The organism is Ruegeria sp. G10 (assembly GCF_056533645.1).
On record NZ_JBQFOQ010000004.1, the window covers coordinates 220,596 to 320,080 of the forward strand.

At 60.2% G+C, this 99,485-nt stretch carries 97 protein-coding genes, 1 other RNA gene and 1 riboswitch (1 of these 99 only partly in view); of the genes, 61 read left to right on the plus strand and 37 right to left on the minus strand.

Annotated features, from left to right (window positions below; all coding sequences use genetic code 11):
• The 3 genes in view from ACR0KM_RS09675 to ACR0KM_RS09685 are tightly spaced (at most 39 nt apart) and all read left to right on the plus strand, a layout consistent with a single transcriptional unit that may run on beyond the window.
• Nucleotides 1–949, plus strand: partial view of an aminotransferase class I/II-fold pyridoxal phosphate-dependent enzyme gene (locus tag ACR0KM_RS09675; RefSeq protein WP_480858867.1) — the 3' portion only. Its footprint begins 233 nt before the window's first position; only the last 949 of its 1,182 coding nucleotides appear in the window; its start codon lies beyond the left edge, outside the window; its stop codon occupies nt 947–949.
• A 14-nt stretch (nt 950–963) separates the two neighbouring features.
• Nucleotides 964–3,861 (plus strand): DNA translocase FtsK, encoded by a 2,898-nt coding sequence (locus ACR0KM_RS09680; protein WP_480858868.1) that lies wholly within the window; start codon nt 964–966, stop codon nt 3,859–3,861.
• A 39-nt stretch (nt 3,862–3,900) separates the two neighbouring features.
• On the plus strand, nt 3,901–4,497 hold the full coding sequence (locus tag ACR0KM_RS09685) for a LolA family protein (RefSeq protein ID WP_480824561.1): 597 nt from the start codon (nt 3,901–3,903) through the stop codon (nt 4,495–4,497).
• A gap of 11 nt (nt 4,498–4,508) precedes the next feature.
• On the opposite strand, the gene ACR0KM_RS09690 is transcribed toward ACR0KM_RS09685, so the two are convergent.
• Nucleotides 4,509–5,090, minus strand: coding sequence for a transglycosylase SLT domain-containing protein (locus ACR0KM_RS09690; protein ID WP_480858871.1), 582 nt, complete (start codon nt 5,088–5,090; stop codon nt 4,509–4,511).
• Between the two features lie 60 nt (nt 5,091–5,150).
• Nucleotides 5,151–6,032, minus strand: coding sequence for an AEC family transporter (locus ACR0KM_RS09695; RefSeq protein ID WP_480858872.1), 882 nt, complete (start codon nt 6,030–6,032; stop codon nt 5,151–5,153).
• A gap of 80 nt (nt 6,033–6,112) precedes the next feature.
• Between ACR0KM_RS09695 and hspQ the strand changes: the two genes are divergently transcribed.
• Nucleotides 6,113–6,439 (plus strand): heat shock protein HspQ, encoded by a 327-nt coding sequence (gene hspQ, locus ACR0KM_RS09700; RefSeq protein WP_170398818.1) that lies wholly within the window; start codon nt 6,113–6,115, stop codon nt 6,437–6,439.
• Nucleotides 6,440–6,462: 23 nt separating this feature from the next.
• On the opposite strand, the gene ACR0KM_RS09705 is transcribed toward hspQ, so the two are convergent.
• The 3 genes from ACR0KM_RS09705 to ACR0KM_RS09715 form a co-directional block, all read right to left on the minus strand.
• Complete coding sequence (locus ACR0KM_RS09705; protein ID WP_480858874.1) at nt 6,463–8,040, minus strand: gamma-glutamyltransferase family protein; 1,578 nt, start codon at nt 8,038–8,040, stop codon at nt 6,463–6,465.
• Nucleotides 8,041–8,252: 212 nt separating this feature from the next.
• On the minus strand, nt 8,253–8,702 hold the full coding sequence (locus tag ACR0KM_RS09710; protein ID WP_480858876.1) for an ATP-binding protein: 450 nt from the start codon (nt 8,700–8,702) through the stop codon (nt 8,253–8,255).
• Between the two features lie 18 nt (nt 8,703–8,720).
• Complete coding sequence (locus ACR0KM_RS09715; protein WP_480824571.1) at nt 8,721–9,059, minus strand: STAS domain-containing protein; 339 nt, start codon at nt 9,057–9,059, stop codon at nt 8,721–8,723.
• Nucleotides 9,060–9,160: 101 nt separating this feature from the next.
• Here ACR0KM_RS09715 and ACR0KM_RS09720 point away from each other — a divergent pair, with 101 nt between their 5' ends.
• Nucleotides 9,161–10,333 (plus strand): thiolase family protein, encoded by a 1,173-nt coding sequence (locus ACR0KM_RS09720; protein ID WP_480858878.1) that lies wholly within the window; start codon nt 9,161–9,163, stop codon nt 10,331–10,333.
• Between the two features lie 94 nt (nt 10,334–10,427).
• Nucleotides 10,428–10,880 (plus strand): GAF domain-containing protein, encoded by a 453-nt coding sequence (locus ACR0KM_RS09725; protein WP_480858880.1) that lies wholly within the window; start codon nt 10,428–10,430, stop codon nt 10,878–10,880.
• Nucleotides 10,881–10,889: 9 nt separating this feature from the next.
• On the opposite strand, the gene ACR0KM_RS09730 is transcribed toward ACR0KM_RS09725, so the two are convergent.
• On the minus strand, nt 10,890–11,171 hold the full coding sequence (locus ACR0KM_RS09730) for a DUF1294 domain-containing protein (protein ID WP_480858882.1): 282 nt from the start codon (nt 11,169–11,171) through the stop codon (nt 10,890–10,892).
• 115 nt (nt 11,172–11,286) lie between these two features.
• On the opposite strand from ACR0KM_RS09730, the gene ACR0KM_RS09735 reads away from it, so the two are divergent.
• The 8 genes from ACR0KM_RS09735 to rarD all read left to right on the plus strand — a co-directional run bounded on the left by ACR0KM_RS09735 (nt 11,287) and on the right by rarD (nt 20,950).
• Nucleotides 11,287–11,856: a helix-turn-helix domain-containing protein gene (locus tag ACR0KM_RS09735; protein WP_480858884.1), complete on the plus strand. Its 570-nt coding sequence runs from the start codon at nt 11,287–11,289 to the stop codon at nt 11,854–11,856.
• Nucleotides 11,856–12,479 carry a LysE family translocator gene (locus ACR0KM_RS09740; RefSeq protein WP_480858885.1) on the plus strand — a complete coding sequence of 208 codons (624 nt, stop codon included), beginning with the start codon at nt 11,856–11,858 and terminating at the stop codon, nt 12,477–12,479. The genes ACR0KM_RS09735 and ACR0KM_RS09740 overlap by 1 nt, the downstream gene beginning before the upstream one ends.
• A 4-nt stretch (nt 12,480–12,483) precedes the next feature.
• Complete coding sequence (locus ACR0KM_RS09745) at nt 12,484–12,864, plus strand: GFA family protein (protein WP_480825576.1); 381 nt, start codon at nt 12,484–12,486, stop codon at nt 12,862–12,864.
• Between the two features lie 15 nt (nt 12,865–12,879).
• Complete coding sequence (locus ACR0KM_RS09750; protein WP_480858887.1) at nt 12,880–15,333, plus strand: GcvT family protein; 2,454 nt, start codon at nt 12,880–12,882, stop codon at nt 15,331–15,333.
• A 3-nt stretch (nt 15,334–15,336) separates the two neighbouring features.
• Nucleotides 15,337–16,389, plus strand: a complete 1,053-nt coding sequence (locus tag ACR0KM_RS09755; protein WP_480858888.1) for an alcohol dehydrogenase family protein — start codon at nt 15,337–15,339, stop codon at nt 16,387–16,389.
• A gap of 11 nt (nt 16,390–16,400) precedes the next feature.
• Nucleotides 16,401–17,294, plus strand: coding sequence for a homocysteine S-methyltransferase family protein (locus ACR0KM_RS09760; protein ID WP_480858890.1), 894 nt, complete (start codon nt 16,401–16,403; stop codon nt 17,292–17,294).
• Between the two features lie 34 nt (nt 17,295–17,328).
• Nucleotides 17,329–19,782, plus strand: a complete 2,454-nt coding sequence (locus ACR0KM_RS09765; protein ID WP_480858892.1) for a GcvT family protein — start codon at nt 17,329–17,331, stop codon at nt 19,780–19,782.
• 262 nt (nt 19,783–20,044) lie between these two features.
• Nucleotides 20,045–20,950: an EamA family transporter RarD gene (gene rarD, locus ACR0KM_RS09770; RefSeq protein ID WP_480825566.1), complete on the plus strand. Its 906-nt coding sequence runs from the start codon at nt 20,045–20,047 to the stop codon at nt 20,948–20,950.
• Here the strand turns inward: rarD and ACR0KM_RS09775 are convergent.
• Together ACR0KM_RS09775 and ACR0KM_RS09780 are read right to left on the minus strand one after the other, a co-directional pair.
• The gene (locus ACR0KM_RS09775) at nt 20,941–21,645 is read right to left on the minus strand and encodes an SGNH/GDSL hydrolase family protein (RefSeq protein ID WP_480858893.1); all 705 of its coding nucleotides are present in this window, start codon (nt 21,643–21,645) and stop codon (nt 20,941–20,943) included. The two genes, rarD and ACR0KM_RS09775, sit on opposite strands and share 10 nt — an antisense overlap.
• A 2-nt stretch (nt 21,646–21,647) precedes the next feature.
• The gene (locus tag ACR0KM_RS09780; RefSeq protein ID WP_480858895.1) at nt 21,648–22,058 is read right to left on the minus strand and encodes a nuclear transport factor 2 family protein; all 411 of its coding nucleotides are present in this window, start codon (nt 22,056–22,058) and stop codon (nt 21,648–21,650) included.
• Between the two features lie 97 nt (nt 22,059–22,155).
• On the opposite strand from ACR0KM_RS09780, the gene ACR0KM_RS09785 reads away from it, so the two are divergent.
• Nucleotides 22,156–22,803: an RluA family pseudouridine synthase gene (locus ACR0KM_RS09785; RefSeq protein WP_480858899.1), complete on the plus strand. Its 648-nt coding sequence runs from the start codon at nt 22,156–22,158 to the stop codon at nt 22,801–22,803.
• Here the strand turns inward: ACR0KM_RS09785 and ACR0KM_RS09790 are convergent.
• On the minus strand, nt 22,800–22,985 hold the full coding sequence (locus ACR0KM_RS09790) for a hypothetical protein (protein ID WP_480858901.1): 186 nt from the start codon (nt 22,983–22,985) through the stop codon (nt 22,800–22,802). The genes ACR0KM_RS09785 and ACR0KM_RS09790 overlap by 4 nt on opposite strands.
• 101 nt (nt 22,986–23,086) lie before the next feature.
• Here ACR0KM_RS09790 and ACR0KM_RS09795 point away from each other — a divergent pair, with 101 nt between their 5' ends.
• The 4 genes from ACR0KM_RS09795 (at nt 23,087) to ACR0KM_RS09810 (ending at nt 26,038) form a co-directional block, all read left to right on the plus strand.
• A complete protein-coding gene (locus tag ACR0KM_RS09795) occupies nt 23,087–23,779 on the plus strand; it encodes a helix-turn-helix transcriptional regulator (RefSeq protein WP_480858903.1) in 693 nt (230 codons plus the stop codon).
• Between the two features lie 121 nt (nt 23,780–23,900).
• Complete coding sequence (locus ACR0KM_RS09800) at nt 23,901–24,572, plus strand: YiaD family glycine zipper/OmpA-like lipoprotein (RefSeq protein WP_480858905.1); 672 nt, start codon at nt 23,901–23,903, stop codon at nt 24,570–24,572.
• A 117-nt stretch (nt 24,573–24,689) separates the two neighbouring features.
• The gene (locus tag ACR0KM_RS09805; RefSeq protein ID WP_480858907.1) at nt 24,690–25,232 is read left to right on the plus strand and encodes an NADPH-dependent FMN reductase; all 543 of its coding nucleotides are present in this window, start codon (nt 24,690–24,692) and stop codon (nt 25,230–25,232) included.
• 14 nt (nt 25,233–25,246) lie between these two features.
• A complete protein-coding gene (locus tag ACR0KM_RS09810; protein ID WP_480858950.1) occupies nt 25,247–26,038 on the plus strand; it encodes an HTD2 family dehydratase in 792 nt (263 codons plus the stop codon).
• On the opposite strand, the gene ACR0KM_RS09815 is transcribed toward ACR0KM_RS09810, so the two are convergent.
• Nucleotides 26,030–26,416, minus strand: a complete 387-nt coding sequence (locus tag ACR0KM_RS09815) for a GNAT family N-acetyltransferase (protein ID WP_480858953.1) — start codon at nt 26,414–26,416, stop codon at nt 26,030–26,032. The genes ACR0KM_RS09810 and ACR0KM_RS09815 overlap by 9 nt on opposite strands.
• Nucleotides 26,417–26,502: 86 nt before the next feature.
• Nucleotides 26,503–27,537, minus strand: coding sequence for an NAD(P)/FAD-dependent oxidoreductase (locus ACR0KM_RS09820; RefSeq protein ID WP_480858909.1), 1,035 nt, complete (start codon nt 27,535–27,537; stop codon nt 26,503–26,505).
• A 55-nt stretch (nt 27,538–27,592) separates the two neighbouring features.
• Between ACR0KM_RS09820 and mnmC2 the strand changes: the two genes are divergently transcribed.
• Entirely contained in the window at nt 27,593–28,258 is a 666-nt protein-coding gene (mnmC2, locus tag ACR0KM_RS09825; RefSeq protein WP_480858911.1) for a tRNA (5-methylaminomethyl-2-thiouridine)(34)-methyltransferase MnmC2, read from the plus strand.
• On the plus strand, nt 28,255–29,124 hold the full coding sequence (locus tag ACR0KM_RS09830; protein ID WP_480858913.1) for a DMT family transporter: 870 nt from the start codon (nt 28,255–28,257) through the stop codon (nt 29,122–29,124). The genes mnmC2 and ACR0KM_RS09830 overlap by 4 nt, the downstream gene beginning before the upstream one ends.
• On the opposite strand, the gene ACR0KM_RS09835 is transcribed toward ACR0KM_RS09830, so the two are convergent.
• Nucleotides 29,098–31,062, minus strand: coding sequence for a lytic transglycosylase domain-containing protein (locus tag ACR0KM_RS09835; RefSeq protein ID WP_480858915.1), 1,965 nt, complete (start codon nt 31,060–31,062; stop codon nt 29,098–29,100). The two genes, ACR0KM_RS09830 and ACR0KM_RS09835, sit on opposite strands and share 27 nt — an antisense overlap.
• Nucleotides 31,063–31,195: 133 nt before the next feature.
• Here ACR0KM_RS09835 and dapA point away from each other — a divergent pair, with 133 nt between their 5' ends.
• A complete protein-coding gene (gene dapA, locus ACR0KM_RS09840; protein WP_480858916.1) occupies nt 31,196–32,068 on the plus strand; it encodes a 4-hydroxy-tetrahydrodipicolinate synthase in 873 nt (290 codons plus the stop codon).
• A 96-nt stretch (nt 32,069–32,164) separates the two neighbouring features.
• Here dapA and ACR0KM_RS09845 read toward each other — a convergent pair whose 3' ends face one another.
• The 5 genes from ACR0KM_RS09845 to pdxR all read right to left on the minus strand — a co-directional run bounded on the left by ACR0KM_RS09845 (nt 32,165) and on the right by pdxR (nt 40,235).
• The gene (locus tag ACR0KM_RS09845) at nt 32,165–33,052 is read right to left on the minus strand and encodes a dimethyl sulfoxide reductase anchor subunit family protein (protein WP_480858918.1); all 888 of its coding nucleotides are present in this window, start codon (nt 33,050–33,052) and stop codon (nt 32,165–32,167) included.
• Nucleotides 33,052–33,801 carry a 4Fe-4S dicluster domain-containing protein gene (locus ACR0KM_RS09850; protein ID WP_480858920.1) on the minus strand — a complete coding sequence of 250 codons (750 nt, stop codon included), beginning with the start codon at nt 33,799–33,801 and terminating at the stop codon, nt 33,052–33,054. The genes ACR0KM_RS09845 and ACR0KM_RS09850 overlap by 1 nt, the downstream gene beginning before the upstream one ends.
• 97 nt (nt 33,802–33,898) lie before the next feature.
• A complete protein-coding gene (locus ACR0KM_RS09855; protein WP_480858922.1) occupies nt 33,899–36,715 on the minus strand; it encodes a molybdopterin oxidoreductase family protein in 2,817 nt (938 codons plus the stop codon).
• 168 nt (nt 36,716–36,883) lie between these two features.
• Nucleotides 36,884–38,650 (minus strand): sulfoacetaldehyde acetyltransferase, encoded by a 1,767-nt coding sequence (xsc, locus tag ACR0KM_RS09860; RefSeq protein WP_480858923.1) that lies wholly within the window; start codon nt 38,648–38,650, stop codon nt 36,884–36,886.
• A 124-nt stretch (nt 38,651–38,774) separates the two neighbouring features.
• Nucleotides 38,775–40,235 (minus strand): MocR-like pyridoxine biosynthesis transcription factor PdxR, encoded by a 1,461-nt coding sequence (pdxR, locus tag ACR0KM_RS09865; RefSeq protein ID WP_480858926.1) that lies wholly within the window; start codon nt 40,233–40,235, stop codon nt 38,775–38,777.
• A 115-nt stretch (nt 40,236–40,350) separates the two neighbouring features.
• Between pdxR and ACR0KM_RS09870 the strand changes: the two genes are divergently transcribed.
• Both ACR0KM_RS09870 and ACR0KM_RS09875 read left to right on the plus strand, forming a co-directional pair.
• Nucleotides 40,351–40,659, plus strand: a complete 309-nt coding sequence (locus tag ACR0KM_RS09870; RefSeq protein ID WP_480858928.1) for an ArsR/SmtB family transcription factor — start codon at nt 40,351–40,353, stop codon at nt 40,657–40,659.
• Nucleotides 40,652–41,683: a permease gene (locus tag ACR0KM_RS09875; protein WP_480858931.1), complete on the plus strand. Its 1,032-nt coding sequence runs from the start codon at nt 40,652–40,654 to the stop codon at nt 41,681–41,683. The genes ACR0KM_RS09870 and ACR0KM_RS09875 overlap by 8 nt, the downstream gene beginning before the upstream one ends.
• 41 nt (nt 41,684–41,724) lie before the next feature.
• Here ACR0KM_RS09875 and ACR0KM_RS09880 read toward each other — a convergent pair whose 3' ends face one another.
• Nucleotides 41,725–42,114 (minus strand): hypothetical protein, encoded by a 390-nt coding sequence (locus tag ACR0KM_RS09880; protein WP_480825530.1) that lies wholly within the window; start codon nt 42,112–42,114, stop codon nt 41,725–41,727.
• 54 nt (nt 42,115–42,168) lie between these two features.
• Complete coding sequence (locus ACR0KM_RS09885; RefSeq protein ID WP_480825528.1) at nt 42,169–42,930, minus strand: DUF1013 domain-containing protein; 762 nt, start codon at nt 42,928–42,930, stop codon at nt 42,169–42,171.
• Nucleotides 42,931–43,060: 130 nt separating this feature from the next.
• On the opposite strand from ACR0KM_RS09885, the gene ACR0KM_RS09890 reads away from it, so the two are divergent.
• Nucleotides 43,061–43,702, plus strand: a complete 642-nt coding sequence (locus tag ACR0KM_RS09890; protein WP_480858933.1) for a ribonuclease T2 family protein — start codon at nt 43,061–43,063, stop codon at nt 43,700–43,702.
• Here the strand turns inward: ACR0KM_RS09890 and ACR0KM_RS09895 are convergent.
• The 4 genes from ACR0KM_RS09895 to ACR0KM_RS09910 all read right to left on the minus strand — a co-directional run bounded on the left by ACR0KM_RS09895 (nt 43,699) and on the right by ACR0KM_RS09910 (nt 47,493).
• A complete protein-coding gene (locus ACR0KM_RS09895; protein ID WP_480858935.1) occupies nt 43,699–44,187 on the minus strand; it encodes a hypothetical protein in 489 nt (162 codons plus the stop codon). The two genes, ACR0KM_RS09890 and ACR0KM_RS09895, sit on opposite strands and share 4 nt — an antisense overlap.
• 326 nt (nt 44,188–44,513) lie before the next feature.
• Complete coding sequence (gene recR, locus ACR0KM_RS09900) at nt 44,514–45,107, minus strand: recombination mediator RecR (RefSeq protein WP_480858936.1); 594 nt, start codon at nt 45,105–45,107, stop codon at nt 44,514–44,516.
• A gap of 61 nt (nt 45,108–45,168) precedes the next feature.
• Entirely contained in the window at nt 45,169–45,513 is a 345-nt protein-coding gene (locus tag ACR0KM_RS09905) for a YbaB/EbfC family nucleoid-associated protein (protein WP_480825520.1), read from the minus strand.
• A 222-nt stretch (nt 45,514–45,735) separates the two neighbouring features.
• Nucleotides 45,736–47,493 carry a DNA polymerase III subunit gamma/tau gene (locus tag ACR0KM_RS09910; RefSeq protein WP_480861423.1) on the minus strand — a complete coding sequence of 586 codons (1,758 nt, stop codon included), beginning with the start codon at nt 47,491–47,493 and terminating at the stop codon, nt 45,736–45,738.
• Nucleotides 47,494–47,661: 168 nt separating this feature from the next.
• Between ACR0KM_RS09910 and ACR0KM_RS09915 the strand changes: the two genes are divergently transcribed.
• Nucleotides 47,662–48,165: a protein-tyrosine phosphatase family protein gene (locus ACR0KM_RS09915; RefSeq protein WP_480825516.1), complete on the plus strand. Its 504-nt coding sequence runs from the start codon at nt 47,662–47,664 to the stop codon at nt 48,163–48,165.
• Nucleotides 48,166–48,168: 3 nt separating this feature from the next.
• Here the strand turns inward: ACR0KM_RS09915 and ACR0KM_RS09920 are convergent, their stop codons facing one another.
• Nucleotides 48,169–48,708 carry a hypothetical protein gene (locus ACR0KM_RS09920; protein WP_480861424.1) on the minus strand — a complete coding sequence of 180 codons (540 nt, stop codon included), beginning with the start codon at nt 48,706–48,708 and terminating at the stop codon, nt 48,169–48,171.
• A riboswitch (cobalamin riboswitch) is annotated at nt 48,666–48,888 on the minus strand. Its footprint overlaps the gene before it by 43 nt.
• A 121-nt stretch (nt 48,889–49,009) precedes the next feature.
• Here ACR0KM_RS09920 and ACR0KM_RS09925 point away from each other — a divergent pair.
• The gene (locus ACR0KM_RS09925; protein WP_480861425.1) at nt 49,010–49,867 is read left to right on the plus strand and encodes an alpha/beta hydrolase family protein; all 858 of its coding nucleotides are present in this window, start codon (nt 49,010–49,012) and stop codon (nt 49,865–49,867) included.
• An 18-nt stretch (nt 49,868–49,885) separates the two neighbouring features.
• Here ACR0KM_RS09925 and rsgA read toward each other — a convergent pair whose 3' ends face one another.
• From rsgA to ACR0KM_RS09945, 4 genes are all read right to left on the minus strand, one after another.
• On the minus strand, nt 49,886–50,914 hold the full coding sequence (gene rsgA, locus ACR0KM_RS09930) for a ribosome small subunit-dependent GTPase A (protein ID WP_480861426.1): 1,029 nt from the start codon (nt 50,912–50,914) through the stop codon (nt 49,886–49,888).
• Between the two features lie 160 nt (nt 50,915–51,074).
• Nucleotides 51,075–51,173: signal recognition particle sRNA small type (gene ffs, locus ACR0KM_RS09935), an RNA gene on the minus strand.
• A gap of 38 nt (nt 51,174–51,211) precedes the next feature.
• Nucleotides 51,212–53,092 carry a bifunctional 2',3'-cyclic-nucleotide 2'-phosphodiesterase/3'-nucleotidase gene (locus tag ACR0KM_RS09940; RefSeq protein ID WP_480861427.1) on the minus strand — a complete coding sequence of 627 codons (1,881 nt, stop codon included), beginning with the start codon at nt 53,090–53,092 and terminating at the stop codon, nt 51,212–51,214.
• Nucleotides 53,016–53,237 carry a hypothetical protein gene (locus ACR0KM_RS09945; RefSeq protein WP_480861445.1) on the minus strand — a complete coding sequence of 74 codons (222 nt, stop codon included), beginning with the start codon at nt 53,235–53,237 and terminating at the stop codon, nt 53,016–53,018. The genes ACR0KM_RS09940 and ACR0KM_RS09945 overlap by 77 nt, the downstream gene beginning before the upstream one ends.
• A gap of 35 nt (nt 53,238–53,272) precedes the next feature.
• On the opposite strand from ACR0KM_RS09945, the gene nudC reads away from it, so the two are divergent.
• Genes nudC through ACR0KM_RS09960 form a run of 3 tightly spaced genes read left to right on the plus strand, consistent with a single transcriptional unit; the run spans nt 53,273 to nt 55,326 of the window.
• Complete coding sequence (gene nudC, locus ACR0KM_RS09950; RefSeq protein WP_480861428.1) at nt 53,273–54,256, plus strand: NAD(+) diphosphatase; 984 nt, start codon at nt 53,273–53,275, stop codon at nt 54,254–54,256.
• 39 nt (nt 54,257–54,295) lie between these two features.
• Entirely contained in the window at nt 54,296–54,763 is a 468-nt protein-coding gene (locus tag ACR0KM_RS09955; RefSeq protein ID WP_480825504.1) for an SRPBCC family protein, read from the plus strand.
• A 23-nt stretch (nt 54,764–54,786) separates the two neighbouring features.
• Nucleotides 54,787–55,326, plus strand: a complete 540-nt coding sequence (locus ACR0KM_RS09960; RefSeq protein ID WP_480825502.1) for a chloramphenicol phosphotransferase CPT family protein — start codon at nt 54,787–54,789, stop codon at nt 55,324–55,326.
• A gap of 15 nt (nt 55,327–55,341) precedes the next feature.
• Here the strand turns inward: ACR0KM_RS09960 and ACR0KM_RS09965 are convergent, their stop codons facing one another.
• Nucleotides 55,342–56,175 carry a prephenate dehydratase gene (locus tag ACR0KM_RS09965; protein ID WP_480825500.1) on the minus strand — a complete coding sequence of 278 codons (834 nt, stop codon included), beginning with the start codon at nt 56,173–56,175 and terminating at the stop codon, nt 55,342–55,344.
• Between the two features lie 121 nt (nt 56,176–56,296).
• On the opposite strand from ACR0KM_RS09965, the gene ACR0KM_RS09970 reads away from it, so the two are divergent.
• The 5 genes from ACR0KM_RS09970 to ACR0KM_RS09990 all read left to right on the plus strand — a co-directional run bounded on the left by ACR0KM_RS09970 (nt 56,297) and on the right by ACR0KM_RS09990 (nt 62,673).
• Nucleotides 56,297–56,806, plus strand: coding sequence for a c-type cytochrome (locus tag ACR0KM_RS09970; RefSeq protein ID WP_480825498.1), 510 nt, complete (start codon nt 56,297–56,299; stop codon nt 56,804–56,806).
• A 176-nt stretch (nt 56,807–56,982) separates the two neighbouring features.
• Nucleotides 56,983–58,893, plus strand: a complete 1,911-nt coding sequence (locus tag ACR0KM_RS09975) for an extracellular solute-binding protein (protein WP_480825496.1) — start codon at nt 56,983–56,985, stop codon at nt 58,891–58,893.
• A 1-nt stretch (nt 58,894) separates the two neighbouring features.
• A complete protein-coding gene (locus ACR0KM_RS09980; RefSeq protein ID WP_480825494.1) occupies nt 58,895–59,992 on the plus strand; it encodes a microcin C ABC transporter permease YejB in 1,098 nt (365 codons plus the stop codon).
• Nucleotides 59,993–61,099, plus strand: a complete 1,107-nt coding sequence (locus ACR0KM_RS09985) for an ABC transporter permease (protein ID WP_480861429.1) — start codon at nt 59,993–59,995, stop codon at nt 61,097–61,099. It abuts the gene before it with no gap.
• Nucleotides 61,096–62,673, plus strand: coding sequence for an ABC transporter ATP-binding protein (locus tag ACR0KM_RS09990; protein ID WP_480861430.1), 1,578 nt, complete (start codon nt 61,096–61,098; stop codon nt 62,671–62,673). The genes ACR0KM_RS09985 and ACR0KM_RS09990 overlap by 4 nt, the downstream gene beginning before the upstream one ends.
• Before the next feature lie 22 nt (nt 62,674–62,695).
• Here the strand turns inward: ACR0KM_RS09990 and ACR0KM_RS09995 are convergent, their stop codons facing one another.
• Together ACR0KM_RS09995 and hemN are read right to left on the minus strand one after the other, a co-directional pair.
• The gene (locus ACR0KM_RS09995) at nt 62,696–64,621 is read right to left on the minus strand and encodes an elongation factor G (protein ID WP_480861431.1); all 1,926 of its coding nucleotides are present in this window, start codon (nt 64,619–64,621) and stop codon (nt 62,696–62,698) included.
• A 203-nt stretch (nt 64,622–64,824) separates the two neighbouring features.
• Nucleotides 64,825–66,180 (minus strand): oxygen-independent coproporphyrinogen III oxidase, encoded by a 1,356-nt coding sequence (hemN, locus tag ACR0KM_RS10000; protein ID WP_480861432.1) that lies wholly within the window; start codon nt 66,178–66,180, stop codon nt 64,825–64,827.
• A gap of 61 nt (nt 66,181–66,241) precedes the next feature.
• On the opposite strand from hemN, the gene fnrL reads away from it, so the two are divergent.
• Entirely contained in the window at nt 66,242–66,985 is a 744-nt protein-coding gene (fnrL, locus tag ACR0KM_RS10005; protein WP_480825484.1) for a transcriptional regulator FnrL, read from the plus strand.
• 46 nt (nt 66,986–67,031) lie between these two features.
• A complete protein-coding gene (locus ACR0KM_RS10010; protein ID WP_480825482.1) occupies nt 67,032–67,286 on the plus strand; it encodes a GlsB/YeaQ/YmgE family stress response membrane protein in 255 nt (84 codons plus the stop codon).
• Nucleotides 67,287–67,347: 61 nt separating this feature from the next.
• Here ACR0KM_RS10010 and ACR0KM_RS10015 read toward each other — a convergent pair whose 3' ends face one another.
• Nucleotides 67,348–68,187 carry a universal stress protein gene (locus tag ACR0KM_RS10015; RefSeq protein WP_480825481.1) on the minus strand — a complete coding sequence of 280 codons (840 nt, stop codon included), beginning with the start codon at nt 68,185–68,187 and terminating at the stop codon, nt 67,348–67,350.
• Nucleotides 68,188–68,382: 195 nt separating this feature from the next.
• On the opposite strand from ACR0KM_RS10015, the gene ccoN reads away from it, so the two are divergent.
• The 4 genes from ccoN to ccoP are packed head-to-tail and all read left to right on the plus strand — an operon-like array spanning nt 68,383 to nt 71,789.
• On the plus strand, nt 68,383–69,990 hold the full coding sequence (gene ccoN / locus ACR0KM_RS10020; RefSeq protein ID WP_480825479.1) for a cytochrome-c oxidase, cbb3-type subunit I: 1,608 nt from the start codon (nt 68,383–68,385) through the stop codon (nt 69,988–69,990).
• Nucleotides 69,991–70,004: 14 nt separating this feature from the next.
• Nucleotides 70,005–70,733 (plus strand): cytochrome-c oxidase, cbb3-type subunit II, encoded by a 729-nt coding sequence (gene ccoO, locus ACR0KM_RS10025; RefSeq protein ID WP_480825477.1) that lies wholly within the window; start codon nt 70,005–70,007, stop codon nt 70,731–70,733.
• A 10-nt stretch (nt 70,734–70,743) separates the two neighbouring features.
• On the plus strand, nt 70,744–70,929 hold the full coding sequence (locus ACR0KM_RS10030) for a cbb3-type cytochrome c oxidase subunit 3 (protein WP_480825475.1): 186 nt from the start codon (nt 70,744–70,746) through the stop codon (nt 70,927–70,929).
• Nucleotides 70,926–71,789: a cytochrome-c oxidase, cbb3-type subunit III gene (gene ccoP, locus ACR0KM_RS10035; protein ID WP_480825473.1), complete on the plus strand. Its 864-nt coding sequence runs from the start codon at nt 70,926–70,928 to the stop codon at nt 71,787–71,789. The genes ACR0KM_RS10030 and ccoP overlap by 4 nt, the downstream gene beginning before the upstream one ends.
• Nucleotides 71,790–71,938: 149 nt before the next feature.
• On the opposite strand, the gene ACR0KM_RS10040 is transcribed toward ccoP, so the two are convergent.
• Nucleotides 71,939–72,097 (minus strand): hypothetical protein, encoded by a 159-nt coding sequence (locus tag ACR0KM_RS10040; RefSeq protein WP_480861433.1) that lies wholly within the window; start codon nt 72,095–72,097, stop codon nt 71,939–71,941.
• Between the two features lie 100 nt (nt 72,098–72,197).
• Between ACR0KM_RS10040 and ACR0KM_RS10045 the strand changes: the two genes are divergently transcribed.
• The 7 genes from ACR0KM_RS10045 to nusG all read left to right on the plus strand — a co-directional run bounded on the left by ACR0KM_RS10045 (nt 72,198) and on the right by nusG (nt 78,410).
• Nucleotides 72,198–73,076: a LysR family transcriptional regulator gene (locus ACR0KM_RS10045; protein ID WP_480861434.1), complete on the plus strand. Its 879-nt coding sequence runs from the start codon at nt 72,198–72,200 to the stop codon at nt 73,074–73,076.
• Between the two features lie 111 nt (nt 73,077–73,187).
• Nucleotides 73,188–74,615: a cytochrome c oxidase accessory protein CcoG gene (ccoG, locus tag ACR0KM_RS10050; protein ID WP_480825467.1), complete on the plus strand. Its 1,428-nt coding sequence runs from the start codon at nt 73,188–73,190 to the stop codon at nt 74,613–74,615.
• Nucleotides 74,616–74,617: 2 nt separating this feature from the next.
• On the plus strand, nt 74,618–75,076 hold the full coding sequence (locus tag ACR0KM_RS10055; RefSeq protein WP_480825465.1) for a FixH family protein: 459 nt from the start codon (nt 74,618–74,620) through the stop codon (nt 75,074–75,076).
• A gap of 3 nt (nt 75,077–75,079) precedes the next feature.
• Nucleotides 75,080–77,257 (plus strand): heavy metal translocating P-type ATPase, encoded by a 2,178-nt coding sequence (locus ACR0KM_RS10060; RefSeq protein ID WP_480861435.1) that lies wholly within the window; start codon nt 75,080–75,082, stop codon nt 77,255–77,257.
• A gap of 4 nt (nt 77,258–77,261) precedes the next feature.
• A complete protein-coding gene (ccoS, locus tag ACR0KM_RS10065) occupies nt 77,262–77,420 on the plus strand; it encodes a cbb3-type cytochrome oxidase assembly protein CcoS (RefSeq protein WP_424831576.1) in 159 nt (52 codons plus the stop codon).
• Between the two features lie 66 nt (nt 77,421–77,486).
• The gene (gene secE, locus ACR0KM_RS10070) at nt 77,487–77,684 is read left to right on the plus strand and encodes a preprotein translocase subunit SecE (protein ID WP_480825460.1); all 198 of its coding nucleotides are present in this window, start codon (nt 77,487–77,489) and stop codon (nt 77,682–77,684) included.
• A 192-nt stretch (nt 77,685–77,876) separates the two neighbouring features.
• On the plus strand, nt 77,877–78,410 hold the full coding sequence (gene nusG / locus ACR0KM_RS10075; protein WP_010440977.1) for a transcription termination/antitermination protein NusG: 534 nt from the start codon (nt 77,877–77,879) through the stop codon (nt 78,408–78,410).
• Nucleotides 78,411–78,433: 23 nt separating this feature from the next.
• Here the strand turns inward: nusG and ACR0KM_RS10080 are convergent, their stop codons facing one another.
• Nucleotides 78,434–78,823, minus strand: a complete 390-nt coding sequence (locus ACR0KM_RS10080; protein WP_480861436.1) for a winged helix-turn-helix transcriptional regulator — start codon at nt 78,821–78,823, stop codon at nt 78,434–78,436.
• Between the two features lie 113 nt (nt 78,824–78,936).
• Here ACR0KM_RS10080 and ACR0KM_RS10085 point away from each other — a divergent pair, with 113 nt between their 5' ends.
• The 4 genes from ACR0KM_RS10085 to ACR0KM_RS10100 all read left to right on the plus strand — a co-directional run bounded on the left by ACR0KM_RS10085 (nt 78,937) and on the right by ACR0KM_RS10100 (nt 82,290).
• Nucleotides 78,937–79,653, plus strand: a complete 717-nt coding sequence (locus ACR0KM_RS10085) for a glutathione S-transferase family protein (protein ID WP_480861437.1) — start codon at nt 78,937–78,939, stop codon at nt 79,651–79,653.
• 261 nt (nt 79,654–79,914) lie between these two features.
• On the plus strand, nt 79,915–80,364 hold the full coding sequence (gene rplK / locus ACR0KM_RS10090; RefSeq protein WP_113791694.1) for a 50S ribosomal protein L11: 450 nt from the start codon (nt 79,915–79,917) through the stop codon (nt 80,362–80,364).
• Between the two features lies 1 nt (nt 80,365).
• A complete protein-coding gene (gene rplA / locus ACR0KM_RS10095; RefSeq protein WP_480825456.1) occupies nt 80,366–81,064 on the plus strand; it encodes a 50S ribosomal protein L1 in 699 nt (232 codons plus the stop codon).
• 203 nt (nt 81,065–81,267) lie between these two features.
• Entirely contained in the window at nt 81,268–82,290 is a 1,023-nt protein-coding gene (locus ACR0KM_RS10100) for a Hint domain-containing protein (RefSeq protein ID WP_480861438.1), read from the plus strand.
• A gap of 7 nt (nt 82,291–82,297) precedes the next feature.
• Here the strand turns inward: ACR0KM_RS10100 and ACR0KM_RS10105 are convergent, their stop codons facing one another.
• Nucleotides 82,298–83,269 (minus strand): aminoglycoside phosphotransferase family protein, encoded by a 972-nt coding sequence (locus ACR0KM_RS10105; RefSeq protein WP_480861439.1) that lies wholly within the window; start codon nt 83,267–83,269, stop codon nt 82,298–82,300.
• Nucleotides 83,270–83,660: 391 nt separating this feature from the next.
• Between ACR0KM_RS10105 and rplJ the strand changes: the two genes are divergently transcribed.
• From rplJ to rpoC, 4 genes are all read left to right on the plus strand, one after another.
• Nucleotides 83,661–84,179 (plus strand): 50S ribosomal protein L10, encoded by a 519-nt coding sequence (rplJ, locus tag ACR0KM_RS10110; RefSeq protein WP_170714638.1) that lies wholly within the window; start codon nt 83,661–83,663, stop codon nt 84,177–84,179.
• A gap of 79 nt (nt 84,180–84,258) precedes the next feature.
• Entirely contained in the window at nt 84,259–84,633 is a 375-nt protein-coding gene (gene rplL / locus ACR0KM_RS10115) for a 50S ribosomal protein L7/L12 (RefSeq protein WP_010441182.1), read from the plus strand.
• Nucleotides 84,634–84,883: 250 nt separating this feature from the next.
• Nucleotides 84,884–89,020, plus strand: a complete 4,137-nt coding sequence (rpoB, locus tag ACR0KM_RS10120; RefSeq protein WP_480861440.1) for a DNA-directed RNA polymerase subunit beta — start codon at nt 84,884–84,886, stop codon at nt 89,018–89,020.
• A gap of 81 nt (nt 89,021–89,101) precedes the next feature.
• Complete coding sequence (gene rpoC, locus ACR0KM_RS10125; protein WP_480861441.1) at nt 89,102–93,343, plus strand: DNA-directed RNA polymerase subunit beta'; 4,242 nt, start codon at nt 89,102–89,104, stop codon at nt 93,341–93,343.
• 118 nt (nt 93,344–93,461) lie between these two features.
• Here the strand turns inward: rpoC and fosX are convergent, their stop codons facing one another.
• Complete coding sequence (fosX, locus tag ACR0KM_RS10130; protein WP_480861442.1) at nt 93,462–93,866, minus strand: FosX/FosE/FosI family fosfomycin resistance hydrolase; 405 nt, start codon at nt 93,864–93,866, stop codon at nt 93,462–93,464.
• A gap of 138 nt (nt 93,867–94,004) precedes the next feature.
• Between fosX and ACR0KM_RS10135 the strand changes: the two genes are divergently transcribed.
• Nucleotides 94,005–94,871, plus strand: coding sequence for a DMT family transporter (locus ACR0KM_RS10135; RefSeq protein ID WP_480861443.1), 867 nt, complete (start codon nt 94,005–94,007; stop codon nt 94,869–94,871).
• On the opposite strand, the gene ACR0KM_RS10140 is transcribed toward ACR0KM_RS10135, so the two are convergent.
• Nucleotides 94,859–95,671, minus strand: a complete 813-nt coding sequence (locus ACR0KM_RS10140; RefSeq protein ID WP_480861444.1) for a putative rhamnosyl transferase — start codon at nt 95,669–95,671, stop codon at nt 94,859–94,861. The two genes, ACR0KM_RS10135 and ACR0KM_RS10140, sit on opposite strands and share 13 nt — an antisense overlap.
• A gap of 396 nt (nt 95,672–96,067) precedes the next feature.
• Here ACR0KM_RS10140 and rpsL point away from each other — a divergent pair, with 396 nt between their 5' ends.
• The 4 genes from rpsL to ACR0KM_RS10160 all read left to right on the plus strand — a co-directional run.
• Nucleotides 96,068–96,439 carry a 30S ribosomal protein S12 gene (rpsL, locus tag ACR0KM_RS10145; protein ID WP_005621086.1) on the plus strand — a complete coding sequence of 124 codons (372 nt, stop codon included), beginning with the start codon at nt 96,068–96,070 and terminating at the stop codon, nt 96,437–96,439.
• 15 nt (nt 96,440–96,454) lie between these two features.
• A complete protein-coding gene (gene rpsG / locus ACR0KM_RS10150; protein ID WP_039529242.1) occupies nt 96,455–96,925 on the plus strand; it encodes a 30S ribosomal protein S7 in 471 nt (156 codons plus the stop codon).
• Nucleotides 96,926–96,943: 18 nt separating this feature from the next.
• Nucleotides 96,944–99,061 (plus strand): elongation factor G, encoded by a 2,118-nt coding sequence (gene fusA / locus ACR0KM_RS10155; protein WP_480534640.1) that lies wholly within the window; start codon nt 96,944–96,946, stop codon nt 99,059–99,061.
• Between the two features lie 60 nt (nt 99,062–99,121).
• A partial coding sequence (locus ACR0KM_RS10160; RefSeq protein WP_480865483.1) for a GTP-binding protein occupies nt 99,122–99,485 on the plus strand: 364 nt, incomplete at its 3' end.

The following is a 99,485-nucleotide window of genomic DNA, read 5'->3' on the forward strand; positions in this document are numbered from 1 at the left end:
CAACCGCCGCTATGGCGTGTCGATGGATGCGGACACCAATGTGATGGCGCTGAACGGCACGCGCGAGGGGCTTTACAATGCCGCAATGGCGCTGTGCCCCGAGCAGAAGAACGGCCAGCAGCCGATCATCCTATGCCCGAACCCGTTTTATCAGGTCTATATGGTCGCCTCGATCTCGGTTCAGGCGCAGCCCTATTTTGTGCCCGCGACCGCTGCGACCGGCCATCTGCCGGATTATGCGGGCCTGCCCGAAGAGGTGCTGAACCGCACCGCCGTGGCCTATATCTGTTCGCCCGCGAACCCGCAGGGGGCGGTCGCCTCGCGCGACTACTGGGCTGAACTGATCCAATTGGCCGAGAAATACGATTTCCGCATCTTTACGGATGAATGCTATTCCGAGATCTATCGCGATACGGCCCCGGTCGGTGCGCTGACCGTTGCGCAGGAACTGGGCGCGGACCCCGAGCGCGTGACGCTGTTCAACTCGCTGTCCAAGCGTTCAAATCTGGCTGGGTTGCGGTCAGGCCTGATCGCAGGCGGGCCCGAGACGATCAGCCGGGTCAAACTGCTGCGCAGCTATGCGGGTGCGCCGCTGCCCGCACCCTTGCAGGCCGCCGCCGCCAAGGTTTGGGCGGATGAGGCGCATGTGCAGGAAAACCGCGCGCTTTATCAGGAAAAATACGCCATCGCGGATGAGGTTTTCGCAGGCGTGCAGGGCTATATGCCCCCCGAGGCCGGGTTCTTCCTGTGGCTGCCAGTCGAAAACGGCGAAGAAACGGCATTGAAGCTTTGGCAAGAGACCGGGGTTCGGGTTCTGCCGGGGGCGTATCTTTCTCAAGGTGATCCGGGGCAAAACCCGGGCGAGCAATTTATCCGGGTCGCCATGGTGGCCCCAAAAACAGAGATGAAGCGCGGGCTGATCACGCTCCGCGACTGCATCTATTCGTGAGGTACGAGGGCAAAATGGCATCATTGAACGCGCGCAACCGCGATCCGTTACTGGACAGCACGACTCAGGCCGCGATCGAGCGGCGCAGCAAGGAACTCATCGGGATCGCCCTGATCCTGTTGGGCCTAGCTTCTGCCGCGATGGTCTGGTCCTATACGCCGGACGATCCGAACTGGATGGTGTCGACCGACGCAGCCGTACAGAACTGGATGGGACGCGTAGGTGCCTCGATCGCTGCGCCGTTGTTCATGATCGTGGGCTGGGGCAGCTTTGGTCTGGCGCTGGTTCTGGTCACATGGGGTGTGCGTTTCGCTGGTCATTTCGGCGAGGACCGTGCGATTGCCCGCCTGATTTTCGCTCCGATCTGGATCGCCGTTTTGGCAGTTTATGCCGCGACCTTGGTGCCCGGAACCGAGTGGCGCGCAACGCATAGCTATGGGCTGGGCGGCCTGTTTGGCGACACTGTGATGGGGGCATTGCTGACGCTGCTGCCGATCTCGTCGCATTTTCTGGTCAAGCTGATGTCGCTGGCGATGGCGGTTGGAATGCTGGCGCTGGGCGTGTTTGTGCTGGGCTTTACCAAAGCGGACGTGCGCAAGGGGTTCCGCGCCTTCCTGCTGGGCCTCGTCATGGCCTATGATCTGTTGATGAACGCTTTGGGCCGGGGCGCTTCGGCGACCGCGCAGGCGGCGCGGGATCGTCGGGCGCAATGGGCCGAACGTCGCGCCGAGCGCGATGTGCCACTGCAAGCCGAATTTGACGATGATCTGGCCTATGCCGACCCGATCTTCGAAGAACCCGCGTTGGAAAACCCTGAGCCCGAGCCAAAACTTGGCCTTCTGGCGCGGATGCCCTCGTTGATCCGTCGCCCCGACCCGATGCCCGAGCCCGAACTGATCGATCCCGTCGCGGTCGAGGGCTACTATGACATGCCCAAAGAGGATCGCATCCGGTCCAAAATCTCGGCTGCGGTGCGCAACCGCAAGGTTGCCGCCGGAGAGATGGCCCCCGAGCCTGATCCGAACCTGCCGCTGACCAAGGGGCGCGGACGTGGGCCTGACCCGTTGATCCTGAATGCGGGCGCGGCAGATGAGTTGCCGCCAGAGCCGCCGGTGACCTCGTCGATGCTGCCGTCTGAGCCGCCGCTGACCGCGAGCCCCCAGGCGGATTGGCAGATGCAGCAGGACTATGTAGCTGACGCTGATTATGCCGAGCCTGACTATGACGACGAGGCTGTGTTCGAGGAGCCTGCCCCGCAACCGCGTCAGGCCATGAAGATCCCCGTCGCCGAGCCGCGCAAACCGGTTGTTGCTCAGCCCGTGCGCCGCGCACCCCCTCCTTCGCGCCGGGCACAGGCCGAGGCGCAGCCCGCGTTGTCATTCGAAGACAAGCATTCCGATTTCGAACTGCCCCCGCTGGGTCTGCTGTCCAACCCGGCCAGCATTCAGCGCCATCACCTCAGTGATGAGGCGTTGGAAGAAAACGCGCGGATGCTGGAAAACGTGCTGGACGACTATGGTGTGAAGGGTGAGATCGTCAGCGTTCGACCGGGTCCCGTGGTGACCATGTATGAACTGGAACCCGCGCCGGGTCTGAAGGCCAGCCGTGTGATTGGTCTGGCCGACGACATCGCGCGGTCCATGTCCGCGCTTTCGGCGCGGGTTTCGACCCTGCCGGGGCGTTCGGTCATCGGCATCGAACTGCCCAATGAAAACCGCGAGATGGTGGTGCTGCGCGAAATCCTTGCCAGCCGCGATTTCGGCGATGGCAACCATGCGCTGCCGCTGGCCTTGGGCAAGGATATCGGGGGTGAGTCCGTTGTGGCGAACCTTGCGAAAATGCCTCACCTGCTGATCGCGGGGACCACGGGGTCCGGTAAATCGGTGGCGATCAACACGATGATCCTGTCGCTGCTGTATAAGCTGACGCCGGACGAATGCCGCCTGATTATGATCGACCCCAAAATGCTGGAGCTGTCCGTCTATGACGGCATCCCCCATCTACTCTCGCCTGTTGTGACCGACCCGAAAAAGGCGGTTGTCGCTTTGAAATGGGTCGTGGGCGAGATGGAAGACCGCTATCGCAAGATGTCCAAAATGGGCGTGCGCAACATCGCGGGCTACAATGGCCGCGTGAAAGATGCGCTGGCCAAGGGCGAGATGTTCAGCCGCACGGTCCAGACCGGATTCGACGATGAAACCGGTGAGCCGATGTTCGAGACCGAGGAATTCGCGCCCGAGTCGATGCCTTATATCGTCGTCATCGTTGACGAGATGGCCGACCTGATGATGGTCGCGGGCAAGGAAATCGAGGCCTGTATTCAAAGGCTGGCGCAGATGGCGCGGGCTTCGGGTATTCACCTGATCATGGCTACGCAGCGCCCATCGGTTGACGTGATCACCGGCACGATCAAGGCGAACTTCCCGACCCGGATCTCGTTCCAGGTGACGTCGAAAGTCGACAGCCGCACCATTCTGGGCGAGATGGGCGCCGAGCAACTGCTGGGGCAGGGCGACATGCTCTATATGGCGGGAGGTGCCAAGATCACCCGTTGCCACGGGCCATTCGTTTCGGATGAAGAGGTCGAAGAAATCGTCAACCACCTCAAACAGTTCGGACCGCCGGACTACATGAGCGGTGTGGTCGATGGCCCGGCCGAGGAAAAGGCCGATAATATCGACGCCGTTCTGGGTCTGAATACCGGTGGCAACACCAATGGTGAGGATGCTCTGTACGATCAGGCGGTGGCGATTGTGATCAAGGATCGCAAATGCTCGACCTCATACATTCAGCGGAAACTTGCCATCGGCTACAACAAAGCCGCCCGGCTGGTTGAGCAGATGGAGGACGAAGGCGTTGTTTCCGGGGCAAATCACGTGGGCAAACGCGAAATCCTCGTCCCCGAGCAATAGGATATTTAATAACAAGGGCAGAGCGCTTATCTGGGTCTCATGAAACAGATTGCTTTTGCCCTTGCTCTGACACTGGCGGCACCCGCCGCATGGGCGGCTGAGAAGCTGCCATTGTCACAGATTTCGAACTATCTGAACCAGTTGAAAACGGTTCAGACCACGTTCACCCAGGTGAATGATGATGGCTCGCTAAGCACCGGAAAGCTGTGGTTGCAGCGACCGGGAAAGATGCGGTTCGAATATGACCCGCCCAATAGCGCAGTTGTGCTGGCACGGGCTGGAACCGTGCAGATATTTGATCCCAAATCAAACCAACCGCCTGAACAATACCCGCTCAAACGCACGCCGTTGTCGTTGGTGCTGGCGCGTAACGTCAATCTGGGGCAGGCCAATATGGTGGTTGGTCACGACTTTGACGGAACGGCAACGGTCGTGACGGCTCAGGACCCGAAGAACCCGGAAAGCGGTCGGATCGAGCTGATGTTTACCGCAAATCCGGTTGAGCTGCGTAAATGGGTGATTCACGACAATGCGGGCAGTCAAACGACTGTCCTGTTGGGACCGCTGGCCGATACTGGTGATCTCGATCAGCGCGTGTTTTCCAGCAAGACCAGAATCGGGTCAGACAACCGCTGACCCGACCGGCATCAATAGCGGCAATTGGCCAATTGCGCCTGATATAGCTGAGCCCGTGAGTCGACATCGCTTGCCACGTTGAGCAGCCATGATTTGCTGTTGTAGCTGCCGCGCGCAAAGCCAGTGTGGCCTTCGTGATAAGCCAGATACTGATTGCGTGTGTCGCTGGGGTGAATGCCGTTCCGCTCGTAGCTTTTGTTCATGTACCAGCCGATGAAATCGGACGCATCGCGGATGCGATCCCGCTTGGCCCGGCGCTTGCCGGTCTCGCGCTGATATTCTTCCCAAGTGCCGTCCAGCGCCTGACCGTATCCATAGGCGCTGCTTTGACGACCCATCGGAATGACGCCCAGAACGTACTTGTGTGGCGTGCGCGCGTCATGGCGATAGCGGCTTTCCTGATAAATCGTGGCCATCTGAACGTGAACGGGGACGCCCCATTTCCGCTCGGTGCTTTTGAAGGCTTTGATGTAATCCGGTTTCTCACGCGCAATGCTGCACGCGTCATTCAGTCTGCTGGGCGGTTGCTTACCACCACCGCCACAGGATGCCAAAAGCAGCACCCCGAAGAGTACGAAAAGAATTCTGCTCATGTGCCTCGTGCCTTTTTTCTTTATTCTAACGCAGATTGAGCGTCGATGGAATCACAATCGCTACAGAATAATCGCTAGAATTATAGGCAGTGCGGCGACGGACAGAACGGTTGAGACCATGACCATCCCGGCCACAGCATCTGCATCCGCCTCGAATCGTTCGGCCAGCAGGTAAGAGGTAACCGCAACCGGCGTGCACATCTGTAGAACGAGCACCCCGAACGCGATCGGCCCCAACTCGAAACCTGCCGCAATGACCCAGCCCAGCCCAAAGCAGACGGATAGTTTCAGCAGTGACAGCCAAATGGCCTGTCGCAATTTCTGTGTGGTCAGGCGGGCAATCGCGACGCCAACGGTAATCAACATCAACGGCACGGCCATCTGTCCCAGTAGATCCAGCGTATTTGTCAAGAACAGCGGCGTTTCCCATCCGCGCCATAGGAACAGGGCCCCCAAGAGAGTGCCCCAGACCATCGGCTCGCGCAGGACCCTGCCAAAAGCACCGCGTCCGGCGACAAGATAGATTCCGTAGGTGAATGAAAAGAGCGCGGTCACAGCAAGGAAAATCACCGCATAACCCAGTCCTGCCTGACCAAAGGCAAAGATGCAGAGGGGCAGACCTAGATTGCCGGTATTGCCAAAGATCAGCGGGGCCAGATAGGTGCGTTGCTCCATCCCGGTGACACGGACGAAAACCCAGAACACGCCCGCAAGCGCAACATGCGATGCGATGGCGGCGAGTGTGAACATCGTCAGCTCTCCGCCCGGAATATCGGTCTGCATCAGCGCCACGAAGATCAGGCTGGGCACTGCCAACGTCACCGCAAGGCGGGTAACGAACTCCAGCCGGTATTCGAATCCCAGCTTTACCCAGACAAAACCAATGCCTGACAAAAGGAACACAGGGGCCACGATTTCGAACACTGTCAGTAGAAGGTTCACAGACTGTTTCCCCGAATTTCAGTTCAATGATTGGCTTTTGCGCCCGAAACGATGTAGTAACCTCTTTGGGGGCTGAAACAATGCTAAAGACACAAGCCAAGTACCGCCTGGGACAGGTGGTTCGACATCGTAGACACCCGTTTCGCGGGGTGATTTTTGATGTCGATCCGGAATTTTCGAACTCTGAGGAATGGTATCAGGCCATCCCGGAAGACAGCCGTCCGCTGAAGGATCAACCGTTCTACCATCTGCTGGCAGAGAATGATCAATCCTTCTATGTGGCTTATGTTTCTGAACAAAATCTGGTTGAGGACCAATCCGGAGAACCGGTGGACCACCCTGACATCCCGAATATGTTTGGTCCGTTTCAGGACGGATCCTATCCGCTGCATTTCCAGCTGAACTGAACTCCGCCGCGCGGCGTCTAGACTTAGTAGCCAAGCGCGCATCCGTCCTTGCGCGGATCACTGGCGCCTTCCAGAATTCCGGTCTCAAGGATTCGAATGGCTTGCGCGCCTCCGAGCGGAGTTTCCGGGGTTTCGATAATGTGCCCGAGATCGGCCAATTGTTCGCAGGTCGCGTCCGAATAACCACGTTCGAGCTTCAGCACTCCACCATCTGCAAACGCACGCGGCATATCAACTGCCGCCTGCAGCCCCAATTCATAGTCCGACAGGTTCGAAATCAACCTGGCATGGCCTGTGGGTTGATAAGCTCCTCCCATGACGCCGAACGGCATGAGAACCCGCCCATTCTGTCGTAAAAGACCGGGGATGATAGTGTGCATCGGACGCTTGCCACCGCCCAACTCGTTCGGATGCCCCCGTTCCAGCGTAAAGCCGGCACCGCGATTTTGCAGCAAGATACCGAATTTCTCGGATGCGATACCTGATCCGAAACCATGATAAATCGAGTAGATCAGAGACACGGCCATGCGATCCCGATCAACGACAGTGATATAAACCGTGTCTTTGTGAACGGTTTCAGTCAGCGGCGCGGCGGCGGGCAGGGCGCGGTCCAGCTTGATCAGCGACGCAAGCTTGGCCGCCGTTTCGGGGGCCAGAAAATGCGCCATTCGGTCAGTATGATCGGGGTCGGCAATAAAGCGGTTACGGGCATCATAGGCCAGTTTGCTCGCTTCGGCTTCTATATGTATGCGCTGCGCGCCGTCGGGGGGCAGGGCCGCCAGATCGAAGTGTTTCAGGATGTTAAGAAGCAGGATGGCGGTTGCACCTTGCCCGTTCGGCGGATGCTCGACCAGCTCAAACCCGCCATAGCTACCGCAAAGGGGTGTGGTCTCCTCGCATTGAACGGCTTCGAAATCTTCAATCGTATGAACACCGCCGCGGTCGGTCAGGGCGTTCAGCATATCTTCGGCAACCTCGCCTGAATAAAAGGCCTCGCGCCCGTGTTTGGCGATGCGGCGCAGAACCTCCGCCTGCCCTGGTGCGCGAAATACCTGTCCGGTTGTCAGCGGTTTGCCGTCGTTCAGATAATGCCGCTGCGCTGCACCTGTCAGCGTTGCAGCTCCGTTTTTCCAGTCAAAAGCCACGCGCGGGGCCACGGGAACGCCGGTTTCAGCATAGTGGATTGCCGGTTCCAGAATCGCTTCGATCCCGATCCGCCCTTCGGTCTGTGCCAGATGGCAGAAAGCGTCCACCGCGCCGGGCAGCGTAACCGCATCGGGACGGTCCAGCGGCATCACGGTCAGCCCCCGATCCCGCAGGGCCTGCGCTGTCGCGCCCATGGGTGCCCTGCCAGATCCGTTTAGTGCCCGTGCAGTATGCTCTCCCGCTCGGTTGTACAGAACAAAACAATCTCCGCCCAAACCCGTCATCTGCGGTTCGCAAATACCCAAAAGCACCGCGCCCGCGATCGCGGCATCCATTGCGTTGCCGCCGCGCTGCAGGATGTCCAACGCCACCTTGGCCGCCAGTGGATGAGAGGTTGCACACATCCCTTCGGTCGCCAGAACCTCTGATCGGCCAGCGTAGTGAAAATCGCGCATGGGTCTTTCCTTCTGCAAACACGCAAACACTACGCGGCAGTCGGAAATTGTCCAATCATATCAGAGAGAGGAGGTCCTCGGCGCCATTCACTGGGTGGGGGCTGTGAGGTTAGGCGCCGAGGGAAGCTATCTGAGCTACCCCTTGTTTTTGACCTTTGTTTGCGGCGCGACAATGGTTCGATCGCGGCGTTATTGTGACCATTTCGTGCGCATCATGGCGCATCCTTAAAGTCAAAACGCAACAGCAACAGGTTGCTGCCGCCCTTCCGCTCATAGTGTATCTCGCTGGCGAGTTGCTGGATCAGGAACCAGCCGAACCCGCCTTCAGGCAGGTTCTGAACTGTGGTGTTCACCGATGCGGGTATCCCTTCGGGCGGTTTCAGATCGGGCATCGGCTTGCCGGTATCAGCGATCCGGATGACCAGCCGATTCTGGCAGAGCCTGCAATCGACCTGAATGTCTGCTGGCGCAATTCCGGCATAGGCATGCTCCACCACGTTATTGATCGCTTCGGCCAATGCGATCTTGACTTCATCTGCCCGATCTTTTGGCAAGCCATGTGCCGCCAGTCGTGCGCAAAGCGTGGCGATCCCCCGACTGGCCTGCGTTTCTGTGGCTAGAAAGCTGACATCCAGGCAGCCCTGTTCACGTTCCGAGGCCACGCCGTCCCCTCCCACAGGTCAATCGGAGCCTTCAGCCATCGCGTCTTCCAGCGATGCAAACAGACGAAAGACCGTGTCCATGCGGGTCAGACGGAACACTTTTTCGACAATCGGATGCAGTCCCGCCAGATCCAGCCGCCGCCCTTGTCCAAGCTGCTTCATCGAGGCCACGATCGCCCCCAGACCGCTGGAATCGATGAACTCGACCGAGGAGAGGTCCAGAACCACCCTTGGGGCGTCCGACTGCGTCTGCGCGCGCATGTCTTCCTTGAATTGAATCGCCATTGCCGCATCAATGCGGTCGCAATGGACCGAGATCACCTGAGTATTGCCGGTCGTGCTGCTGCTCAGCCCCATGGTCAACCGCCCTTTGCATTGCGATAAGATCGTAGAAATACGCTAGACGGCAATTCTTACCATTCGGTATCCAAGGGTCGAAAATCTCAGGGAGGCGTTAGATGAAAGAAGTTGTGATCGCAGGGGCCGCGCGAACGCCGATGGGCGGGTTTCAGGGCATGTTCGATGGCGTCCCCGCTGCGGAACTGGGCGGTACCGCGATCCGGGCCGCGTTGCAGGGCGCGGGTTTAAGCACCGCGGATGAGGTGCTGATGGGCTGTGTTCTGCCTGCGGGGCAGGGTCAGGCCCCGGCGCGTCAGGCCGGTTTTGCCGCAGGTCTTGGCGAAGAGGTGCCCGCCACGACGCTCAACAAGATGTGTGGTTCGGGGATGAAGGCGGCGATGATGGCGTTCGACCAGATCGCGTTGGGGCAGGCCAACACCATGATTGCGGGTGGGATGGAGAGCATGACGAACGCCCCTTACCTGCTGCCCAAGATGCGCGGCGGGGCGCGGATCGGTCACGGACAAGTTGTGGATCACATGTTTTTGGACGGGCTCGAGGACGCCTATGACAAAGGCCGCTTGATGGGCACCTTTGCCGAAGACTGCGCCGAATCCTACCAGTTTACCCGCGAGGCGCAGGATGAATACGCCCTGAAATCGCTCTCGAACGCGCTGGCGGCGCAAGACAGCGACGCGTTCGATCTTGAAATCACCCCTGTCACGATCCAGACGCGTAAGGGCGAGGTGGTTTTGCAGTCTGACGAGCAGCCAAAATCAGCCCGGCCCGAGAAAATCCCGACCCTCAAACCGGCGTTCCGCAAAGACGGGACAGTGACGGCGGCCAATTCCTCCTCCATCTCGGACGGGGCTGCCGCACTGGTTCTGGCCTCCGCCGATGCGGCCGAAGCGCAGGGTCTGACAGTCCGCGCGCGCATTCTGGGCCATGCCAGCCATGCGCAGGCGCCGGGCCTTTTCACCACCGCGCCGGTGCCCGCCGCGCAAAAGCTGCTCGACCGTCTGGGGTGGTCGACGGAAGATGTCGATCTGTGGGAGGTGAACGAGGCCTTCGCCGTGGTCCCAATGGCCTTCATGCGCGAAATGGGCCTGCCGCGTGACAAGGTCAACGTCAACGGCGGAGCCTGCGCGCTGGGCCACCCGATCGGAGCCTCCGGCGCGCGCATCATGGTGACACTGCTGAACGCGCTGGAAAAACGAAACCTCAGACGGGGTATCGCTGCGATTTGCATCGGTGGCGGCGAAGGCACCGCCATCGCCATCGAACGCGTTTGACCCTTCATCTTTTTCGAAATACTCCGGGGGTGAATTGAGCCATAGGCTCAAGAGGGGGCAGCGCCCCCTTGCCCCTGTTCAAAGAAGCACCGCCATGACCGCCGATTACACCACGCTCGCCAAAACCATCGCCGCCCTGACCGAGGGGGAAACCGACCCGATCGCCCTGATGGCTACGGTCACCTGCGAGGTGCATCATTCAGATGACCGCTTCGACTGGACGGGATTCTACCGTGTTACAGAACCGGAACTGCTAAAGATCGGCCCATATCAGGGCGGCCACGGCTGCCTCGTGATTCCGTTCAGCCGAGGCGTCTGTGGCGCGGCAGCACGCACGGGTGAGATACAACTCGTCCCGGATGTCGAGGCGTTCCCAGGTCACATCGCCTGCGCCTCGTCCACGCGCTCTGAACTGGTCCTGCCGGTGCGCAACGCAGCAGGCGAGGTTATCGCGGTGTTCGACATCGACAGCGATCAGCCCGATGCGTTTACGGATGAGGACGCCAGCGCGCTCACGGCGATTCTGGCGACTGTTTTTGCGCGCTGAGCGTATCTGTCAAAGCCCGACACCAAGGCCTTTTGACAGGATCAGGTAGACCAGAGCAGCCTGCAGCCCCATAATCGCAAACAGCCAGACCCCAAACCGGCGCTTGCGTGTCTTGTGCGCGAAAATCCAGCGCCCCAGCACCGCACCGGGGCTACCGCCAAGGGCGGCCAGCCACAATAACCGGTACTCGGGTATGCGGCGCTTCCTGCGGCGCGCGCGCAGTTTGTCCCAGCCAAAAGCCAGCAAAGTCAAGACGTTGAGCCCCCAGAGATAGATGACCGCGATCCACATTCGGCCTGCATAACCAACTTGCTTCCTGCACCCAAGTGAAAAAATGCTTGGAAATTTCATCGATTCGAGGCACCGTGAAATTCGAGACGATATTTTCACGCAACCGGAGCACGCCTTGAACAGCCATGTCTCCCATAGCGCCTCGCTCGGAGCTGATCTGCGCGCCCTGCGTAAGGCGCGCGGGCTGACACTGACCGAGATCGCGGCAGAACTGGACCGCTCGGTCGGCTGGCTCAGTCAGGTCGAGCGGGACAAGTCAGAACCGTCGATCTCGGATTTGAGGCAGATTGCCAAATGCCTCAACGTGCCCATGTCCATGCTGTTTGGCCAATCTGCTACCCCTGCTGACGAACAGGGCCTCATCGTTCGCGCGGGGTCCCGTCGGAAGATGGGGTCCGGTGAGGAAGGTCTGATCGAGGAACTGCTCTCACCCGATCTGACCGACGACTTTGAAGTCGTCCATTCGACGTTCCAACCCGGATCCCGTCTGAACACGCCGACCCTGCGTCCAACGCAAGAGGTGGGCTATATGCTGTCCGGCAGGCTCGACCTGACGATTGGGGATCGTTCGTTCACTGTTGGTCCCGGAGACAGTTTCCGCATTCGGAATGAAAGCCATCTTTGGTCCAACCCCTATGATGAGCCCGCCGTGGCCGTCTGGGTCATTGCCCCGCCGGTTTACTGATGAGTTTCGAGGCCTGGACCATATTCGCACTGTTCTGGGTGGTGTTCGTCACCACGCCGGGGCCGAATGCTGTCAATTGCATCTCAAACGGGATGAGCCTGCCGTTTCCCAAGGCCATGCTGGGCGTGCTGGCAATCCTGACGCAGGCCAGTGCCTTCCTGATCCTGTCGGGGCTGGGCATCACGGCGCTGATCGCGGCTTCGCCCACCGGGTTTTTCATCGCCAAACTGGTCGGGGCGGGATTCCTGATCTGGATGGGGGTCCGCGGCTGGATGAACGCCAGCAAGCCCGCGCCCGCGTCTGAACGCCCCGCAAGGCACATCTATCTGCATGCGCTGGCCGTGGCGACCATCAATCCCAAAAGCGTCGCCGGGTATCTCGCGGCGTTTTCGCAGTTCGTGCAACCCGACGCGCCGGTCTGGCAGCAGATGGGGATCATCATGCCCACCGCGCTGGTCATCACGACGCTCAGCTACACCGGTTTCACCCTCTTGGGTGCGCTGATGGGCAGGGCAGCATTGGGGGCCGTGTTCAACATCTGGGTCCGTCGCGTGATGGCGACCTGTTTCATTATCTACGGCGTATTGCTGGGCACCAGCACCACGCCCGCAGCAAGAGGGTAACGACATGCACAAAGGATCCTGCCTGTGCGGCAAGGTTGCGTTCACCATCGACGGAGACCTCGCCCCACCCAATGCCTGCCATTGTGGCCAGTGCCGCAGGCAATCGGGCCATCTGTGGGCGTCATGTGTGACGCATGAGGATAACCTTAACTTTACCTCCAGCGAAACGCTGGGTTGGTACCGCGCCTCGGACATCGCAAAGCGCGGTTTTTGCAGCGCATGTGGCTCGTTCCTGTTCTGGCAGCATAATGACGAAGATACGATCGCAGTTTCGGTTGGGTCACTGGACGAACCGACGGGGCTGAGGCTCGCCCAGCACATCTTTGTCGCCGACAAGGGCGATTACTATGACATTCAGGACGATCTGCCCCAACGGGCGCATTAGCGGGGACCCAAGCGCATGAGTGACTTTCCAACCAAGGCCCGCGTGGTCATCATCGGCGGCGGCGTCGTCGGCTGCTCATCCCTGTATCATCTGGCCAAGAAGGGCTGGACCGATTGCGTTCTGCTGGAAAAGAACGAGCTGACGGCCGGCTCGACATGGCACGCGGCGGGGAACGTGCCGACATTTTCGACCTCATGGGCGATCATGAACATGCAGCGCTATTCGACCGAGCTGTATTCGCGTCTGGCGGATGAGGTTGATTACCCGATGAACTATCATGTCTCGGGCTCGATCCGGCTGGCGCACAGCAAAGAGAGGATGCAGGAGTTTGAGCGCGCCCTGTCCATGGGCCGCTATCAGGGCATCCCGATGGAGATGTGGACCCCCGAACAGGCGAAAGAGCGCTATCCGTTCCTTGAAACCCATGATCTTGAGGGCGTGCTCTACGACCCGACTGATGGGGATATAGACCCTGCTCAACTGACGCAGGCGCTTGCAAAAGGCGCGCGGGACATGGGTCAGAAGATCATCCGTTTCTGCCCGGCGACCAACGTGACCCAGCATGACGATGGCACCTGGACCGTACACACCGATCAGGGCGACATTGCTTGTGATTACGTGGTCAACGCCGCCGGGTACTACGCGCAGCGCGTGGGTGAGATGTTCAAACCCTACGGCGGGCGCACCGTTCCGGCAATGGTCATGAGCCACCAATACCTGCTGACCGATGAAGTGCCAGAGGTCGAGGCGTGGTCAAAGGAAAACGGTGGCAAGCTGCCTCTGCTGCGCGACGTGGATATCTCGTACTACCTGCGGCAGGAAAAGAACGGCTTCAACCTTGGGCCTTACGAGCCCAACTGCAAGGGCCATTGGATGACCGAAGACGATCCGATGCCCGAGGATTTCAGCTTCCAGCTGTGGAACGACGATCTGGACCGGATCGAAGACATCGTCACCGACGCGATGGAGCGGGTGCCGCTGATGGCGACCTCGGGCGTGGGTCGGGTGATCAACGGTCCGATCCCCTATGCGCCGGATGGTCTGCCGCTGATCGGCCCGATGCCCGGCGTGAAAAACGCGTTCGAAGCGCACAGCTTTACCTTTGGCATCGCGCAAGGCGGTGGTGCAGGCAAAGTGCTGGCCGAATGGATCGTCGATGGCCATACCGAGTGGGATATGTGGGCCGTCGATCCGCGTCGCTACACCGACTACACCGATCAGGACTACTGCAACCAGAAGGGCATGGAGGTTTACGGCAACGAATACGCCATGCACTTCCCCCATCATGAATGGCCTGCGGCGCGCAACAAGAAACTCTCTCCCGTCCACGCCAAGGTCAAGGAACTGGGCGGTGTCATGGGGGCCTATAACGGCTGGGAGCGCGCCAACTGGTTTGCCCAACCGGGCGACGATACCTCGCTTGAGGCGACGCATACCTGGGGTCGCTCGGGCCCGTGGGAGCAGCGGATCAAGGAAGAATGCGAGGCGGTTCGCGATCATTGTGGCGTGCTCGACCTGCCGGGTTTTTCGCGGTTCAAAATCCAAGGGCCCGGCGCGGACGAATGGCTGCGTGGGCTTGTGACCGGGTCATTGCCCAAGATTGGTCGCGTCGGGCTGGTCTATTTCTCGGATGATCGCGGCCGCATCCTGACCGAGATGTCCGTAACCCGCGAAGCAGAAGACCTGTTCGTACTGGTAACAGCGGCGACCGCCCAATGGCATGACCGGGAATGGCTTGAACGCCACATGCCTGCCGATGCCGCCTTTACGCTGGAAGACTGGACCACGCGGATGGACACGCTGATCGTGACCGGCCCCAAATCGCGCGAGGTTCTGGCCAAGGTCTGCGATGCCGACCTGAGCCTGCCATGGCTCAGCTTTCAGGAAAGCGAGATCAAGGGCGGATGGGTGGCACTTTTGCGCGTGTCCTTCGCCGGAGAGCTTGGGTGGGAGGTCCACGCCGAGAACGCGGACATGCCCGCCATCTATGATGCGATCCTCGAAGCTGGTGCCAAGCCGTTCGGAATGTATGCCCTGAACTCGCTGCGCATCGAAAAGGGATACCGCGCGTGGAAGGGTGACCTGTCCACCGACTACTCGCTGCTGGAAGGCGGGTTGGAGCGGTTCGTCAAGCTGGACAAGCCGCAGGACTTCCCCGGCAAGGCGGCGATCCTGAACGAAAAGCAGCAGGGCGTTAAGAAATCTTTCGTCACTCTGACGGTTGAGGCCGGTGACTGCGACGCGCCCTATATGTCCTGTATCTGGCAGGGTGATCAGATCGTGGGCGAGACGACCTCGGGCGCATGGGGGTACCGTGTCGGAAAATCCATCGCGTTGGGCATGGTCAAGGCCGAGCTGGCCAACCCCGGCACTGCGTTGGAGGTCGAAATCTACGGCCAGAAATACCCCGCCGTGGTGCAAGAAGATCAACCGCTATGGGACCCGGCCAACGAGCGGTTACGGGCCTGATCAATGGGCGTTCCAAGCGTCATGCAAGGTATCTATCTGACCCGCCACGGCGGGCCGGATGCGCTGGAGTGGCGCGAGGATATCCCGGTCCCAAGCCCCGGACCCGGTCAGGTTCTCGTCCGGGTCGCGGCGGCTGGGGTGAACAACACCGATATCAACACGCGCGTAGGCTGGTATTCCTCGGACGTGACCAGCGCGACCGATGCGGTTGATAAGGACGTGGACGCAGGTGGCTGGGGCGGTGCGCTCTACTTCCCCCGCATTCAGGGTGGTGACCTGTGTGGCATTGTCGAGGCGGCAGGCCCCGAGACTGGCTTCCAACCGGGTCAGCGCGTGACGTGTCCGATCAACCTGCCACGCCCCCGGCCCGGAAATCCGACAGGCTTCATCGCGCTGGGGTCCGAGATTGACGGGGCCTTCGCGCAATATTGTCTTGTCGAGGCGGCTGATCTCTACGATGTCTCGGCCTCGCCGCTGTCCGACGTCGAAATCGCCGCTATTCCCTGCGCCTTTGGGACGGCGGAAAATCTGCTGACCCGCGCGGGCGTGACCGCAGGCCACAAGGTTCTGATCACCGGCGCGTCGGGTGGTGTCGGCCTTGCCGCCGTGCAACTGGCCGCGATCCGGGGCGCGCATGTCTACGGCGTCACGAGCACGACCAAAGCGGATGTGGTCAAAGGCCAGGGGGCTAGCGACACGTTCGACCGCAACGCGCCCTTGCCCAAGGATATGTTCGACGTGGTGATCGATGTCGTGGGCGGCCCCGCGTGGCCCGGCCTGATTCTGGCGCTGAAACCCGGTGGGCACTACGCCGTCTCGGGTGCCATTGCCGGGCCGATGGTTCAGGCCGATCTGCGCGACATCTACCTGCGCGACATCACCATCCACGGCTGCACCCATCAGGCGTTCGAGGTCTTTGGCCGGCTGGTCGATCTGATGAACGCGGGTCGGATCAAACCTCTGATCTCAAAGACATATCCGCTGAAAGACATTGCGCAGGCGCAAGAGGACTTTCAGTCGAAAACACTACCGGGAAAACTGGTGCTGATCCCTTAAGGACGACGACTATGGCTGACATCACACTTCTGGATGGCTCAATCGGGCAGGAACTGGTCAAGCGCAGCGGCGACCGGCCGACGCCGCTTTGGTCCACCCGCGTGATGATCGACAAGCCCGCCATTCTGGCCGAAGTCCATGACGCCTATTTTCGCGCCGGAGCGACGGTCGCGACCACGAATACCTATGCCATCCATCGCTCGCGCCTTGTGCGCGAAGGGATCGAGGATCAACTGCCTGCCCTCGTCGATGCCGCGCTGTCCGAGGCCGAACGGGCACGCGCAACCAACGGGGGCCGCATCGCGGGGGCGCTGGGTCCGTTGCTGGCCACCTACCGCCCCGATCTGAACCCCGACCCGGACGAGGCCGCCGAAAAGTTCGGCGAACTTGCCGCAATGATGGCGGATCGAGTGGACCTGTTCCTGATCGAAACCGTGTCGTCGTTGCAGGAAGCCGAAGGCGCGCTGCGGGGCACCGAAGGGCACGGCAAACCCGTCTGGATCGGCTTTTCGGTCAAGGATGACGACGGCACGCGGCTTCGCTCGGGCGAGCCGCTGCGCGACATTGCCCTTATGCTCGAACGGTTCTGCCCCGAGGCTGTGCTGATCAACTGCTCACGCCCCGAAGCGATCCCGGCGGCGTTGGACATTCTGGCCCCGATGGGCGTGCCCTTTGGGGCCTATGCCAACGGTTTCACCGGGATCACCGACGGGTTTCTGGAAGAGGCCCCAACCGTCGACGCCCTGAAGCAGCGCGGCGATCTTGGACCTGAAGCCTATGCCAAACACGCCATGGGCTGGGTCGAACAGGGAGCCACAATCGTGGGCGGCTGCTGTGAGGTTGGCCCCGAGCATATCGCCCAGCTGGCACATCATCTTCGCGACGCCGGTCACCGGATCGTCTGACACCAAACTCTGAAAGACAGGAAAAGGCACCCAGATGGTTGATCTTCCCACCAAGGCCCGCGTGGTCATCATCGGCGGCGGCGTCATAGGCTGCTCGGTTGCGTATCATCTGACCAAGAAAGGCTGGACAGACGTTGTACTGCTGGAGCGCAAGCAACTCACCAGCGGCACCACGTGGCATGCGGCCGGGCTGATCGGGCAACTACGCGCGTCCTCGAACATGACAAAGCTGGCGCGGTATTCAGCGGAACTGTATCTGGGGTTGGAGGAAGAGACCGGCGTGGCCACGGGGCTGCGTCAGGTCGGGTCCGTCTCGGTCGCGCTGACCAATGAGCGCCTGGAGGAGCTGTACCGAAACGCCGCGATGGCGCGTGCCTTTGGCGTGCCGGTCGAGGAACTGTCGCCAGCAGAAGTCAAAGAACGCTACGCGCACATCAATCTTCAAGGCGTAACCGGCGGCGTGTGGTTGCCAACGGATGGGCAAGCTGATCCCGCCAATATTGCGCTGGCGCTTGCCAAAGGCGCCCGTCAGCGTGGGGCTGTCATCCGCGAACGCGTGAAGGTTTCGGGGATTTCGCGGCAGGGCCGGAACGTCAGCGGTGTCGGCTGGATCAGCGACGACGGGCAGGCGCAGGGTCATATCGCCTGCGACATGGTCGTCAACTGCGCCGGCATGTGGGGTCACGAAGTTGGCCGGATGGCGGGCGTGAACGTCCCGCTGCATGCCTGCGAGCATTTTTACATTGTCACAGAAGGCATTGAAGGACTGGCACAAATGCCTGTACTGCGCGTGCCGGATGAATGCGCCTATTACAAAGAAGACGCAGGCAAAATCCTGCTGGGCGCATTTGAACCAAATGCCAAGCCCTGGGCGATGAATGGAATCCCTGACAGCTTCGAGTTTGATCAATTGCCCGAGGATTTCGACCATTTCGAACCTATCCTCGAAGCCGCCGTCAACCGCATGCCGATGCTGGCCGAGGCGGGGATTCACACCTTCTTCAACGGTCCCGAAAGCTTCACACCCGATGATGCCTATCATCTGGGCCTAGCGCCTGAGATGGACAATTACTGGGTCGCCGCCGGGTTCAACTCGATCGGTATCCAGTCCGCCGGTGGCGCAGGCATGGCGCTGGCCGAGTGGATGGAGAGTGGCGAGAAGCCGTTCGATCTGGGGGATGTGGACATCAGCCGGATGCAGCCGTTTCAGGGCAACAGGCAATATCTGTACGAGCGCTCGAAAGAGACTTTGGGTCTGCTCTATGCTGATCACTACCCCTATCGCCAGAAAGCCACCGCACGCGGGGTACGCCGCACGCCATTCCACCACCACCTGAAGGAACAAGGCGCTGTTTTCGGCGAACTGGCCGGATGGGAGCGCGCCAACTGGTTCGCCGATAAAGGGCAGGAACGGGAATACCAATATAGCTGGAAGCGCCAGAACTGGTTCGAAAACTCAGCCGCCGAACACCGCGCCGTGCGCGAAAATGTGGGCATGTATGATATGTCATCCTTTGGCAAAATCCGCGTTGAAGGTCCCGATGCCGAGAGGTTCATGAACTATGTCGGGGGTGGTGACTATGCGGTGCCAAACGGCAAGATCGTCTACACCCAATTCCTGAACCGCAATGGCGGGATTGAGGCCGACGTCACCGTCACCCGCCTGTCCGAGATCGCCTATCTGATGGTCACGCCCGCCGCCACGCGGCAGGCCGACCAGACCTGGATGATGCGCCATGCGGGCGGGTTCAACGTGGTGATCACTGACGTCACCGCAGGCGAAGGCGTTCTGGCCGTGATGGGACCGAACGCGCGCAGTCTGCTGCAGAAGGTCTCGCCCAACGATTTCTCGAACGAGACCAACCCGTTTGGCACAGCGCAGGAGATCGAGATTGGCATGGGTCTGGCCCGCGCTCACCGCGTGACTTATGTGGGCGAACTTGGGTGGGAGATTTACGTCTCATCGGACATGGCAGGCCACGTGTTCGAAACGCTGTTTGAGGCGGGACAGGATTTGGGGCTTAAGCTGTGTGGCATGCACATGATGGATAGCTGCCGGATCGAGAAGGGCTTCCGTCATTTCGGCCACGACATCACCTGTGAGGATCATGTAGTCGACGCCGGGCTGGGCTTTGCGGTGAAACCGGACAAGGGATGTGATTTTATTGGCCGAGAAGCGGTGATCGCTCGCAAGGAAAGTGGCCCGCAAAATCGGCTGGTGCAATTCCGCCTGACCGATCCCGAACCATTATTGTTCCACAACGAACCGATCGTTCGGGATGGCGAATATGTGGGGTATCTGAGCTCGGGGAACTACGGCCACACGCTTGGTGGTGCGATTGGCATGGGATATGTGCCATGCGCAGGTGAGAGCGCTGCGGATGTTCTGGCCTCTACTTACGAAATTGATGTCTGCGGTGTGAAGGTCAGGGCCGAGGCCTCTTTGAAACCGATGTATGACCCCAAATCAGAGCGCGTGAAAATCTGAAAACCGTTGGGGGCTCTGCCCCCGCCGCCCTTTGGGCGGCTCCCCCGGGATATTTTTGGCCAGATGAAGCATGGGACCCTTTCTTCATCTGGCTCTAAATATCCCGGAGCGCGAGGTAGAGCCTCGCAAAAGACATGCCATGGGTCTGGGCGCTGGTTGATGACTTATAGTATCAGAATATGTGATGCTCGATCTAACAGAATTCGAGGTTTCCCGAAGGACGGCATTGCCCTAGACAGAGGCGCTGCCCTTGGAGAGGCCTATGACTGCACGCGACGTTTCTGATCGGAACACGGATTCACCCAAGGGGTTGGCTCTTGCTGTGACGGCTTATGTGCTATGGGGGTTCCTTCCGCTTTACATGAAAGCCATGGCGCATATCGGCCCGGTCGAGATCGTGGCGCATCGGGTCATTTGGTCCGTGCCCGTCGCAGGGCTGTTGCTGATCGCTTTGGGTCGGACCTCTGATTTGAGGGCAGCGTTGCGCAATCCGCAGATGTTGGGGATGGCAGCGCTGACTGCGGCGCTGATCTCGGTGAACTGGGCGATTTATGTGTGGGCGATTTCTTCCGGCAATGCACTGGATGCGGCGCTGGGGTACTATATCAACCCGCTGTTCAGCATTGCCTTGGGTGCGGTTCTTTTGCGCGAGCCTTTGACCAAGACACAGTTGCTGGCCGTTGGTCTGGCTTCCTTGGGTGTGCTGGTGCTGGTGGTGCAGGCAGGGAGCTTGCCTTGGGCTGCGCTGGGGTTGATGGTGAGTTGGGGGTTCTACGCCTTCTTCAAACGCTCGCTTCCAATCGGGCCCAATCAGGGTTTCTTGCTGGAGGTTTTGATCCTGCTGGTTCCCGCACTGACCTATGTGACGTGGCTGGGGGCGACCGGTACGGGGCATTTTGGCGCCGCAGTGTCCGATACCATGCTGCTGGCGGGTGCAGGGATCGTAACTGCCGTACCCCTGCTGGTCTATGCAAACGGGGCCAAGCTGGTGCGGCTGTCAACGATGGGCATCCTGCAATACATCGCGCCGACGATGATATTCATCACCGCCGTCACCTTGTTCGGTGAGAAGATCGACAGTGCAAGAATGATTGCCTTTCCCCTGATCTGGGCCGGTCTGGTGGTTTATTCAATTCCGATGATCCGGCAGATCCGGTCTCAGGCCTGAGTGATCAGACGCGCGGCCTCATCAGCCCAGAGCGCGTAGGTTTTGGGGCTGGGATGATAGCCATCCGGGGCGGCTAGCGCCGGGTCATCAGGCAAATCCAGCGTCAGATGCCGCGCTTGCGGAAAGCGGCTTGCAACCTGCTGCAACCCTTGGTCCAGCCGCTTGGCCTGTTGGCCCAGCACCCAGGCCAGTGGTTGGGGCAGGGCGGGGAAGCGGTTCATCTGCGGCACGCCGGTCACGATCACTTTGCGCGCGCCGAAGCTATCGGTCAGTAGGGTCAGCAGCTCTGCCTGCTGCGCCGCGAATTGCCGGGCTGAGACCGCGCGTGTGACGTCATTCACACCGAGTGCTGTGACGACAGCATCAAACTCCATGTCCAGTTTTTGCAGCCGATCAAGCGTGTCCCGCGTCGTGTGCCCGGTGGTGGCCTCAAGGTGCCATTCGACGGAATTGTGTTTTGCCAGCCGGCGAACCAGATGACCCGACAGCGCCTGTTGCTGCGTGCCTGCCCCGACCCCAGCGGCTGAGCTGTCTCCGGCGATCAACAGGCGTAGGCGGGGGCCACGGCCTTCACGCCCCTCGCGTGGGCCAATGGGTTCGGGCAGGAATCGCGCGTTGCGGCGCACCGTCAGGCCTTGCAGGGCCAGAACGGGCAGCAGGGGGACGCGAACAAGTTGATCAGCAGCGATTGGCATGGTCAGCTCAGCGCGTCTTTGAACTGCAGGAACCGGGCATCTTGCATCACGCGGGCCATCATGGCCTCGCGCAGCGCTCCAATGGTCTTATAGGGGCGCATGACCACCTCGAAGTCCTGAATCAGACCGTCTTCGTTCAGGGTGATCAGATCGACGCCCACTGCATCCAACTCACCCACCTTGCATTGGAATTCCAACGCCCAGTCATTGCCTTGACCCATCGCGCGCCGGTAGCGGAAATCAGAGAACACCTGACCCACATGGCCCAGAACCGCCGCAACCGGTGCACGCCCGGTCCAAGTGCTGTAGTAGGTTGGTGGTGAAAACCGCACGTCCTCAGCCAGCAGATCGTGGATCAGGCTTTCATCGCCTTTGGCGACAACCTCTTGCATATGTTGGATCGTGGGATGCATGTGTCCTCCTGTCTGTTGTAGCAACAGTTGCTGAACCCGGCCGTATCAGGCAAGGACGACGTTGCGGGAGGTTGCGTGCTGCGATAGGCAGGCGCGCATGAGCGAGACCTATGATCCTCCGCAGACGCCTCTGGACGTGCTGTATGAAGACACGCAGCTGATCGTTGTGAACAAACCCGCGGGGCTGTTGTCGGTGCCCGGGCGGGGGGCGCATCTGGCCGATTGTCTGCTGACACGGGTGCAGGCGGCATTTCCGCAGGCGCTGCTGGTGCATCGGCTGGATCGGGATACATCGGGCGTGATGGTCTTTGCCCAGACGCCCCATGCGCAGCGGCATTTGGGGCTGCAGTTCGAGAACCGTCAGACCCGCAAGGCCTATGTCGCCCGCGTCTGGGGGCGGCTGGAGGACAAGACGGGCACGATCGATCTGCCGCTGATCGTCGACTGGCCCAATCGCCCGCGTCAGATGGTGTGCCATGAAACGGGCAAACCTGCCGTCACCGAATGGCGCGTGGTGAGGTACGAGGGTGAGACGACGCGTGTGCGACTGTTTCCCAAAACCGGGCGCTCTCATCAGTTGCGCGTGCATATGCTGGCGCTGGGCCACCCTATTCTGGGTGACCCGTTTTATGCCGATGGCGCGGCGCGGGATTTTCCGCGCCTGATGCTGCATTCGGAGGAATTGCGCCTGAAGAACCCCGAAGGCGGTGTTTCAATGAAATTCCGCGCCAAGGCGGATTTCTAGGCGGTTCGGGTCCAGAACACCTTCAGATTGCCCAGCGAAAACCGCCGGGCGCGCCGTTTTGGGGCGCAGGGCTGACGGGCGGCCATGATCTCGCGCTCGATCTCGAACCCGCGCAGCGTATGGTCTTGTGCCCAGCGGTCCAGTTGCAGGGTCATCAGGACGTGATGGTCTCGGCTTGGCATAATGGGCCTCCTTTCGGGTGAGACCAGAATTGCCGATCACTCCTGACACCACCTTGTCAGGGGGATGTGCTAAGGTGTCAGCAGAAATACCGGAGACCCTGATGCGCCGTTCCACCCGCCTGTTTGAAATCATTCAGATTCTCCGCGCCGCCCCCGCGCCGGTGACGGCTGAGACGCTGGCAGACAAGCTGGAGGTGTCCGTCAGGACCGTCTATCGCGACATCGCCGCGCTTCAGGCTCAGCGCACGCCGATCGAGGGCGAGGCAGGGGTCGGATACCTGATGCGCCGGGGGTATGACCTGCCGCCGCTGAACTTCGACGCCGAAGAGGTCGAGGCGCTGTGGGTTGGTCTATCGATGCTGGCGCGAACCGGTGACAGTACGCTGCAGCAGGCCGCCGACCGGGTTTGTCGCAAGATCGAAGCCTTGCGCGCGCCCGCCGATTGGCTGCAGGTCGCGCCGTGGGGTGCACCGGCAGACGATCCGGCCAAGGGCTGCGTGCCGGTCGTGAATTACCGTGAAGCGATCCGGGCCGAGCGCAAGATTCGCATCACCTATGTCAATTCCCAAGGCGAGCGGACCGAGCGAACGGTACGACCCGTTGCACTGATCTATCACATCGAATGCACCATGCTGGCGGCGTGGTGCGAGCTGCGCAACGGCTTTCGCCATTTCCGCACCGACCGCATCTGGGCCTGTGAGTTGACCGAGGATCACTTCTGTGGGCAGGGCGAGCCGCTGCGCGCGATCTGGCAGGAACAGAACCGCTGGGACGCGCCCGCGCAGGCCCACTGAACGGCACGTAACTGCCAATTCACCCGATTGTTGCTTGAGCCCCGGCCCAAGCGGCGCGATATAATGGGGCAAAGAACGTGGCGCCCGGCTAAAACGGATGCCAGAGCAGAAGGTTGAACCCATGACGATTTCCAAGTTTGTTGTTGCCGCCGGGCTAAGCTCGGCTTTGGTTTTGGGGGCCTGTACGGACCCCGGTACGCTGAACCTGCCCGCTGATCCCAACCAGAATGCCAAGCAGGGTGCTCTTTTGGGTGGTCTGATCGGGGCGGGCGTTGGTGCGATTGCCAATGATTCCGATCCGCTTCTGGGCGCGCTGGCCGGTGGGGCCATCGGAGCCGCCGGTGGTGGTGTCATCGGCAATCAGCTGGACCGGCAGGCCGCCGAGTTGCGGCAGCAGCTGGCCAATGACGGCATCATCATCACCAATGCAGGTGACCGCCTGATCGTGACCGTGCCCAATGACATCACCTTTGCCACCGACAGCTCGACGGTGAACCCGGCGCTGCGGGCCGATCTGGTGCGCGTGGGGCAGAACCTTGTGCGCTATCCCAACTCGGACGTGCAGGTCATCGGCCATACCGACAGCGACGGGGCTGCATCGTACAATCAGGGCCTCTCGGAACGGCGCGCCCGGTCGGTTGCGGATATCCTGCAGGCCAACGGCGTGAACAGTGCCCGGATCACGACTATCGGTCTGGGGGAAAGCCGACCTGCGGCGTCCAATCTGACGCCCGAAGGCAAGGCCCGTAACCGTCGCGTCGACATCGAGATCATACCGAACGTGCGTTCCTGATGTGACGGGGTGCTGTCGGCGGCTGCGGTTTATGCACAGTGACTGCGCGTCACCTGGTCTTTGGCGCGCGCTTTTCTCGGACTAACTATTGGGAAACGCTTAAAACGGAGTTTCCCTATGTCCGATCCTGTTCTGCTCAGCCTGTCCGGCTCTTTGCGCCAAAACGCCACTAACCGCAAATTGCTGCGCGAGGCGGCGCGCTTGTTTGAACCCGGCACCCATATCGAGGCGGATCTGAATCTGCCTCTGTATGATGGCGATCTTGAAGAAGGGGAAGGTATCCCCGAAGCGGTGCAGCTGCTGGCGGATCAGATCGCGCGGGCTGACGCGGTGATCATCTCGACCCCGGAGTATAACAAGGGGCCATCGGGTGTTCTGAAAAACGCGCTGGACTGGGTCAGCCGAACCAGCGGCAGCCCGTGGATGGACAAACCGGTGGCCGTGATGTCTGCCGCTGCCGGTCGCGCCGGGGGCGAGCGCGCGCAGATGATCCTGCGCTCCTTCATGGTGCCGTTCCAGCCACGTATCCTGCAGGGCCCAGAAGTTCATCTGGCCGACAGCTCTAACGAGTTTGATGACGAGGGGCGGCTGACCAACGACCGCTATGAAAAGACGCTTGGGGCGCTGATGCAAAAGCTGCGGGCCGAGGCGGAAGTTTGACCCATGAGGGCGTGATGGAGGCCGAGGCCGTCATAGACCTCATGGACTCCGCGCGTGCCCGCGCGTTGCAGGTGGCGTTGGGGCAAGCGCCCTCGATTGAGGCGGGCGCGGCCCTACCGCCGTTTTTCCATCACCTCTATTTCTGGTCGCCCTTGCCGCCGTCTGATCTGGGGAGGGATGGGCATCCGAAAGTTGGCCTTGGGCTGATCCCGGATATGGGCTTGCCCAGGCGGATGTGGGCCGGGGGGCGATTGCAGTTTCACCAGCCCCTGATCGCGGACGTCGAGGCTGAACGACGGTCCGTCCGTGAAAGCTCGGCGCAGAAGACCGGGCGCAGCGGTCCACTGGGCTTTGTCACGCTGCGCCATGAGATCTGGCAACAGGGCACCCATTGCCTGACCGAATGGCAGGATCTGGTCTATCGCGAGGACCCGTCGCCCGAGGCCCAGCTTCCTCAACGACCGCAGGCCCGCACGGATGAGACCGACCGCCGCGAAGTCAGCTTTGATACCACCCTGCTGTTTCGGTACTCGGCGCTGACCTTCAACGGACACCGCATCCACTATGATCTGGATTATGCGCGCGAAGTTGAGGGCTATGCCGGGTTGGTCGTGCATGGACCTTTGCTGGCGCAGCTTCTGATGCTCTATGCGACCGAGTTGATGGGCCCACTGACCGCGTTTTCCTTCCGCGCCACGGCCCCGCTGATGCATTTCGAAACCGCAACCCTCTGTCGGAGCGGGCAGGCGCTGTGGGTGCGCGGACCGGACGGGCGTGAGTGTATGCGGGCTGAGGCGCTAACCTAGACGCTTTTGCATCGTGATCGAGGTGGTGCGGTCATAGCCGGGATGGGCCACCTCACCGGTTTTGACAAATCCCATGCGCGCAAAGGCGGCATGGTTTTCGACAAGCTCGACGCGGGTTTGCAGTTCCAGAACCGAGAACCCAAGCGCCTTTGTGCGGGTTTCGGCAAGCGCCACAAGCTGCCGGGCCAGACCCTTCCCCCGTTGGCTATGGTCGACCGCCAGTTTGCTCAGATACAAACGCCCGGGCTTTGGCGTCAGAAACACCACGGCATCGGGGGGCGTACCGATGACCCAGACCTCGCCCCCGCGCGCCTGATCCCGCAGCGTGTCCTCGGTCAGCCGGTGCATAGATGAGGGCGGATCAATGCGACCTTCCATATAGGCAAAGCTTTCCCGGATCAGCGCCAGCACCTCGGGCAGTTTCGGACTGTCCGGGAACAGGCGCTGCGGTGGGACTTCGAAGGTCACAACGATGCCTCGGGCCGGAAATCGTCGGGGATCGCGTCTTTGCCGTCCAGCATCAGATCGGCCATGACCTCGGCCACTTTCGGGGCCATTCCGAAGCCTATCTTGAAGCCGCCGTTGGCGATGAACTGGCCTTGGTGCAAAGGATGCGCACCGAGCATCGGGGCGCGGCTTTTGCTGCGGGGGCGCACACCGGCCCATCGCTCGATCACCTCGGCCCCATGCAGCAGGGGCAGGGCGCGTGTGGCGCGGTCCAACACGTCGTCCAGTGCTGCATCGGTGCTGGTGGGGTCATCATAGTCCCGTTCGGACGTCGATCCGATGGCCAGCGTGCCATCCGCGTGCGGCACGATATGAACGGCATCCGCGAATAGCTGCGGCACCTCTCCGGCATCAAACCGCAGCAAGGCGGCCTGTCCCTTGACGCCATTGCCAACCGTCTTGCCGAAGGCGCGGCTGAGCTCTTCCAGACCGGCGAGGCCCGTGGCGTGAATGACCTGACCCTTGTCGGGGGCCTCTGTTGTCACCTCGACCCCCATCACCCCCAGCGCCGCGACCAAAGCCGCACAGGCGCGTCGGGGGTGCATTCGTGCGCTCAGCGTGTCGTGGATGACAAAGCCAGTGGGGCTGGGCGGGCACCAAGCGCCGACCTCGGCCACTGGGCGCACGGTCCAACGGGCGCGCCCCTGCCAGAGCGTCTCGGCCGTGGTTGCCCGCGTATGGGCGAGGTCAATGCTGCGTTGGTCGCCAATGGGCTGCAACCTACCCAGCCGCGCATAGCCGGGGGAAACGCCGCCCGTTGCCTCGACCTGTTGCCAGAACGGTTCGGCCATGATCAGGCTGTCGAACTGAAAGGCCTTCTTGGCGTTCCAGTTCTCGGGCACATGCGGCGCAAGCGCCCCCACCAGCCCGCCGCTGGAGCCCGCGCCGGGGCCGAAGGGGTCGACCACCTGAACCTTGGCCCCGCGTCGGGCGCAGGTCCATGCGATGGACAGGCCAAAGATGCCTGCGCCGCGCACCGTCACATCGACCATTGCCAATCCCCTTTTCCTTGTTCAGTGTCGCGCCGCCTAGCTACAGGATAACCCGATGGCAGACCAGCGTGCCGAACTGACGTGGACCGAGGATCAGATTCCTGTCTCGGACCGTTTCGACGATCCGTATTACTCGTTGCAGAACGGGTTGGAAGAGACGCGCCATGTGTTCCTTGCAGGCAACGACCTGCCTGCGCGCTTTGCACCCGGATTTCACATCGCCGAGCTGGGTTTCGGCACCGGCCTGAACATGCTGACCGTCTGGTCCGCGTGGGAGGGCGCAGGGCAGACCTCACCGCTGCAGTTCACCAGTTTCGAGGCCTTCCCGATGGCCCCAGACGATATGGCCCGCGCGCTGGCGGCATTTCCCGAACTGTCGCCATGGACGGATCGCTTTCTGGCGGTCTGGACGGGCCAGAGCTGCACGTTGGATACGTTGCATCTTGAGGTCATCGTCGGGGATGCCCGTCAGACCCTGCCCGACTGGGATCACAAGGCGGACGCATGGTTTCTGGATGGCTTCTCACCCGCCAAGAACCCCGAACTATGGGGTGCGGACCTGATGCAGCAGGTGGCTGACCACACGGCGCCGGGCGGCACGGCGGCAACCTACACCGCCGCCGGGTTCGTGCGCCGGGGCTTGGCCGACGCCGGGTTCGAAGTTACCCGCAGCCCCGGCTTTGGTCGCAAGCGGCACATGACGCGGGCGGTCAAGCCATGAGCCAGCAGAACAACGTGAACGCGGGCATTGCGCTGATGATCGGCGCGACGATTGTGTTTGCGTTGCAGGACGGCATCTCGCGCCATCTGGCGGGGACGTATAACACCTACATGGTGGTGATGATCCGGTATTGGTTCTTTGCCGCTTTCGTAATTGCGCTGGCGGCCAGATCACCCGGAGGCCTGCGGGCTGCGGCGCGGACCAGCCAGCTTCGGTTGCAGATTTTCCGGGGCCTGCTGCTGGCCGGGGAAATCTGCGTCGCCGTCTACAGTTTCACGATCCTCGGGTTGATCGAAAGTCAGGCGGTATTCATCTGTTATCCGCTGCTGATCGCCGCGCTCAGCGGCCCGCTGTTGGGCGAGAAAGTCGGCTGGCGGCGTTGGGCTGCGATCGGCGTCGGTTGCGTCGGTGTTCTGATCATCCTTCAACCCGGTGCCGGGGTGTTCAATCCCTGGGCAGTGATCCCGCTGATCTCTGCGCTGATGTTCGCGGTTTATGGCCTGCTGACCCGATACGTCGCACGGCGCGACAGCACCGCCACCAGCTTTTTCTGGACCGGCGTCGCCGGCGCTGTCGCAATGACCTGCGTGGGTGTCTGGTTTTGGGAACCGATGGCCGGCAGTGACTGGCTGTGGATGGCGCTGCTCTGTATCACCGGCGCGCTGGGGCATTGGCTGCTGATCAAATGTTACGAGATGGCCGAGGCCAGCGCCGTACAGCCCTTTGCCTATTTCCACCTGATGTGGAGCGCCATTCTGGGCATCACCATCTTCCACGAGACCCTACGCCCTGCGGTCGTGCTGGGCGCAGGTCTGGTGATTGCGGCGGGGCTTTTCACCCTATGGCGCGAACGACGCAAGGGTTGAGCCGGTCAGTTCCTGTGAAAACGGCACCGGAAGGGGCGGCTGGCCCAGCCGCGCGCGATAAACCGGCAGGCTCTCGGCGACGCGCATGACATAATTGCGGGTTTCCTTGAAGGGGATGGTCTCAATCCAGTCGATCACATCGATTTCTCCGCGGCGCGGATCGCCATACCGCTCCATCCACGAAATCGGGCGGCGGGGTCCGGCGTTGTAGCCAGCCGCCATCATGACGACGTTGCCGTTAAAATCCTCGGCAAGGCTGGACAGGTAATTCGCCCCCAGCTTGGCATTATACCGCCAGTCCGAGGTCAGACGCCCGGTCTTGTGTCCGCTGAGAATACCAAGATCCTTGGCCACCAGCTGCGCCGTCGCGGGCATCACTTGCATCAGTCCGCGCGCGCCTGCGCCGCTGATCACAACCGGGTCAAATTCGCTTTCGCGCCGGGCAATGGCCAGCGTCATTTCTTTCGCCATTGGCAGGCCCATGTCGGCCACGGGATGCACCGGGTAATAGGCGGCAGGCAGGACAACCCCGGTTGTCGCCGCGCGCTTGGCGATCATGACGGCCAGGTGCGGCTCGTTCAGTTCGATCACAAGATCACCCAGTTGTTCAGCCTGCGTCTGGTCGAGGCTTTCGACCAAATGAGTCAGGAAGCGTTCCGAGAGGTTGCCCTCGCCCGCCTGTAAAAGCAGCAGGCCCGCCTCCAGTACGCTGGAATCGGCAAATGCAGCCTGTTTCCAATGCGGCGCGCGGCGCGGGTTCGCCAATTCGGGGTCAAAAGGTCGCCCGATGCGCTCGGCCGCCAGCAGCCCGTAGAACGAGGTCTGGTGATCCGCCCCAACCGCGTAGGCCTCGTAAGCCCTATCCGCGTCGCCCGCGGCTGCATAGGCCCGGCCAAGCCAGTAGCCACCGCGCCCTTTTGAAATCGGAGACTGCACCGCGTCTGAGAAGTTCTGGAAATGCCGAACCGCCGTTGCCGGATCATCCAGCTTGCGCAGGGCGAGGAAACCCGCCAACCATTCCAGATCGGCATAGCCATAGCCCATATCCGGCGTCATGTGATGATTGGCGGCAATCGCATAGGCCCGTTCTGCGCTGCCCGTGCGCATCTCAAGCCGCGCCAGCCTGCGCCGCCCCTCGGCCCATTTGTCCGGCTCTCCCAGCGCGTCAGGTCCGGTTGACCGGGTCAGCATCAGATCGATGGCGCTGTCGTCTAGCTCCTTCCGGTCGCGCCAGACGAACCGGTCAAAGGCCAGCCCTGGCGCATCAGCCAGAGATTTCGGCACTGCGGCAACCTTGCCATCCACCCCGTTCTGGCGTTTTTGCAAGGCGATCCGGGCCTCGGCCAGCTTGCGCTGGTCGCCGCTGACCACGGGCAACATCTGCCCAGCGCTGACAAGATGGCCATCCCACAACATCCGATCCATGCGCGCCGCGTGATGCGGCCTCAGCAGTTTGCCGAAATTTTCCAGATAGCCCTTCTGCAGACCCGCGCCCATCGGCATCGTCCGCCACGCGGTTACGATATCGGCCTCGGCTTCCCCACGGCGCCCCACACTCATCAGCGCAACGGCATAGTTCAGCGCGCCTTCGGCGGTTTGCGGTGGCATCCCATCGTAGAATTTCAGCACCCGATCGGCGTCGGCATTGGTGAAGGATGGCTCGCTCTTGCGGCGCAGCCATGCCAGCCCCGGCCAATCCGGCCGCCGTTCGAGAAAGACCAGAACATCGCCCGAGCTTCCAAAACCCTCGCGCAGCCAATGCCAAACGATGACATCGCGCGAAACCGACCCACGCTGCCCCGAGACACGCAGAGCGGCGTTCCAGTCCCCCTTGCGCATCTCATAAAGGCCTGCGCGCAGATCGCCTACGGCATCAGCCCGCGCCTGCCCCAAAGATACTAAAATCACCGCAACCAAAAGAGCCAGTACGCGTGTCATGCCTTGCATTTCCCAACCAACCAAGGATAGAGCCATTCAGGATAAACCTTGCGCCGCCGGGATCAACACGGATCGCCATGATTGTGATGTCCCGTGACGCAAAAACTGCTAACTGCACCTTAAGGAGCGTGTCATGTTCAAAGGCTCGATGCCAGCCCTCGTCACCCCGTTTTCAAACGGCGCGTTGGACCTGGATACGCTCAAACGCCTGGTAGACTGGCAGATACAGGAAGGTTCCACCGGTCTGGTGCCAGTGGGCACGACGGGTGAAAGCCCGACGCTCAGCCATGAAGAACACGAAACCGTTGTGGCTGAGGTCGTGAAGGCCGCCGCAGGTCGCGTCCCGGTGATCGCGGGTGCTGGCTCGAACAATACGGTCGAAGCTATTCGGTTCGTGCAGTTTGCCGCCAATATCGGCGCCGATGCGGCGCTGGTGGTGACGCCCTATTACAACAAGCCCACGCAAAAGGGCCTGTTGGCTCATTTCCGTGCCCTGCATGACTGCGCCGATATCCCGATCATCATCTACAACATCCCCGGCCGCTCGATCATCGACATGACGCCCGAGACCATGGGTGAACTTGCCAAACTGCCACGCATCGTCGGCGTCAAGGACGCAACCGGCGATCTGGCCCGCGTCAGCCAACAACGCGCTACATGCGGACCTGACTTCTGCCAGCTCTCGGGCGAGGACGCCACCGCGCTGGGCTTCAACGCCCATGGCGGCGTCGGCTGCATCTCGGTCACGGCCAACGTGGCCCCCAAACTCTGCGCCGAATTCCAGCAGGCAACGCTTGCGGGCGACTACGCCAAAGCACTGACCTACCAAGACCGCCTGATGCCCTTGCACGAGGCGATCTTCATCGAACCCGGCCTTGTCGGAGCCAAATATGCTCTTAGCAAACTCGGCCTGTGCAGCACCGAAGTCCGCTCGCCCCTGACCGAGCTGGAAAGCAGCACCAAGGCATCCATCGATGCTGCAATGGCTCATGCGGGTCTGATCTGACGACCCCTGGAAACGGGGATCCAAACTTCATCTGGCTACAAATATCCCGGGGGAGGAATTGGCCTGCAAGGCCAAGGAGGGGGCTGGCCCCCTCCCTCACCGTTTCCCGTAATACAGCCCGACGACATGCTCGGCCTGTGCGAAAAACAGCCAACGCGAGATCACAACGCCGGTCAAATGCGACAGCACGGCCAAAAGCGCGAACAGATGTTTGATCACGACTCCTCCGACGGGGATAAGGATCAGCAGCAACGGCAGCGCAAAGGCCAGCCCAAACGAGATCACCCGCAGTTTTTGCGCGTGTTTCCGACCCACCACATGGACGAATTCCCTTAGCAGATAGTTGGTTCCGGTATGAGGCGGCTCGAACGCGCGCACCGTGCCGCGTGTATCCAACCCCGTGGCTGTGCCCAATGTGGTACCCGACCGCGCCAACGCGCCGTCTCCTTTGGCCCAATAGGCCAGTTGCACGGCCCCTGCGATGGCCAGCAGCCAAGGGGCGAGCGCCTCGGCCCCGGCCAAAAGTGCGCCACCCGCGAGGCTGAAAGACAGGAACATCGCGGGTGTCAGGTTCATGTTCCAGCGCGGGATAGTCTTGAGCTGCGTATAGATCATTGATGTGGTGAAGACGGTGGCGATGCTGAGCAGCGCCCCGATCCACCCCAACAGCGCCCAGTGACTGTGCAAAAACACCGCCCCCAGCGCATAGAGTCCCATGACCATGAGCGCCGCCACTGCGCAGACCCCTTCGCGGCTGAGCCAGCTGGATTTCCATTGGCTGAACGCCTTCCACGCGCGTTCGGGATGCCCCAGATGGAAGGTCGAGGCCAACAGCCCTCCCACCGCCAACGCATAGGCGATGATGTAGAAGACGAACGCAACGAATCCCGTTACCGCAGGTTGACCGAGACCCAGGAAGAACAGCAGGCCGAAGCCCAGACCGGAAAATGTGGTGAAGATGATGACGGAAGGGGCCGGATGCATCAGAGCTTCTCCAACGTCTTGTCGAGCCAGCCGAGAAAGCCCTTGGGGTCTTCGGCCACGGGGGCCAGCAGCGGGGCCAGAATGTCGATCTGCTGGTCAACTGTATCCTTGGCCCGGGGCGGCAGGTATTTGTTCACGGGTTTGGTACCCATTTCGGGCATCAGGTCCATCCCGTCGCGCTCGGCCACCAGTTTGCTGACATCGCTGTCCGGATCGCCCAGATCACCGAAATGTCGCGCACCGGCGGGGCAGGTGCGGACGCAGGAGGGGACCCGGTCTACCTCGGGCAGGTTTTCGTTGTAGATGCGGTCGACACAGAGGGTGCATTTCTTCATCACCCCTTCGGCCATATCCATCTCGCGTGCGCCATAGGGGCAGGACCATGCGCATAGCCCGCAGCCGATGCAGTCGCTTTCGTTGACCAGCACGATCCCATCCTCGACCCGTTTGTAGCTGGCCCCGGTTGGGCAGACGGTGACGCAGGGTGCATCCTCGCAATGCAGGCAGGATTTGGGGAAGTGGATGAGTTGCGCGGGGCCTTCCGTGGGCTGTACCTCATAGGAATGAACGCGGTTCAGGAAGGTGCCGGAGGGGTCGGCTCCGTACGCGTCCTGATCCGAGAGCGGCGCGCCGTAGTTTTCCGTGTTCCAGCCTTTGCACGAGATTACGCAGGCATGGCAGCCGACGCAGGTGTCGAGGTCGATAACCAGACCCATTTTGCGCTCGGTGGAGTGGGGGAGCTGGGTCATGTCAATGTGCCTTCGCGTGCTTGGAGAGGGCAGGAGCGAGGGGCCAGCCCCTCGCGCTCCCCGGGATATTTATGGCCAGATGAAGGGTGGATCCGGCTCATTTGCCGACCTTCCATGCCAGGTCTTTCGGGCCGGTCCCGACGGGGGATTCGATCGGGGCGAATTCTGGCTGGCTTTGGGCGTCTGTCGGGGGGGTGGTTTTTTCGATTTTGACCTTCAGATCGAACCAAGCGGCCTGACCCGTTATCGGGTCCGAGTTTGCCCAACGCATACCGTCGCCTTTAGGCGGCAGCAGTTCGTGGATCAGGTGGTTCAGCAGGAAGCCTTTGGTGGCCTCGGGTGCGTCTTCCTGCAAGGCCCACGCGCCTTTGCGTTTGCCGATCGCGTTCCATGTCCAGACGGTGTTTTCGTTCAGGGCGGCCATTTCCATGACCGGGACGGTGATCTCGCTGTGTGGGGAAGTGACCTTGGCCCAGTCGCCGTCTTGCAGGTTGTGCTCGCGCATCAGTTTGGTCGGCACGTAGAGCGGGTTGCGCCCGTGCAGTTGCCTCAGCCATGCGTTCTGTGTGCCCCAGCTGTGATACATCGCCATCGGGCGCTGGGTCAGGGCGTTGACGGTGAAGCCCTCATTGCCCTGCTGGTCGGTCTCGTACCAGATGGGCAGCGGGTCCATCGTGTCTTTGAGGCGCTGGCGCAGGTGGTCTGGGGGCTGGTTCGGTCCGTGTCCTTCGGCGGCCAGTTGGAACTTGCGCATTGGTTCGGAGTAGAGCTGGAACAGGTAGGGTTGCGGGCTGTCGTAAATGCCCATGCTAACGGCCCAGTCCTGATAAGCCGAGTTCCATGGCTTGTAGTAATCTGCACCTTCGGGGATATGCGCAACGTAGAAGCCACCGTTTTCGATATAGCGGTTCAACTGGTCCGGGTTGACCTCTCCCCGTCCTTCTTTGGAGCCGTCCGCGCCCCGGAACCCGGCCAGAGGGCCGATGCCCGGCTTGCGCTGGTGATTGACGATATAGTCGGCGTAGTCCTTCCACTTGGGTGTGCCGTCTTCGTTGGTGAAGCCCGGCAGGCTCATGCGGTTGGCGAGTTGGATCAGAACCGACTGGAACCCGCGCACGTCGCGGTCGGGTTCGACAACTGGCCAGCGAATGGCATCAGCGGCGGCGTCGGCTTCGCAGATCGGGCGATCGAGCAGCGAGATGCAGTCGTGGCGTTCCAGATAGGTGGTGTCGGGCAGGATCAGGTCGGCATAAGCGACCATTTCCGAGGAATAGGCATCCGAGTAGATGATCTTTGGGATGACGTATTTGCCGTCTTCGGTCTTGGCCGACAGCATCTCCATCACACCTTTGGTGTTCATGGAGGAGTTCCACGACATATTCGCCATATACATGAACAGCGTGTCGACCTTGTAGGGATCACCGGCGGCGGCGTTCGAGATCACCATATGCATCAGCCCGTGGGCGGACATCGGGTTTTCCCACGTAAAGGCCTTGTCGATGCGCTGGGCGGTGCCGTCTTCGTTCAGCAGCAGGTCCTCGGGGCCGCGCGGGAAGCCGAGGTGAGGGCCTTCCAGCGGGCGGCCCGGGCGGCGGTCGCCGTGCGGGGTGGGGTGCGCCTCGACGGGTTTGGGGTAGGGTGGTTTGAAGCGGAAGCCGCCGGGGACCTCGACCGTGCCCAGCAGGATTTGCAGTACGTGCAGCGCGCGGCAGGTCTGGAAGCCGTTGGCATGAGCCGAGATGCCGCGCATGGCGTGGAAGCTGACGGGGCGGCCTGTCATCTTGGCGTGTTTTTCGCCCCGGAAGTCGGTCCATTCCTGGTCGAGCTCGATGGCTTCGTCAAAGGCCACGCGGGCGATTTCGGCGGCGATGGCGCGGATTTTTTGGGCTGGGACGCCGCAGCGCTCGGCCACGTTTTCGGGGGCGTGATCGTCGGACAGGTATTTCTCGGCCATCAGGTGAAAGACCGGCCGGTGGGTGACGCCGTCTTTGTCGTAGGTGGCCGACAGGTCCGGGCGCACGCCGGGTTTGTCGAAGGCGGTCGGTTCGCCCGTCACGCGGTCGATCACCAGCGGCTTGCCGTCGTCGTCGCGCAGGAACAGGCCCTTTTCCGGGCCTTCGCTGGCATTCACCAGAACCGGCGCGTTGGTGTAACGGCTGAGATAGTCGAGGTCGATCTTGCCCGCCTTCATCAGCACATGGATCAGCGACAGGATGAACAGCCCGTCGGTGCCCGGCGTGATCCCGACCCAATCATCAGCCACGGCGTTATAGCCCGAGCGGATGGGGTTCACCCCGATCACCCGCGCGCCGCGCGCCTTGATCTTGCCGATGCCCATCTTGATCGGGTTGCTGTCGTGGTCCTCGGCCACACCGAACAGCATGAACAGCTTGGTGTGGTCCCAATCGGGCTGGCCGAATTCCCAGAAGGCTCCGCCCATTGTGTAGATGCCGCCCGCTGCCATGTTGACGGAACAGAACCCGCCATGGGCTGCATAGTTGGGCGTGCCGAAATTTTGTGCCCAGAAGCTGGTGAAGCTCTGGCTCTGATCCCGCCCGGTGAAAAAGGCCAGCTTGTGCGGCGCAGTCTCGTGCAATTCGTTCAGCCAGCCGACGGCGGTGCTGATCGCCTCGTCCCATTCGATCTCGCGGAATTCTCCGGACCCGCGCGGGCCCACCCGGCGCAACGGTTTGCGCAGGCGCGCAGGCGCGTTTACCTGCATAATCCCGGCGGAGCCTTTGGCGCAGAGTACACCCTTGTTCACAGGGTGATCGCGGTTCCCTTCGATATAGGCGACCTTGCCATCTTTCATATGCACGTTGATGCCGCAGCGACAGGCGCACATGTAGCATGTGGTGCGCCGGATCTCGTCCGAAACCTTGGGCGACAGGTCGATCCTGGGCTGCTGCGTCACGTCAAATCTCTCCCCTGTGGCCGGTCGTTTTGAGACCTGAACCTGCGGGCCATTCTTGAGAGTTATGGGGCCGGGCTCAAGCGTTTCATTACTGGTCAGACGGTTTTCCGGTTTTTTCGAAACTAAGATATGAGGGGCGGACCCAATGGGCCCGGCCAAACCATTGCATTACTGCGGGCGCATGTCAGCGGCGTCGATGCCTGCCACTTCGACTGGCTTCTTCATCGCGTCGCGGCGGAAGGGTTCACCCAGTTCCTGGTTGATCATGGCTTCGATCAGGGTGGTGATGCCGTTCTTCTGGTCCTCGACCGCCTGCGCCAGCGCCGCTGTCAACTCGTCCATGGTGCGCGCGACCACGCCTTTCAGGCCGCAGGCCTGCGCGATGCCAGCGTAAGAGACCTGCGTGTCCAGTTCGGTGCCGACGAAATTGTCGTCATACCACAGGGTCGAGTTCCGTTTCTCAGCACCCCACTGATAGTTGCGGAACACCACCTGCGTGATGGCGGGCCATTCCTCGCGGCCGATTGCGGTCAGTTCGGTGACTGCAATGCCAAACGCCCCATCGCCCGAGAATCCAACAACCGGCGTATCTGGGCAGCCGATCTTGGCGCCGATCACAGAGGGCAGGCCATAGCCACAAGGGCCAAACAGGCCAGGGGCCAGATATTTGCGGCCCTCTTCGAAGGACGGATAGGCGTTGCCGATGGCGCAGTTATTGCCGATATCGGAACTGATGATCGCTTCTTTCGGCAAGGCCGCCTGAATGGCGCGCCACGCTTTGCGAGGGCTCAGCCAGTCGGGCTTGGCCGAACGGGCGCGTTCGTTCCAGGTGGTGCCGGGATCGTCCTCTTCGTGATCCATCGAGGACAGTTCCTGCGCCCAAGCCGATTTGGTGGTGGCGATCAGGTCTTTGCGGGCCTGACGGCCTTCGTCACCAGCGGTGCCCGAGAGTTTCTGCAGCAAGGTGTCGGCAACCTTTTTGGCATCGCCTACGATACCGACGGTAACCGGCTTGGTGAGGCCAATCCGCTCGGGTTTGACGTCAACCTGAATGATCTTCGCCCCAGTTGGCCAATAGTCGATGCCATAGCCGGGCAGGGTTGAGAACGGGTTAAGGCGCGTGCCCAAAGCCAGCACTACGTCGGCCTGCGCAATCAGCTGCATCCCGGCCTTGGACCCGTTATAGCCTAGCGGCCCCGCATGCAGCGGGTGCGAGCCGGGGAAGGCGTCGTTGTGCTGATAGCCGCAGCAGACCGGTGCATCCAGACGCTCGGCCAGAGCGACAGTTGACGGGATCGCACCCGACAGAACCACGCCTGCACCGTTCAGGATCACCGGGAAACGGGCGTTCGACAACAGTTCGGCGGCCTGATCCAGCGCGGCCTCGCCACCCGAGGGCAGTTCGAAATCGACGATGCGGGGCAGTTCGATATCCACCACCTGCGTGAAGTAATCACGCGGCACGTTGATCTGGGCTGGCGCGCTGTAGCGCTTGGCGTTCTGGATCACGCGGCTGAGCACCTCGGCCATGCGCGAGGGGTCGCGGACCTCTTCCTGATAGCAGACGCAATCGGCGAACATATTCATCTGCTCGATTTCCTGAAACCCACCCTGACCCACGGTCTTGTTCGCGGCCTGCGGCGTCACCAGCAGCAGCGGCGTGTGGTTCCAATACGCGGTCTTCACGGCGGTCACGAAGTTCGAGATACCGGGCCCGTTCTGCGCGATCATCATCGACATCTTGCCGGTGGCGCGGGTGTAGCCATCCGCCATCATCCCGCCCGATCCCTCATGCGCGCAGTCCCAGAAGGTGATGCCTGCCTTGGGGAAGATATCGGAAATCGGCATGAAGGCCGACCCGATGATGCCGAACGCATGTTCGATCCCGTGCATTTGCAGCGTTTTCACGAAGGCTTCTTCGGTGGTCATTTTCATCTGCATGTTCTCCGATCAAGGATGGCTGGAACGGGGTCTGTCGCCCCTGTTTTCCGGTTGGTTTTGACCCAAGGGTGCTTATGGCGATAGGGCCAGAACCGCGGGCGGGATAGGTCCAGTCGCCTCATGCCTGCCCAATGGCTTCGGCGATTCGTGCAATTCCCGGCTCGATCCGGTCGGGCGCGATCGAGGAATAGCCGAGGCGGTAATAGTTCTTAGGTCGGTTGGGGCCAGAAAAGAAGGGCTCTCCGGGTTCGATATGCACACTTTTGCCCTGCAGGTCCCGCGCCAGTTGGGCCGTGTTTACATGCGCCGGGGCCTGCATCCAGATCGACGAGCCGCCCAGCATGCCGCGCCCTGCGACCGTCAGGCCGGACTGGCGGATCGCCTCATCAATGGCCTCGCGCCGGTGCTGCAGGGCCTTGGACATGCGCCTGATCTGTGCATCGTAATGTCCCAGCGACAGGAAATACGCCGCCGTGCGCTGCACATGACCGGGCGGGTGGCGCAGAACCAGAGACCGCAGGGCCCGCGCCTCGCGAATGAAGCTTTCGGACCCGACCATGTAGCCCAGCCGCAGCCCCGGAAACAGCGATTTCGAGAAGCTGCCGACGTAGATCACCCGCCCGTCCGTATCCAAGGACCGCAGCGCGGGCGAGGGGGCACCCAGAAAGGACATCTCGAACTCATAGTCATCCTCGACGATCATCGCATTCAGCTCGCGCGCGCGGTGCAGCAGCGCGCGGCGGCGATCGATCGGCATGGTGGCTGTGGTGGGACACTGATGGCTGGGGGTGGTGAAGATCACATCGGTGTCGTCGGGGATCGCATCGGGCGGCAGGCCGTCGCGGTCAACCTTCAGGGGGGCGAGTTTGCACTCGGAGTGGACCAGCAGATCGCGCAAGGCATAGTAACAGGGGTCCTCGATGGCCGCTTTGCGATCCCGGTTGAGCAGCACTCGTGAGGCCAGCCACAGGGCATTTTGCGCCCCCAGCGTGATGAGTATCTCTTGGGGTCGTGCGGTGATCCCGCGCCGGGGCAGGGTGTGGCGCGCGATGAACTCGATCAACAGGGGGTCGTCGCGGTCCACATAGTCTCCGGTCAGTGTATCAAAATCCTTATGGCCCAAAGCTCGCACCGCGCAGAGGCGCCAGTTGGCATGGTCGAACAGATCCCGGTCGGCCTGACCGTAGATAAAGGGGTAGCGGAACTCGCGCCAGTTGCTGGGTTTTTGCAGAAAATCCCCGCCTGAGAACTTCCGTGCCAGCGCGATGTCCCAATCCACGGCATCGGTATCGTGCCGCGTTGGCGTGTAAGTTGGAGGCACGGGAGCATTCTCGGAAACATAGTAGCCCGAGCGGCCCCTGGCGGTGAGATAGTCGCTTGCAAGCAACTCGGTATAGGCCAGCGTGACGGTGATCCGGCTGACCCCCAGATGCGCCGCCAGTTTGCGGGACGAGGGCAGCTTCTCGCCCGTATGAAAACGGCCCGACAGGATGCCCTCGGCAATCATCTGTTGGATCTGCGCCTGCAGCGTGCCCTGCCCGTTGCGTTCCAGAAAGAAGGTGTCGACCGAGATGCCCATGGAATGGTTATAGATTGGACCTAAGGTGCGGGCAATCTGGACTTATTCGCGCGCGATTGACATGCATCCCTGAAAGAACTAAATAACCAGAAATATAGTTTAATGGAGATGGCAAATGTGGGAATCAGCCGCTGCCGGGTTTTCGGCCATGGGGTCCGAGGCCCGGCTGAAGGTCCTCAAGACGCTGGTCCGCGCCGGTCAAACAGGGCTCACCGTCGGAGAGATTCAGAATCGCACGGGCATCGCGCCGTCGACGCTGGCGCATCACCTGCGGTTTCTGGCCGCTGGTGGCGTGGTCGAGCAGGAAAAGGTTGGGCGCAGCACCATCAATCGGGCGTGTTTCGACGAACTTAGAAACCTCGCGCAGTTCATCCTCAGCGAATGCTGCGTAGACGAAGTGGGGAAGGCCGCGAACGATGGCTGAACTGACACAGAATCCCAAGCCACTGGGGCGGAACGTCGTTAACCTAATCAAGACGCCTTGGGCGCTGATCGTCGCCCTGTTGATCGCCGTCGCGCTGCTTGATCCCGACAACTGGGTCGAGGTCGTGATATTCGCAGGCAAGGCACTGGCGCACACGGGTCAATACATCCTGTTTGCGGTGCTGCTGTTGTCTTACCTCAAGGCCACCGGGGCCGAGGTTATGGTGGCCCGTGCGTTTGAAGGGCGCGAAACGCGGATGATCTTTCTCGCTGCACTGTTTGGCGGGCTGGCCCCGTTCTGTTCCTGCGAGGTGATCCCGTTCATCGCCGGGCTTCTGGCGCTGGGCGCACCCTTGTCTGCGGTCATGGCGTTCTGGCTCAGCTCGCCTCTGATCGACCCGCCGACCCTGTTGATCACCGCAGGCGCGCTGGGCTGGCCCTTTGCCATCGGCAAGGCGGTTGCCGCCGTCGCGCTGGGGCTGTTCGGAGGCTTTGCGGTCCGCGCCCTGATGCGCGGCGGCGCGTTCGCCCAGCCCTTGCGCGAATACAAGCCCGCGGGTTGCTGCGGCTGCGGTCCAAAGAAAGACGACAAACCGGTCTGGAAATTCTGGCAGGAGCCCGAACGCCGGGTCCGCTTCCGGTCGGAATTCGTCCATAACGGCCTGTTTCTGCTGAAATGGCTGGCGCTGGCTTACGTGCTTGAGGCGCTGCTGGTCAGCTATGTCCCCGCCGACCTGATCGCCCGCGTCGTGGGCGGCGAGGGCGTACTGCCCATTGTCACCGCCGCGCTGGTCGGGATGCCTGCCTACCTGAACTCTTACGTCGCGCCACCGCTTTTGGCGGGGCTGATGGAGCAGGGGATGACCGCAGGCGCTGCGATGGCCTTCATGGTGGCCGGGGCCGTCAGTTCGATCCCGGCGATGGCGGCGGTCTGGTCGCTCGTTAAACCGCGCGTCTTTGCCACCTATCTGGGCCTCGGCATCAGCGGAGCCATCATTGCGGGCATTCTGTTTCAGATGATCTGAAGTAAAAACCGCTCGGTGTATCCACTGGGCGGTTTTGCTCGTCAGCTTGCCTCGCAATAGCGAGGCAGTTTGAATCGGTATCGGGGCTCTCCGCTTTCGACGAACACACGTTTTTCGATGCAGGCGTTATCACCGACGGTTTGCGAAACCCGCCCCTCGGTCGAGGTGATCGACGTCGCTGACCCATCGGGCAATCGTACCGATGCGATGACACCGTTCTTGAGATCCCCGTTGATCGGTGTCGCCGACAACACCGGTACCGTCATGAACGAATGGTGTTCGTGATCGCCACTGTCGTTCAACACCAGAAGGGCTGCAGCGACAGCGACCACGCCGACACCGCCCAGTATGGCCAATCCCCTGGTTTTGACGAACGCGTAGATCGAGACGGCACGGTGTGGACCAAAAACTGCGGATAGAAAACTCAGCATTTCATCCCCCAAAGAAAAAGGCCCCAACCCTGCGCGGTCAGGGCCATCCGCGCATCAGGGGCGCAGATCATCCTCGTCTTCGTCATCGCCGCCGCCTTTGGGCAGATTGAAGAAGCTGTCGGCGTCGACAATGGCATCATCATCGTCTTTCTCGTCCGGCTCGTCCGACAACGAGAAGGTTTCAAGCCCTTCAATCGCGGTCGGGATTTTGGGCGCCGAGTCCATCTCCAGCGACTGCTCGGTGGAGACCAGTTTGCGGCGCTCATCATCGCTCATCACACCGCCTTCGGCCGCTTTCTTGGCAGCCGCCTTCTGTACGATCGCGTCCAATTCGGACTGTTTGCACAGGCCCAGAGCAACCGGGTCGATGGGCTGCATGTTGGCGATGTTCCAGTGCGTGCGTTCACGGATCGACTGGATCGTCGGCTTGGTGGTGCCGACCAGCTTGGCAATCTGACCATCGCTGAGTTCCGGGTGGAACTTGACCAGCCACAGGATCGAGTTCGGGCGGTCCTGACGTTTGGACAGCGGGGTGTAACGCGGGCCGCGGCGCTTTTCCTCGCCCGAGGCTGCGGGATTGAACTTGAGCTTCAGCTTGTGCAGCGGGTTATTCTGCGCCGTGTCGATTTCTTCCTGCGTCAGCTGGTTGTTGGCAATCGGATCAAAGCCTTTGACGCCGGCGGCCACATCGCCATCCGCGATGCCCTGCACTTCCAATTCGTGCATGCCTACGAAATCCGCGATCTGCTTGAAGCTGATCGTGGTGTTGTCCACCAGCCATACGGCGGTTGCTTTGGCCATCAGGGGTTTTGCCATCAGCCCGTCTCCTATAAATACATCTGTCCCGTCGCCGGAATTCGGCGGCCCCGTGATCTTGGGGCAGGTTTCCGTTGTCGGGGAACTTGGGGTTTATATAGTCGGGTCAGGGTAAGAAGGAAAGAGGCGAATGCGCCAAGGGATTCAGGGGCTGATTTTATGGGCGCTGAGCGCCGTGGCGGCGCTGGCCGAGGGCGAGACGGCAGGGGAATTTGACTACTATGTCCTGTCGCTCAGCTGGTCGCCCAACTGGTGCGCCCGCGAGGGTGACGCCCGCGGGTCGGACCAATGCGACGCGCGACACGATCACGGGTGGATATTGCACGGGCTCTGGCCGCAATTCCACCAGGGCTGGCCCTCTTATTGCCGAACGCCCGAGGGTCCGCCCTCGCGGGCGATGACGCGGGATATGGAGGATATTCAGGGCAGTTCCGGTCTGGCGTGGCATCAGTGGAAGAAGCACGGAACCTGCTCGGGGCTCTCGGCGGCGGGCTATTATGCGCTATCGCGGCAGGCATACGAGGCCTTTGTTCGTCCCGAGGTCTTCCGCAAGCTTGAAGCTTCGGTCAAACTGCCTGCTTCGGTGGTCGAAGAGGCATTTCTGAACGCCAACCCCGTGCTTGAGCCAGACATGGTCACTGTGACCTGCAAACGGGGCTATATCGAAGAGGTCCGCCTGTGCCTGTCCCGCGAGCTGGACCCGGTACCCTGTGGCCGCGATGTGATCCTCGATTGCAGTGCCACGGATGCGCTGTTCGATCCGATTCGCTAGAGCTTTCGGTTCTGACAGTCCCGCGCGTATTCCAGTGCCTTGGCGGTCCCTTTCAGGTCAATCGCCATGACTGTTTCGCCTGCCGGGTTATAGACAGTCAGGGTCTTGTTCTGGGCGATGGCGTTGACAAAACTGCGGTCGGTGAAAAAGACCGTTGCACCGGGCACGTTACGTTCATTGAATCCGACAGCGGTGGCATCGTAACTCTTGCCATCGAGTTCGAACCGGATTGGATAGCTTTCACCCTGTTTGATGTTGCCCCAGGCCTTGTTGTAAACGGCGAAATACCCGCGATTGTCCAAGGCGTCATAGCCTAAGCGCACCACAGAAAGATCCTCATACACCGTCTGGATCAGGCACCCATTGCCAAGTGCAGGGTCCATCATGATGTTCCAGCCTTCGATGTAGCCTTTGTCGACGAGACTCTGAGCGAAAGAGGCCGTAGCGGTGAAAGCGGCGAGGGTAAGGGCGAGAAGGCGGGTCATGGGCGATGTCCTTGGAAGTCCGATTTGGTGATGATGCTACTCGGAAGCAGACCTGACTGAAACGGTGAATCTGGTAGAGGGATTTGGTTGGGCTCTCGTCCTGTGCTATCGCTCTACTGCGGGAGCGCGCTTTGGATATTGGAGCTTTCGTTTGCGGTAGAGCGCCATGAATTCACCAGAGATGAAGAAACTGCCACCCAGATACTTCGCCCGCCAAAGGCGGATTCACGGCACCCCAAATAGCGTAAGTCATTCATTTCTCTGAATTGCTTCAGCTTGAATCGTCTTTGAAAATGCTTGAACCGCCGCAAATTGTGATAAGAGCATCATAGCTCTTTCCGCGCCCTCAGTGCTGCTGTAATTGTCCCGTCATCCAAGTAGTCCAACTCTCCACCAATCGGTACACCCTGCGCCAAGGAAGTCAGGCGGACCTGCCCTTCGAGCTGATCGGCGATGTAGTGCGCTGTGGTCTGGCCATCTACGGTGGCGTTTAAGGCCAGAATGATCTCGGTGACGCCTTCGGCCACCACCCGGTCTTTGAGGCGGGGTATGCGCAGCTCGTCCGGGCCGACGCCGTCCAGCGCCGACAGGGTGCCGCCCAGCACGTGATAGCGGCCTTTGAACACGCCTGCGCGTTCCATCGCCCAGAGGTCGGCGACGTCTTCGACGACGCAAAGCTCTCCGGTCGCGCGGGCTTCATCGCTGCAGATGTCACAGATGTCGGTGGTGCCTACATTGCCGCAGTTCAGGCACTCGCGCGCCGTGATGGCGACCTGCTGCATGGCGTCCGACAGGGGCGTTAGCAGCAGCGCACGTTTGCGGATCAGGTGCAGCACCGCGCGGCGGGCCGAGCGGGGGCCGAGGCCGGGCAGCTTGGCCATCAGGTCGATCAGGTTGTCGATTTCGCTGTTCGAACTCACGGCCTGTCCTGCGTGGTGCCCGAGGGAGCCTCCGGCGGGAGTATTTTTAAAAAGATGAAGATCAGAACGGCAGTTTGATATCTGCCGGCAGGCCCATGCTTTCGGTCAGTTTCGCCATCTCTTCCTGTGAACGTTCCGCGGCTTTGGTCTGTGCGTCCTTGATTGCGGCCAGGATCAGGTCTTCGACTACTTCCTTGTCGTCGCCATTGAAGATCGACGGATCGATATCAAGGCCTTTGAGCTCGCCTTTGGCTGTGGCTGTGGCTTTGACAAGGCCCGCGCCGGATTCGCCGACGACCATCAGATTGTTCAATTCCTCCTGCATCTGGGCCATTTTTGTCTGAAGGTCCTGTGCGGATTTCATCATCTTGGCCATGTCGCCCAGACCGCCTAGTCCTTTGAGCATCGAGATTTCTCCTGTAAGTCCGTTTGAAGCCTAAATACGGGTGGCATCACTGTGACACAAGGGCCGAGGGCACTCCGGTCCATTGTCAATGTCTTTGACAGACCTTTCCTTTGGTTGGGCCCGGCAGCGCGGGCAAAGCTCGCGCTGCCGGGCCCAAGGCCGCTCAGGGGTATCGGCGCAGCCGATGGCACGTGGCGGGCGCGGGAGGGCTTGCGCAATTGATCAATCCTCCTCGAACGGGTCCCATTCGTCCTCGACCTCGGGCAGGGCTTCGGTTTCGACCTGAGCTGCGCGTTGCTCGGGCGTTTCGATGCTTTTGATCCGGGCCTTGGGAAACTGGGCGAGTACCGCCTGTACCAGAGGATGCTTGTGCGCCTCGGCTTTCAACGCCTCTTCAGCGGCGTTTTCCTTTTCATAGATGGTCTCGGCACCACCCTCATTGACCACTGTCACGGCCCAGCGATTGCCAGTCCAGCGTTGCAGCGCGCTGCCAAGGCGCTGCGCCAGTTGGGGCGAGGCGCGTTCGGTGGGTTCGAACTCGATCCGTCCGGGCTGGTAGGCCACCAGCCGCAGAGAGCCCTTGACCTCATCCAGCAGCAGGCCATCGCGGTTGGCGCGGATCAGTTCGACCACATGGTCGAAGGTCGGATAACGGGCCAGCGCTGTCTGTTGGTCCTGTGCCAAAGCCGCGGTCGGCGCACCCGCTCCGCCGCGCGCGGGTGCCGCGTAGGCGGGCGTAACCGGGGCCTGCGCGCGCGTTGTGGCCTGAGAGGGTGCGGGCAGGCCGCCTCCGGGGCCGCCATTGGGCGGTGGTGGGGCATCCTGCAGGCGTTTGATCAGCTCTTCCGGGCTGGGCAGGTCGGCCACATGGGTCAGGCGTATAACGGCCATCTCGGCGGCCATCATGGCGTTGGGCGCGGCTGAGACCTCTTCCAGCGCTTTCAGCAGCATCTGCCACATGCGGGTCAGGACGCGCATCGGCAGGGCCTCGGCCATTTGCTGGCCCCGGGCGCGTTCGTCGGGGGAAACGGTTGGATCCTCGGCGGCGTCGGGCGTGATTTTCACCACCGAGACCCAATGCGTGATCTCGGCAAGGTCGCGCAGCACGGCCAGCGGATCGGCCCCTTCGGCGTATTGGGCGCTGAGTTCGGTCAGGGCCCCCGCCGCGTCGCCGCGCAGGATCATGTCGATCAGGTCCAGCACCCGGCCCCGGTCGGCCAGACCCAGCATCGCACGCACCTGATCGGCGCTGGTCTCGCCCGCGCCATGGGATATGGCCTGGTCCAGCAGCGAGGTCGCATCGCGGGCCGAGCCTTCAGCGGCGCGGGTGATCAACGCAAGCGCATCCTCGGCGATTTGGGCCGCTTCGGCGTCGGCGATCTTGCGCAGCAGGCCGATCATGTCCTCGGGCTCGATCCGGCGCAGATCGAAGCGCTGGCAGCGCGACAGCACCGTCACGGGAACCTTGCGGATCTCGGTGGTGGCAAAGATGAATTTCACATGTTCGGGCGGTTCCTCAAGCGTCTTGAGCAGCGCGTTGAAGGCGCTGGTCGAGAGCATGTGGACCTCGTCGATGATATAGATCTTGTAACGGGCCGAGGCGGCGCGATAGCGCACGCTGTCGATGATCTCGCGGATATCATTCACGCCGGTGCGGCTGGCGGCGTCCATCTCCATCACATCGACATGGCGGCCTTCCATGATGGCCATGCAATGTTCGCACTGGCCACAAGGTTCGGTCGTGGGTTTGCCTTCGCCATCCGGTCCGATGCAGTTCATGCCTTTGGCGATGATCCGCGCGGTGGTGGTTTTGCCGGTGCCGCGAATGCCGGTCATGATGAAGGCTTGGGCGATCCGGTCCGCCTCGAACGCGTTTTTCAGCGTGCGCACCATGGCGTCCTGACCAACCAGATCGGCAAAGGTTTCCGGGCGGTATTTTCGGGCAAGCACCTGATAGGCGGGGCTGGGCGTGTCGGTCATGTCTGCTTTCGCGGATTCGAGTTCTGCCGCAGCGTAGAGGCCGCCGCCGCCCGCGTCCACCGCCCGCCTTCATGATTTTCGTTTTGGAAAGCCGGGCCACGCGGTTAAGATCGGACACTTGAAGACAGTAGAAAGATCTTATGATCAACGTTTCGGGGGGAACGTAGAATGTCTGAGATGGTTATCCACGCACTTCAGGTTGGCGGAGGAACGCTTGCGCTGACATCCATGCCGGGTCGGGGGGGCGATTATCAGAGTGATCTTGATGCCGTGGCCGATTGGAAACCCGGCCTGATCCTGTCAATGGCGACCGAAGTCGAGATGATACTCGATGGCGCAAGAGATTTCGGGATCGACGTGCGAAGCCGCGCCTGCCGCTGGGTGCATTTACCGGTCGAGGATTATGGCACGCCATCGCCCGAGGTCGACGAACGCTGGGTCGAGGTCAGCGCCGCAGCGCGTCATGCGCTGTCCGGCGGTGGGCGGATTCTGGTTCACTGCAGGGGCGGCTGCGGTCGCTCTGGCATGATCGTATTGCGTTTGATGATAGAATGCGGAGAGCATCCTGATGCGGCGTTGCAGCGGTTGCGCGCGTTGCGGCCCTGTGCCGTAGAAACCGATGCGCAGATGGAATGGGCGATTGCGCCCGCCGGCATTCTGGCGGCGGGCTGAAGATCAAGCCGAAGGGCGGCAGTCGGGTTGCATCGGTGCGCCCCGAGATAGCGTCAACGCTTCGAGCATCGCGCAAGGCGGTGTGGACAGGATATCCGTCGACAAGGCTGCGGTCTCGGAGCCGAACAACAGGTCTGCATAGCTGTCCAGTTGCTCGATGGCCTGGTCTGATCCGGCTCCGCAGAATACTCTGATTTCGTCCGCGCGGGCGCGAAAACGGGCGGTGCACCCGTCAGCGCAGTGCGTCAGTTCACTGCTGCCCTGAATCTCGAAATCTGCAGTTGTTGCCGGCGCAGCCTCGGTCATCGAATTGGCCAGTGCCCGTGCGATTCGCGCCAAAGCCGGACAGGTTTTCCCCGTCCTTTGGCAAATTGTTGCCGAGAACTGGTGGGTTCCGGTCTTCCATATCATACTGCGCCCTCCGCGCGTGGGGCTGAGGGCGTGAAACAGGTTGGACGGCGCTTTGCTGTCAGGACCTGCCCGGACACCCCGCCCGAGTTTCAGTTTCTGTTCCGATGGCAGGTCTCCTGACTTGCGGGTCATCGCTTTGCCGACCTTCCCAGCCTTTCGGCCAGTGGCATTTCGGCATTGCTCACCGCTTACAGTTGCGGGGGCAGTCGCGGATTTGGTCCATTCCGGTTATCGCCGGGCAGGGCCGCACCGTGTTCCCTTTTCATCCCGGCCTTGGTCAAAGGCGCGGGAACCATCACCGCATCGCTAGCGGTTGGGCGGGCTTCGAGTCAAGCGAATTGGCGGGCGGGGCCTTCCAGCGGTCCCGCCACGTCAATCTTGACTCTGCGGTGACGAAATGAACTGATCGGTTCAGATTGTGCCAGAGGACCCAATGTTAGATGCGCAGCAGACCGTGATGACGGAAGATTTCCGGTTCCCCTCCGGCCCTGCGATGCTGTCGGCGCGGCTCTACCGGCCCGCGTCAGAGCCGGAAACGGTCGTCGTGATCAACAATGCGACCGGGGTGCCGCGTGACTATTATCAGCATTTCGCCCGCTGGTTGGTGGCTGAGCATGGCATGGCTTGCCTGACCTATGACTATCGCGATTTTGGCCAGTCCCTGACCGGGCCGCAGAAGGCGTCGACGGTGACGATGGCGGATTGGGCGCTGATCGATATCCCGGCCGCGCGCACTGAGATGCGGCGGCGGTTTCCGCAAGCAAAACTCTGGAGCATTGGCCATTCGCTGGGTGCGATGCTGGGGCCGGTGCAACCCGATATCGACCGTATTGACCGGATGATTTGTGTCTGTTCCGGGCTGGTGACGCTATCGGATCACCCGTGGCCCTATCGCGCGCTGGCTGCATTGTTCTGGTACGGTCACGCACCGGTAGCGGCGCGTGCGCTGGGCTATCTGCCGGGCAAGGCGCTGGGATTTGGCGAGGACCTGCCCGCTGGGGTTTATTGGCAATGGCGCAAATGGTGCACCGCGCCCGACAGCTATCTGCCCGAGATCGGACAGACCCTGCCCGCCGCGCGATGGTCCAACATAGGCGGTCCGGTTGATCTGTTTGCCTTCGAAGACGACCAGATGGTACCGCCCGAGGCGGTCTGGCGGCTCGCCGATCTCTACGGTCCCGCCGCGCGCCGTCATCTGCTGTCACCGCAAGAGTTCGGATTGTCCAAGGTCGGCCATATCGGTGTTTTCGCCCGGCGTAACGCTGCCGTCTGGCCCCGCCTGATCGCCTGATCAGACGAGGCCTGCCGGTCACAACCGCTTGCGCGATTTCTTCTCTTGCATGACACCGCGCACCATCTTGCCGAACGCTTTGTCGCGGGCACGAGACTGCGCGATGGTTTCCGAGTTGCGCTGATCTTCCCGCCGCAGCTTGCGCCACCGCTCCAGCCGTGAGGGATCGAGTGCCCCGTCGCGGATCGCGTCCTGCACGGCACAGCCGGGCTCTGCCTCGTGCTGGCAATCCGAGAACCGGCAGTTCTGGCTAAGCTCCATGAGGTCCGAGAACACCTCGTCCACGCCGTCCTGCGCGTCCAGCAACCGCAAGGCGCGCATGCCGGGCGTGTCGATCAGCCATCCGCCATTGCGCATGCGGTGCAGCGCGCGGGCGGTGGTGGTATGCCGGCCTCGCGCATCATCCTCACGAATGCCTGCGGTGGCCTGTGCCTGACCGGTCATAGCGTTGGCCAGCGTCGTCTTGCCGACGCCCGAAGACCCGACCAACGCACCGGTCTGGCCCTTTGGGCACCATGACAGAACCTGTTCGATCTCAACCGGATCCAGCGCATTGATCGCAAGCACCGTCAGAAACGGGTCGATGGCTTGGACCTGCTGCACATAGGTCTCGGGCGCATCCGATATGTCGGCCTTTGTCAGCACGATCACCGGATAGCTTCCGGCCTGATGGGCCAGCGCCAGATAACGCTCCAGCCGGGGCAGGCTGAAATCGGCGTTGCACGAGCTGACGATGAACAGCACATCGACGTTGGCAGCGATCAGTTGTGCCGAAGCTCCGGTGCCAGCCGCCCGGCGTTGCAGCAGGCTGCGCCGGTCCAACAGGTGCCGGACGCGGTTGTTGTCGTCCGCCAGCACCCAATCGCCGACTGCGTAGTTCCCGGTGGGGTGGTCCGGGCTCTGCAACTGGGTTTCGCCATCCGGGCTGAGGCCGATCAGCCGGTCCCGGTGAACGGCTACGATACGAAAGGGTTGGTGTGAGGGATCAGCCGCGTGTTGCGCGGCGAAATGAGAGGACCATCCGAGGTCCAATAAAGAAAGATACATTACTCTGCCTGTGATCAGAAACAGCGTGTCCGTCGGATGGCAATCGCGCACCCGCTGGTCATGTGTTCAGGCAGTCAGAAGATCGCTGTGGATCAGAACCGGGCTGCCCGAAGGGTTTTTGCTACAATCATAAAGCCCTCCTGCGGCTATGGGTTGGTTCAAGTGAGAGGCTGGACATCGACCCAAGCGGGACTCGTTGTGGCTGCTTCCTTCCGGACCTGACCAGGTTGGCGAGGCGCTCGCCCGCGCCAACCTCTCGCCCCCCATATAGGCGCGCCGCGTGGCCTTGGCAACCCGTCAGAGCGTCAGTTGAACGGGCAGAAACCCGTCGGCATCCAGGGGTAGGAGGCGTGGAGCGTATTCGGCCAGCTCGTCCAGATATGCCCGCGCGGCGGGGCCCGTCCGCAGAATTGCTTCGGTCCCGGTTGGCGCGGTCAACGTGAACGGACGCGGTGCCTGTTCCAAAAGATCTTTGGGGCATTTTCCAGATAGGTAGTCGCACAAAAGATCATGAATACGCAGCGCGGGCAGTGTGATCATCTGTACCTGATCAGCAAAGGGAAAATGCCCGCCACCGCTGGCGCGATAGTTATTGGTCGCGATGACAAAACTCTGATCGGCAGCGACTGGTTCACCGTTCACCGCAAGCGCTCGGATGCGCCGACGGGCCGGGTCGGTCAGCTGGCCCGAGCTGTCGAAGCGGGCCGGTTGCGTCGGATCAATCTGGTATGTTGCACCGTGCAGGACGTCAAAGTTAAACCCGGCCCGATCAGAATCGATCAGGTCCGCGGGTTCTTTTGTGGAAAGCTGGTTGAATACCCCTGCAGACATCTCCAGCCAATCGCGCAGCTGCGCCCCCGTCACACGGACCGCGCGCAGTTCATTGGGAAACACGTGCATATTGGCGACATGGCGGATCGAAATGTCGCCTGCCTGAACTTCGGTGTAGTACCCGGGGCCTGCACGGCCACCGAATTTTGCTGGTGCGGTCGCTGACAGAATGGGCAGACCCTCGCAGTCTGTCCCAACAAGGTAAGGGCGCACCGCAGCCACCTGTGCTGCTGCCATCAGCGCCAAACCCCGGTCCGGCGCACAGTACGAGAAATAGCTGTGCAGCGTTTGCGGCACCGACCCCACTGGTTTGGCAACCCGCTTGCGCGTTTCGGCATGACCTTCGGCGAAGAGTCGGGCGATCTCGACGTCTTCGGGTGTGAGCCCGGCGTCGGTCTTGATTGGAACGGCCTCGACCCGGCTGTCCACAACAGTCCAACCGCGCTGCTGCTCTTGCAAAAGCTCCAGATCGATGACGCCAAGATGCGAGCCGCCCCATCCCGGCATCACGACCGGTTTGCCATGTACCAAGCCCTTCTCGTGATCGACAAAAGGCAGTTCTGCATGCGCCTTGCCCGGCAAGGACAGATGCGTGTGACCTGCAACAATGACATCGATCCCATCCAGCGCGGCCAATGGGATCGTCGCGTTTTCAAGACCGACTTTCGATTTTGCGTCGTTCAACCCCGAATGCGCCAGCGCAACAACCAGATCACACCCTTCGCCCTCAAGGTCTGACACAGTCTGCCGGGCTGCGGACAAAATGTCGGTCACTTCGACCTGACCCTGAAGCATATGCGCTTCCCATTGCGCGGTTTGCGGTGGCACGAGCGACAGGACGCCGATCCGGATTGAAACCTCCTGCCCGTTGACGCTGACATGCCGATCCAGAACGAGATAGGGCAGCCACCCCTGCGGTCTATTGGTTGCGCGCATGTTGCTGCACACCAGGGGGCAGGCATTCTGCGCGGCGATGCGATTGACGAAATCCAGCCCGAAGCCGAAATCATGATTCCCCAGCCCCACCGCATCGTATCCCAGCGTGTTGAACGCAGCGGGCAGCGGGTGCGCGTCGGGCGTGGCCTCTGCCGCCCAGTCACCAAACGGGGTGCCCTGCAGCGCGTCCCCATTGTCGAACAACAGCGTCAGAACACCTGCGCGCCGGGCCGCTTTCTGCGCCGCCCGGATAAGGCTGGCAGTGCGCGTCAGGCCCGTGTTCGTGTCAGGGTGATCGGCGTAATAGTCGAATGGTGTCAAGTGCATGTGCAGGTCAGATGTCGCGAGTATCTGAAGCTTTGCGCGGGCATCCTGCCGTCGCCCAACGCGTTGCGATCTTGTCTTTGTCAAAACGTCTACTTCTGGCTGTCAATTTAACCCGGTATTCACCTAAAGAGGTACTTAGTGCAATTTCCGGGGCAGCGCTGCGGTCTTTCGGCGGCAGCATCAAAAATCTTTGTGTGGTGAATAGCCGTTGCACCAGCGGCAAAGACATGGCAGCCCTTTGCGCGGCACTTGGGAATGGCAGGCATGAAACGCGCAGAACAGGTTACATTTGGCGGCTCGGGGCTGAACCGGGCGGGGTTGTTGCGCGGGGATGCCGAAAGGCTGAGACAGGTATTCAACGATCCCCGCGCGCGATGCATTCTGGTGTGGCGTGGCAAACCGTTGGTGTTTGGTGCCGAACTGGACGGGCTTGCGCTGCTGCCGATGGATCATGCCATCCTACAGAACGGTCCGGGCGGCGTGATCGAGGAGCCTGTTTTTCTGGGTGTTGCCGAGGACGGTGTGCCGCTTTTTGCCGCGGACATTTCAGGCTGGAATGCGGAAGGGTTGGACCTGTCGGGCGTCGGCGGGTTCGTTGATCGCACGGTGCAACAGCATCCCGATCTGCCCGAGGGGTACGTTTTTGCCGAGTTGCGTCGGATCATGACCTGCCTCAGCCCGCGCGATGCCGAACTGGCAGCAACGGCCAAAGCAGTGATTGGCTGGCACGAGACGCATCGCTTCTGCGCCCGCTGCGGCGCGCCCAGCTTACTGTCGCAGGGTGGGTGGCAGCGCAGTTGCCCTGCCTGCGGCGGGCAACACTTCCCGCGTACCGATCCGGTTGTGATCATGTTGATCACGCATGGAAACTCGGTGCTGATGGGCCGGTCGCCCGGCTGGCCCGAGGGCATGTACTCTCTGCTGGCCGGTTTCGTCGAGCCGGGTGAGACGCTGGAGGCGGCCGTGCGGCGCGAGGTGATGGAAGAGGCAGGCGTGCCAGTCGGCGCGGTGCGCTATTTGGCCAGCCAGCCCTGGCCCTTCCCTGCATCGTTGATGTTTGGCTGTGCCGGAGAGGCATTGTCGCCCGAGATCCAGATTGATCCGGTCGAGATCGAAGATGCGATCTGGGTTGGCCGAACCGAGATGATGCAGGCTTTTGCAGGGGACCATCCGAAACTTTTGCCAGCCCGCAAAGGTGCGATAGCGCATTTTTTGCTGCAGCATTGGCTTGCGGACACATTGGACTAACAACAGACTGACGGCAAAGCGAGGCAAAGAAGAGGCGGAATGCAGTTTTCAGCGCAGGAAGATGTTGAAGCTCCGATCGACGCGGTGTTTGCCATGGTCGCTGATTTCGAACGTTTCGAGCGCATGGCATTGCGTCGCGGCGTCGAGGTGCGGCGAACAGCTGGCTCGGGCGCGCCCGAGGCGCAGACGGCATGGGAGACAGAGCTTAAGATTCGGGGCAAACCGCGACAGATTTCAGTTTTGCTGAGCGAATGCGCCCCACCCGCGCGGATGCGGTTTCAGGCCAGCAGCAAGGGCATGAACGGAGACACGATTGTCGAACTGCTTGCCTTGTCCCAGCGGCGCACGCGTTTGACCATTGAAACCTCTTTGAAGGCCAAGACGCTGCCCGCACGATTGCTGTTGCAATCCATGAAGCTGGGCCAGTCCAGGTTTCGCCGTCAGTTCCAGGCCCGCCTCAGCGATTTCGCGCGCGAGATGGAAGAACGCCACCGCCACGGGAACTGAGCAAAGCCGGGTCGGAGAAGACAATGGCAGTACAATCTCGGATCATTTTTCTTCACGGCGCGTCCAGCAGCGGGAAGTCCACACTCGCGCGCAAGTTGCAGCAAAATGCAGAGGTACCGTTGATACACCTGTCGATCGACCACGTGCGCGACTCGGGCAGTTTACCGATGCAAAGGTTTCAGGCTGGTGATTTCGACTGGGCCGCATGCCGAGCCGCTGTATTCGGTGGTTTTCATCAGTCCATTGCCGCGTATGCGAATGCTGGCAACAATCTGATTGTCGAGCACATTCTTGATACTCCGGGCTGGATTGACACGTTGAAACTAAGCCTAAAGCAGCATGATGTGCTTTTCGTTGCCGTTCATTGCCCGCTCGACGTCCTGAACGAAAGAGAGCGGGCGCGCGGCGACCGGGTCCTGGGCAGTGCCGAGCGAGATCAGAAAACCATACACATTGATCGGCTGTATGACCTTGAAATCGACGGAAGCGACAGCGCAGACATCAACACGCGGAAGGTTCTTGACGTGTGGCGGTCGGGTTTGCGCTGTTCAGAATTCTGTTGATGGTCTCTTTGCCGGCTATCCGCGCGGCTGTGCTGCCGGATACACGCCCAGAACTTCGACATTGGTCGTGAAATGCTCAAGTTCGTCCATGGCCAGCTGAACGTTGTGATCGTCCGGGTGTCCCACAATGTCCGCGTAGAACTGCGTGGCGGTAAAAGAGCCATCGACCATGTAGCTTTCCAGCTTGGTCATGTTGATGCCGTTGGTCGCGAAGCCTCCCATCGCTTTGTAGAGAGCGGCCGGAATGTTGCGGACCTGAAACACGAAGCTGGTGATCATGCCATGATCGCCGCGCCGTGAATGATCCTTTTCGCGTGACATGACCAGAAAGCGGGTGGTGTTGTCGCCCTGATCCTCGATGTGGCGCGCCAGTACATGCAGGCCATAGATCTCTCCGGCCAGTTCGCTCGCCAGCGCGGCTGAGTGGATATCAGCCGCCTCGGCGACTTCGCGCGCAGCGCGCGCGTTGTCGGGGCTGACGCGGCCGCGGATGTTATGTTGCTTCAGAAAACCGGCGCATTGCGGCAGCAGAACCAGATGGGAATGCGCCTCGGTGATGTCTTCAAGACTTGCACCCGGCACACCCAGCAGGTTGATGTGCACGCGGACAAAGGCTTCGTCGATGATGTGCAGCCCGCTGTGGGGCAACAGGCGATGGATATCCGCGACCCGCCCATAGGTGGTGTTTTCGACCGGCAACATGGCCAGATCAGCCGCGCCCGAGCGCACTGATTCGATCACATCTTCGAACGTTCGGCACGGCAGGGCGTCCATATCCGGGCGCGCGTTGCGGCAGGCCTCGTGGCTGTAGGCGCCGGGTTCCCCCTGAAATGCAATGCGTTTGGTCATTTGGTCGTTTCCATGCAGCAAGAATTTAGATCGGGCGTTTAGTCGCGGTGTCTATACCTTGCCTCTTGTCAGGGGAAGCCTTAGACACCCCCAAGACAGCTGAAATGGACTCGCGATCAAAATGTTCGACACGATGACAGTTACCAAGGCCGCAGCCGGCCTGTTTGGCACCTTCCTTGTGCTGCTTCTGGCGAAATGGGGGGCGGATATCCTCTATAGCTCCGACAGCCATCATGCCGAGGCCGCCTATATTATCGAAACCGAAAGCGCGGGCGAAAGCGCCGACGGAGAAGAGGTGGTATTCGCAGATCTGCTGGCAGCGGCCGATCCCGAAAAAGGCGCGCGCGTGTTCCGCAAATGCACCGCCTGCCACAAGCTGGAAGATGGCGCCAATGGCACCGGTCCGTATCTTTATGCCGTTGTAGACCGTCCGGTCGCGTCGGCCAAAGGGTTCACAGGTTATTCGGCTGCGATGCAGGCGCATGGCGGAAACTGGACGCCAGAAGCTTTGGACGCCTTCCTCGAACGCCCAAGTGCTTATATCTCGGGCACTTCGATGAGCTTTGCCGGCCTGAAAAAGCCGCAGGAACGCGCCGATCTGATTGCCTATCTGCAGACCATCGGCAATTGATCCTGTGATCATATAGACGATTTTGAAAGCCGCTGCCTTGTGCAGCGGCTTTAATTTTTTGTCTGACAAGAACTTCACAAAGCGTTCACGCATTCTAAACTTGCAACATGAAGTGTTGGTCTTTTAGCTGGCCTGCACGACATTGAAGCCGAAAAACGATCCAGAGGAAGAGCACCATGAAATCCCTTCTGACCGCATTGCGACCGTCTGAGTTTCATTCATGGGCCGCAGCTGTCGGGATTTCGGCGGCGATGCTGTTCTCTGGCGGAAGCTACGCATCTGCCAATGATGAGGGCGTGACGCGCAGCCACGGATATTCATATTTCGGCAACCTGGACTATCCGGCGGATTTTCCACATTTGAACTATGTCAATCCCGATGCCCCCAAAGGCGGTGAACTCTCGCTGTCGGGGTCGGGGACGTTCGATTCCCTGAACCCTTTTTCGCGCAAAGGACGCGCGGGGGCGTTGACCACGATCCAATATGACTCGTTGATTGACAGCACCTCGGACAGTGTGGGTCAGTATTACGGCCTTCTCGCCGAAAGCATGGAATACGATGAAGGCCGCAATTACGTGATTTTCCATATGCGGCCTGAGGCGACATTTTGGGATGGCACCCCGGTCACAGCTGAGGACGTCGTCTATAGCCACCGCCTGTTCATCGAGCAGGGCCTGCCATCTTACGCTCAGGCCGTGGGCCGCATGGTCGAAAACGCAGAGGCGCTGGATGATCACACGGTCAGATTCACCTTCAACCCCGAGGTCACGCGGCGCGGTTTGATTGAGACGGTGGGATCAACGCCGGTCTTCTCAAAGGCATGGTTCGAGGCTGACGAAAGCCGCCGTTTGGATGAGCCCCGGCTTGAAGTCGCCGTTGGCTCGGGCCCCTACAAGTTGGACAGCTATGATATCAATCGCCGGATCGTGTACAAACGGCGTGATGACTACTGGGGCAAGGACCTTCCGATCAACGTTGGCCGCCACAACTATGATGCCATCCGGATCGAGTATTTCGCGGATCAGACCGCTGCCTTTGAAGGGTTCAAGGCGGGTGAGTACACCATGCGGATCGAGAGCGACCCAAAGCTATGGGCCTCGAGCTATGATTTTCCGAAACTGAATGAAGGCTCGGTGGTGCAGGACGAGATTGCGGATGGCAGCCCGCCGACGCCATCGGGGTTTGTGTTCAACCTGGGCAAGCCGCAATTCGCAGACAAGAATGTACGCAAGGCGATTGCGCTGGCCTTCAATTTCGAATGGGCTAATGAATCGCTTATGTTCGGCCTGAATTCCGCGCGCAGTTCTTTTGTGCAGGACACTCATCTGGAAGCAAAGGGCGTACCAGAAGGCGCGGAACGTGCATTCCTGGAGTCTTTGGGCGATGTCGTTCCGGCCGCCGTGATGAATGAGCCTGCGCTGGTGGTGCACGAATCCAATTCGGCGCGGTTGAACGACCGCCGCAACTTACGCCAGGCCTCGAAGCTGCTGGATGAGGCGGGTTGGCCCGTGGGAGATGGCAATCTGCGTCGAAATGCAGAGGGTCAAACGCTGAAGGTCAATATCCCTTATGCCTCCAGTATTCCGACTTCGACCGCGACGATGATCGAGACCTTTGTTCAGAACCTGCAATCGATAGGCGTGGATGCGACAGCAGAAAAGGTGGACCCCTCCCAGTTTACCCTACGCCGGCGCGAGCGGGACTATGACATGGTGTATTCGACCCGCTACGGCTCATTCCTGTCCACGGGTGGTGGGCTGAGCCAGATGTATGGATCGGAAGAGGCCGAGTTCAGCCTGTTCAATCCTGCAGGCCTTGCCAGTCCGCTTGTGGATGCAGTGATCGAGGCGTCGTTTGACACAACAAATCAGGCCGAACAGGACGCGGCGCTTATGGCGTTGGATCGCGTGCTGCGTTATGAGTTCTTCATCATCCCCGATGGGTATGTGGCGGACTATTGGACAGCTTACTACGATATGTATGAATACCCCGAAAACCTGCCCCCGTTCACGCTGGGCTATCTGGACCTGTGGTGGGTCAACCCCGAGAAAGAGGCCGATCTGAAGACGAAAGGCGCGCTGCGGTAATATGGGCGCCTATATCCTAAGACGCCTGTTGCTGGTCATTCCGACCCTTCTGGGCATCATGATCGTCAACTTCACCTTGGTGCAGTTCGTGCCCGGCGGGCCGATCGAACAGATCATCGCGCAGGTTGAAGGTCAGGGTGATGTCTTTGCCGGGTTTGCCGGTGGCGGTGGTGACGCCGGGGCGGGTGCCGAGCCCGCAGGCGGAGCCTTTGACGACAAATATGTCGGTGCGCGTGGCCTGCCGCCCGAGTTCATTGCTGAGCTTGAGAAAGAGTTCGGCTTTGACAAACCGCCCCTTGAACGTTTCCTGTCGATGATGGGCAACTATCTGACGCTGGATTTCGGTGAGAGCTATTTCCGCTCGATCAGCGTGATTGATCTGGTGTTGGAAAAAATGCCCGTTTCGATCTCGCTGGGCCTGTGGTCGACCCTGATTGCTTATCTGGTTTCAATCCCACTGGGTATCCGCAAGGCGATCAAGGATGGTTCGACCTTTGATACATGGACCAGCGGGGCCATCATTGTCGCCTATGCCATCCCCGGTTTCCTGTTCGCCATTCTGCTTCTGGTGCTGTTTGCCGGGGGCTCTTACTGGCAGATCTTCCCGCTGCGCGGCCTGACCTCGGACAATTGGGACAGCCTAAGCCTGTTCGGTAAGATCGCCGACTATTTCTGGCACATTGCCCTGCCGATCATCGCCCTGACGATTTCGGCCTTCGCGACGCTGACCCTGCTGACCAAGAACTCGTTTCTGGACGAGATCAAGAAGCAATACGTCATGACCGCCCGCGCCAAGGGCCTGAGTGAGCGCAAGGTGCTCTATGGTCACGTCTTCCGCAACGCGATGCTGATCGTGATCGCTGGCTTCCCGGCGGTGTTCATCGGCGTGTTCTTTGGCGGTTCGATCATCATCGAGACCATCTTCTCGCTGGACGGTCTGGGCCGTCTGGGGTTTGAGGCCGCAGTGGCGCGCGACTATCCGGTGATCTTCGGCACGCTGTTTATCTTCGGCCTGATGGGGCTGGTTGTCGGCATCATCAGCGACCTGATGTATGTGCTGGTCGACCCGCGCATCGACTTCGAAAAGCGGGAGGGGTAAATGGCGCTTTCCCCCCTCAATCAGCGCCGCTGGCGCAACTTCCGGCGCAATGGCCGGGCGTTCTGGTCGCTGATCATCTTCTCGGTCCTGTTCGGGATATCGCTGTTTGCCGAATTCATCGCCAATGACAAACCGATCCTGGTCAAGTACCGGGGTGAGTTTTACACACCGGTCTTCAACTTCTACGCCGAGACCGAGTTCGGCGGCGATTTCCAGACCGAAGCCATCTATCGCGACCCGGAGGTGATGTGCCTGATCGACAGCGGTGGTCTGGATCAGTGTTTCGACGACCCCGAAGGCATCATCGACGAGATCAAGGCAGGCACGTTCGAGGCCGAAGGCTTTGAACGTGGCTGGGCGATCTGGCCCCTGATCCCCTATTCCTTCAATACCAGTGTGGATCGTCCGGGGGCCGCGCCGCTGCCGCCCAATGGTCAGAACCTGCTGGGCACAGATGACACCAAACGCGACGTGCTGGCGCGGGTGATCTATGGTTTCCGATTGTCGATCCTTTTTACGCTGATCGTCACCGGAGCAGCCAGTCTGATCGGCATCTTCGCCGGGGCCATTCAGGGCTTTTTCGGCGGCTGGCTGGACCTGATTTTCCAGCGCATTATCGAGATCTGGTCCTCCACGCCATCGCTCTACGTCATCATCATCATGTTCGCGATTCTGGGGCGAAGTTTCTGGCTTTTGGTCATCCTGATGATCCTGTTCAGTTGGACCGGATTGGTTGGTGTTGTGCGGGCCGAATTCCTGCGGGCGCGGAACCTTGAATATGTCCGCGCCGCGCGGGCGCTGGGTTTGGGCAACATGACCATCATGTTCCGCCACATGCTGCCCAACGCGATGGTTGCCACGCTGACCTTCATGCCCTTTATCGTCACAGGCACCATTGGTGGGTTGGCCTCGCTGGATTTTCTTGGGTTCGGCCTGCCATCGTCAGCCCCGTCGCTGGGCGAGTTGACCTTGCAGGCAAAACAGAACCTTCAGGCCCCGTGGCTGGCCTTCACCGCGTTCTTCACCTTTGCCATCATGCTGTCGCTGCTGGTCTTCATTTTCGAAGGCGTCCGCGATGCGTTTGATCCCAGAAAGACCTTCTCATGAGCCTTTTGGATGTGAACAACCTCAAGGTTTCGTTCCGGCAGGACGGGCAGGTTTCGGCGGCGGTCAAGGGCGTGTCCTTTACTGTCGACCGAGGAGAGACCGTAGCGCTGGTGGGCGAATCCGGTTCGGGCAAATCCGTGACCGCGCTCAGTACCGTTTCGCTGCTGGGCGACAGTGCGATTGTCGAAGGGTCCGTCACATATGACGGGCAAGAGATGATCGGCGCGTCCGAGGACAGGTTGATGGATGTGCGCGGCAACGACATCAGCTTTATCTTTCAAGAGCCGATGACCTCGCTGAACCCGCTGCACACGATCCAGAAGCAGATGGCGGAATCGCTGGCGCTGCATCAGAACGTGACCGGTGATGCGGCGCGGGACCGGATCATTGAACTGCTGACCAAGGTCGGCATCCGTGACCCGCAGGACCGGCTGGACAGCTATCCGCACCAATTGTCTGGCGGCCAACGTCAGCGGGTCATGATAGCGATGGCGCTGGCGAACAAGCCCGACATTTTGATCGCGGATGAGCCGACGACTGCTCTGGACGTCACCATCCAGGCGCAGATTCTGGAATTGCTGGCCGAGCTGCAGAAATCCGAAGACATGGGGATGCTGTTCATCACCCACGACCTTGGCATCGTGCGCCGGATTGCTGACCGGGTCTGTGTGATGAAGGATGGTGAGATTGTCGAAACCGGGGTGACCACCGAAATTTTCGACAATCCGCAGCACCCCTATACCCGCAAACTGTTGGCGGCCGAGCCATCAGGCCACCCCGATCCGGTTGCGACCGACGCCGAAGAGGTCGCCCGTACCGATCACCTGAAGGTCTGGTTCCCGATCCAGCGCGGGTTTCTTAAACGCACCGTCGGCCATGTGAAGGCGGTCAACGACGCGACGCTCAGCGTCCGCGCGGGTGAGACGCTGGGGATCGTGGGCGAAAGCGGCTCGGGCAAGACAACGCTGGCTCTGGCGATCATGCGGCTGATTGCGTCAGAGGGTGGGATCACCTTCCGCGATCAGGATGTGCGACGCTGGTCTACGCGCGAACTCCGGCGGTTGCGCAAGGACATGCAGATCGTGTTTCAGGACCCGTTCGGCAGCCTCAGCCCGCGCATGACCTGTATGCAGATCATTGCCGAAGGGCTGGCGATCCACAAAGTCGATCCCCACCGCGCCCCGCGCGAATTGGTGGCCGAAGTGATGACTGAGGTGGGGCTCGATCCTGCTGCAATGGATCGCTATCCGCACGAATTCTCGGGCGGGCAGCGCCAGCGGATCGCCATCGCGCGTGCCATGGTGTTGCGGCCCAAGCTGCTGGTTCTGGACGAACCCACCAGTGCGTTGGACATGACGGTGCAGGTTCAGATCGTCGATCTGCTTCGGGATCTGCAGCGGAAATACGGGCTGGCCTATCTGTTTATCAGCCACGACCTCAAGGTCGTGCGGGCGATGTCCCACAACGTCATCGTCATGCGTAACGGCGATGTGGTTGAGATGGGCGCGGCCGAGGATTTGTTCGAACACGCCCAGACCGATTATACTCGGGAACTGATTGCGGCAGCGGGCTGAGGGATCGCCCGCGCCTTGGTTGTTAGGCCATTTCCTTGCTTTTGGCGGATGCGGGTACCGGCCCGCGCAACTCTTCGTAGTGATCGAACTGCAGCTTGACCCAACCGGTGCCACGGGTTGCGCTGGCCAGCGTCCGGTGCAATTCGTCCTCGGCCACCGCCGGCAACTGGGCGTTGAAGATTTCCCAGCCTGATGCGTTCGGGTTGCCCTCGAAGCCCAGAACCTGACCCTGCAGCGAGCTAATAGTCGGCACCAGATCGCCCACGAAAGTCGAGGGCAGGTGAATCTCGGCATTCAGGATCGGTTGCAGGACCACCGGTTTCGCCTCGGGCAGCGCCTCGCGCACGGCGTTCTTACCCGCCGTGCGGAAGGCGAAATCGGAACTGTCCACGTTGTGATGTTTGCCGTCGCTCAGCGTCACCTTTACGTCCACCACCGGGAAGCCCTCGGGTCCTTCGACCAACGCGTCCTTGGCCCCATGTTCCACCGAGGGGATATAGTTCCGAGGTACCGCACCGCCTTTGACGACCTCTTCGAACTGGAACCCGGAGCCGCGCGGCAGGGGCGCGATCGAGATGACCACGTCGGCAAACTGCCCCGCCCCGCCGGATTGCTTGCGGTGGCGGTGGCGGTGTTCAACCTTGGTGCGGATGGTTTCGCGATAGGCGGTTCCGGCGGCCTCGGCTTCGATTTCGATGCCGAAATCCTCGGCCAGCTTGGCTGTGACGCGCCGCATGTGCTGCGGACCTTGCGAGCCCAGAATGGAGTGCCCGCTCAGATCGTCCTGTTCCAGATGCAGACCGGGGTCGATCTCGACCAACCGAGTCAACGCGTTCGACAGGCGCACATCGTCGCGTTCATGCGCGGGCGATACCACCTGACGATGCGCCGCCGGATGCGATGAGGCCCATTCCGGCAACGGCGTGGCCGCACCACTGTCATAGATGAAACCGGGGTTCAGGTGATCTGATTTCACCGCCAACCCAATCTGCCCGGCCTCAAGCGTCCCGATCTGGGTCTTGGCATCCAGCGTGGTCAGGTTTCCGACGGTCTCACCGCCAAGGGATTCATGTGCTTTCACGCCATCGCCCAGACCCCGCAGTACGGTGATCTTGCCGATATGCTTTTTCACATCCGCGAAACCGGCAATGGCGCGCGCGGTTTCTTCCGCCTCGTCCCGGTCGGCGGCGATGTTGAACTCGGGCGCCTCATGCCGCAGCGCCTTCATCAGCCGGGTCAGGCCGTTGCCGTGGCTGGCCGCGCCCAGACAGGCCGGGATCAGCTGATGGTTCTGCAGAACCTGCGCAGCCAGTTCGTAGACCTCATCGCTGGGGGGCTGCTTGTCTTCAATCAGCTGCTCCAGAAGGTGGTCATCAAAATCCGATAGCGTCTCCAGCAGCTCGGTACGGGCTTCCTGTTCGCGGTCCTCGACCGATTGCGGCAATTCGATTAGGGCCGAGGATTGCCCTTCCTGATATTTCCACGCCCGTTCCGAGATCAGGTCGACCGCGCCGATAATAGTGTCGCCGTCGCGGATCGGGACCTGTCGCAGGGCGATATGGTGGGTGCAATAGGTCTGCAGGGCGGCAACGATATCTCGGATGCGCCCATTGGGGCTGTCCATGCGATTGATGAACAGGAAACAGGGGATACCGGCCTCTTCGACCAGCCGCAGATAAGGGGCACATAGAACGGCGGCGTCCGGGTCGGGCGGAACCACGACAACGGCAGCGTCCGAGATCGCCATTGCAGGGCCGACATAGGCCAGCGCATCGCCGCCCCCATCCACGTCGATCGCGCACCAGGGCTCGTCCAAATAAGAAAAACCGTGCAAGTGCACGGTTCCGGCGACATCGAAAGTGGTGGGCCGTCCGTCGAGGCGGCTGATCGCTTCGACCAAGGTGGTTTTGCCCGATTGGCTGGGGCCGAGGACGGTGAAAACGCGCATGGGTGCTGTCCCTTTTTCAGTTGCAACTTGCCTGCACGAAAAGGGCTGCCGGCTGGTTCAGCGTCGGCACGGGTCTGTCTGATACTTGGCCTGCCTCGGGCGGAAGAGAGGGGTGCCTCTCTGCCCCGTGAGTTTGGAGAAAACCCAAGGCGGGCGTCAAGCCCTTGATGCAAGCATGGACGCAACGGGCAATTTGATCGGGGTCAAATCGCCGAACTGTGTCCTGCCTTGCTCAGGTCATACGCATCGAAACTTCGTGCGATCATACGGGTCAACGCACGGGCTTCGGGTGGGATGAACAGACCTTTGTCCGTGATCTGCAGAAGGTTCTCGAATACAGCATTTGTCGATTGATACATCTGCTGCAATTCGCTGGCCGAGATATCGTGATCGCGCAGAATTTCTGCCGTATCGATCTGGAAGTCGCACATCAAGGCTTCGATCAGGCGCGCACGCACAACATCCTGTCCCTTGAACAGGTGCCCGCGGGCTGTCGAAAACTGACCGTCGCGAATGGCCTTGGTATGTGCCGACGTGGCGGAGGCATTCTGGGCATAGCCCTGCGGGAACCGCGAGATCGAGCTGGCGCCGACGCCAATCAGAACTTGCGCCTGATCATCGGTATAACCCTGAAAATTCCGCTTCAGTGTTCCGGCGTTCAGCGCTTTCGTCAGGCCATCTTCTTTGGTGGCAAAGTGGTCGATGCCGATTTCGGCATAATTGTCCCACAAAAACAGCCTGCGGGCAGTTTCGAACAATTCAAGGCGCTGTTCGGGCGTTGGCAGAGCATCCGATGGGATCATCTGCTGGCGCTTGGCCATCCAGGGAACATGCGCATAACCATACAGGGCGACGCGGTCGGGTGACAGCGACAGCAGCTTTTGCACGCTCTCGGTCATCCGGGCCTTGGTTTGATGGGGCAGACCATAAAGGATATCTGCGTTCAGGCTGGTGATGCCGCGCGCACGGATCATGTCCACTGCGTTGCGCGTGACGTCATAGCCCTGAATGCGCCCGATCGTTTTCTGGATGTCGTCGTCGAAATCCTGAACACCGATCGAGGCCCTGTTCATGCCCGCTTCGGCCAGCGCGTCCAGCCGTGCTTCGTCAATCTCGTTCGGATCGATTTCAACCGAGAACTCGGCATCCGGGCCCAGTGGAACCACGTCCAAAACCCGGGCCGCCAGTTCCCGCATCAGATCGGGATTCAACAAGGTTGGCGTTCCACCACCCCAGTGCAAGCGCGAGAGGGTGACACCCTGAGGCAGGCGCGCTGCCAGCAGATCAAGCTCGGCCTTCAGGACATCCACATAGGCGATGACCGGATTGTCGGTCTGCGTGCCCTGCGTGCGACAGGCGCAAAACCAGCACAGCCTGCGGCAAAACGGGACGTGGATATAAAGCGAAATGGAGCTGCCGGGCGCGATGCCGGAGATCCAGTTGCCGAACGTGTCGGGGCCCACGTCGTTGCTGAAGTGGGGGGCGGTTGGATAGCTGGTGTAACGCGGTACTTTCGCGTCAAAAAGTCCAAGCCGCGCCAATTGAGCTTTGATTGTCATGCAGCTACCGGTATAACGGGAACTGCTTGCATACTTTGACAGAGATCAAGTGGACGCGCGAATGAACGTAAAAGCCATGTATGAGCATGGGAATTGTGAAGACTGCCCGATTCGCCACCGTGCCGTCTGCGCCCATTGCGAAAAAGATGAGCTCGATGAGCTTGAAGGTATTAAATATTATCGAAGCTTCGAGGCTGGGCAGACCATAATCTGGTCTGGTGACCCCATGAGCTTTGTGGGCTCTGTTGTGTCTGGGATCGCCTCTCTGACGCAGACGATGGAGGATGGCAGGACGCAAATGGTCGGGCTGTTGCTGCCCAGCGATTTTGTCGGCCGACCGGGGCGTGATGCGGCGCCCTATGATGTGATCGCGACCACCGATGTTGTGATGTGCTGCTTTCGGAAGAAGCCATTTGAAGAGCTGATGGTCACGACCCCACATATCGCCCAGCGTTTGCTGGAGATGACGCTGGACGAGTTGGACGCGGCGCGCGAGTGGATGCTGGTTTTGGGCCGGAAGACCGCGCGCGAGAAAATTGCCAGCCTTCTGTCCATCATCGCCCGCCGGGATGCGTCGATCAATAAATCCGGACGTTCCGGGCCGATTGTATTCGACCTGCCGCTTACCCGTGAGGCGATGTCAGACTATCTGGGCCTGACGCTTGAAACCGTAAGCCGTCAGATGTCGGCGTTGAAAAAAGATCAGGTGATCACGCTGGAAGGCAAACGCCACGTGACCATACCGGATATGGGACGCCTGATGGAAGAAGCAGGCGACGATTCGGATGGTGGATTTCTGGTCTGACGCCTGAGGACGTCCGTACCAACCCTAAGAATTGCAGGAGCAACGCATGGTATTCAGCAGCGTCCTGGCTATGATCTTCATCGGGGCGATTGCCGGCTGGTTGTCCGGCAAGATCATGGAGGGCCGAGGTTTCGGCCTGATTGGAAACGTGATTGTCGGGATCGTTGGCGCGTTTTTGGCGGGTACGATCTTTCCGGCGTTGGGTTTCGCCGTTGGCGGAGGCCTATTCTCCTCGATTTTCTTTGCAACTGTCGGCGCGGTGATTTTGCTGTTTGTGATCGGGCTGATCCGAAAGGCCTGACTCAGCATAATCCACCCCGTGTAAGGGGGCGGGCTGCATGCACAAGGGTCGTGATGCCGACTTAATGAGCGAGGAAGACGGGAATGTCCGACTGCTCAAGCATGTTGCGGGTCGCCCCGCCCAGTATGGCCTCGCGAAAGCGGGAATGCCCGTAAGCGCCCATAACAATCATGTCGGTATCGGTGTCTGCTGCGTGACGGTTCAGGATGTCCGAGACGCGGGTCATGGTTTTGCTCAAGACGTCGATCTCGCATTTCACGCCGTGCCGGGCCAGCATCTGCGACAGCAGCCCGCCCGGATCGGACCGATCGGGTCCATGGCGCGGCGGGTCGATGACGACGATCCGAGTCAGTTCGGCCTGTTTCAGAAATGGCAGGGCGCAGCGGATGGCCCGCATTGCCTCGACGCTTTCGTTCCAGCCAATCATGACCGTGCCGGGCCGAGAGACAGGGGTGGCGTTGTCCGGCACCAACAGGACGGGTGCGTGACCTTCGAACATCGCGGCTTCGACTATCGGCTCCGCCTCGGCGGCCCGGTCCTTGCCGTAGGGGCGCGGCAATACCACCAGATCCGAGAAGCGCGCGCGCCGGGCAACGTGGCGCCCGATATCCGCGATCTGCGCCACGCCGTTCTCCGCAGACCAACGCACGCCTGACTTGCCCAGATAGTCCTTGGCAAAGGCCAGAATCTCATCGGCCTCGGCATTTGCGCGGCTCAGCGTCTCCTGCAGGATCAACGCGTTGGCACCGGCATAGTAGTACCCGGTCTGGCTGCGATCCACACCCAAGCACAGGGCTTCTGCGTGGGCGTCCTGAACTTCGGCCAGTTCCACCATCTGCGCCAGCGCAGCCTTGGACAGGCCGGTTTCGGTCATCACCGTCAATAGCGATTTATATGCCATGTCGCCCTCGTGATTTCGGCGCGGCCTTTGTGCGGCGCGCACACCGGTTTCTTGAAGGATACCTGTCACAGAAAACAACGGTTTGTCTTGACACAGATCAAAGCGGCCAAACCGGGCTCGCTGCATTACAGCATGCAGTCAAAAAGGTTTCGCGCGGTGTAAAAACACGGGCGGGGCACGGCAAAGGGACGCAATATGTCAAATTACATCAAGCTGATCGTGCTTGGACTGGTTGTGGTGTTCGCCGCGATCGGGTCCAACTACGCACGAGATTTGGCGTATCAGGTGCATGCGATTCTGGTGATGTTGATCGCCGGCGGTCTGTTCATCTGGACGCTTAGAAACACAGACGAGCCAGATATTCTTGTAGACCGCTCTGGCGAATACATGGATGGCGTGATCCGCTATGGCGTGATCGCGACCGCCTTTTGGGGTGTGGTCGGGTTTCTTGCAGGAACCTTCATCGCATTCCAGCTGGCGTTTCCGGTGTTGAACTTCGAATGGGCCCAAGGGTACATGAATTTTGGCCGTCTGCGGCCGCTGCACACATCTGCGGTGATCTTTGCCTTTGGCGGCAACGCGCTGATCGCAACGTCGTTCTATGTCGTACAGCGTACCAGCGCCGCGCGCCTTTGGGGCGGCAATCTGGCATGGTTTGTGTTCTGGGGCTATCAGCTGTTCATCGTTCTGGCCGCAACCGGCTATCTGCTGGGCGGAACCCAGTCGAAAGAATATGCCGAGCCTGAATGGTATGTTGACCTGTGGCTGACCGTTGTCTGGGTGGCCTATCTGGCCGTCTATCTGGGCACGATCATCAAGCGGAAAGAACCCCACATCTACGTGGCAAACTGGTTCTATCTGGCCTTCATCGTGACCGTCGCCATGCTGCACCTGGTCAACAACATGACCATCCCGGTCAGCATCTGGGGTTCGAAATCGGTCATCGTCTGGTCTGGCGTGCAAGATGCCATGATCCAGTGGTGGTACGGCCACAACGCTGTGGGCTTCTTCCTGACCGCCGGTTTCCTGGGCATGATGTACTACTTCATCCCGAAACAGGCCGAACGTCCGGTCTTCAGCTACAAGCTGTCGATCATCCACTTCTGGGCGCTGATCTTCCTGTATATCTGGGCTGGTCCGCACCACCTGCACTATACCGCGCTGCCTGACTGGGCTTCGACTCTGGGCATGGTGTTCTCGGTCGTGCTGTGGATGCCCTCGTGGGGTGGTATGATCAACGGTCTGATGACCCTGTCGGGCGCATGGGACAAGCTGCGCACCGACCCCATCATCCGCATGATGGTCATCTCGGTCGGCTTCTACGGCATGTCCACGTTCGAGGGTCCGATGATGTCAATTCGCGCCGTGAACAGCCTCAGCCACTACACCGACTGGACCATTGGTCACGTGCACTCGGGCGCGCTGGGCTGGAACGGCATGATCACCTTTGGTGCGCTGTACTTCCTGGTACCTGTCCTGTGGAAGCGCGAGCGTCTGTACTCGCTGCAGATGGTCAGCTGGCACTTCTGGCTCGCCACCATCGGCATCGTGCTCTACGCCGCGTCGATGTGGGTCACCGGTATCATGGAAGGACTGATGTGGCGCGAAGTCGATGCAAACGGTTTCCTTGTGAACTCGTTCGCTGACACCGTGGCTGCCAAGTTCCCGATGTACGTGGTGCGCGGTCTGGGTGGGGTCCTGTTCCTCGCCGGTGCTGTGATCATGTGCTACAACCTGTGGATGACTGTGCGGAAAGCGCCGGCCAAAGAGGCCAGCCTGTCCGTCGCGGTCCCGGCTGAATAAGGAGGGCCGGAGCAATGGCAATTCTCGAAAAACACAAGATCCTCGAGACCAACGCGACCCTCCTGCTGATCTTCAGCTTCCTGGTCGTAACCATCGGTGGCATCGTTCAGATCACGCCGCTGTTCTATCTTGAGAACACCATCGAGAAGGTGGAGGGCATGCGCCCTTACACCCCTCTCGAAATGGCGGGTCGTGAGATTTATCTGCGCGAAGGCTGCTATGTCTGCCACAGCCAGATGATCCGCCCGATGCGGGATGAGGTCGAACGCTATGGCCACTACTCGCTGGCGGCTGAGTCTATGTATGACCACCCGTTCCAGTGGGGTTCCAAGCGGACCGGGCCTGATCTGGCACGCGTTGGTGGCCGGTATTCCGACCAGTGGCATGTGGACCACCTGCGTGATGCGCAATCCGTGGTGCCGGAATCGGTGATGCCGAAATATGGCTTCCTCGAGAAACGCAAGCTGGACGGTGAGTATATCGGCGACATCATGGCGGCAAACGCCTTGGTCGGTACGCCTTATACCGAAGAGATGCTGGAGAACGCGCTGGCCGACTTCCGCGCTCAGGCCGATCCCGACAGCGACTTTGATGGTTTGCTGGAGCGTTATGGTGACAAGGTCAATGTGCGCAACTTCGATGGTCAGCCCGAGCTGACCGAAGCTGACGCATTGATCGCTTATCTGCAGATGCTGGGCACTTTGGTCGATTTCTCGACCTTTACGCCCGATGCAAGCCGCTAAGGAGGGTGAGATGGAAGAATACACGATCCTCAGACAATTCGCGGATAGCTGGATGCTGCTGCTGTTGTTCACCTTTTTCCTTGGCATCGTGATCTGGGTTTTCCGCCCGGGCGCCAGCAAGGAATACAAGGACACCGCCAACATCCCGTTCCGTCATGAAGACAAACCCGCCACATCCAAGGAGGCGCGGCCATGAGCAAGACACCTGAAAAACAGCCGGGTGACCCGAATACCACCGGTCACAGCTGGGACGGTATCGAGGAATTCGACAACCCAATGCCGCGTTGGTGGCTGTGGACCTTCTATGCCTGTATCTTCTGGGGCGTGATCTACACGATCATGTATCCCGCATGGCCGCTGGTGCAGTCGGCAACCGCCGGTGTGCTGGGCTGGTCCTCGCGCGAGTTGGTGCAGCAGGACATGGTCGCGTTCGAAGAGGCGAATGCGCCGTGGAATGCGAAGCTGGTGGAAACGCCGCTGGAAGAGATCTCGGCCGATGCTGAACTGCAGCAATACGCGGTAAATGCAGGCGGCGCGGTGTTCCGGACATGGTGCGCGCAGTGTCATGGTTCAGGCGCACAGGGCGCATCGGGCTTCCCGAACTTGCTGGATGATGCGTGGCTGTGGGGTGGTACACTCGAGGATATCGAATACACCATCGCACACGGTATCCGGAACGAGGAAAGCGACGATGCGCGCTATTCCGAGATGCCGGCATTTGGCGAGTTGCTCGAACAGGACGAGATTACTCAGGTGGTCCAGTACGTCATGTCCCTGACCAACGCGCAGACCGACGACGCAGCGGCGCAGGCGGGCAAGGTTGTCTTCGAAGACAATTGTGCGGCCTGCCACGGTGAAGACGGTAAGGGCGATGTCTTCCAGGGCGCGCCAAACCTGACCGATGCGATCTGGCTGTATGGTGGCAGCGAAGAGGCGTTGACCGAGACGGTCACCAACAGCCGCTTCGGCGTTATGCCCCCATGGGAAAACCGCCTGACCGACGCGCAAATCCGCGCCGTCACCGCTTATGTCCACCAGCTGGGTGGCGGTCAGTAAACGTCAAAGAATACCTCCGGGCGGTCTTCCGCCCGAAGGCTGCGGCACCGGCTGTTCCATCTGTTCGCGCGTTTCCAGAACAGCCGGTGCCGATTTTTCCAAGTATAGGACCAGGCCGCAACCGGTCCAGCAAAGCTGACCCAGCTGCCTCAAAGGTCGTTCAGGTCCACTGCGCGCGGATGCTTTCTCCACCAGTGATGTTCGGGCAACCAGCGCTTAGTGCGCTTGGGCGGTTTGCGCGCGTCACGGATATGCGGGCTGTCAAGCCGGGTCGCGGTCATGAAAGATCGGGCGAAAACGATTAGCATGGAACTTCTCCTAGGTGATGAGGTTTCTCCCTGAAAGATTGACGTTTGCGATGTGAAATGCGACTCAATAACCATTCTAATGTGTAAGTAGGAATTACATATGGATTGGCTCGGTCTCCCGCCGCTCGCATCCCTCCGGGCCTTTGCGGCCTTTGCGGAAAAGCGCAATGTCGTCGATGCCGGGGCGGCGCTGAATGTCAGTCATGCTGCCATCAGCCAGCAATTGCGGGCGCTGGAAAAGCACCTGGGTGTCGCTCTGCTGGACCGTTCGGGTAAGGCACTGACCCTTACCGCTGACGGAGAGCATCTGGCCCGCGCCCTGCATTTGGGCTTTGGCGCGATCGCGGCGGCGGTGGGTGATCTTGCACGGTCCGGGCAGGACCGTCCGGTGCATGTCTCGCTGACCTCATCTTTTGCGGCGTCGTGGCTGATGCCACGCCTGCCAAGCTTTCGCGCGACGCACCCCGAGGTCAATTTGATCCTTGATCCCACCTTCGAAGTCGTCGAACTGCGCCCGGGCGGGGTGGACGTGGCGATCCGCTATGGTGCGGGGGGCTGGCCCGGTGTCGATTGCGAGATGCTGCTTCAGACGCCGATGGTCATTGTCGTGTCGCCCAAGCTGCTGGGCGACAAGACCGATTGGTCGCCAGCGGACCTGGCGCTACTGCCGTGGCTGGAAGAGATCGGCACGACCGAAGCGACGACATGGTTGACCGAACGCGGCGTCGGCCCCGAACGCGGTGCCGGGCGCACACAGTTGCCGGGTAATCTGCTGCTGGACGGGTTGCGCTCGGGGCAGGGGGTTACGGTCACCGTGCGACAATTCGTCGAGGCCGATATCAAGTCGGGTCGCATTGTCGAGCTGTTTGCCGAGCCCGATCTGCGCGGATATCATATTGTGACGCAAAAATCGGCACTTAGGCCCTCGGTGAAGACCTTTATTGCCTGGTTGAAGAGGCAGGCTCGAAGCACACAGTAACAACTTTGCGAAAAGGTGTCTGTACGATGCGCGTTTTGACCCATGTCAAAGTCTCTCGCCCCGTGATCTGGAAGAACACACACTCAGAAAAGCCAGTTGCGGAGCCAGCCTGTGAGCGATTCCAACCCCACCCCGAGTCTCTACGCCGCCAGAGAACCGATTTTCCCAAGAAGGGTGTCCGGTCCGTTCCGTAACCTCAAGTGGATCATCATGGCGGTGACATTGGGTATCTACTACATCACGCCGTGGATCAGATGGGACCGCGGCCCCAGCCTGCCGGATCAGGCGGTGTTGCTGGATCTGGCAAACCGCCGCTTTTATTTCTTCTGGATCGAAATCTGGCCGCATGAATTCTATTTCGTCGCCGGTCTGCTGATCATGGCCGGGTTGGGGCTGTTCCTGTTCACCTCGGCATTGGGGCGCGTCTGGTGCGGCTATGCCTGCCCGCAGACCGTGTGGACGGACCTTTATATTCTGGTCGAGCGTTGGATCGAGGGTGATCGCAATGCGCGCCTGCGTCTGCATCACCAGAAGAAACTGGACGCGCGCAAGATACGCCTGCGACTGACGAAATGGGTGGTCTGGTTTCTGATCGGTCTGGCCACCGGCGGGGCCTGGGTGTTCTATTTCGCCGATGCGCCAACACTGGCGCGCGATCTGGTGACCGGCAACGCGCATCCGGTGGCTTACACCACCATGTTGATCCTGACGGCGACCACTTTCTTCTTTGGTGGCTTCGCCCGCGAACAGATCTGCATCTACGCTTGCCCGTGGCCTCGGATTCAGGCGGCGATGATGGACGAGGACACCCTTGTCGTTGGCTACCGCGAATGGCGGGGCGAGCCGCGCGGCAAGGGCAAGCGGACTGCCGACAGTGAGCTTGGCGATTGCATCGATTGCATGGCCTGCGTGAATGTCTGCCCTGTTGGGATCGATATCCGCGACGGTCAGCAGTTGGAGTGCATCACCTGCGCGCTTTGCATTGATGCCTGCGACGACATGATGGCCAAGATCGGCAAGCCGCGTGGCCTGATCGACTATATGGCGCTGAGCGATGAGACCCGTGAACGCGAGGGCCATCCGCCCAAGAACATCTGGAAACACATCCTGCGCCCGCGCACCATCATGTATACCTCACTGTGGTCGCTGGTGGGCTTTGCGCTGCTGTTCGCGTTGTTCATCCGTTCGGATATCGATCTGACGGTGGCTCCGGTCCGGAACCCGACTTTCGTGACCCTCTCGGACGGGACCATCCGCAACACCTATGACGTGCGCCTACGCAACAAACATGGTGAAGAGCGGCCCTTCAAGCTGACGCTGGCGGGTGATCCAGCGCTGCAGGTCGAGATCGAAGGCATCGAAGGTGATACTGTCAATGTCACCGCGGATACGGCACAATTGACTCGCGTCTATATCACCGCAGCGCAGGGCACCGGTCCAGCGGCGGCAGACAGCACCTCGGTCCGCATCTGGGTGGAAGACCTTGAAAGCGGTGAGCGGGCCTACAAAGACACCACGTTCAACGGACGAGGAAACTGAAAATGGCAGAGCGTAAATTTACTGGAAAACATGCGCTTGCGGTGTTTGTCGCCGCCTTTGGCGTGATCATCACGGTGAACCTTGTGCTGGCCTACAGCGCGGTGAAGACCTTTCCGGGGCTTGAGGTCAAGAACTCTTATGTGGCCAGTCAGGAGTTCAACGAACGCCTGCAGGAACACCAGGCACTGGGCTGGGATATCAAGGCCGAGGTCACGGGCGGCCTGCTGGTCCTGCACATCACCGATCAGACCGGCACCCCCGTCGAGGTGGCTGAACTGCAGGCGGTTGTTGGGCGGGCGACCCATGTCAAAGACGATTTCTCGCCGGATTTCACCTTTGACGGTCTGGCCTATGCTGCCCCCGCGGCTTTGGGCAAGGGAAACTGGAATATCCGTCTGGTCGCCAAGGCCAAGGACGGGGCCGAGTTTGCGCAGCGCGTGCCGCTGTATGTGAAAGGCTAAGCCATGACGGCGCAGGCCCCCACCGGCACCGCCGCATGTCCGGGTTGCCTCGCAGCCCCGGCTGAACCGGCCCGCGCCGCGCCCAAAGACGCGCAGATCGCGCTGTCGCTACCGGGCATCCACTGCTCGGCCTGTATCGCCGCAGTCGAGCGGGAACTGAACGCTCATCCCGGTGTTGCGGATGCACGGGTCAACCTGACCCTCAAGCGTGCAATGGTCAAAGCCGATCCGGATATCCGCGCCGTCGATCTGATTCCGGTGCTGGAACAGGCAGGCTACGAGGCGCATGAGCTTGATCCCGGCGCGCTTTCGGCGACGCAATCGGATAAGGCGGGTCGCGATCTGCTGATGCGGTTGGCCGTGGCCGGGTTCGCGTCGATGAACGTGATGTTGCTGTCGGTTTCTGTCTGGTCCGGGGCGACGGACGCAACGCGCGATATGTTCCACTGGATTTCGGCGGCGATCGCACTGCCCGCGATTGCCTTCTCGGCGCAGCCCTTCTTTGCCAATGCCTGGAGCGCCTTGCGCGTACGCCGTCTGAACATGGATGTGCCGATTGTGTTGGCGATCCTGCTGGCGCTGGTTACATCGCTGTGGGAAACCGCCCTCAGCGGCAAGCACGCCTATTTCGACGCCGCCCTGACGCTGACCTTCTTCCTGCTGGCCGGGCGGTATCTGGACTATCGCACCCGCGCGGTGGCCCGATCCGCAGCCGAAGAGCTGACCGCGTTGGAGGTGCCTCGCGCCACCCGTCTTGTCGACGGCGTGGAAGAAGAGATCGCGGTGTCGTCTCTGACCGTCGGTGACCTGATCCTCGTCCGCCCCGGTGGCCGGATGCCAGTGGACGGGGAGATCGTTTCCGGACAATCCGAACTCGACCGATCCTTGCTGACGGGCGAGACCCTGCCTGTCTTCGCGCAAGAAGGGTTGAGCGTCAGCGCGGGTGAGGTCAACCTGACCGGCCCCCTGACCATCCGCGCGACCGCGGTTGGCGAAGATACCTCGCTACACCGGATGGCCGATCTGGTGGCCATCGCTGAATCGGGTCGGTCCCGCTATACCTCGCTGGCCGACAAGGCGGCCAAGCTGTACGCACCGGGGGTTCATATTCTCTCGGCGCTCAGTTTTCTGGGCTGGTACATCTATTCCGGCGACATCCGCACCGCGCTGAACATTGCGGCGGCGGTGCTGATCATCACCTGCCCCTGCGCGCTGGGCCTCGCGGTGCCCGCTGTCACCACCGCAGCCTCGGGGCGGTTGTTCCGCAGCGGTATGCTGATCAAACACGCCACCGCGTTGGAGCGTCTGGCCGAGGTCGATACCGTCGTCTTCGACAAAACCGGCACGCTGACATCCGGGACGCCCGAGCTGACCAATCTGGGCGACCATTCCCGTGCTGATCTTGAGGTTGCTTTGGCGCTGGCCGAGGCCTCGTCGCATCCCTTGTCGGTAGCGCTTGCGAAAGCCGCGCGCGCGGCTGGGATCAAGCCTGCCACCTTGCGCGATGTGACCGAAGTACCGGGCTATGGCACTGAGGGCCTCTATCGTGATCAGCGTGTCCGGCTGGGTCGTGCGGCCTGGGCTGGTGGCGAGGATGGTGCGCAGACCTGTGCCTGGCTGGCCATCGGTTCGCAAAAGCCCTTGCGCTTCGCCTTTACCGACAGCCTGCGGGCTGGTGCGGCCGAGGCCGTCGCCGCGTTCCGCAACGCTGGCAAAGAGGTCATCCTGATCTCGGGTGACACTGAAGGCGCGGTTCGCGCCTTGGCGGGCAAGCTGGGCATCAAAAACTGGATCGCTCAGGCTTTGCCCCAAGACAAAGCTACCAAAGTGCAGGCGCTGACCGACCAGGGTCATCGTGTGCTGATGGTGGGCGACGGGCTGAATGACACGGCGGCGCTGGCGGCGGCGCATGTGTCGATCTCTCCGGCTTCGGCGCTGGATGCGGCACGTGTGGCGTCGGATATCGTGTTGCTGGGCAACGACCTGTCTCCGATCGCGGATGCCTGCGATACGGCTATCAAAGCCACCAAGCGGATTCGCGAGAACTTCCGCATCGCCACCATCTATAACGTGATCGCCGTACCTTTGGCCGTGGCGGGTCTCGCGACCCCGCTGATCGCCGCGCTGGCCATGTCGACCTCGTCGATCACCGTGTCCCTGAACGCTTTGCGATTGAGGTAAGCTGATGGAAGTTCTGGCCTATCTCATTCCGATTTCACTGCTTTTGGGCGGTGTGGGATTGGTGGCATTCATCTACACGGTCCGATCAAACCAGTATGACGACCCCGAAGGCGACTCGCGCCGCATCCTGAGCGATGAATGGGACGACAAGCCCAAGCCCTGACCGCCCTTGAAATTGCCGCAATGCCCGGTTATGTCCGGCGCAACCGCTAGCAGAGAGATACGCCTCATGGCCATGACAAACCCGATCCAGTTCATTCAGCAGGTCCGCGCCGAAGTTGCAAAGGTCGTCTGGCCGACCCGGCGTGAGGTTCTGTTGACCACGGTCATGGTGTTTATCATGGCGGCGCTGACGGCTGTGTTCTTTGCTCTGGTCGATCTGGGCATTCGAGGCGGCTTGCAACTGATTCTGGGCGCGTTCGGCTAAGGCGGCTTGGGGCTGCGGAAACGCCACTGCCCCCTTGCACAGCCTGTCATGTCAGAGTAGGTGACGTAACTATTCGGAATGGGCGTGCGGCGAATCGGGCTGCGCGCCGCTTTTTATTCCGGGTGACGCAATTGGATTTCAACGAGGGGCGCGAGGGTTCGCGGCCCAAAGGCAAACAAGGACGACAGGTTCATGGCGAAACGGTGGTACTCGGTCAGCGTTCTTTCGAATTTCGAAAAGAAGATCGCAGAGCAGATCCGCACGTCGGTGGCTGAGCAGGGCCTTGAGGACGATATCGACGAAGTTCTGGTGCCCACCGAAGAGGTGATCGAAGTGCGCCGGGGCAAGAAGGTCACCACCGAACGTCGGTTCATGCCCGGTTATGTGCTGGTGCACATGGAGATGTCGGATCAGGGCTATCACCTTGTGAACTCGATCAACCGTGTCACCGGTTTTCTGGGCCCGCAAGGGCGCCCGATGCCGATGCGTGACGCCGAGGTGAACCAGATCCTGAACCGCGTTCAGGAAGGTGAAGAAGCACCCAAGCTGATGATCACTTTCGAAGTCGGCGAGAAGGTCAAGGTCAACGACGGCCCGTTCGAGGATTTCGACGGCATGGTCGAAGGCGTGGACGACGAAGCGCAGAAGCTGAAGGTCTCGGTTTCGATCTTTGGTCGCGAAACACCGGTCGAGCTGGACTTTACGCAGGTTACCAAGCAGAGCTGATCACCCGCTACGTGCATGCACAGTTAGACCTGAGATCGGTTTTCTGCGTTGGTCCTTTCAGCGGGCAGGCTTTCGCTCCACTTGCGGAGTTCATCGAGAAAACCAAGCGCCGTACGTCCGAAGTCGGTCATCTCGTAGTCCACAGACAGGGGGCTCGTATCCAGCACGTTGCGGCGAACCAAGCCTTGTTGCTCAAGCTGTCGCAGCCGCTCTGTGATCATTTTCTTGCTGGCGCCACTGATCATTCTGGACAGGTTGTTAAAGCGCACCGGGCCATCCTTGAGATGCCAAAGGATTGATCCTGTCCATTTACCTCCGATGATGCGCATACCCTGTTCGATTGCGCAGGGTGCATGGCATGCGTCTTTTACCGTTTTACGGCCATGTCGATCTTCGTGAATATGCGCGTCCATGGGTGCCCCTTTCCCTCAACCAGGTTACAAAAAGTATACTGGTTGATTTTTGATATTTAGTGCGCAGCATTTGTTGGGTCCACTGGACTAACGATCTCTATTGGAGAACCTAGATGTCGCAACCCGCAGTTCACCTCTACACCGCAGCTACCATGAACGGATACAAACCAGTCATTTTTCTGGAAGAGGCTGGTATTCCCTACGATCTGACCGCCATCGACTTTTCAAAACAGGAACAGAAAACGCCTGAATACCTATCGTTGAACCCAAACGGGAAAATCCCGACAATTGTTGACCGCGACCAGGACCGCGCAATTTTCGAGAGCGGTGCGATCCTTTGGCATTTGGCCGAGAAATATGGGAAATTTCTTCCTGATGATCCGGAAAAGCGCTTGGACGTGATGCAATGGATGTTTTTTCAGGTTGGTCACGTTGGACCAATGATGGGGCAGGCCATGTACTTTCAACACATCGCAGCGCCGAACGGTCATACAGAGCCGTTTTCGATCAAGCGCTATGTTGATGAGTCGCGACGGCTGCTTGAAGTTCTCAACACACGATTGGACGGCCGCCAATGGCTTGCCGCGGATGAGTATACGATCGCAGATATGATGACATATCCCTGGGCGCGTGCCTATGTGTGGGCACGGGCAAGCGTTGAAGGCCTTCCGCATCTGCAGGCTTGGTTCGATCGCATTGATGCGCGCCCGGCGGTTCAAAGAGCCCTGACCATCCCGAAAAGCAACCCGCAGTTCTGGGACGAAAACGCAGATGCCAGTGCGTTTTCGAAAGAGAACGCCGCGCGATTTGCGAGCGATGTAAAGAAGTAGAAATAAGGCATCCCTTGGTCGGATCGTGCGCGGCTTTGGGCATTTGCCAGTTTTGCATCGCCTGAAAAGACTGCATCCATAGTGGTCGCCGGTGAAAGCGCGTCGACCACTTGCCAACCCCGCCGTTCCCCTGTAAACGCCGCCTCTATCGTCTTCGGGCGAGATTCTCTCGTGGGAGATTGCAGGGATCGCGATCCCGGATCGGACCACGCAACATAAACCGGGTGGGACGCGTCCTGCCTACGTTGAAAGGAAAACCAAATGGCTAAGAAGCTTGCTGGTACAATGAAACTGCAGGTTCCTGCAGGTCAGGCGAACCCGTCGCCGCCCGTTGGTCCGGCGCTGGGTCAGCGCGGCATCAATATCATGGAATTCTGCAAGGCGTTCAACGCCAAGACCGCAGACATGGAGCAAGGCGCGCCTTGCCCGACCGTGATCACCTACTATCAGGACAAGTCCTTCACCATGGACATCAAGACGCCGCCCGCGTCTTATTACCTGAAAAAAGCCGCTGGTCTGAAGCCGGTTGGTAAGCGGAACCGTCCTCGTGGCGCGGAAAACCCCGGTCGTGAGACCGTGGCCACCGTGACCACCAAGCAGGTTCGTGAAATCGCCGAAGCCAAAATGAAAGATCTGAATGCCAACGACGTCGAAGGCGCAATGCAGATCATCCTGGGCTCGGCCCGCTCTATGGGCATCGAGGTGAAGTAAGATGGCAAAACTCGGTAAACGTACCCGCGCTGCGCGCGAAGCTGTCGCCGGCAAGGAAAACCTGTCGGTTGAAGAAGCGGTTGCCCTGGTAAAAGGCAACGCGACCTCGAAATTCGACGAGACCATTGAAATCGCGATGAACCTGGGCGTCGACACCCGTCACGCAGACCAGATGGTTCGTGGCGTAGTCGGCCTGCCCAACGGCACCGGCAAAGCGATGCGCGTTGCTGTTTTTGCACGCGGCCCCAAGGCCGACGAAGCCAAAGAAGCCGGCGCGGATATCGTTGGCGCAGAAGACCTGATGGAAACCATTCAGGGCGGCACCATCGAATTCGATCGCTGCATCGCCACCCCGGACATGATGCCCATCGTTGGCCGTCTGGGTAAAGTTCTGGGCCCCCGCAATCTGATGCCGAACCCCAAGGTCGGCACCGTGACCATGGATGTGAAAGCAGCCGTGGAAGCAGCCAAGGGTGGTGAAGTTCAGTTCAAGGCGGAAAAAGGTGGCGTTGTGCATGCCGGTGTTGGCAAAGCGTCTTTTGACGAAGCCAAGCTGGTCGAAAACGTCCGTGCTTTTGTCTCGGCCGTTGCCAAGGCCAAGCCGTCTGGCGCCAAAGGTACCTACATGAAGAAAATCGCGCTGAGCTCGACTATGGGCCCGGGCGTGACTGTCGATGTGGCAGAGGCAGCGGGCGAATAAAGCCCGCTGACTTTGTAGCAGTTCAGACCCGGGCAGCGCAGGCTGCCCGGGTTTCTTTTTTGGCAGCCGCTGTGGCAGCGGGCAAAAAAGTGATCGCCAAGTGGGATTGATCGTTTTTGTGATTTCGTCGATACCGGAAGGGGAGTGACCAGGGGTGATGCTCGGATGGCGCTTGTTTGTTTGTTCGCAGTATACGGGTCACTATGGTTTTACGAAGTTTCTTTGCTCAGGACAGCGAAAGTCTTGAGGTTATCTCAAGCGACAATGGGGCGATTGTCGGCGGTCCGATTGTCAATAACTCCGATACTCCGGATGGCACGATCTTCGAGTATTCTGCGGGAAGCGGAACCACCATCACGTTGGACGACACATTTGATGTGGACGTCTTCAACGATGACCTGCCGGGCAGTCACACCATTACGGACGGGGGCGGTCTTGTTGCCGATGGTCAGGGGGTTGAATCTGAATCCCTTATAGTTGTGCGGGCGCTGGATGCTGACGGCAATCCGACTGGCCCCGAGATCACGATCTACGTGTTTTCGCAGGGCGGCGTGTTTTCCGATGTCTGGGGTTATGGCACATCCGAGCCTTTGGTTGACGGCACGCAGTATATCAAGGTCAGTGGGTCGAATGCCGGCGCTTCGGCTTATACCGATTATATTCCATGTTTTGCCGCGGGGACTCTGATCAAGACCGCCGCGGGCGATCTGCCGGTCGAAGATATCCGCGCGGGCCAAAGGGTCTGGACCCGGGATGGGGGCCTGCAACCAGTGCTTTGGGCAGGTCATACCGAGGTTCGAGGGGCCGGTGCTTTTGCACCTGTTTTCATTGCCCCCGATGTGATCGGCAACAGCACGCAGCTTGTGCTGTCGCAGCAGCACCGGGTTCTGGTCGAGGCTTCTGCCGCAGAGATGCTGTTTGGCACGGCCGAAGTGTTGGTGGCGGCCAAGCATCTGTGTGGGTTGCCGGGGGTGGAAATCCGTGAGGTGGACAGTGTCTGCTATACTCATTTCATGTTCGACCGCCATCATCTGGTACGCTCGAACGGCGCGCTGACCGAAAGCTTCTTTCTGGCAAGCAATTCGGTGGGTGCGCTGAACATGCGGCAACGCGCCGAGATTATGGCGCTGTTCCCTGAACTGGACAGTGCCGGGGCCGGGTTCGGCCCTACCGTCGCGCCGACGTTGGGTGCGCGCGATGCGTCGGTCTTGTGCGGCTATATCTGAGCGCGCCTCAGATCAACGTATCGGTCAAGGTCAGTTTCAGCCGCAACCGCAGGCGGTCTGCGCGATGGCGTTCATAGTCGCTGTAGTCGCGGTCTTGCTGGCACAACAGCAACCAGTCACGCATCAGCCGACCGCGCAGGCAAAAGTCCAGGATGTCGATGTTTATCGGATGGCGATAGAGGCGAAAGAACATCGCTTTGTTGCGACGCAAGATGCCGCTGCGGTCCAAATCTTCGGCATCTCCGGGGCGAAATACATCGGCTTTCAGGAAATCGACGATATCGTAGACCGCCAGCTTGTCCCGCGCTTCGGTGAAATCCAGCCCGATGGCTGTGCCCTGACCCAGGATCAGGTTCAGGCCGTGGAAATCTCCGTGCGAGAACACGCGTGTGTCTTCGCGCCCGCGCAGATGCACCGCGTCCGCGCGCATGATGTTCATCATCCGTTGATAATCATTGCGGACATGCGACTTGATGGTGTCCGAGGAATTGCGGATGCGCTCCATCATCCATTGTGGCCAGAACGCGTAAGGCTGCGCCGGTTGCACGCTGTGCAGGTCATGCAGCCACGCCCCCGCCCGGCGATAAACCTGCGCAACCCTGTTGTCGTCGGGCTCGTTATAGATCACGTCCAGTGCTGTGGTACGGTCGACGAACTCGGTGACAAAGAACTGACCCGATGGCGAAAGATAGGTGGGGGTTACGACCCGTGACGTTGCAGTTTTTGCAAAATGCGCGCTCAGGTCGGTCAGAACGCTGTATTCGTGCTGCAAGCGACCGGTTTCGGGCGAGTCCAGATCGATCTTGAGCGCGAAATCGCGATTGTCGGTGGTTAGGCGCAGAACCAGCCGCTTGCCCGGAAAGTCGTGCGAGCGCTTGACGCCGACAATAGAGGTGACTGGCCCCGAGCGGGTGGCCTGCGCAAATTCTTCGCTATATTGCGTGGCCCGCTGCGTTTCGTCAGGTGTGAGGGTCAGCATGCCGGGGTGGGATTGCAGCGTTGTTCGTCATACATTGGTGTGACGGGACACCACAGGCGCAGGCATGTCAATCCCGCTCGCTGCGCGATATCCTGCGAAGCCTTTGAAAAGGACAATTTACCCCTTGGAAACCCCGCGCGTCTGCCCTAAAGAGACTTGCGGAGTAAAGCGTGCGATTCGTCGTGCGCTTTATTTCGTTTCGTCCAAGACGGTGGGTGGTGCCATATGGCCCCTTAATTCCCTGCCTGAGACGGGTAAGACCAAAGAATTCTGAGGGTCCCACCCTCGGGCGCATTTTGGCCAATCCCGTAACAACGGACCTGAACGCCGGAGCGAAAGCTGCGGCAAATATGAGCCGGGGTGAGATATCGCCCCTAACTTGGAGAGAACTGTGGATAGAGCCCAGAAAGAGAAAGTGGTCGAGGAACTCGGCCAAATCTTCGAAAGCTCTGGCGTCGTAGTGGTTGCTCACTACGCCGGTCTGACAGTTGCCGAGATGCAGGACCTTCGCGCACGTGCACGTGACGCGGGCGGTTCCGTGCGTGTTGCCAAGAACAGGCTCGCCAAAATCGCCCTTGAGGGTAAGCCGTGTGAAAGCATGGCCGACCTGCTGACAGGGATGACCGTTCTGACCTATTCCGAGGACCCCGTGGCAGCAGCCAAGGTGGCCGAGGACTTCGCCAAGGAAAACAAGAAGTTCGAAATCCTTGGCGGTGCAATGGGCGAGAACGCTCTGGACCGCAAAGGCGTCGAAACAGTTTCGAAAATGCCGTCTCGCGAGGAGCTTATTGCTTCGATCGTGGGCTGCATTGGCGCACCTGCTTCGAACATCGCCGGCGCGATTGGCGCACCTGCAAGCAACATCGCAAGCATCCTTTCCACCATCGAAGAGAAGGCGGAAGCTGCGTAAGCGGTTGGCACTGAATGATCTGCGTAGGGGATTGCCCCTGACGTTGGAACACACACTGTAAACGGAAAGAGCTGATAAAATGGCTGATCTGAAAGCACTCGCAGAAAGCATCGTGGGTCTGACCCTGCTGGAAGCACAAGAACTGAAAACCATCCTCAAAGACGAATACGGCATCGAGCCCGCAGCTGGCGGCGCCGTAATGGTTGCAGCCGGTGGCGACGCCGGTGGCGCAGCTGAGGAAGAAAAAACCGAATTCGACGTCGTTCTGAAGAACGCCGGCGCTTCGAAAATCAACGTGATCAAAGAAGTTCGCGGCATCACCGGTCTGGGCCTGAAAGAAGCCAAGGAACTGGTCGAAGCTGGCGGCAAGATCAAAGAAGGCGTGTCGAAAGACGAAGCCGAAGAAGTCAAAGGCAAGCTGGAAGCAGCTGGCGCCGAAGTCGAGCTGGCCTAAGCCAACCGACAGGTGCATCGCTGATGCGCCGCAAAATTTGGCTGGGTCCGGAGAAATCCGGGTCCAGCCGAACCTGTCTTAGAAAGGGCCTCATTCGCAGGGGCGTTTTCTAAGACACGGTTTTCGGATCGGGAGGCCGCCTTCGGGACGGTGGCCACGAATTGATCCGGACGTGTTGTCTCGATTGTGCAAGATGCCGGGGCCCGACGGTGTCTTTGCCCGCTGAGAACATCGAAAGGTGACATCTGACATGGCTCAAACGTTCCTTGGCCAGAAACGTCTTCGTAAATATTACGGCAAAATCCGCGAAGTTTTGGAAATGCCGAACCTCATTGAGGTCCAGAAATCTTCTTATGATCTTTTCCTGCGCTCCGGCGATGCAGAACAGCCCACAGACGGCGAAGGCATCAAAGGCGTGTTCCAGTCGGTTTTCCCGATCAAGGATTTCAACGAAACCTCCGTGCTGGAGTTCGTGAAATACGATCTGGAAAAACCCAAATACGACGTCGAAGAGTGCATGCAGCGCGACATGACCTACAGCGCGCCGCTCAAGGTCACTCTGCGTCTGATCGTGTTTGATGTCGATGAGGACACCGGCGCGAAATCGGTCAAAGATATCAAAGAACAGGACGTGTTCATGGGCGATATGCCCCTGATGACGCCGAATGGTACCTTCATCGTGAACGGCACCGAGCGTGTGATCGTCTCCCAGATGCACCGCTCGCCCGGTGTGTTCTTTGACCACGACAAGGGCAAGACCCATTCCTCGGGCAAACTGCTGTTTGCCTGCCGCATCATCCCGTATCGCGGCAGCTGGCTGGACTTTGAGTTCGACGCCAAGGACATCGTGTTCGCCCGTATCGACCGTCGCCGCAAACTGCCTGTGACCACCCTGCTTTATGCGCTGGGTCTGGATCAGGAAGCGATCATGGACGCGTATTACAACACCGTGTCCTACAAGCTGGATAAGAAGAAAGGCTGGGTCACGCCGTTCTTCCCCGAGCGTGTGCGCGGCACCCGTCCGACATATGATCTGATCGACGCGAAATCCGGTGAAGTGATTGCCGAAGCCGGCAAGAAAGTCACCCCGCGCGCGGTCAAGAAGCTGATCGACGAAGGCAGCGTCACCGACCTGCTGGTGCCCTTCGACAACATCGTCGGCAAGTACGTTGCCAAGGACATCATCAACGAGGAAAACGGCGCGATCTATGTCGAAGCCGGCGATGAGCTGACCCTTGAGTATGACAAAGACGGCGACCTGATCGGTGGCACCGTCAAGGACCTGATGGATGCGGGCATCACCGACATCCCGGTTCTGGACATCGACAACGTCAACGTTGGCCCCTACATGCGCAACACCATGGCTCAGGACAAGAACCTGAACCGTGAAAGCGCGCTGATGGACATCTACCGCGTCATGCGCCCGGGCGAGCCGCCCACCGTCGAAGCGGCCTCCGCCCTGTTCGACACCCTGTTCTTCGACAGCGAGCGCTATGACCTGTCCGCCGTTGGCCGTGTGAAAATGAACATGCGTCTGGCTCTGGACGCGCCTGACACCCTGCGCACCCTGCGTCGCGAAGACATCGTGGCCTGCATCAAGGCTCTGGTCGAGCTGCGTGACGGCAAAGGCGACGTGGACGATATCGACCACCTCGGCAACCGTCGTGTGCGTTCGGTCGGCGAACTGATGGAAAACCAGTACCGCGTTGGCCTGCTGCGTATGGAGCGCGCGATCAAAGAGCGTATGTCGTCGGTCGAGATTGACACCGTCATGCCGCAGGACCTGATCAACGCGAAACCGGCTGCGGCTGCTGTTCGTGAATTCTTCGGCTCGTCGCAGCTGTCGCAGTTCATGGACCAGACCAACCCGCTGTCGGAAGTCACCCACAAACGCCGCCTCTCGGCGCTTGGCCCCGGTGGTCTGACACGTGAGCGTGCAGGCTTTGAGGTGCGCGACGTACACCCGACCCATTATGGCCGGATGTGCCCAATTGAAACGCCCGAAGGCCCGAACATCGGTCTGATCAACTCGCTGGCCACCTTCGCCCGCGTGAACAAGTATGGCTTCATCGAAACACCCTACCGCGTTGTCAAAGACGCTGAGGTGACCGATGAGGTTCACTACATGTCCGCGACCGAGGAAATGCGTCACACCGTGGCTCAGGCGAACGCGACGTTGGACGCAGATGGCAAGTTCATCAACGATCTGGTGTCGACCCGTCAGGCCGGCGACTACACGCTTGCTCCGCGCGAGAATGTGGACCTGATCGACGTGTCGCCGAAACAGCTGGTGTCAGTAGCTGCATCGCTGATCCCGTTCCTTGAAAACGACGACGCCAACCGCGCTCTGATGGGCTCGAACATGCAACGTCAGGCGGTTCCGCTGCTGCGGGCTGAGGCACCGCTGGTCGGCACCGGTATCGAGGAAAAGGTTGCGATCGACTCAGGCGCTGCGATTCAGGCGAAACGCGCCGGTATCATCGACCAGGTCGATGCCCAGCGTATCGTTATCCGCGCGACTGAGGATCTGGAACTGGGCGACGCTGGCGTTGACATCTATCGTCTGCGCAAATTCCAGCGGTCGAACCAGAACACCTGCATCAACCAGCGTCCGCTGATCAAGGTGGGTGACACCGTCCAGAAGGGCGAGGTCATTGCTGACGGTCCGTCGACCGATATGGGTGAACTGGCGCTTGGTAAGAACGTGGTCGTCGCGTTCATGCCGTGGAACGGTTACAACTACGAAGACTCGATCCTGATCTCGGAACGTATCGCGCGTGATGACGTCTTTACCTCGGTTCATATCGAGGAGTTTGAAGTCGCCGCCCGTGACACCAAGCTGGGCCCGGAAGAGATCACCCGCGACATCCCCAACGTCGGTGAAGAAGCGCTGCGCAACCTAGACGAGGCGGGCATCGTGTACATCGGCGCGGATGTTGAGCCGGGCGATATTCTGGTCGGCAAGATCACTCCGAAGGGCGAAAGCCCGATGACCCCGGAAGAAAAGCTGCTGCGCGCCATCTTTGGTGAAAAAGCATCTGACGTGCGTGACACCTCGCTGCGCGTGAAGCCGGGCGATTACGGGACGGTCGTTGAGGTCCGCGTCTTCAACCGTCACGGTGTGGAAAAAGACGAACGTGCGCTGCAGATCGAGCGTGAGGAAGTCGAACGTCTGGCCCGTGACCGGGACGACGAACTGGCGATCCTGGACCGCAACATCTATGCGCGTCTGCAAGGTCTGATCCTGGGTAAAACCGCTGTCAAAGGCCCGAAAGGTGTCAAGGCAGGCTCGGTGATCACCGAGGATCTGCTGGAAACCCTGACCCGTGGTCAGTGGTGGCAGCTGGCGCTGGAAGGCGAGCAGGACGCACAGATCGTTGAGGCTCTGAACGAGCAGTACGAAGTGCAAAAGCGTGCTCTGGACGCTCGTTTCGAAGACAAGGTCGAGAAAGTCCGCCGTGGCGACGACCTGCCGCCGGGTGTGATGAAGATGGTCAAAGTCTTCATCGCCGTGAAGCGTAAGCTGCAGCCGGGCGACAAGATGGCCGGTCGTCACGGGAACAAAGGTGTGATCTCCAAGGTTGTTCCGATGGAAGACATGCCGTTCCTGGCCGATGGTACGCCGGTTGACTTCTGTCTGAACCCGCTGGGTGTGCCGTCGCGTATGAACGTTGGTCAGATCCTTGAAACCCACATGGGTTGGGCCGCGCGCGGTCTGGGTCTGAACATCGACGACGCTCTGGGTGAATACCGCCGGTCCGGCGATCTGACCCCGGTGCGCGAAGCGATGAAGCTGGCCTATGGCGAGGATGTCTACGAAGAAGGCATCACCGGTCTGGACGAGGATGGCCTGATCGAGGCTGCGGGCAACGTGACCCGCGGTGTTCCGATCGCAACCCCGGTCTTTGACGGTGCCAAAGAGGCGGATGTCAACGACGCGCTGGTGCGTGCGGGCTTCTCGGAAAGCGGTCAGTCGGTTCTGTTCGACGGTCGTACCGGTGAGCAATTCGCACGTCCGGTGACCGTGGGCATCAAGTACCTGCTGAAACTGCACCACCTGGTGGATGACAAGATCCACGCGCGTTCGACCGGTCCGTACAGCTTGGTTACCCAGCAGCCGCTGGGTGGTAAGGCGCAGTTCGGTGGTCAGCGCTTTGGTGAGATGGAGGTCTGGGCTCTGGAAGCTTACGGCGCCGCCTACACCCTGCAGGAGATGCTCACCGTGAAATCGGATGACGTCGCCGGCCGGACCAAGGTCTATGAGTCGATCGTCAAGGGCGAGGATAACTTTGAAGCGGGCGTACCGGAATCGTTCAACGTTCTGGTGAAAGAAGTCCGTGGCCTCGGCCTGAATATGGAACTCCTGGATGCGGAGGTTGAGGAATAAGAATTTTGAAAAAATTCTTGGGCGGAAACTTTTAAAGTTTCCGCTCCCCTCTCCCCCCTTCCGCAAGATTTGAGGTAACAAATGAACCAGGAAATCACCAACAACCCGTTCAACCCGCTGACGCCCCCGAAGGTTTTCGACGAGATCAAGGTCTCGCTGGCATCGCCCGAGCGGATTCTGTCTTGGTCCTATGGCGAGATCAAGAAACCCGAAACCATCAACTACCGGACGTTCAAGCCCGAGCGTGACGGTCTGTTCTGCGCGCGTATCTTTGGCCCGATCAAAGACTACGAATGTCTGTGCGGCAAATATAAGCGGATGAAGTATCGCGGCGTTGTCTGCGAAAAATGTGGCGTGGAAGTCACCCTGCAGAAAGTCCGCCGCGAGCGTATGGGCCACATCGAACTGGCAGCACCCGTCGCACATATCTGGTTCCTGAAATCGCTGCCGTCCCGCATCGGTCTGATGCTGGACATGACGCTGCGCGATCTGGAACGCGTTCTGTACTTTGAAAACTACGTCGTCATCGAGCCCGGTCTGACCGACCTGACTTACGGCCAAATGCTGACCGAAGAAGAGTACATGGATGCGCAGGATGCCTATGGCATGGACGCGTTCACCGCCAATATCGGTGCTGAAGCCATTCGTGAGATGTTGGCCCAGATCGATCTGGAAGCCGAAGCCGAGCAGCTGCGCGCTGATCTGGCCGAAGCGACTGGTGAACTGAAGCCCAAGAAGATCATCAAGCGTCTGAAAGTTGTTGAATCCTTCCTCGAGTCGGGCAACCGCCCCGAATGGATGGTGATGACCGTGATCCCGGTCATCCCGCCGGAACTGCGTCCGCTGGTTCCGCTGGATGGTGGCCGTTTCGCGACCTCGGATCTGAACGATCTGTATCGCCGCGTCATCAACCGGAACAACCGTCTGAAGCGTCTGATCGAGCTGCGCGCGCCTGACATCATCGTCCGCAACGAAAAGCGGATGCTGCAGGAATCCGTGGATGCTCTGTTCGACAACGGCCGTCGTGGTCGCGTGATCACCGGCGCCAACAAGCGCCCGCTGAAATCGCTGTCGGACATGCTGAAGGGTAAGCAGGGTCGCTTCCGTCAGAACCTTCTGGGGAAACGCGTCGACTTCTCGGGCCGTTCGGTCATTGTGACCGGTCCGGAACTCAAACTGCACCAGTGTGGTCTGCCCAAAAAGATGGCGCTGGAGCTGTTCAAGCCGTTTATCTACTCGCGCCTTGAAGCCAAGGGTCTGTCTTCGACCGTGAAACAGGCGAAGAAACTGGTCGAGAAAGAGCGTCCCGAGGTGTGGGATATCCTCGACGAGGTGATCCGCGAACACCCTGTCATGCTGAACCGTGCGCCGACGCTGCACCGTCTTGGCATTCAGGCGTTCGAGCCGGTCCTGATCGAAGGTAAAGCCATCCAGCTGCACCCGCTGGTCTGTTCGGCCTTTAACGCCGACTTCGACGGTGACCAGATGGCTGTGCACGTCCCGCTGAGCCTTGAGGCCCAGTTGGAAGCCCGTGTTCTGATGATGTCGACGAACAACGTTCTGTCGCCCGCAAACGGCGCGCCCATTATTGTTCCGTCGCAGGATATGATCCTGGGTCTGTACTATGTGACCCTGGAACGCGAAGGCATGCCGGGCGAAGGCAAGGTCTTTGGCTCGATCGAAGAAGTTCAGCACGCGCTGGACGCGGGTGAGGTGCATCTGCACTCGAAAATCACCGCGCGGATCACGCAGATCGACGACGAAGGCAACGAAGTTCAGAAGCGTTTCGAGACCACTCCGGGCCGTTTGCGTCTGGGTGCCTTGCTGCCGATGAACAACAAAGCGCCGTTCGAGCTGGTCAACCGCCTGCTGCGGAAGAAAGAAGTGCAGCAGGTGATCGACACCGTCTACCGGTATTGCGGTCAGAAAGAGTCGGTTATCTTCTGTGACCAGATCATGTCGATGGGCTTCAAAGAAGCGTTCAAGGCGGGCATCTCGTTCGGTAAGGACGACATGGTGATTCCGGATGACAAGTGGGGCATCGTTGATGACACCCGCGGTCAGGTGAAAGACTTTGAACAGCAGTACATGGACGGCCTGATCACTCAGGGCGAAAAGTACAACAAAGTTGTTGATGCCTGGTCGAAGTGTAACGACCGCGTCACCGAAGCCATGATGTCGACGATCTCGTCGTCGGATCGGGCAGAGGACGGTTCCGAGCAGGAACCGAACTCGGTCTACATGATGGCCCACTCGGGTGCGCGTGGCTCGGTCACTCAGATGAAACAGCTGGGCGGTATGCGCGGCCTGATGGCCAAGCCGAACGGTGACATCATCGAGACGCCGATCATCTCGAACTTTAAAGAAGGTCTGACCGTTCTCGAGTACTTCAACTCGACCCACGGTGCCCGTAAGGGTCTGTCGGATACCGCTCTGAAGACGGCGAACTCGGGTTACCTGACCCGTCGTCTGGTGGATGTGGCACAAGACTGCATCGTTCGTGAGATCGACTGCGGAACCGAACGCGCCATCACCGCCGAAGCAGCTGTGAACGACGGTGAGGTTGTCGCCTCGCTGGCCGAACGCGTGCTGGGCCGTGTGGCCGCAGACGATGTTCTGCGTCCGGGCACGGATGAGGTGATCGTGGCCGCTGGTCAACTGATCGACGAGCGTATGGCCGACACCATTGACGAGGCCGGTATCGCGTCGATGCGCATCCGCTCGCCTCTGACCTGTGAGTCCGAGGAAGGCGTCTGTGCAACCTGCTATGGTCGTGACCTTGCACGCGGTACCATGGTGAACACAGGTGAGGCTGTCGGCATCATCGCCGCCCAGTCCATCGGTGAACCCGGCACACAGCTGACGATGCGGACCTTCCACATCGGTGGTGTTGCGCAAGGTGGCCAGCAGTCGTTCCAGGAAGCCAGCCAGGAAGGTGTTGTTTCCTTCGAGAACCCGCAGATTCTGGTCAATGCCGCAGGCGAAAGCCTGGTCATGGGCCGGAACATGAAGCTGGTGATCAGCGACGAACACGGCGAAGAGCGTGCCAGCCACAAGCTGGGCTATGGCTCCAAGCTGTTCGTCAAGGACGGCACCAAAGTGGCCCGTGGCGACAAGCTGTTCGAATGGGATCCCTACACCCTGCCGATCATCGCCGAGAAAGCCGGTACTGCGAAATACGTTGACCTTGTGTCGGGCCTGGCTGTCCGCGACGAGACCGACGAAGCAACCGGTATGACCCAGAAGATCGTGATCGACTGGCGCGCCGCCCCCAAAGGCAGCGACCTCAAGCCCGAGATCATTCTGGTCGGCGAAGATGGCGAGCCGGTCCGCAACGATGCGGGCAACCCGGTTCACTATCCGATGTCGGTGGATGCGATCTTGTCGGTCGAAGACGGTCAGCAGGTCGAAGCCGGTGACGTTGTCGCGCGTATCCCGCGTGAAGGTGCCAAGACCAAGGACATCACCGGTGGTCTGCCGCGTGTGGCCGAACTGTTCGAAGCCCGCCGTCCGAAAGATCACGCGATCATCGCCGAAGCCGATGGTTACGTGCGCTTTGGCCGCGACTACAAGAACAAGCGCCGCATCAGCATCGAACCGGCTGACGAGTCCATGGAGACCATCGAGTACATGGTGCCCAAGGGCAAGCACATCCCGGTCGCCGAAGGGGACTTCATCCAGAAGGGTGAATACCTGATGGACGGTAACCCGGCTCCGCATGACATCCTGTCCATCATGGGTGTCGAAGCGCTGGCGGATTACATGATCGACGAAGTGCAGGACGTGTATCGACTGCAGGGCGTGAAGATCAACGACAAGCACATCGAGGTCATCGTGCGCCAGATGCTGCAGAAGTGGGAGATCCTGGATTCAGGCGACACCACCCTGCTGAAAGGCGAGCATGTCGACAAGCAGGAGTTCGACGCGGCCAACGAGAAGACCATCGCCCGCGGTGGTCGTCCGGCACAGGGCGAGCCGATCCTTCTGGGGATCACCAAGGCTTCGCTGCAAACGCGTTCGTTCATCTCGGCGGCCTCGTTCCAGGAAACCACCCGCGTTCTGACCGAGGCGTCGGTTCAGGGCAAGAAGGACAAACTGGTTGGCCTGAAAGAGAACGTCATCGTTGGCCGTCTGATCCCCGCCGGTACCGGTGGGGCCACGCAGGCCGTCCGCCACATCGCGCAGTCGCGCGACAATGTGGTCATCGAAGCCCGCCGGGAAGAGGCCGAAGCAGCCGCTGCTCTGGCCGCGCCGAGCTTTGACGACGACATGGTCGGGGATGAGCTGGACGTTCTGGTGGAAACCCCGGAAAGCCGCGAGTAAGCATCACGATGTAAACCGATTAAGGCCCTGCAGTTTTGCGGGGCCTTTTTCTTTCGCGGGTGCCCGGTTTCTTGAAAAGAAACCGCCCCTGAAACTTTTCAAGTTTCAGGCCCCAAAGTCAGCCTTGGGCGTAACGTCTCAACCGCTCTTCCAGTGTGCCGCTGTGCAACTCGAACATATGATTGTCGTGATCATAGAAGTAGATCGAGTGCCCTTCGCCCGAAACCCGCGACCGGCCTTCTCGCACTTCGAGGCCGAGGGACTGGATGCGCTGCAACCGGTCGTCATATTCATATTCACTCATCTTGAAGGCGACATGATTGTAAGTTTTCTCGGCCAGCGGGTCGCCCTCCATCGCGGCAACCCAAATGCCGCCGATGTCGAAGAAGCGTTCTTTCGACAGGGAAAACGTCGTGTCGCCGCTGTCATAGATCTTTCTGGCATCCAGAACGGTCGTCAGCATCTCCTCCATCTTGTCGAGGTCTTTTACGATGAACGTCATATGACTTAGGCCTTCGATCACGGTGTACCTCTTTGATTTGGCTGGATTTCACCATAGCAGAGCGCAGGGCTCTGTCAGGAGGGTCTTCATTGAGACGTTGACATCGGGCGGAGCTGGCCCGCCAATGGCCCCGTTCACGTGCGATTGGATCAGGACCGAATGACCCCGAATATGAAAGGCGCGCTGCTGATGATGGGCAGCATGGCGGGTTTTACCGTCAATGACACGCTGGTCAAAGTTGCGCTGCAGGATTTGCCGCTGTTTCAACTGGTTGCGATCCGGGGCGCAGTGGCGACCGCTTTGGTCTTTCTGCTGGCCCGCCATCTGGGCGCGCTGCATCTGAACTTTCCGCGCCATGACAAGGGGCTGATCGCCCTGCGCTGCCTTAGTGAGCTGTCCGCCACTTTCTTCTTTCTGACCGCTCTCAAGCATATGCCGCTGGCGAATGTGACCGCGGTGCTGCAGGCGCTGCCCCTGACGGTCACGCTCGGGGCGGCCTTGGTGTTTGGCGAGCGTATCGGCTGGCGGCGGATCGCCGCGATCGCACTGGGCTTTGCCGGAATGCTGCTGATCGTGCGCCCCGGCCCGGATGGGTTCAGCCTCTACGCCGTCTACGCGTTGATTGCGGTTGCGTCGGTCACCCTGCGGGACCTGATCACGCGGCGGATGTCGGCCGAGGTGCCGTCGATGGTGGTCACACTGGCCACATCGCTGACGATCACGCTGACCGCGGCAGTGGTCTCGATCTTCGAGGGCTGGGTGCCGGTTCCGCTGACTGCCGGCGTGCTCACGGTATCCGCTGCGGTCTTTGTCCTCAGCGGTTATCTGTTCAGCGTCATGGTGATGCGCGTGGGCGAGGTCGGCTTTGTCGCGCCGTTCCGCTATTCCAGCCTGATCTGGGCCTTGGTACTGGGCTGGTTGGTCTTTGGTGACTGGCCTGATGCAGTGACGATGCTGGGGGCGGCTTTGGTTGTCGGGGCAGGGCTGTTTACGCTGTTCCGGGAAAGGTCCACTCAGGCCGAGTGAACCCGCCGCACCACGTCCTGATCGATGGCAAAGCGCGCGATGAATTCGCCCTCTAGCTCGGGCGTCAGAGCCTCAAATTCATCCTTGTTGTTCCGCGCGTGTTTTGAATCGTTGAACCCGTTTAGCGTGCGCACCCACATCGGCGCATCCGAGTAGCTGATGACAGGCATGAACCGTGCGATGCGGTGATGCGTGAAATTCATGACCGACTGTGTACACCCGCCCGCGATATACATGCCCTGCGCAACCCCCAGCATGGGTTTGTAGACCTCTGACGCGCGGACGCCGTTGGGGCCGAACCGGGCAAAATACCCAAGGCTGTAGTCGATCCCGACCATCTGATTATTCGCCAACAGCCCCGCACTGTCTTGCGCTGCGATGCGCAGGCGCTCGACCAGATCGACCGACACCGCATCGTCATCGTCATGCCGGAACTGGATACAGGGCTGATCGGGATCGGTGCGGGCCGCATTCAGTACCGATCTCATGACCTGACGCGGCCTCATCTGGGTGTCGGCGGATTTCTGGATGATCCGAACCTGCTTTATGCCTTCGGTCAGGTCGTGCAGCCGGTCAAAGGCAGGTTTGGGCAGGCAGTCCCCGATCACGATCAGGAAGTTGAAATCCTCATCGGTCTGTTCACGGAAACAGGGCAGGGTCGAGGCCTCGAACAGGCGGAACCGTTCCTCAAGACGGGCGGGGTTATAGAGATAGCGGCGGCGTTCTTCGACGGTTTCATGTTCGGTCTGAAACCCTCCGAGGGCGGGGTAGGAAAAGCGGCACAGGCCGAGAATTTGCATGGTTCATCCGTGGTTCAGACCGTCGCTGTGACTATGCCCGCGCGCCCCGAAACCCGCAACGGGCATCGGGGGTGGAAACTGCAAGAACCGGCGCGTAGATAGGGGAACAGGTGGCGTAACTTTCTGACAGGGAGTTACTGTTGACACTTGGGCCGACTCCCCCTATTACGCGCGTCATCTCGGTACCGGGGGCCGCCCCACAACCGATTTCAGTAATGAACTGGTCAAGGCCCGGACACTTTTATCGTTCGCGCCCTCTGATAACAAACCGCGACGTTCACCTCGGAATGGGAACGCTCGCGGGTTTTGCGCTTGTGGACGCATGAGTGCAGCGAATTTAACCGCACGCAACCCGCGTGCATGTCATGTGTGTTGCAAAACGGGGAAGAAACCGGAATGCCAACTATTCAACAGCTGATCCGCAAACCGCGGCAGCCCAAAGTAAAACGCTCGAAGTCCATGCACCTGGAGCAGTGCCCGCAGAAACGCGGCGTCTGCACACGTGTATATACAACCACACCGAAAAAGCCGAACTCGGCTATGCGTAAGGTTGCCAAGGTGCGCCTGACCAACGGGTTCGAGGTCATCTCGTACATCCCCGGTGAAAGCCACAACCTGCAGGAACACTCGGTTGTTCTGATCCGTGGCGGCCGTGTAAAAGACCTTCCCGGTGTGCGTTACCACATCCTGCGCGGTGTTCTGGATACTCAGGGCGTCAAAGATCGTAAGCAACGTCGTTCGAAATACGGCGCGAAGCGTCCCAAGTAAGAAGGAGAGGCTGATATGTCACGTCGTCACGCCGCCGAAAAACGCGAAGTCCTGCCTGACGCCAAATTTGGCGACAAGGTACTGACCAAATTCATGAACAACCTGATGATCGACGGCAAGAAGTCGGTCGCAGAGCGCATCGTTTACAACGCCTTTGACCGCGTTGAGAACAAAATCAAGCGCGCACCTGTCGAAGTGTTCCACGAAGCACTCGACAACATCAAACCGTCGGTCGAGGTTCGCTCGCGCCGCGTTGGTGGTGCAACCTATCAGGTTCCGGTCGAAGTGCGCCCCGAGCGCCGCGAAGCACTGGCCATCCGCTGGCTGATCACTGCTGCGCGTGGCCGCAACGAAAACACCATGGAAGAACGCCTCGCCGGCGAACTGCTGGACGCTGTACAGTCCCGCGGTACCGCCGTGAAGAAGCGCGAAGACACCCACAAGATGGCCGAGGCGAACAAAGCCTTCAGCCACTACCGTTGGTAATTCAGAGGCTTATCAAAAATGGCACGCGAATATCCGCTCGAACTATACCGTAACTTCGGTATCATGGCGCACATCGACGCAGGTAAGACCACCTGCTCGGAGCGTATCCTGTATTACACTGGCAAATCCCACAACATCGGTGAGGTGCACGATGGTGCAGCCACCATGGACTGGATGGAGCAGGAGCAGGAACGCGGCATCACCATCACCTCGGCTGCGACCACCACTTTCTGGGAACGCACCGAAGACGGTCAGACCGCCGATACCCCCAAGCACCGCCTGAACATCATCGACACCCCCGGCCACGTTGACTTCACCATCGAAGTCGAACGTTCGCTGGCGGTTCTCGACGGTGCCGTCTGCGTTCTGGACGCAAACGCCGGTGTTGAGCCCCAGACCGAAACCGTGTGGCGTCAGGCTGACCGCTACAAGGTTCCGCGTATGGTTTTCGTCAACAAGATGGACAAGATCGGCGCAGACTTCTTTAACTGCGTTCGCATGATCGAAGACCGCACCGGCGCACGCGCTGTTCCGGTTGGTATCCCGATCGGCGCCGAGTCCGAGCTGGAAGGTCTGATCGACCTGGTCACCATGGAAGAGTGGCTGTGGCAGGGCGAAGATCTGGGCGCAAGCTGGATCAAAGCCCCCATCCGCGACAGCCTGAAAGACATGGCTGACGAATGGCGCGGCAAGATGATCGAAGCGGCCGTCGAAATGGACGACGACGCGATGATGGAATACCTGGAAGGCAATGAGCCCGACGTTCCGACCCTGCGCGCCCTGCTGCGCAAAGGCACTCTGGACATCGCGTTTGTTCCGGTTCTGGGTGGTTCGGCGTTCAAGAACAAAGGCGTTCAGCCGCTGCTCAACGCTGTGATCGACTATCTGCCCAGCCCGCTGGACGTTGTTGATTACATGGGCTTCAAACCCGGCGACGAAGAAGAAGTTCGTGACATCGCACGTCGTGCCGATGACGCGATGGCGTTTTCGGGTCTGGCGTTCAAAATCATGAACGACCCCTTTGTTGGCTCGCTGACCTTCACCCGGATCTACTCGGGCACCATGAACAAGGGTGACTCGATCCTGAACTCGACCAAAGGTAAGAAAGAGCGCATCGGTCGTATGATGATGATGCACTCGAACAACCGGGAAGAGATCGAAGAAGCGTTTGCAGGCGACATCATCGCGCTGGCGGGTCTTAAAGACACCACTACCGGTGACACCCTGTGTGACGCGAAGGACCCGGTGGTTCTGGAAACCATGACCTTCCCCGATCCGGTAATCGAGATCGCGGTTGAGCCCAAAACCAAGGGCGACCAGGAAAAAATGTCTCAGGGTCTGGCCCGTCTGGCCGCCGAAGACCCGTCCTTCCGTGTGGAAACTGATCTGGAATCCGGTCAGACCATCATGAAGGGCATGGGCGAACTTCACCTGGACATCCTGGTTGACCGTCTGAAGCGTGAGTTCAAGGTGGAAGCGAACATTGGTGCGCCGCAGGTGGCCTATCGCGAAACTATCTCGATGCCGGTCGAACACACCTACACCCACAAGAAACAGTCGGGTGGTTCGGGTCAGTTCGCGGAAGTCAAGCTCGAGATTCAGCCGACCGAGGCAGGCGAAGGCTATTCGTTCGAAAGCCGCATCGTTGGTGGTGCCGTTCCGAAGGAATACATCCCGGGTGTTGAAAAAGGCATCAACTCGGTCATGGACAGCGGCCCGCTGGCTGGCTTCCCTGTGATCGACTTCAAGGTTGCCCTGCTGGACGGTAAGTTCCACGACGTTGACTCGAGCGTTCTGGCGTTCGAAATCGCGGCCCGTATGTGTATGCGTGAAGGTATGCGCAAAGCTGGCGCGAAGCTGCTGGAACCGATCATGAAGGTCGAAGTGATCACCCCGGAAGAATATACCGGCGGTATCATCGGCGACCTGACTTCGCGTCGTGGCCAAGTCTCTGGTCAGGAACCGCGCGGCAACGCCATCGCGATTGACGCGTTTGTTCCGCTGGCGAACATGTTCGGCTACATCAACACCCTGCGTTCGATGTCGTCGGGCCGTGCCCAGTTCACCATGCAGTTCGACCACTACGATCCGGTTCCGCAGAACATCTCGGACGAGATTCAGGCGAAATACGCATAAGCGACAATTTGAGGGAGCGTGGGTATCACGCTCCCTTCATTACCGAAAAAGGAGGCCATCATGGCAAAGGAAAAGTTTGAGCGTACAAAACCGCACGTCAACATCGGTACGATTGGCCACGTTGACCACGGCAAGACCACGCTGACCGCAGCAATCACCAAGTATTTTGGTGACTTCAAAGCGTATGACCAGATTGACGGTGCGCCGGAAGAGAAAGCGCGCGGCATCACCATCTCGACCGCTCACGTGGAATACGAGACCGACAACCGCCACTACGCGCACGTCGACTGCCCCGGCCACGCCGACTACGTCAAGAACATGATCACCGGTGCTGCTCAGATGGACGGCGCGATCCTGGTTGTGAACGCCGCAGACGGCCCGATGCCGCAGACCCGCGAGCACATCCTGCTGGGCCGCCAGGTTG

Excerpts from the sequence above, each read along its gene's own strand:
- ccoP (WP_480825473.1), top strand. The coding sequence starts at position 70,926 with ATGAGCAAGACACCTGAAAAACAGCCGGGTGACCCGAATACCACCGGT.
- ACR0KM_RS09830 (WP_480858913.1), top strand. The coding sequence starts at position 28,255 with ATGAGCCAGCAGAACAACGTGAACGCGGGCATTGCGCTGATGATCGGC.
- rsgA (WP_480861426.1), bottom strand. The coding sequence starts at position 50,914 with ATGTATCTTTCTTTATTGGACCTCGGATGGTCCTCTCATTTCGCCGCG.
- ACR0KM_RS10030 (WP_480825475.1), top strand. The coding sequence starts at position 70,744 with ATGGAAGAATACACGATCCTCAGACAATTCGCGGATAGCTGGATGCTG.
- pdxR (WP_480858926.1), bottom strand. The coding sequence starts at position 40,235 with ATGGGCATCTCGGTCGACACCTTCTTTCTGGAACGCAACGGGCAGGGC.
- ACR0KM_RS09975 (WP_480825496.1), top strand. The coding sequence starts at position 56,983 with ATGAAATCCCTTCTGACCGCATTGCGACCGTCTGAGTTTCATTCATGG.
- mnmC2 (WP_480858911.1), top strand. The coding sequence starts at position 27,593 with ATGGCAGACCAGCGTGCCGAACTGACGTGGACCGAGGATCAGATTCCT.
- ACR0KM_RS09720 (WP_480858878.1), top strand. The coding sequence starts at position 9,161 with ATGAAAGAAGTTGTGATCGCAGGGGCCGCGCGAACGCCGATGGGCGGG.
- ACR0KM_RS09820 (WP_480858909.1), bottom strand. The coding sequence starts at position 27,537 with ATGGTCGATGTGACGGTGCGCGGCGCAGGCATCTTTGGCCTGTCCATC.
- rplK (WP_113791694.1), top strand. The coding sequence starts at position 79,915 with ATGGCTAAGAAGCTTGCTGGTACAATGAAACTGCAGGTTCCTGCAGGT.
- ACR0KM_RS09745 (WP_480825576.1), top strand. The coding sequence starts at position 12,484 with ATGCACAAAGGATCCTGCCTGTGCGGCAAGGTTGCGTTCACCATCGAC.
- ACR0KM_RS09810 (WP_480858950.1), top strand. The coding sequence starts at position 25,247 with ATGGAGGCCGAGGCCGTCATAGACCTCATGGACTCCGCGCGTGCCCGC.
- ACR0KM_RS10060 (WP_480861435.1), top strand. The coding sequence starts at position 75,080 with ATGACGGCGCAGGCCCCCACCGGCACCGCCGCATGTCCGGGTTGCCTC.
- hemN (WP_480861432.1), bottom strand. The coding sequence starts at position 66,180 with ATGACAATCAAAGCTCAATTGGCGCGGCTTGGACTTTTTGACGCGAAA.
- ACR0KM_RS09685 (WP_480824561.1), top strand. The coding sequence starts at position 3,901 with ATGAAACAGATTGCTTTTGCCCTTGCTCTGACACTGGCGGCACCCGCC.
- ACR0KM_RS09760 (WP_480858890.1), top strand. The coding sequence starts at position 16,401 with ATGGCTGACATCACACTTCTGGATGGCTCAATCGGGCAGGAACTGGTC.
- secE (WP_480825460.1), top strand. The coding sequence starts at position 77,487 with ATGGCCATGACAAACCCGATCCAGTTCATTCAGCAGGTCCGCGCCGAA.
- ACR0KM_RS09995 (WP_480861431.1), bottom strand. The coding sequence starts at position 64,621 with ATGCGCGTTTTCACCGTCCTCGGCCCCAGCCAATCGGGCAAAACCACC.
- ACR0KM_RS09985 (WP_480861429.1), top strand. The coding sequence starts at position 59,993 with ATGGCGCTTTCCCCCCTCAATCAGCGCCGCTGGCGCAACTTCCGGCGC.
- rpoB (WP_480861440.1), top strand. The coding sequence starts at position 84,884 with ATGGCTCAAACGTTCCTTGGCCAGAAACGTCTTCGTAAATATTACGGC.
- ACR0KM_RS09835 (WP_480858915.1), bottom strand. The coding sequence starts at position 31,062 with ATGACACGCGTACTGGCTCTTTTGGTTGCGGTGATTTTAGTATCTTTG.
- ACR0KM_RS09925 (WP_480861425.1), top strand. The coding sequence starts at position 49,010 with ATGTTAGATGCGCAGCAGACCGTGATGACGGAAGATTTCCGGTTCCCC.
- ACR0KM_RS09890 (WP_480858933.1), top strand. The coding sequence starts at position 43,061 with ATGCGCCAAGGGATTCAGGGGCTGATTTTATGGGCGCTGAGCGCCGTG.
- ACR0KM_RS09705 (WP_480858874.1), bottom strand. The coding sequence starts at position 8,040 with ATGCGCGATTTTCACTACGCTGGCCGATCAGAGGTTCTGGCGACCGAA.
- rplA (WP_480825456.1), top strand. The coding sequence starts at position 80,366 with ATGGCAAAACTCGGTAAACGTACCCGCGCTGCGCGCGAAGCTGTCGCC.
- ACR0KM_RS09880 (WP_480825530.1), bottom strand. The coding sequence starts at position 42,114 with ATGCTGAGTTTTCTATCCGCAGTTTTTGGTCCACACCGTGCCGTCTCG.
- ACR0KM_RS09750 (WP_480858887.1), top strand. The coding sequence starts at position 12,880 with ATGAGTGACTTTCCAACCAAGGCCCGCGTGGTCATCATCGGCGGCGGC.
- rpsG (WP_039529242.1), top strand. The coding sequence starts at position 96,455 with ATGTCACGTCGTCACGCCGCCGAAAAACGCGAAGTCCTGCCTGACGCC.
- ACR0KM_RS09690 (WP_480858871.1), bottom strand. The coding sequence starts at position 5,090 with ATGAGCAGAATTCTTTTCGTACTCTTCGGGGTGCTGCTTTTGGCATCC.
- rpsL (WP_005621086.1), top strand. The coding sequence starts at position 96,068 with ATGCCAACTATTCAACAGCTGATCCGCAAACCGCGGCAGCCCAAAGTA.
- hspQ (WP_170398818.1), top strand. The coding sequence starts at position 6,113 with ATGCTAAAGACACAAGCCAAGTACCGCCTGGGACAGGTGGTTCGACAT.
- dapA (WP_480858916.1), top strand. The coding sequence starts at position 31,196 with ATGTTCAAAGGCTCGATGCCAGCCCTCGTCACCCCGTTTTCAAACGGC.
- ACR0KM_RS10080 (WP_480861436.1), bottom strand. The coding sequence starts at position 78,823 with ATGGACGCGCATATTCACGAAGATCGACATGGCCGTAAAACGGTAAAA.
- ACR0KM_RS09945 (WP_480861445.1), bottom strand. The coding sequence starts at position 53,237 with ATGTCTTTGCCGCTGGTGCAACGGCTATTCACCACACAAAGATTTTTG.
- ACR0KM_RS09730 (WP_480858882.1), bottom strand. The coding sequence starts at position 11,171 with ATGTGGATCGCGGTCATCTATCTCTGGGGGCTCAACGTCTTGACTTTG.
- ACR0KM_RS09905 (WP_480825520.1), bottom strand. The coding sequence starts at position 45,513 with ATGCTCAAAGGACTAGGCGGTCTGGGCGACATGGCCAAGATGATGAAA.
- ACR0KM_RS10140 (WP_480861444.1), bottom strand. The coding sequence starts at position 95,671 with ATGCAAATTCTCGGCCTGTGCCGCTTTTCCTACCCCGCCCTCGGAGGG.
- ACR0KM_RS09680 (WP_480858868.1), top strand. The coding sequence starts at position 964 with ATGGCATCATTGAACGCGCGCAACCGCGATCCGTTACTGGACAGCACG.
- nusG (WP_010440977.1), top strand. The coding sequence starts at position 77,877 with ATGGCGAAACGGTGGTACTCGGTCAGCGTTCTTTCGAATTTCGAAAAG.
- ACR0KM_RS10045 (WP_480861434.1), top strand. The coding sequence starts at position 72,198 with ATGGATTGGCTCGGTCTCCCGCCGCTCGCATCCCTCCGGGCCTTTGCG.
- ACR0KM_RS09785 (WP_480858899.1), top strand. The coding sequence starts at position 22,156 with ATGAGCGAGACCTATGATCCTCCGCAGACGCCTCTGGACGTGCTGTAT.
- rpoC (WP_480861441.1), top strand. The coding sequence starts at position 89,102 with ATGAACCAGGAAATCACCAACAACCCGTTCAACCCGCTGACGCCCCCG.
- ACR0KM_RS09805 (WP_480858907.1), top strand. The coding sequence starts at position 24,690 with ATGTCCGATCCTGTTCTGCTCAGCCTGTCCGGCTCTTTGCGCCAAAAC.
- ACR0KM_RS09850 (WP_480858920.1), bottom strand. The coding sequence starts at position 33,801 with ATGACCCAGCTCCCCCACTCCACCGAGCGCAAAATGGGTCTGGTTATC.
- ACR0KM_RS10015 (WP_480825481.1), bottom strand. The coding sequence starts at position 68,187 with ATGGCATATAAATCGCTATTGACGGTGATGACCGAAACCGGCCTGTCC.
- ACR0KM_RS09765 (WP_480858892.1), top strand. The coding sequence starts at position 17,329 with ATGGTTGATCTTCCCACCAAGGCCCGCGTGGTCATCATCGGCGGCGGC.
- ACR0KM_RS10105 (WP_480861439.1), bottom strand. The coding sequence starts at position 83,269 with ATGCTGACCCTCACACCTGACGAAACGCAGCGGGCCACGCAATATAGC.
- ACR0KM_RS09990 (WP_480861430.1), top strand. The coding sequence starts at position 61,096 with ATGAGCCTTTTGGATGTGAACAACCTCAAGGTTTCGTTCCGGCAGGAC.
- ACR0KM_RS09910 (WP_480861423.1), bottom strand. The coding sequence starts at position 47,493 with ATGACCGACACGCCCAGCCCCGCCTATCAGGTGCTTGCCCGAAAATAC.
- fnrL (WP_480825484.1), top strand. The coding sequence starts at position 66,242 with ATGAACGTAAAAGCCATGTATGAGCATGGGAATTGTGAAGACTGCCCG.
- ACR0KM_RS09970 (WP_480825498.1), top strand. The coding sequence starts at position 56,297 with ATGTTCGACACGATGACAGTTACCAAGGCCGCAGCCGGCCTGTTTGGC.
- ACR0KM_RS09775 (WP_480858893.1), bottom strand. The coding sequence starts at position 21,645 with ATGCCAATCGCTGCTGATCAACTTGTTCGCGTCCCCCTGCTGCCCGTT.
- ACR0KM_RS09915 (WP_480825516.1), top strand. The coding sequence starts at position 47,662 with ATGTCTGAGATGGTTATCCACGCACTTCAGGTTGGCGGAGGAACGCTT.
- ACR0KM_RS10010 (WP_480825482.1), top strand. The coding sequence starts at position 67,032 with ATGGTATTCAGCAGCGTCCTGGCTATGATCTTCATCGGGGCGATTGCC.
- ACR0KM_RS09795 (WP_480858903.1), top strand. The coding sequence starts at position 23,087 with ATGCGCCGTTCCACCCGCCTGTTTGAAATCATTCAGATTCTCCGCGCC.
- ACR0KM_RS09755 (WP_480858888.1), top strand. The coding sequence starts at position 15,337 with ATGGGCGTTCCAAGCGTCATGCAAGGTATCTATCTGACCCGCCACGGC.
- ACR0KM_RS09715 (WP_480824571.1), bottom strand. The coding sequence starts at position 9,059 with ATGGGGCTGAGCAGCAGCACGACCGGCAATACTCAGGTGATCTCGGTC.
- ACR0KM_RS09920 (WP_480861424.1), bottom strand. The coding sequence starts at position 48,708 with ATGACCCGCAAGTCAGGAGACCTGCCATCGGAACAGAAACTGAAACTC.
- rplL (WP_010441182.1), top strand. The coding sequence starts at position 84,259 with ATGGCTGATCTGAAAGCACTCGCAGAAAGCATCGTGGGTCTGACCCTG.
- ccoS (WP_424831576.1), top strand. The coding sequence starts at position 77,262 with ATGGAAGTTCTGGCCTATCTCATTCCGATTTCACTGCTTTTGGGCGGT.
- ACR0KM_RS09790 (WP_480858901.1), bottom strand. The coding sequence starts at position 22,985 with ATGCCAAGCCGAGACCATCACGTCCTGATGACCCTGCAACTGGACCGC.
- ACR0KM_RS09980 (WP_480825494.1), top strand. The coding sequence starts at position 58,895 with ATGGGCGCCTATATCCTAAGACGCCTGTTGCTGGTCATTCCGACCCTT.
- ACR0KM_RS09815 (WP_480858953.1), bottom strand. The coding sequence starts at position 26,416 with ATGGAAGGTCGCATTGATCCGCCCTCATCTATGCACCGGCTGACCGAG.
- ACR0KM_RS09740 (WP_480858885.1), top strand. The coding sequence starts at position 11,856 with ATGAGTTTCGAGGCCTGGACCATATTCGCACTGTTCTGGGTGGTGTTC.
- ACR0KM_RS10055 (WP_480825465.1), top strand. The coding sequence starts at position 74,618 with ATGGCAGAGCGTAAATTTACTGGAAAACATGCGCTTGCGGTGTTTGTC.
- ACR0KM_RS09845 (WP_480858918.1), bottom strand. The coding sequence starts at position 33,052 with ATGCATCCGGCCCCTTCCGTCATCATCTTCACCACATTTTCCGGTCTG.
- ACR0KM_RS09885 (WP_480825528.1), bottom strand. The coding sequence starts at position 42,930 with ATGGCAAAACCCCTGATGGCCAAAGCAACCGCCGTATGGCTGGTGGAC.
- ACR0KM_RS09895 (WP_480858935.1), bottom strand. The coding sequence starts at position 44,187 with ATGACCCGCCTTCTCGCCCTTACCCTCGCCGCTTTCACCGCTACGGCC.
- nudC (WP_480861428.1), top strand. The coding sequence starts at position 53,273 with ATGAAACGCGCAGAACAGGTTACATTTGGCGGCTCGGGGCTGAACCGG.
- fusA (WP_480534640.1), top strand. The coding sequence starts at position 96,944 with ATGGCACGCGAATATCCGCTCGAACTATACCGTAACTTCGGTATCATG.
- ACR0KM_RS09960 (WP_480825502.1), top strand. The coding sequence starts at position 54,787 with ATGGCAGTACAATCTCGGATCATTTTTCTTCACGGCGCGTCCAGCAGC.
- ACR0KM_RS09780 (WP_480858895.1), bottom strand. The coding sequence starts at position 22,058 with ATGCATCCCACGATCCAACATATGCAAGAGGTTGTCGCCAAAGGCGAT.
- ACR0KM_RS09875 (WP_480858931.1), top strand. The coding sequence starts at position 40,652 with ATGGCTGAACTGACACAGAATCCCAAGCCACTGGGGCGGAACGTCGTT.
- ccoN (WP_480825479.1), top strand. The coding sequence starts at position 68,383 with ATGTCAAATTACATCAAGCTGATCGTGCTTGGACTGGTTGTGGTGTTC.
- ACR0KM_RS10100 (WP_480861438.1), top strand. The coding sequence starts at position 81,268 with ATGGTTTTACGAAGTTTCTTTGCTCAGGACAGCGAAAGTCTTGAGGTT.
- ACR0KM_RS10135 (WP_480861443.1), top strand. The coding sequence starts at position 94,005 with ATGACCCCGAATATGAAAGGCGCGCTGCTGATGATGGGCAGCATGGCG.
- xsc (WP_480858923.1), bottom strand. The coding sequence starts at position 38,650 with ATGAAAATGACCACCGAAGAAGCCTTCGTGAAAACGCTGCAAATGCAC.
- ACR0KM_RS09965 (WP_480825500.1), bottom strand. The coding sequence starts at position 56,175 with ATGACCAAACGCATTGCATTTCAGGGGGAACCCGGCGCCTACAGCCAC.
- ACR0KM_RS09725 (WP_480858880.1), top strand. The coding sequence starts at position 10,428 with ATGACCGCCGATTACACCACGCTCGCCAAAACCATCGCCGCCCTGACC.
- ACR0KM_RS09955 (WP_480825504.1), top strand. The coding sequence starts at position 54,296 with ATGCAGTTTTCAGCGCAGGAAGATGTTGAAGCTCCGATCGACGCGGTG.
- ACR0KM_RS09800 (WP_480858905.1), top strand. The coding sequence starts at position 23,901 with ATGACGATTTCCAAGTTTGTTGTTGCCGCCGGGCTAAGCTCGGCTTTG.
- rarD (WP_480825566.1), top strand. The coding sequence starts at position 20,045 with ATGACTGCACGCGACGTTTCTGATCGGAACACGGATTCACCCAAGGGG.
- ACR0KM_RS10040 (WP_480861433.1), bottom strand. The coding sequence starts at position 72,097 with ATGCTAATCGTTTTCGCCCGATCTTTCATGACCGCGACCCGGCTTGAC.
- ccoO (WP_480825477.1), top strand. The coding sequence starts at position 70,005 with ATGGCAATTCTCGAAAAACACAAGATCCTCGAGACCAACGCGACCCTC.
- ACR0KM_RS09870 (WP_480858928.1), top strand. The coding sequence starts at position 40,351 with ATGTGGGAATCAGCCGCTGCCGGGTTTTCGGCCATGGGGTCCGAGGCC.
- ACR0KM_RS10085 (WP_480861437.1), top strand. The coding sequence starts at position 78,937 with ATGTCGCAACCCGCAGTTCACCTCTACACCGCAGCTACCATGAACGGA.